The sequence below is a fragment of the Prosthecobacter vanneervenii genome, assembly GCF_014203095.1.
Taxonomy (GTDB): Bacteria; Verrucomicrobiota; Verrucomicrobiia; order Verrucomicrobiales; family Verrucomicrobiaceae; genus Prosthecobacter; species Prosthecobacter vanneervenii.
The window spans coordinates 455750-571092 of record NZ_JACHIG010000002.1; the positions used below are offsets into that span (position 1 = coordinate 455750).

The 115343-nt window shown below is 60.9% G+C and carries 63 protein-coding genes and 2 tRNA genes (2 of these 65 running past the window's edge); 24 read left to right on the forward strand and 41 right to left on the reverse strand.

Features of this window, described 5'->3' with window-relative positions; all coding sequences use genetic code 11:
- A protein-coding gene (locus HNQ65_RS07060; protein WP_184338797.1) for a hypothetical protein crosses the window boundary here: on the reverse strand, nt 1-931 show its 5' portion. 140 nt of this gene lie to the left of the window's left edge; the window shows 931 of its 1071 coding nt (coding positions 1-931); it begins with the start codon at nt 929-931; its stop codon lies beyond the left edge, outside the window.
- A gap of 69 nt (nt 932-1000) precedes the next feature.
- On the opposite strand from HNQ65_RS07060, the gene HNQ65_RS07065 reads away from it, so the two are divergent.
- The 3 genes from HNQ65_RS07065 (at nt 1001) to HNQ65_RS07075 (ending at nt 4228) form a co-directional block, all read left to right on the forward strand.
- Nucleotides 1001-2368: an outer membrane protein assembly factor BamB family protein gene (locus tag HNQ65_RS07065; protein ID WP_184338798.1), complete on the forward strand. Its 1368-nt coding sequence runs from the start codon at nt 1001-1003 to the stop codon at nt 2366-2368.
- Nucleotides 2369-2464: 96 nt separating this feature from the next.
- Entirely contained in the window at nt 2465-3838 is a 1374-nt protein-coding gene (locus tag HNQ65_RS07070; protein WP_184338799.1) for an alkaline phosphatase family protein, read from the forward strand.
- Between the two features lie 12 nt (nt 3839-3850).
- Nucleotides 3851-4228, forward strand: coding sequence for a zinc-ribbon domain containing protein (locus HNQ65_RS07075; protein ID WP_184338800.1), 378 nt, complete (start codon nt 3851-3853; stop codon nt 4226-4228).
- A 13-nt stretch (nt 4229-4241) separates the two neighbouring features.
- Here the strand turns inward: HNQ65_RS07075 and HNQ65_RS07080 are convergent, their stop codons facing one another.
- Entirely contained in the window at nt 4242-4871 is a 630-nt protein-coding gene (locus HNQ65_RS07080) for a hypothetical protein (RefSeq protein WP_184338801.1), read from the reverse strand.
- A 250-nt stretch (nt 4872-5121) separates the two neighbouring features.
- Between HNQ65_RS07080 and HNQ65_RS07085 the strand changes: the two genes are divergently transcribed.
- Nucleotides 5122-5829, forward strand: coding sequence for a L,D-transpeptidase family protein (locus HNQ65_RS07085; protein WP_184338802.1), 708 nt, complete (start codon nt 5122-5124; stop codon nt 5827-5829).
- Nucleotides 5830-5853: 24 nt separating this feature from the next.
- On the opposite strand, the gene HNQ65_RS07090 is transcribed toward HNQ65_RS07085, so the two are convergent.
- Nucleotides 5854-7551, reverse strand: a complete 1698-nt coding sequence (locus HNQ65_RS07090; RefSeq protein ID WP_184338803.1) for a 4-alpha-glucanotransferase — start codon at nt 7549-7551, stop codon at nt 5854-5856.
- Nucleotides 7552-7637: 86 nt separating this feature from the next.
- Between HNQ65_RS07090 and HNQ65_RS07095 the strand changes: the two genes are divergently transcribed.
- Nucleotides 7638-8894 carry a hypothetical protein gene (locus HNQ65_RS07095; RefSeq protein ID WP_184338804.1) on the forward strand — a complete coding sequence of 419 codons (1257 nt, stop codon included), beginning with the start codon at nt 7638-7640 and terminating at the stop codon, nt 8892-8894.
- A gap of 83 nt (nt 8895-8977) precedes the next feature.
- Here HNQ65_RS07095 and nadA read toward each other — a convergent pair whose 3' ends face one another.
- A complete protein-coding gene (gene nadA, locus HNQ65_RS07100) occupies nt 8978-9919 on the reverse strand; it encodes a quinolinate synthase NadA (protein ID WP_184338805.1) in 942 nt (313 codons plus the stop codon).
- Between the two features lie 167 nt (nt 9920-10086).
- On the opposite strand from nadA, the gene HNQ65_RS07105 reads away from it, so the two are divergent.
- Together HNQ65_RS07105 and HNQ65_RS07110 are read left to right on the forward strand one after the other, a co-directional pair.
- Complete coding sequence (locus HNQ65_RS07105; protein ID WP_184338806.1) at nt 10087-10806, forward strand: VC0807 family protein; 720 nt, start codon at nt 10087-10089, stop codon at nt 10804-10806.
- A 67-nt stretch (nt 10807-10873) separates the two neighbouring features.
- A tRNA-Val gene (locus HNQ65_RS07110) sits at nt 10874-10948 on the forward strand.
- 67 nt (nt 10949-11015) lie between these two features.
- Here the strand turns inward: HNQ65_RS07110 and HNQ65_RS07115 are convergent.
- From HNQ65_RS07115 to HNQ65_RS07165, 11 genes are all read right to left on the reverse strand, one after another.
- Nucleotides 11016-12425, reverse strand: a complete 1410-nt coding sequence (locus tag HNQ65_RS07115; RefSeq protein ID WP_184338807.1) for a sensor histidine kinase — start codon at nt 12423-12425, stop codon at nt 11016-11018.
- Complete coding sequence (locus HNQ65_RS07120) at nt 12406-13080, reverse strand: response regulator (protein WP_184338994.1); 675 nt, start codon at nt 13078-13080, stop codon at nt 12406-12408. Before HNQ65_RS07120 ends, HNQ65_RS07115 begins: the two co-directional genes overlap by 20 nt.
- A 189-nt stretch (nt 13081-13269) precedes the next feature.
- Entirely contained in the window at nt 13270-14787 is a 1518-nt protein-coding gene (locus HNQ65_RS07125; protein WP_184338808.1) for a DegQ family serine endoprotease, read from the reverse strand.
- A gap of 591 nt (nt 14788-15378) precedes the next feature.
- Nucleotides 15379-16614: an AAA family ATPase gene (locus HNQ65_RS07130; RefSeq protein WP_184338809.1), complete on the reverse strand. Its 1236-nt coding sequence runs from the start codon at nt 16612-16614 to the stop codon at nt 15379-15381.
- Nucleotides 16615-16725: 111 nt separating this feature from the next.
- Nucleotides 16726-18162 carry a DUF1501 domain-containing protein gene (locus tag HNQ65_RS07135; protein WP_184338810.1) on the reverse strand — a complete coding sequence of 479 codons (1437 nt, stop codon included), beginning with the start codon at nt 18160-18162 and terminating at the stop codon, nt 16726-16728.
- 189 nt (nt 18163-18351) lie between these two features.
- Nucleotides 18352-19695, reverse strand: a complete 1344-nt coding sequence (gene xseA / locus HNQ65_RS07140) for an exodeoxyribonuclease VII large subunit (protein ID WP_184338811.1) — start codon at nt 19693-19695, stop codon at nt 18352-18354.
- A gap of 50 nt (nt 19696-19745) precedes the next feature.
- Nucleotides 19746-20558 (reverse strand): hypothetical protein, encoded by an 813-nt coding sequence (locus HNQ65_RS07145; RefSeq protein WP_184338812.1) that lies wholly within the window; start codon nt 20556-20558, stop codon nt 19746-19748.
- Between the two features lie 419 nt (nt 20559-20977).
- Nucleotides 20978-21322: a DMT family protein gene (locus tag HNQ65_RS07150; protein ID WP_184338813.1), complete on the reverse strand. Its 345-nt coding sequence runs from the start codon at nt 21320-21322 to the stop codon at nt 20978-20980.
- 77 nt (nt 21323-21399) lie between these two features.
- Entirely contained in the window at nt 21400-21816 is a 417-nt protein-coding gene (locus HNQ65_RS07155) for a COG3415 family protein (RefSeq protein ID WP_184338814.1), read from the reverse strand.
- Between the two features lie 52 nt (nt 21817-21868).
- Nucleotides 21869-22495 (reverse strand): L,D-transpeptidase family protein, encoded by a 627-nt coding sequence (locus HNQ65_RS07160; protein ID WP_184338815.1) that lies wholly within the window; start codon nt 22493-22495, stop codon nt 21869-21871.
- A 111-nt stretch (nt 22496-22606) separates the two neighbouring features.
- Nucleotides 22607-55654: a putative Ig domain-containing protein gene (locus HNQ65_RS07165; RefSeq protein WP_221306070.1), complete on the reverse strand. Its 33048-nt coding sequence runs from the start codon at nt 55652-55654 to the stop codon at nt 22607-22609.
- A 322-nt stretch (nt 55655-55976) separates the two neighbouring features.
- Here HNQ65_RS07165 and HNQ65_RS07170 point away from each other — a divergent pair, with 322 nt between their 5' ends.
- Complete coding sequence (locus tag HNQ65_RS07170) at nt 55977-57209, forward strand: argininosuccinate synthase (RefSeq protein ID WP_184338817.1); 1233 nt, start codon at nt 55977-55979, stop codon at nt 57207-57209.
- Nucleotides 57210-57326: 117 nt separating this feature from the next.
- Here HNQ65_RS07170 and HNQ65_RS07175 read toward each other — a convergent pair whose 3' ends face one another.
- Both HNQ65_RS07175 and HNQ65_RS07180 read right to left on the reverse strand, forming a co-directional pair.
- Nucleotides 57327-57761, reverse strand: a complete 435-nt coding sequence (locus tag HNQ65_RS07175) for a hypothetical protein (RefSeq protein WP_184338818.1) — start codon at nt 57759-57761, stop codon at nt 57327-57329.
- Between the two features lie 208 nt (nt 57762-57969).
- Nucleotides 57970-59184 (reverse strand): right-handed parallel beta-helix repeat-containing protein, encoded by a 1215-nt coding sequence (locus HNQ65_RS07180; protein ID WP_184338819.1) that lies wholly within the window; start codon nt 59182-59184, stop codon nt 57970-57972.
- Between the two features lie 116 nt (nt 59185-59300).
- Between HNQ65_RS07180 and HNQ65_RS07185 the strand changes: the two genes are divergently transcribed.
- Entirely contained in the window at nt 59301-60338 is a 1038-nt protein-coding gene (locus HNQ65_RS07185; RefSeq protein ID WP_184338820.1) for a ThuA domain-containing protein, read from the forward strand.
- Between the two features lie 83 nt (nt 60339-60421).
- Here HNQ65_RS07185 and HNQ65_RS07190 read toward each other — a convergent pair whose 3' ends face one another.
- From HNQ65_RS07190 to HNQ65_RS07205, 4 genes are read right to left on the reverse strand one after another with little or no spacing between them, the layout of a single operon-like run.
- Nucleotides 60422-61069 (reverse strand): HAD family hydrolase, encoded by a 648-nt coding sequence (locus HNQ65_RS07190; RefSeq protein WP_184338821.1) that lies wholly within the window; start codon nt 61067-61069, stop codon nt 60422-60424.
- Nucleotides 61070-61084: 15 nt separating this feature from the next.
- Nucleotides 61085-61798: a phosphate signaling complex protein PhoU gene (gene phoU / locus HNQ65_RS07195; protein ID WP_184338822.1), complete on the reverse strand. Its 714-nt coding sequence runs from the start codon at nt 61796-61798 to the stop codon at nt 61085-61087.
- Nucleotides 61799-61828: 30 nt separating this feature from the next.
- Nucleotides 61829-62704, reverse strand: a complete 876-nt coding sequence (locus HNQ65_RS07200) for a UDP-2,3-diacylglucosamine diphosphatase (RefSeq protein WP_184338823.1) — start codon at nt 62702-62704, stop codon at nt 61829-61831.
- Between the two features lie 4 nt (nt 62705-62708).
- Nucleotides 62709-63830, reverse strand: coding sequence for a glycosyltransferase family 4 protein (locus HNQ65_RS07205; protein WP_184338824.1), 1122 nt, complete (start codon nt 63828-63830; stop codon nt 62709-62711).
- Between the two features lie 184 nt (nt 63831-64014).
- Here HNQ65_RS07205 and HNQ65_RS07210 point away from each other — a divergent pair, with 184 nt between their 5' ends.
- From HNQ65_RS07210 to moaC, 4 genes are all read left to right on the forward strand, one after another.
- A complete protein-coding gene (locus tag HNQ65_RS07210; protein ID WP_184338825.1) occupies nt 64015-64713 on the forward strand; it encodes a response regulator transcription factor in 699 nt (232 codons plus the stop codon).
- The gene (locus tag HNQ65_RS07215; protein ID WP_184338826.1) at nt 64710-65966 is read left to right on the forward strand and encodes a sensor histidine kinase; all 1257 of its coding nucleotides are present in this window, start codon (nt 64710-64712) and stop codon (nt 65964-65966) included. The genes HNQ65_RS07210 and HNQ65_RS07215 overlap by 4 nt, the downstream gene beginning before the upstream one ends.
- A gap of 35 nt (nt 65967-66001) precedes the next feature.
- The gene (gene moaA, locus HNQ65_RS07220; RefSeq protein ID WP_184338827.1) at nt 66002-67000 is read left to right on the forward strand and encodes a GTP 3',8-cyclase MoaA; all 999 of its coding nucleotides are present in this window, start codon (nt 66002-66004) and stop codon (nt 66998-67000) included.
- Between the two features lie 201 nt (nt 67001-67201).
- Nucleotides 67202-67660: a cyclic pyranopterin monophosphate synthase MoaC gene (gene moaC / locus HNQ65_RS07225; RefSeq protein ID WP_184338828.1), complete on the forward strand. Its 459-nt coding sequence runs from the start codon at nt 67202-67204 to the stop codon at nt 67658-67660.
- Nucleotides 67661-67689: 29 nt separating this feature from the next.
- On the opposite strand, the gene HNQ65_RS07230 is transcribed toward moaC, so the two are convergent.
- The 9 genes from HNQ65_RS07230 to HNQ65_RS07270 all read right to left on the reverse strand — a co-directional run bounded on the left by HNQ65_RS07230 (nt 67690) and on the right by HNQ65_RS07270 (nt 80853).
- Nucleotides 67690-68904: a glycosyltransferase family 4 protein gene (locus tag HNQ65_RS07230; RefSeq protein WP_184338829.1), complete on the reverse strand. Its 1215-nt coding sequence runs from the start codon at nt 68902-68904 to the stop codon at nt 67690-67692.
- 127 nt (nt 68905-69031) lie between these two features.
- Nucleotides 69032-70339, reverse strand: coding sequence for a DUF1501 domain-containing protein (locus HNQ65_RS07235; RefSeq protein ID WP_184338830.1), 1308 nt, complete (start codon nt 70337-70339; stop codon nt 69032-69034).
- Between the two features lie 35 nt (nt 70340-70374).
- Nucleotides 70375-72876, reverse strand: coding sequence for a DUF1549 domain-containing protein (locus tag HNQ65_RS07240; protein WP_184338831.1), 2502 nt, complete (start codon nt 72874-72876; stop codon nt 70375-70377).
- A gap of 83 nt (nt 72877-72959) precedes the next feature.
- Nucleotides 72960-73352 (reverse strand): GxxExxY protein, encoded by a 393-nt coding sequence (locus tag HNQ65_RS07245; RefSeq protein ID WP_184338832.1) that lies wholly within the window; start codon nt 73350-73352, stop codon nt 72960-72962.
- Nucleotides 73349-75541: a sulfatase gene (locus HNQ65_RS07250; protein WP_184338833.1), complete on the reverse strand. Its 2193-nt coding sequence runs from the start codon at nt 75539-75541 to the stop codon at nt 73349-73351. The genes HNQ65_RS07245 and HNQ65_RS07250 overlap by 4 nt, the downstream gene beginning before the upstream one ends.
- Before the next feature lie 365 nt (nt 75542-75906).
- Nucleotides 75907-76557 carry a C40 family peptidase gene (locus HNQ65_RS07255; protein ID WP_184338834.1) on the reverse strand — a complete coding sequence of 217 codons (651 nt, stop codon included), beginning with the start codon at nt 76555-76557 and terminating at the stop codon, nt 75907-75909.
- 71 nt (nt 76558-76628) lie between these two features.
- Nucleotides 76629-77378, reverse strand: a complete 750-nt coding sequence (locus tag HNQ65_RS07260; RefSeq protein ID WP_184338995.1) for an ABC transporter ATP-binding protein — start codon at nt 77376-77378, stop codon at nt 76629-76631.
- The gene (locus HNQ65_RS07265) at nt 77378-79210 is read right to left on the reverse strand and encodes an efflux RND transporter periplasmic adaptor subunit (protein ID WP_184338835.1); all 1833 of its coding nucleotides are present in this window, start codon (nt 79208-79210) and stop codon (nt 77378-77380) included. Before HNQ65_RS07265 ends, HNQ65_RS07260 begins: the two co-directional genes overlap by 1 nt.
- On the reverse strand, nt 79207-80853 hold the full coding sequence (locus HNQ65_RS07270) for a TolC family protein (protein WP_184338836.1): 1647 nt from the start codon (nt 80851-80853) through the stop codon (nt 79207-79209). Before HNQ65_RS07270 ends, HNQ65_RS07265 begins: the two co-directional genes overlap by 4 nt.
- A gap of 187 nt (nt 80854-81040) precedes the next feature.
- Between HNQ65_RS07270 and HNQ65_RS07275 the strand changes: the two genes are divergently transcribed.
- The 4 genes from HNQ65_RS07275 to mgtA all read left to right on the forward strand — a co-directional run bounded on the left by HNQ65_RS07275 (nt 81041) and on the right by mgtA (nt 86121).
- Nucleotides 81041-81715 carry a sigma-70 family RNA polymerase sigma factor gene (locus HNQ65_RS07275; protein ID WP_184338837.1) on the forward strand — a complete coding sequence of 225 codons (675 nt, stop codon included), beginning with the start codon at nt 81041-81043 and terminating at the stop codon, nt 81713-81715.
- A 42-nt stretch (nt 81716-81757) separates the two neighbouring features.
- Complete coding sequence (locus HNQ65_RS07280; RefSeq protein WP_246437779.1) at nt 81758-83158, forward strand: N,N-dimethylformamidase beta subunit family domain-containing protein; 1401 nt, start codon at nt 81758-81760, stop codon at nt 83156-83158.
- 75 nt (nt 83159-83233) lie between these two features.
- The gene (locus tag HNQ65_RS07285) at nt 83234-83500 is read left to right on the forward strand and encodes a DUF883 C-terminal domain-containing protein (RefSeq protein WP_184338838.1); all 267 of its coding nucleotides are present in this window, start codon (nt 83234-83236) and stop codon (nt 83498-83500) included.
- A gap of 29 nt (nt 83501-83529) precedes the next feature.
- Nucleotides 83530-86121, forward strand: a complete 2592-nt coding sequence (gene mgtA, locus HNQ65_RS07290) for a magnesium-translocating P-type ATPase (RefSeq protein WP_221306071.1) — start codon at nt 83530-83532, stop codon at nt 86119-86121.
- A 2-nt stretch (nt 86122-86123) separates the two neighbouring features.
- Here the strand turns inward: mgtA and HNQ65_RS07295 are convergent, their stop codons facing one another.
- The 4 genes from HNQ65_RS07295 to HNQ65_RS07310 all read right to left on the reverse strand — a co-directional run bounded on the left by HNQ65_RS07295 (nt 86124) and on the right by HNQ65_RS07310 (nt 90372).
- A complete protein-coding gene (locus HNQ65_RS07295; RefSeq protein ID WP_184338839.1) occupies nt 86124-87128 on the reverse strand; it encodes a lysylphosphatidylglycerol synthase transmembrane domain-containing protein in 1005 nt (334 codons plus the stop codon).
- 61 nt (nt 87129-87189) lie between these two features.
- The gene (locus HNQ65_RS07300) at nt 87190-88455 is read right to left on the reverse strand and encodes an SGNH/GDSL hydrolase family protein (protein WP_184338840.1); all 1266 of its coding nucleotides are present in this window, start codon (nt 88453-88455) and stop codon (nt 87190-87192) included.
- Nucleotides 88456-88467: 12 nt separating this feature from the next.
- On the reverse strand, nt 88468-89295 hold the full coding sequence (locus HNQ65_RS07305) for an NAD(P)-dependent oxidoreductase (protein ID WP_184338841.1): 828 nt from the start codon (nt 89293-89295) through the stop codon (nt 88468-88470).
- 39 nt (nt 89296-89334) lie between these two features.
- Nucleotides 89335-90372 carry a peptidylprolyl isomerase gene (locus HNQ65_RS07310; RefSeq protein ID WP_184338842.1) on the reverse strand — a complete coding sequence of 346 codons (1038 nt, stop codon included), beginning with the start codon at nt 90370-90372 and terminating at the stop codon, nt 89335-89337.
- Nucleotides 90373-90522: 150 nt separating this feature from the next.
- Here HNQ65_RS07310 and HNQ65_RS07315 point away from each other — a divergent pair, with 150 nt between their 5' ends.
- Nucleotides 90523-91308 carry a PEP-CTERM sorting domain-containing protein gene (locus tag HNQ65_RS07315; RefSeq protein ID WP_184338843.1) on the forward strand — a complete coding sequence of 262 codons (786 nt, stop codon included), beginning with the start codon at nt 90523-90525 and terminating at the stop codon, nt 91306-91308.
- Between the two features lie 7 nt (nt 91309-91315).
- On the opposite strand, the gene HNQ65_RS07320 is transcribed toward HNQ65_RS07315, so the two are convergent.
- Nucleotides 91316-91492 carry a hypothetical protein gene (locus HNQ65_RS07320; protein ID WP_184338844.1) on the reverse strand — a complete coding sequence of 59 codons (177 nt, stop codon included), beginning with the start codon at nt 91490-91492 and terminating at the stop codon, nt 91316-91318.
- A gap of 163 nt (nt 91493-91655) precedes the next feature.
- Between HNQ65_RS07320 and HNQ65_RS07325 the strand changes: the two genes are divergently transcribed.
- Both HNQ65_RS07325 and HNQ65_RS07330 read left to right on the forward strand, forming a co-directional pair.
- Complete coding sequence (locus tag HNQ65_RS07325; protein WP_184338845.1) at nt 91656-93440, forward strand: MbnP family protein; 1785 nt, start codon at nt 91656-91658, stop codon at nt 93438-93440.
- Nucleotides 93437-100549, forward strand: coding sequence for a PA14 domain-containing protein (locus HNQ65_RS07330; protein WP_184338846.1), 7113 nt, complete (start codon nt 93437-93439; stop codon nt 100547-100549). Before HNQ65_RS07325 ends, HNQ65_RS07330 begins: the two co-directional genes overlap by 4 nt.
- 439 nt (nt 100550-100988) lie before the next feature.
- On the opposite strand, the gene HNQ65_RS07335 is transcribed toward HNQ65_RS07330, so the two are convergent.
- From HNQ65_RS07335 to HNQ65_RS07345, 3 genes are all read right to left on the reverse strand, one after another.
- Nucleotides 100989-104327 (reverse strand): PVC-type heme-binding CxxCH protein, encoded by a 3339-nt coding sequence (locus HNQ65_RS07335; protein ID WP_184338847.1) that lies wholly within the window; start codon nt 104325-104327, stop codon nt 100989-100991.
- Nucleotides 104328-104456: 129 nt separating this feature from the next.
- Complete coding sequence (gene nspC, locus HNQ65_RS07340; RefSeq protein ID WP_184338848.1) at nt 104457-105653, reverse strand: carboxynorspermidine decarboxylase; 1197 nt, start codon at nt 105651-105653, stop codon at nt 104457-104459.
- A gap of 162 nt (nt 105654-105815) precedes the next feature.
- Entirely contained in the window at nt 105816-106892 is a 1077-nt protein-coding gene (locus tag HNQ65_RS07345) for a sugar kinase (RefSeq protein ID WP_184338849.1), read from the reverse strand.
- 82 nt (nt 106893-106974) lie between these two features.
- Between HNQ65_RS07345 and HNQ65_RS07350 the strand changes: the two genes are divergently transcribed.
- A complete protein-coding gene (locus tag HNQ65_RS07350) occupies nt 106975-107574 on the forward strand; it encodes an acyloxyacyl hydrolase (protein ID WP_184338850.1) in 600 nt (199 codons plus the stop codon).
- Between the two features lie 81 nt (nt 107575-107655).
- Here HNQ65_RS07350 and HNQ65_RS07355 read toward each other — a convergent pair.
- A tRNA-Thr gene (locus HNQ65_RS07355) sits at nt 107656-107730 on the reverse strand.
- Nucleotides 107731-107835: 105 nt separating this feature from the next.
- On the opposite strand from HNQ65_RS07355, the gene HNQ65_RS07360 reads away from it, so the two are divergent.
- Nucleotides 107836-108612, forward strand: a complete 777-nt coding sequence (locus HNQ65_RS07360; protein ID WP_184338851.1) for a TrmH family RNA methyltransferase — start codon at nt 107836-107838, stop codon at nt 108610-108612.
- Nucleotides 108613-108633: 21 nt separating this feature from the next.
- Here the strand turns inward: HNQ65_RS07360 and HNQ65_RS07365 are convergent, their stop codons facing one another.
- On the reverse strand, nt 108634-109302 hold the full coding sequence (locus HNQ65_RS07365) for a hypothetical protein (protein WP_184338852.1): 669 nt from the start codon (nt 109300-109302) through the stop codon (nt 108634-108636).
- A gap of 109 nt (nt 109303-109411) precedes the next feature.
- A complete protein-coding gene (locus HNQ65_RS07370; protein ID WP_184338853.1) occupies nt 109412-110710 on the reverse strand; it encodes a Gfo/Idh/MocA family protein in 1299 nt (432 codons plus the stop codon).
- 127 nt (nt 110711-110837) lie between these two features.
- Here HNQ65_RS07370 and HNQ65_RS07375 point away from each other — a divergent pair, with 127 nt between their 5' ends.
- On the forward strand, nt 110838-112253 hold the full coding sequence (locus HNQ65_RS07375) for a dihydrolipoyl dehydrogenase family protein (RefSeq protein WP_184338854.1): 1416 nt from the start codon (nt 110838-110840) through the stop codon (nt 112251-112253).
- Nucleotides 112254-112347: 94 nt separating this feature from the next.
- Nucleotides 112348-115343 carry the 5' portion of a PSD1 and planctomycete cytochrome C domain-containing protein gene (locus HNQ65_RS07380; protein WP_184338855.1) on the forward strand. Its footprint extends 112 nt past the window's final position, so 2996 of the gene's 3108 nt are visible here — the first part of the coding sequence; the start codon lies at nt 112348-112350; its stop codon lies off the right edge, out of view.

The following is a 115343-nucleotide window of genomic DNA, read 5'->3' on the forward strand; positions in this document are numbered from 1 at the left end:
GCGCGTGCGCCATTTCCACCACGTAGGCACCCAGGATAAAGAAGGCCAGCGCCGTGACTCCCAGCATCAGCAGCGGCACAGCGCAGCGCCCCAGCACCCGCAGCGCCGCCGCCCCCTGCTGCCAGAAGGAGCCGAAAACCGCCGCCACAGCCACGGGCAGCGCCGCAAAAAGCAGCAGCTCCACCCAGCCCCACGCGCCGATGCTCTGCGGCGTGCTCATCTGCCACCAGCGCCAGCTCATCCACAGCAGATCAAAGGCCGCCAGCCACGCCACGCCCTGCCAGCGGGCAAAGGCGTGCTCCAGCGCCGCCGCCGCATCTCCGCCAGCATCGATGGCCTGCGGCTTTTCCCAGGCCATGACGTAGCGCACCAGCCACACCTGCACGCTGGCGGCGGCCAGCGCGGTGAAGACATAGCGCAGCCCCAGCCGCAGCATCTCCACTCTCTCTGGCAGCATGAGCCGCAGCCCGCGAGCCTCCAGCCCCAGCCACACAAAACCTGCCAGCGTGGCGGCCAGCAGTGCAAACTTTTGCTCTGAGCCCGGCCGGCGCTCCCCGTAGCGGTAGGGCCAGCGCCAGATGCGCAGGGTGAGAAAGACCAGGAGCACCGGCGCCACACCCGCCAGCGGCCATGCTGGCACCGCCTCGTGTGGCAGCACTGCCATGTGAGCCACCGCCGCAAGCGCCAGCGGGCGGATGACCTCCTGCCAGTCCGTGAGCTGCTCCAGCGCATAAGGCGCACGCGCTGGGCTGCACAGCGCCGCCAGCAGCATGGCTGTGGCCGCCAGCAGCACCAGCACCGGGCGCAGCCGCAGCAGATCCCACGCATCCGACAGGTGTCTGCGCAGCGGGTGCCAGCGCAGATGCAGCGCCAGCCCCGCGGCAAAGCCGAGGAGGGAGAGCGCGGTCGATTGCCAGAGGGAGAGGTTCACGCGGAGCAGCCATCAATTTGCGAAAACATCTCGACATGCCAGCACGTATTCGCTTCTCTCCCTTCCGCCATGAAATCACCCGCCGCGCTCCTGCTCGCCTGCCTGTTCCTCTCCTCCGCCGCCCTCGCCGAAAACTGGCCCAGCTGGCGCGGCCCCAGCCAGGACGGCTCCTCCCCTGAGACCGGCCTGCCGGAAAAATTCAGCGCTACCGAGGGCGTGCGCTGGGCCGCCGATGTCCCCGGCATCGCCGCCTCCGTGCCTGTCGTGTGGGGAGACAATATTTTCATCACCGCCCCCGTCGCTGCCGAGCAGAAGCTCGTGGCCCTCTGCTATGACAAGCAGACCGGAAAGGAAAAATGGCGCACCACCATCAGCGAGGGCTCAGAGGTGCAGTGGGATGATAAGAGCAATCTCGCCAGCCCCTCCGCCGTGACGGACGGCGACCGCGTGTACTTCCTCTTTGCCAATGCCATCGCTGCCGCCTGCGACTTCAATGGCAAGATCCTCTGGAAGCGCGACTTCAAGGAAACGCACGGCGCTTTTGCCACCCAGTGGACCTATGGCAGCAGCCCAGCACTCGACGGCGGCAAGCTCTACATCCAGGTGCTCCAGCGCAACGAAGCCTTCCAGTTCCAGGGCAAGTTTGACAAGGGCACACCCGGCAAGGACATGAGCAGCTACATCCTGGCCGTGGATCCCACCACCGGCAAAGACCTCTGGAAGCACATCCGCCCCAGCCTGGCCAACACCGAATCTCTGGAAGCTTTCAGCAGCCCCGTCTTCACCACCTACAAAGGCCAGCGCCTCATGCTCATCTCCGGTGGTGACACCCTCACGATCCATGACGCCGCCACCGGCAAGGAGTTCTCCCGCATTGCCACCTGGAATCCTCCCGGCGAAGGCTACAACAAGTTCTTCCGCCTCGTCCCCTCCCCTGTGGTGGGCGATGGCGTGGCCATCGTATGCGCTCCGAAAAACTCTCCCGTCTTTGCCTTGCCTCTGGATGCCAAAGGCGAAACCAAGCCCCTCTGGCAGACCGAGCCCAAGGGCGTGACCAGCGACGTGCCCACCCCCGCCTTCTACAAGGGCAAGTTCTACGTGCTCGACGGCGGCAAGAAGGTCCTCAGCTGCCTGGAACCCAAGACCGGCAAGGTCCTGTGGAGCGGTGAACTCGGCGGCAAGACCAAGTTTGAAAGCAGCCCCACCGTGGTGGACGACAAGGTCTACTGCATCAACTTCTGGGGCGAAGTCTATGTGGCCAAGGCCAACACCGACAAATTCGAACTGCTCTCTGTAAACGAGATGGGCAACGGCACCAAGCCCAACGGCAACGCCGCCAGCGTGCGCGCCAGTGTCTCCGTCTCCGACGGCTGCCTCTTCATCCGCTCCCAGGACAAGCTCTTCTGCATCGGCAAGAAGGTGCAGGCGGCTCCTTGATTCCGGCAGATTTTCCAGGCGCATCGCCATGATCCGGCGGGCATCTCATTCCTCCACGGCATGGATGCCCGCCCTCCATTTTCAGCTCATTCCCATATGCTCCATCGCACACTCGCCCTGCTCGCTGCTGCCACGACGCTCGTCCACGCAGCTCCTACCGAACACGTCATCCTTGTCAGCATCGACGGCTGGGCGCATCATTACTTTGATGATCCCAAATGCCACATGCCCACAGTGAAGGCTCTGGCGGCCAAAGGCGTGAGGGCCAAGCGCATGGAGTGCTCATTCCCTACCGTCACGTGGACCAACCACACCACGCTCGTCACAGGCGTGCATCCGGCCAAGCATGGCGTGCTGGCCAACGAATACTTTGACCGCGCCACCCGGAAAAAGGTGCCGCTCATTCCCGATCCCATTTTCAACAAGGACGAAATCGTCAAATCCCCCACCATCTACGATGCCGCCAAGGCCGCCGGCCTGACCACCGCAGGCGTCATCTGGCCCGCCTCCCGCGGAGCCAAGACCCTCGACTGGACCGTGCCGGATGTGGGCGATCAGGAGCTCTTTGAAAAATACGGCAGCCCCTCCCTGCTGGAAGATGCACGCGCTGCTGGCATCCCCATCGAAAAGCAAGCCGAGTGGTGCAAGCTGGGCAACCCCGGCAAGGCTCAGCGCGACTACATGTACTCGCAGCTCGCCCAGCTCATCATCAAAAAGCACAAGCCCAACTTCCTCGCCATCCACCTTGTGAGCCTCGACTCCTTCGAACACTCCAATGGCCGCCAGGTCCCCGAGGCCTACTGGGCCGCCAATGATTCCGACAACCGCGTGGCCGACCTCGTACGTGCCACCGAAGAGGCAGGCATCCGCGACAAGACCACCTTCATCATCACCACCGATCACGGCTTCGTCACCTTCACCAAATCCATCAATGCCAACGCCGCGCTGAAAAAAGACGGCTTTGTCAAAAGTGTGCTGGGCAAGAGCCTCGCGCCCGACTCCCAGGTCTTTGCCATGGCCGAAGGCGGCGCTTGTTTTGTCTACGTGTTGGATGACGCCAACCGCGCCACCATTCTCAAGCAGATCACGCCAACGCTCGCAAAACTCGAAGGCGTGCAGGGCGTGGTCGAGGCCAAGGACTTTGATTCCAAGCTGCACCACATCACCGCCGCCAAGGATGGCCGCGAGCCCGACCTCGTGCTGCTGGCCGCCGACGGCTACACCTTCACCGACTCCCTCGCCGACAACGACGTCATCATCCCGAATGATCCTCCCAAAGGCGCGCACGGCCACTTCCAGCTGGACGCCAATCTCTACGGCGGCTTTGTCATCAGCGGTGCAGGCGTGCAGCAGGGCAAGGTGGTCGACGAGATCAAAAACATCGACGTCACCCCCACGATGGCCAGGCTCCTCGGCATCCCCTTCCCCGGTGCCGATGGCCGCGTGCTGGACGAGGCGCTGGCGAAATGATCCTGGCCACTCATGAAGAGCGCTGGCAATAAACAGTCCAATCAACGGCAGCGCAAAACGTTGAACGAACGGCAACGGCGCATTCGAAGGCTGATCGAACTCGGCTTGATCCAAGATGCCTCTGAAATTCCCGAGGACGCGATTCCCATCGACCCGGATATCGCGCAGAGGGCCAACAGAGTTATACCTGCGGCTTGTTACATAGACATCCGTTTTGTCTGCACTGACTGCGGCAAGCCTGAGCTTTGGTCTGCTGACTCGCAGCGGCAGTATTTCGAAATTACAAAGGCATCGCCTTACAAGAAACCGAAACGCTGCTACGAATGCCGACAGAAGGAGCTGGCAAGGAAGCTCCATGCCAGAGCCGAGTCAGGGCACACGCCCTTATGAGATCGACTGCTTTTTACAGCATTCCCGGCGTGTAGCGCGGGCGGTCTGTGGCACTGGTGCCCAGGCGCTGACGCATGGTGGTGTCATCCAGAGCGCGGTCCACGGCATCCTGAAGGGCGCGGGAGGTCAGGTCTCGTAGCAGGGGCACGGGCGAGCCGCTGCCGGGGCGGTAGGCATTGCTCTGGCGTTCCCCCTCATACACACGGGAGTAGAGCACGCGGCCTGAGACAGCCTCCACCACATTCACACGGATGCGTGCGTAGCCATACGGGTGCACCAGAAGCTGGGAGCGCAGGTCCTGGATTTCTCCCGTCAGGACATAGTGCCCCTTCACATCCGTAGCCAACATGCCACGTGCCTCAAGGGCGTAGGCAAAGGCATTTCGCACCACATCGCTGACCGGCAGGCGCGTCTGGATGGTGTCCACCTTGGGGCCTATGGGCAGGCGCACATGACCCAGCGTCTGGGGCTTTTGACCGCGCTTGTCCTTGAACTGGCCCACCGCAAAGTCAGGATCTCCGCGCACCATGAGTCCGGGCTGCGGGATGTAGTCGAGGCTGATGACCGAAGAATTGCCGCAGGAGGAAAGAGTCAGGCAGGCTGCGGTTCCGAGAAGGATGGCTGAAAAGCACCGAAAGTTCATGGGCGGGATCATTAGAACGCCCTTGGACGCGAATCAATGCACGAGATTCATGGGAAGTCTTCGTCGAGGCAAAAAAAACAACCCTGCCGGAACTCGGAGCTCAGGAAAAAAACCCCCAAAACCTGAATCCAATTAACCCGGCAGGGTTGATTTATTGAATATATTCGGAAACAGCTTCGCCATGCAATACCAAAAAGTTTTCCATCGAAAAAAGACGCTCCTAAACACAGTGCTGGCCATCGGGATTTTCATGCTTTTGTCCTCGGAGTCTCACGCGCAACTAGGCCGCGCCGTGCGCCAGGTCATCGTCAGCCAGGCCCCTTCCTGGGACGCCCACACCGCCACCATGCAGTGCTATCAGCGCGCCTCTGCCGGGGCTCCCTGGCAGGCGGTGTTTGAAAAACCCATCCCAGTGCTGCTGGGGAAAAAAGGGCTGGCCTGGGGCCGTGGTGTGTTTTCACCGCCCCAGAACGGCATCCCGCCCAAGGTGGAAAAAGACTGGCGGGCCCCTGCGGGTGTCTTCCAGCTCGGCTCCCTCTTTGGCTACGCCCCCACCCCGCCCGGCGGAGCCCGCTGGCCCTACATCCAGGTAGGCCCTTGGGACGCTTATGTGGACGACTCCACTCTCCCGCAGTATTACAACCGCCACATCCGCATCGATCCCAGCCAGGGCATCCCGCCGTGGTTTGAAAAACAAAAAATGCGGCTCGGAGATGCCGCCTACAAATGGATGCTGGAAATCCGGCACAATCAAAACCCATCGGCACCGGGCTATGGCAGCGCCATCTTTTTCCACGTACGCCGCGGCCCGGACAAACCCAGCGCCGGCTGCACTACCATGGCCGAGGGAGACCTGACCCGTCTGCTCCGCTGGCTGGACCCATCTGCCTCTCCGCACTACGTTCTCCTGCCCAAAGCCGACTACGCCGCCCTGCGCGGCGCGTGGGGGTTGCCTTGATTGAATTTTTAGACGCAGCGGTCGCTAGTCGGCACGCTCCGCCTCTGAAATCGCCTTCTTGAGCCACTCACCCTCTTCCTTCCACGGCGTGGCGTTCCGCAGCTCAGCCACGGTCATGGGCAGGCGGGCGCTCCAGTTGCTGTCGGCGGCGATGCCGGGGACATTGAAGCGATCTTCCAGCCCGTAGAGGTCCGTGAGCATGAAGGCGGCAAACCGCGAACGGCTGGCCAGCAAAGCCTCCAGCAGGGCATGGCGGATGTGCGTGTCATACTCCGGCCAGCCACCGTCTGAAAAACGCAGACCAGCAAATTCAGCGAGATCTCCCAGCTCCTTGTTCCCTACGGCGCGCTCGGTTTCCTCCTCGCTGGCGGCATCGCGGCGGCGATGCTCCCACAGGGTTTTCATGGGCTCGTGGTCATGCGTGGCATAGGTGGTGAAGGAGCAGTTGTCATACGCGCTGCCCATGACCACACGGCCATCTTTGCCATGCTCCCACTGGCTGACCTTGAAGCCGGGAATGTCCAGGCTGAGGAGATGCGGGCGCACATAATCGGGCACGGTGCCCAGGTCCTCGGCCACCACCTCGGCACGCCCGGCGGCGGCATCCACGATCATGCGCAGGTACTTGTCTCCATTGGCCAGATTGGCGGCTTTGTGCTCAGGCGTATCGTCCTCGTGCTCCTTGTAGTGCGGCAGGCGGCCTCCCGTCAGGGCTTTGGCCTCTTCATCGGTGAGATAGCAAAACTCCGCATTGCGCGTGGGCCGCCAGGGGAAGCTGTAGATGCGGTAAAAGCCCAGCACGTGGTCGATGCGGAAGATATCAAAGACCTCAGTCAGCTTTTGCGTGCGCTGCCGCCACCACTGAAAGCCGCCGCTCTCCATCACATCCCAGCGATAGAGCGGGATGCCCCAGTTCTGCCCCCAGCGCTGCACAAAGTAGTCGTCTTTGAAATACGTCTCCGGCGGCGCACCACCGCACCACTCCAGGTCAAACTGCCCGGGCTGGAAAAAGACATCCGCACTGCACCAGGAGATGCCAAAGGGGATGTCCCCCATCAGCTTTACTCCTCTGCCATTGGCATAAGCACGCAGCTCTCCCCACTGGCTGAAGCACAGCCATTGCACGTAGGCGTGGAAGAGGATGCGGTCGTCGATCTCGTCCGCTTTGGCATCGCGCCAGGCGCGTGCCTTGGCGGCGCTGTTCAGGTCCTCGCGCCAGTTCATCCAGTCCTCATGCCCGTGCTCCTCCATCAGCACCTTGAAGAGGCAGAAATCATCCAGCCACGCGGCCTCCTTTTCACAGAAAGCTTCAAATTTCGCCATCCGGTCCGGGTGGCTCTCGATCTGGCTGAAGGCGCGGCGCAGAAGCGTGTTTTTCAGCCGCCGCACCTTGGGGTAGTTCACCGAGCCATGACGCAGCAGATCCACACGCAGGATGCCCGTCACAGAGCTGTAAAATTTCTCATCCAGCTCCGGCAGCGCTGCCGGGCAGAGATCCAGCGTCAGGTAGTCCAGCGCCACGGAGCTGATGGCATTGTAGGGACTGCTGTCGCTGCCCGTGGCATTGATGGGCAGAAACTGCACAAAGCCCAGTCCCGTGTCGGCCGCCCAGTCGATCAGCTGGCGCACACCGCCGATGTCTCCGATGCCGAGGTCCTCCGCAGTGCGCAGGGCAAACACAGGAATCAAAATACCGGCGCGGCGAGGCTGGATGGTGGGCATGGCGTGAGAGGCTGTACCAGAATGGACGAATGAATGATGGCTGTCTGCTGCGATTTGAGTAACTTCGCAGACGTATAAAGAGCACGATGCGTTCCCAAATATCGACGATGCTGCTGTTTCTGGCAATCTCCGCCGCGCCTGCTGCGGAGACTAAAGCGCCACGTGTCATCGATTTCCGCGGCCCGCCGCACAACTACCTGGACTGGAAGCCGAAGGACCGCTTTGCCGAACTGCAGGAAAAAGTGGAGAACGGCTCCGTGAAGCTGGACACAGAGAGCGACAAGGCCTTCCTCACCAGCCTGCTGCAGGCGCTGAACATCCCTGTGAGCTCCCAGCTCCTGGTGTTTTCCGCCAGCTCCTTGCAGAGCGAGATCATCAATCCACGCAACCCACGCGCCCTCTACTTCAATGAGGACACCTACCTCGGCTGGGTGCCCGGCGGGCTGGTGGAGATCATTGCCGAGGATCCGGATATGGGGCCCATGTTTTATGTCTTTGACCGTCTGCGCCCCGGCGGCGCGGTGCCCAGGGTCACACGCTCCACCAAGTGCATGAACTGCCACGCCGGCAATGCCACACGGCGGCTGCCTGGACTGGTGGCGGAGTCCCTGCTCGTCTCCCGCGCAGGTTCCAGCCTGGAAACCTACCGCCGCGACGTACAGGGCCACCAGATACCGCTGGAGACACGCTTTGGCGGCTGGCACCTGACCGGCCAGCACAATCTCTCCAGCACCAAGGCCAACATCATGGGCATTCCCAATGCGGGAAAAAACCAGATCGTGCCGGTGGAACCCGGCCAGTACTCCGACCTCAGCCTGCACCTGCTGCCCACCAGCGACATCTTGCCGCACTTGGTCAACGAGCACCAGATGGGCTTCGAAAACCGGCTGGTCTATGCCATCTACACCGTGCGCCAGCTGAAAAGCGATGACAAGGGTATGCTGGGCGCAGCGGCCAAGGCGGAGATCGACGAACGCGCGCAGGAGATGGCGCGCTACATCATGTTTGCCGATGAGGCCAAATTTCCCGCCAAAGGCATGGTCGGAGACGAAACCTACGCGAAGGACTTTCTGCGCGACTGCAAGCTCTCCAAGACCGGCCTCTCGCTGAAGGATCTGGACCTCAAGACACGCATGTTCAAACACCGCTGCAGCTACATGCTCTACTCAGACACCTGGAAGGCTGCACCCAAGGAGCTGAAGGAGCGCGTGTACTACCACATGGCCCTTTATCTGCGCGAGCAGCCCGACTCTCAGCATGCGCACATTCCGCCCGCAGAGCGCCTCGCTATCCGCACGATTTTGAAAGACACGATGACAGATCTGCCTAGCTGGTGGCGCTAGGAAAGTGATGCAGGCACTCTTGCCTGCAATTGTGCGCGCTCGCTGAGGGCAGGAGTGCCCGCAGCACTTCAATCCCGGCTAAACTACTTGCTCAGCTTCAGCATCCGCAGGATCGGCTTTTCAGCACGCTTGCGCAGCTCTTCGTCCATCTCCACCTGCGGCGTCAGATCGCGGAGGCAATCGTGCAGCTTTTGCAGCGTGTTCAGCTTCATGTAGCGGCAGTCGGCGCAGGCACAGTGGCCGGTGGGTCCGGGGATGAACTTCTTGCCGGGCACCTCGCGCTCCAGGCGGTGCAGCATGCCGCTCTCCGTCACGATGATAAACGTGCTGGCAGGGCTGCTGCGGCAGTAGCCCACCATCTTCTCTGTGCTGCACACCTCGTCCGCTAGCAGGCGCACGGCATAGGTGCACTCAGGATGCGCCACCACCTTGGCGTCTGGGTGTTCGTCCTTGATCTTCTGGATGCTGTCCCGGGTGAACTCCACGTGCACGTAGCAGGCCCCCTTCCACAGATCCATCTTGCGCCCCGTACGCTCCATCACCCAGGAGCCCAGGTTCTGGTCTGGCACAAAGAGGATGGGGCGATCCTTCGGTGCCGCCTCCACGATCTTGTCGGCATTGCCGCTGGTGCAGATGCAGTCGCTCAGCGCCTTCACGTGGCCACTGCAGTTGATGTAGGCGATCACATAATAATTCTTGGCCGCATTCGCCTTCAGAAAGGCCTCCAGCTGCGGGCCGGGGCAGCTCTGCTCCAGCGAGCAGCCAGCATTGGCATCCGGCAGCACCACGATCTTGCCGGGATTCACGATCTTGGCGGTCTCTGCCATGAAATGCACGCCGCAGAAGACGATGACATCCGCCTCGGTCTCCTTGGCCTTGTAGGCCAGCCCCAGGGAATCACCCACAAAGTCGGCGATTTCCTGAATGGCCTTGTCCTGGTAGTTGTGCGCCAAGATGACGGCATTGCGTTCCTTTTTGAGACGGAGGATTTCTTCGGTGAGGCTGGGGGCGGCGGTGGCGACCATGGAAATGAGGGGGAAGGAGAGCGTAAAACGAAGCCGAGCGGAAGCAAGAGGGAGTCGCGGGAAGCATCCCCCCCTCTTTCTCGATCATTACGCCTCATTCCGGTTCCGCGAGACATCTCCTGCATTCGTCATTCGACATCCCCGCTGCTCCATTCCAAAGTCCCTGCGTGACCCAAAAACAGCCCCATCCCCTGCTCGATCTCGCTCTCACCGTCATCCTGCCTTCTATTGCGCTGGAAAAGCTCAGCGCTCCAGACCGCCTGGGGCCGCTCTGGGCGCTGATCGTGGCGCTGCTGCTGCCGCTGGGCTTTGGCATCTGGTGCTTCATCAACAAGCGCGGGCTCAATTTCTTCTCCATTCTCGGCCTGGTCGCCGTCATTGTCACAGGCGTGCTGGGGCTGTGGAATCTGAATGCCACGTGGTTTGCCGCCAAGGAGGCCATGTTCCCCGTCTTCCTCGGCATCGCCTTTCCGCTGAGCCACCGCTGGGGCAAGCCGCTCGTCAGCGAGATGCTGCTCAATCCGCAGGTGATCAACCAGCCCGCGCTGCATCAGGCGCTGGATACTCCTGAGAAGCACCATCAGTTCGCGCTGTTGCTGAAAAAAGCCTCCTGGGGCATGGCTGGAACCATGCTGCTGTCATCCGCCATGAATTTCGCCCTCGCTCTCTACCTGCTGGGAGACAAAGCCCCCGGCAGCGAGGAATACGCCAAGGCCATCGGCCGCCTGAACTGGAGTGGCTTCCTCGTCATCGGCATCCCTCTCATGGGCGTCACGCTGGCGCTGCTGCTCTGGCTGCTGCGCTCTATCACCGCCCTCACCGGCCTGGAGCGCGACGATTTGATGAACCAAGGCACCACCGTCCGCAAGCAGGTGAACAACGGCTGATTTCTCTCGTGAGAAAAACCGTTTGCCCTAACCGCAGGGACCGTTTATAGACTTCGCCCCCGGATTTGCGCGATTAGCTCAGTGGTAGAGCATTACCTTGACATGGTAGGGGTCACAGGTTCGAACCCTGTATCGCGCACCATCTTCGACATACGAAGATTCTTTTCCCCTTTCTGGCCAAACACAAAGCAAATAGCTAGTGCCATACCTCACCCCGCCAGCGGAATCTGCGGCACCGTGATCACAAACTCCGCCCCCTGCCCCGGCGCACTGACGACAGAGACGCTGCCTTGATGCGCCTCCACAATGGCTTTGACCAAACTCAACCCAAGGCCGAGGCCGCGCTGCGTGCGGCTTTTGTCTCCTCTATAAAGGCGGTCCCAGATATGCGGCTGATCGCTGGCGGGAATCCCCATGCCGGTGTCGCGGATGCGCACGGTCACGGTGTTGTCAGCAGCATGGCAAACCAAGTGTACCTGGCCGCCCTCGGGGGTGTATTTGAGTGCGTTGTCGAGCAGGTTGGCAAAGGCCTGGCTCATTCGCGTGGGGTCCACGGATGCCTGACAGTCGGTGGCAAAATCGGTGGTGATGGCGATGTGCTTTTCCTCGCTGATGAGGTCGTAGAGCTCGATCACCTGCCGGAGCAGTGCGGGGACTGAGGTCAGCTCGCGGTGCAGCTTCATCATGCCGGCCTCGGCCTCGCTGATGTCCATCAGCGCCTTGAGCATGGTCAGCACGCGGTCGGATTCCTCCACGCAGTCCGCCAGCGCCTCGCGCGCCACAGGGTCTGGTGTGGTCTGCACGGCGCTCTCGGCGGTGCCGCGCAGGCGTGTCAGCGGCGTGCGCAGGTCATGCGCCACGTTGTCCAGCGCATGGCGCATGCCCTGGATGAGCGCCTGGTTTTTGTCCAGCAGACGGTTGAACTCCGTGGCCAGTTCCTCCAGCTCCGTGCGGTCCATCTGCGCGCTCACGCGGGCCGAAAAGTCGCCGGTGTCTGAAATGGTGCGCGCAGTGGCCACCACATCTCGCACAGGCTTGGTGGCGCGATGCGCGAAGTAGGCGCCGCCCAGCACCGCCAGCAGCAGCGTGGGCGTCATGACGAGCATGAAATTCCGGCGGAAGGGCTGCAACACTGTCTCACGGCTGTTCGTGCTGCGACCCACCTGCAGGATGGAGCCGTCCCGCAGTCGTGCCGTGGCCACGGTCAGATCGCGCTCTTCGTCCTTCGGAATGCGCAGCCAGTCGAGGCTGGAAGCATCGGCCTGCGGCTGGAGCGCACTCGCATCCGTCGGCAGCCAGTCGTTGGGCACGTTCACAAACAGCACGCTGCCCAGCACGCCAGTCACGCGGACAAAGAAGGACTTCGACTTGCCGCTGTCACTGCTGTTGAGCTGCACGAGATTCCGCAGTGCAGGCAGGCCGCCGCTGGCGTACACGGCGGCGCATTCCTTCACGCGCGCCTCGATCACCTCGCGGTCCTTGCGCTCCATGGCAGTGGCCAGCAGCACATACAGCAGCCCAAAAAGCACCACCGCGCTCAGCGTGAAAATGGACGCATAACCGAGCGTGAGACGCACGGCCAGGCTGCGCCCCCAGGACTCAGGCGGGTTTGAAGACATAGCCGACTCCGCGGATGGTTTGGATGAGCTTCACGTCAAAGTCCTTGTCCAGCTTGGCACGCAGGCGGTGCACCAGCACGTCCACCACATTGGTCTGCGGGTCAAAGCTGTAGTCCCACACATGCTCCAGGATCATCGTCTTCGTCACCACACGGCCGGGCGTGCGCATGAGCAGCTCCAGCAGGGAGAACTCGCGGCCCTGCAACTCGATGGTGCGCCCCTCTCGCCGCACCTCACGGGCCAGCAGATCCAGCGTGACGCCCGCTGCGGTCAGCGTGGTGGGCTCCACTGTATGCGTGGCGCGACGGATGAGCGCCTGAACGCGGGCCAACAGCTCGGAGAAGGCAAAGGGCTTGGTCAGGTAGTCATCGCCACCGGCCTGCAAGCCCTTCACGCGATCATCCACCGTGGCCTTGGCGCTGAGGATGAGCACCGGCGTGTTCACCTTCTCCTTGCGGAGCTGGCGCAGCAGCGAGAGGCCGTCCAGCTTTGGCAGCATGAGATCCAGCACAATGCAGTCGTAGCTGACGGTGCACGCCAGATCCAGCCCGCGCTCGCCATCGGCGGCGGCATCCACGCCGAAGCTGTTTTGCTTCAGGCCGTTCACGATGAACGAGGCGATCTTGCTGTCATCTTCGATCACTAATAGGCGCATGGCTGGCGGAGGAGTCATACGATTAGCGGTGATACACAGGTTGTCCAATGTAGGCAGAAGTAGTTCGGGCAATCCTGCCCGATGGAGAGGGCGTCCGCTGCGGGCAGGATTGCCCCCGCTACTAAAGGCGAAGAAAAAGCCCGCCCCCACTTTAGCAGGGGCGAGCGTGGGAGGTCACGGCTGCATGGCTCAGCCGGCCTTGCTTTCATCCACCACTACATAGCGGGTGCCGCCGTGGCTCCAGACTTTCACCAAGGAAACCTTGGTCTCGGGCTTGGCGCACAGGGCGGTGGCCTGCTCGGCATCATTCACGGGCTGGCGGTTGATCTCCAGGATCACATCACCTTCACGCAGACCGGCCTCATAGGCGGCGGAGTCTTCCTCCACGGAGGAGATCAGCGCACCTTTGATGTGGGACGGCAGCTTGAGCTGCTCGCGAGTGGCTTTGTCCAGGTCGGATACGCCCACACCATGCAGTGCATCTTCGTTGTCATTGGAGACGGGAGCGGCTGAGGCTACTTTATCGCCCGGCAGCTCCTTCACGGTCACGGAGAGGCTCATGCTCTTGCCATCGCGCAGCACATTCATGGGCACTGCGGCACCTGGCATGGTGGAGCCGACCTGCAGCTTGAGATGGCGGCTGTCAGTCACGGCCTTGCCATTGAAGTCGGTGATCACGTCGCCGCTCTTCACACCGGCCTTGTCAGCCGGGCTGCCTGGAGTGACGGCGGAGACGAGAGCGCCTTTGGCACCGTCCATCTTGAACTGCTTGGCCAGCTGCGGGGTCAGATCCTGGATGTTCACCCCCAGAAATCCGCGCTCCACATGGCCGTGGTTCACGATGCTTTCCATCACCCAGCGGGCGAGATTGGTCGGAACGGCAAAGCCGATGCCCTGATTGCCGCCGCTGCGGCTGAGGATGGCGGTGTTCATACCGATGAGACGGCCTTCCACGTCCACCAGTGCACCACCTGAGTTGCCCGGATTGATGGCGGCATCCGTCTGGATGAAGTCCTCATAGTCCAGCCCCAGCGTGGCGCGGCCTTTCGCACTGATGATGCCGGTGGTCACAGTCTGGCCGATGCCGAAGGGATGCCCCACGGCGAGGACCATGTCGCCCACTTCGATCTTGTCGCTGTCGGCAAAGGTGATGGCGGGTAGTCCGGTGGCTTCGACCTTGATCACCGCCACGTCGGTCTTGGGATCGCGGCCAATGACCTTGCCGTCAAACTCGCGTCCGTCGGTCAGGTTCACCTTGATGATGTCGGCGCCGTCCACCACGTGGTTGTTGGTCATAATGTAGCCGTCCGTGGTCACGATGACACCGGAACCCACGCCCTGCTCACGCGGCATGTGCTGCTGGCGCTGGTGCCGCCCCTGCTGCTGGAACTCCTCGGGCATCTGGAAACCGGGGCCGAAAAAGCGGCGCAGGTCGAATCCTTCGGGCATCTGCATCTGGCTGACCTTGGCCTTGCTGGACACGGCCACCTTGACGACGCTGGGAGAGACGGCCTTCACCACCGGTGCAAAGCTGGGAAAGCCGTGAGCCGAAGCGGAGAGCGGCGCTTCATTCAGCTGAATGTGCAGCGCCGGTTTGGCGGCGTCCTTGGCGGACGTAAACGCCACAAGAGAAGCGCTCAGGACGCACACGGAGCCGAGGACGACCGTGCGCTTCCAGAGGGTTTGATTGGAGGATGAGGTTTTCATGGATGTTGTTGGGTAGTGGATTGGGGTGGATTGATTTCCGCCCAACCAAAACATCCGGGGCATGGCCTTTGCGTTACTGGAGCATTACAAGCGTGTAAGGTTCCGTACGATGGAAATCCCGTTTTGATAGCGTCAACAAGTGAGTTGACTGACTTTAGCTATTCAATTTCATGCTCCCCAACCGCTGTGCGAATAATTATATCGGCATTAAACTTTTTTCTAAAAAATTCTTTTTTGGAAATTAACTCTGCAGCAGGAAGACGATTACCACTGCATATTATAAAACAGAGAATCCGCTCACTTGTTTTAAGATGACGCTTAAAGCTAAGAATCGAGCTTTCCAATTGGCAAAGCGCATGTCGAATATGACCACCTTTCAATTCCACAAAGTAGCCACATTGACAGTGATCGATGACCAGGAAGTCGCACGCAAGGCGATTATCGTCTGTGGACACCAAGCAACCATCAACCTTATAACGTCTAAGACTACGTCTTCGAGGGTGGAGAAAGCGCATCTGCACTCGCCCCTCTTTACACACAACAATCGAATCCTCAGACTGAGTGCAACATTGCTGTAACAGTGGGAGTGGGTCAGTTTTCAAGGCTCAAAAGTGTATCAAAATCTTGGATTAGTCCTCCTAATGCCGCATCAACCGGATTGTCGTCTATCAAGTTTGTTTGTGGACTAATCAAATCTTGGCAAGTCCCTCTATCTATCAACCATGCTGCCACCTGTTGAGTTTTGAGTACTCGCGACTTTGGAACAGTCGCATCAAGTTTTTTAAGCTGATTCTTGTTTAAGCTTCTTGAACCATGCAAACTTCCTGCTTTTAACAGGACATTAACCGCGCCTAAAATAAATGGACTGTGTGTCGTCACGGTGACCTGAGCAAGGTCGTCCGAAGAATTAAAAGCGAACGCGATTAATTCAACAATGGCCCTCTGCGAATCAGGAAAAAGATGAGCTTCAGGCTCTTCAATCGAAAGCCCTTCCGGGATCCCCAAAGATTGTGAGCCAATAATATGACGAAGAAACAAAAGTAAAGGAAGACTTTCTTGCTGGCCCGAAGAACAAAGACTCAATGGAGTTCGCCTACCATCAGGCATCAACACATAATCTCGCTTACCATCTCTGTGATGAGTGCCCTTCAAAATACTTTGGATCAAATCAGCTGCTGATGTCAGTAGCTTGTTACGTGCGCGCGAAGAACCACTGTTTTGATTCGAAATTTGACGAAGTTTTCTGTAATAATGACCAAACTCCGCAATGAAAGGGTCAAGATCTATTTCGGATGCGAGTGAAAATATGTTGTCTTCCAATGAGGCAAAAAATGATCGCCCAGCAGGAATCAGTCGTTGATGATAACACATGGTTTTGCCGAGATGCTGTTTCGATCTTTCCACAAACAGCCTCTCCGTAAGCTCTTGATCTACCGTGGAATGCTTTAATTCGTCCAATTCGGTATGCAGGAAATTTGGGAATTGAATCGAAACCCCCGCATCACTCTTTCGACTGGATTCAATGGTGTATGTTGCATCTGAATTAGTCAGCGTGATTTTGAAAGCCTTCTTGGGCCACGCCTCATCAGGAAAGTACTTCAAAAATCGTTGAACAGACCTATCTGAGAAATTTTTCCAACTCTGATCATTTTTTGCAGCCTGAAAAACCTCCGACGGAACTTTTTTAAAAAAATGCAGCAACTTGGTGATAATACTCTTGCCCGCGCTCTGCGGGCCGATCAGCAAAGTGAAAGGTCGCAAAACAATCTGGGCATTCTTCAGCCCTCCAAATCCTTCGATTGTTAAAGTTTCAGATGGTTTAGCCATGAAATGAGTTTCTTAATTTTGAGGCATCTTCGTCGGGTGACCTCCCAAGATCAAGGATTGATAGAGCCTAGCAATCCTAGACTCCAATCGCTTTCAGATAAAATCCCCCCCTCACGCCAGAATCTCACTCACCACCCGCGCCTGCGGGTTCTCCACCAGCACCTGTTCGGTGCCGTTGCGGCGATAGCTGAGGTGCTTGGCATCGAGGCCGAAGAGGTGCAGCAAGGTGGCGTGGTAGTCGTAGTGGTTCACCACGTCTTTCACAGCCTTGTGGCCGAAGTCGTCGGTCTCGCCGTGGATGTGACCGGCTTTAAAGCCGCCGCCGGCCACCCACATGCTGAAGCCGTAGGTGTTGTGGTCGCGGCCCACCGTGGTGCGGTCCTTGGAGCCAGAGCGATTTTGAATGACGGGCAGGCGGCCCATCTCGCCGCCCCAGTGGACGATGGTGGTGTCCAGCAAGCCGCGCTGCTTGAGGTCGATAACGAGGGCGGCAGCACCTTGATCGACGTAGAGGCAGGCGGCGGGCAGCAGGGTGCGGATGTTCTGGTGGTTGTCCCAGGTCTGGTTTCCTGTGAAGAGCGAGACGCAGCGCACACCGCGCTCCACCAGGCGGCGGGCGATGAGGCAGCGCGTGCCGAACTCGGCGGCGGCGGGATTGTCCAGACCGTAGAGCTTCTTGGTGGCGGCGCTTTCTTTGCTGATGTCCAGCGCCTCCTTGGCGGCGGTCTGCATGCGGGCGGCCAGCTCAAAGCTCTGGATGCGCGCCTCAAGATCCGCTTCTCCGGGGCGGGCCTCCAGGTGCTCACGATTGAGGCGCTGCACAAAGTTGAGGTAACGCGCCTGCGCATCGCCTTGCAGGCTGAGAGGCGCGTCGAGATTGGGAATGCGCGGCTCCTTGGGACGGATGACGGTGCCCTGATAAAGCGATGGCAGCCAGCCGTTGCTCCAGTTGTCCACGCCCAGTACGGGCAGGCCGCGAGGGTCCGTAAGCGCCACATAGGCGGGCAGGTCCTGGTTTTCTGAGCCGAGGCCATACGTTAGCCAGCTGCCCAGCGTAGGGCGGCCTCCGGTGATCTGGCCATTGAGCAGGGCGTAGATGGCCTGGCCGTGATTATTCACGCCGCTGTGCATGGAGCGGATGAGCGTGACATCATCGACGATGTTGGAGAAGTGCGGCAGCAGTTCGCTGACATCCATGCCGCACTGGCCGTGCTTTTTGAATTTCCACGGGCTGCCCATGCACTCGCGGCTGGCACCTGCGGCGTCGTCGTACTTCACCTCGCCGGGGAAGTCTTTGCCATCGTAGCGGGTCAGCTCGGGCTTCGGGTCAAAGAGGTCCATGTGGCTGGGCCCACCCTGCATGAACATGGAGATCATGGCCTTGGCCTGGCCAAAGCCGTGCGGAGCCTTGGGCTTGAGGTCAAAGTGGCGCGGCCCGATCTGCTCCGGGCTGGCCAGGAGATTCTGCTCCTTGAGCAGCGTGGCCAAAGCGATGCCGCCGATGCCGTAGGCGGAGCGGTTTAGAAAGGAGCGGCGCGTGGGGAGCATGGTACCTCCTACGCAGCCAGCAGGCCAAATCTTCTGAGGACATGCGGAGACAGGTGCCGCATGCGAAAGAACGCGAGAGCGTCCTGGAGTGCTCCAGCCCCCTGGAGCTTTTCGCAGGCCATATAACGTTCAAAAGCGCCGGAGGGCCGGCGCAGTCCAAAACGCTGCCGCGAGCTTCGAAAACACCACTTAGCCTTTCACCACACTCCTCACCGCGCCCTTCGCCAGGCGGGTCACCACTTCCTCTCCGGCCTGCACTTCGGTGGCGTCCTTGAGCACTTTGCCCTCGGCATTGGTGGTGTAGGAGAAACCGCGGGCCAGCACGGCGTCCGGACCGATGTGCCGGAGCAGCTCCGCCCGCGACTGCAGGCGGTCGGCCAGACGATCCAGCCGATGAAGCAAGCCCTGCTGCAGGCGGTGCGCACAGGTCTCCGCGCGGTGCACGGCCTCGGTGAGTTGCACACGCGGATGATGCGCGGCGAGCACCTGCTGCTTCTGAGAGAGATCGTCCGCCCAGGTGCGGATTTGCTCGCGCACGGCCTCGCGCAGGCGTGACTCGTGGTCGTCGATCCCCTGCTCGGCCTGCTGGATGAGGCGTTCCGGCGCATGACGCAGCGCTCCTTTGGCCGTGAGCTCCAGCACCTGCTGCTGATGCTCCAGCACGGTGGTCACGCGCGTGCTCAGCATGCGGGCGATGCCATCAAAATACCGCTGCAACTCGGCGCTGTCCGGGGCCAGCAATTCGGCAGCAGCGCTCGGCGTGGGCGCACGCAGATCCGCCACAAAGTCGGCGATGGTGAAATCAATCTCATGCCCCACAGCGGAGATGACGGGGATGGGGCACTCGGCGATGGCCCGAGCCAGCACCTCCTCATTGAAGCACCACAGGTCCTCCAAGCTGCCACCACCACGCCCTACCACGATGGTGTCCGGCACCGGCAGGCCAAAATCCTCCGCCGCGCCCATCACGCGCAGCGCACGCACGATCTCCAGCTCGGCCCCCTGCCCCTGCACCCGCACGGGGAAGACCAACACCCGCACCCAAGGCGCACGCCGCGTGAGGATGTTCAGCATGTCCTGAATGGCCGCACCGGTGGGCGAGGTGACGAGCGCCACCACGCGGGGAAAGCGCGGCACGGCGCGCTTGTGCTGCGGATCAAAGAGCCCCTCCGCATGCAGGCGGCGCTTCAGCGCCTCAAATCTCTCCTGCAGCGTGCCCTTCCCTTTTGCCTGCACCTGCTTCACTACCATCTGGTACTGGCCGCGCGGCTCGTACACGCTGATCTCGCCATACACCTGCATCAGCGCGCCGTCCTGAATGCGCACGCTGGTGCGCGCCGCCGCGCCGCGAAACATCACACAGGAGAGCTGAGCCCCGGCATCCTTGAGCGTGAAGTATTGGTGCCCGGAGGACTGCAGGCGGTGATTGCTGATCTCCCCCTCCACCCACACGCTGCCGATGTGGCCCTCCAGCACATCGCGGATTTCGCGCGTGAGCTGGGTGACGGAAAGGACGTCGGCGTCTTCAGGCATGGCTCACTGTCATGCACTGGGATGAGTGGAAAGTCCAGCCGGGGCCGGATTCAAAACACCAGATGCCACACCCACCCCAGGATCCCCGTAGCCACCGACCACCAGCAGCGCGCCACCTCCAGAAAGCCCAGCCCCGGCGAGGGCGACGAGGCCAGAAACAGAGCGATAAGCAGAAAGGCATTGATCAGGAAAATGAGCATCATGGAGAAGAACTCCCCATTGCGCTTCAGGTCTCCCTGCTCTGCCACCACCGTTTTGTAAGTGTAGGTGGCATGAAACCACCAGGTGAAGCCCACCAGTGCATAAAGCAGCCGCAGCGGCTTCAGGTGCACCGTCAGCTTCCACAGGTGCAGGTCATGCCCCTGCTGCATATCCAGCGCCAGCCCCAAGATGCCAAAAAGCAGCATGATCACCAGCGTGTAAAACGGGATGAGATAGGGGGCCAAGGTGATCCAGGTGTTTGACTTGTCCGTCTCCACGTAACCGCCCTCGGCACTAACCTTCCAGTCAAAGATGCGCCCGCCGAAAAGTCGCGCGGTCATGAGGTGGCTGAACTCATGGCCAAACACATACGCCGTGACCGGTCGCACTCCGGCCAGGTAGGCCACCGCCCAAAGCACACCACCAAAGGCAAAGAAAATGAATTCCTCCGAGCGCAGAAACCCCATCCGAGCCACCGCCCGCCAGAGCATCATGATCAGCGTGACTGCCGTGACAAGGCATGCCGGAGCCAGCACCGCCCCGCCGATCCAGCGCTTTGTCAGCAGCAGGAAACGATCTCTCTGCACGTCCTTCCGGTTGTTAATACCGGAGGGGCGGTTGCGGGTCTCATGGAGGTGTCTGCGGATGTTCGCAGTGGGCATGGGAAGAATAGAGTTATTTAACCTTTATTAAACATCTTCACAATTTAAATTGTGAACATGTGAACAAGTTGTGGGTATTATCCACAAACATTCCACATCACCACGAGCGCCAGAAAGGCAACGTAACCGATTCCAATCGCCTCCCACGAGCTGGGGCTGGGCTGGTAGAAACCCAGGCTCAATACCCGACCAAGAAAGGCCCCCACCAAGCCAAACAACACGTGCGGCATGCCGTCCGCGATCAGCTCTACAGCCTCCCCCACTCTTCGTAGGCAGGCGCGGATAGGACCGAGTTTCTGACGGGGTTCCCTCAACTTCATACGCAAACGTAACGCCGCCAAAGTCACTTCACAGTTGCAAAACCGACTGTAAATACAGCCGATGCCCTCGTGCGCTCAGCTCCCAGAACGCGGTCGCCCTCACTTCCGGAAAATGAAATACACCGCCCCGCACATGCAAAGGCCAGCCCAGAGGTAATCCCATTTCAGAGACTCCTTCATGTAAAACACCACGAAAGGCACAAAGACCGTCAGGGTGATGACCTCCTGGATGATCTTGAGCTGCGGCAGTGTCAAAGAAGCGCTGCCAATGCGGTTGGCCGGCACCTGGAAGATGTATTCAAAAAACGCGATCCCCCAACTGATCAGGGCCGCGATGAACCAAGGCTTGGACTTCAGGTCCTTCAGGTGCCCGTACCAGGCGAAGGTCATGAAAATATTGGAGGTCAGCAGCAGCAGCACGGCTTTGATCACAGGCCAGTTCATGCCTTGCATGAGAGCATGCCCTCAGGGGATGCCAAGCCCGGCGTTCAGAAAGCTGCCAAGTTTCACGTGGCGGGCATTCAGCGCGCCTTGCGCCTGCTCTTGGAGACCACGCGCTTGGCGGGTTTGCCGGCTTTCCTGGGAGTAGCTGCGGCTTGGCGCTTTTTGCGCGTCAGCCCCATGTCCGCCAGCACATAGTGGATGGCTGGCAGGGTGCACTCCAGCCCCAGGGCGTCCCGCAGCGCGGCCAGGGTCAGCCCCGGCTTGCGCTCCAGCAGCCTGCGCATTTTGTCGCGGTGCTTGTCCTGAATGAGCTTTTTGCGTCCGGCCAGATGGTGCCTGGGCTCGATGCTGCCAGTGTCCCGCCGCTGTTGCAGCAGCTTCTTCACCATTCCCAGAGACACCTTGAAACGCTCGGCGATTTCATCCCGGGTGCTTTTCCCTTTGTCGTAGGCGCTGACGATCTGCTCCCGCTTCTTGATGGAAAGAGTGGCCATGCGCCTATTCTAGCACGGCCATACTTATGGTTAAATAGTAATTTTCGCCACCTCACGGGACCACTTCCACCGGAGTGCCCAGTCGCACCTCGCGGTAAAACTTCTCCGCCATGTGCCCTGGCAGACGGATGCAGCCATGGGAGGCGGGGTAGCCCGGCAGGTAGCCCTGGTGCATGCCCACGCCGCCGTAGATACGCATGAAGTAGTACATCTTTGCCCCCTCAAAACGCGTGCCCGGCGGGCGCGGATCCGTCCGGTTGTTGATGTTCTGCATGATCACATTGCCCTGATAGTCCTCATAGTCGCCGTAGATGGAAGACTTGTGGTCGATGTCTTTTTCAATGACGCTGTACCTGCCCGGGCGTGTGTCATACCCCTCCGAACCAGAGGAAATGGGAGATCCCCCTGCGAGCTGTCCTCCTTTGAAGAGGTAAACCATCTGCTCGCTCAGATTGATCACCACGCTGGGCCGGCCCCGCATGTCATCAGCATACCAGAAAGAACCATCATTTGGACCGAAGAGCCCCGTGACCCCCTTCCACACAAAACGCGAGGCACGCGGGATCTCCTGCGTCACAAACCGGCGGCTGTAATGAAAGGCATTGTTGCCCGTCGTCTGCATCGTGTTGCAACTGGCGAGACTGAGCGCGAGAAAAGTAAGCAGTCGGCGTGGCATCATGCCCCGCAGCAATGCTGCCGCTCCGCCGAAAATCAGCGCAGGAGAGTTTAAACTTTGCAGTTAAATTTTTGAACGTACGTGAGCGGTGCCTCATACCGTGCATCCACCGTTTTACGGCTTCACCAGGAAAAACGCCCGGAAGGCATCCAGCAGCGGCTGCTGAGTCACGTCTGTGCCTGTCGTCTCATCCACCCATTCGGATGACGGATTGAGCAGGTAGCTCTGATACGACGCCGTGCTCGGATCGACATCACCGCTCCACACGCGGATGCGTGAGCCTGCACTGAAAGGCAGCGAACCCGGAGCCTTCGGGAGGCCGAGGCCAGTGCCGCGCAGAGACGTTCCGCTGGTCTGAGGCAGCGCGAGAGCCACGGTGCGCACCTCGCCGATGAAGGTCAGCGTGGCCACCGTGCTGCGCACCTGCAGCAGCATGCCCGCCTGCGGCGGCACAAGGCGTGTGCCGTCATCCGCCAGAGCGGCATCTCCATCCCGCACCCACTTCGGCGTGCCGTTGGTGGCGCTGTAGAGCCAGTCGATCTGGAACTGGCCGCTGGCGCTGTCAAAGAACATGACGCGGTCGGCCGCATCCTGTGTGGCGGCAGCCTGCACACTGCCCGCCGGCACCAGCGCAGCCAGCGTCCAGTGCGGACGGATGCGGATGCCCGCCCCAGCGAGTGCGCTGTCTGCACTGCTGCTCAGCACCAGCGTGCTGCCAGTGGAGGCCGTGCTGTCCACCTCATAAGTGCGGCCTGCCAGTGTGCCGTCCAGCACCTCGGCGTAATAGCTCACACCGCTCTGCAGCTGCGTGCGGATGTCTCCTGTGAGGCCGAGTACCAGCGTGCTGCCGTTCACAGAGCTCACCTTGCCAGTGTAAACAGCGGCCTGCAGCAGCGGCATGGAGAGAGACTGGCGGCCAGCGGCAAAGCTCATGCGTGCCCATCCCAGCACACCCGTGGTGGCCGTGGCCTCCGGCGTTCCGTCCAGGTTGGCATCCAGCGCCACTTTGATGCGCAGGAAGCCGCGTGTGGCACCACCGAATGCGGAGTCCACCTGGCTGTAACGCAGTGTTTCGGTCTGGTCCGTGTTGTTTGAGCTGGCCGGAGTCAGCGTCAGCGTGCTCCATGTGCTCAGATCACTGCTGCCTTCCAGGTAGAAGCGGAGATCCGCACGTGTGCCCACCGGGCGAGTCAGCAGCGCATCGATGGCTCCCGTCGTGGTATTGTTCACCAGCTTGAAGCGTGAAGCGCCCAAACCGCTGTCTGGAGCCGTGCCCAGAGCGTACTCCAGCAGATTCGCCTGCCCGTCTGCATCTGGATCATCATTCGGTGCATTGACTCCACCCAGGCTGTTCTGCGTCTGCCAGGCAGTATAGGTGGTCGGAGCAGTGACCGTGCCGGGATTTGACGCCAGATTGCGCGTCACCACCTCGGCCGCAGGGCTGCCCGCTCCTGCCACGAAGCCAAAGTCGATTGTCATGATTCCGGCGTCATCCGCTAGGTCGTCCATGAAGCTATTGTAACCATTCTCGCCATAGGTGGCCGTCACGCTGCTGTTCAGAGGCATGGCTCCATAAGCCAGATTGATAATGCCGGAAGAGATGCCTGAGCTGGATGGCAGTGAGGTGTCGATGCCATTTTCGTCGTAGCGGTCATCCTTGCTCGTGTCTGCGTTGTTCGTGGACACCACATTGCCAGAGCCCGTCACAGAACTCATGCCCGCAAGCGGTGCACCCGTCGCAAACATGGCTGCTGGTATGTGCACATAGTAGGCGGCAGGAGAGGTGGCGTAGAGCATGTAGGTGCCGTCTGTGCCTGTGACCGTCTGCGCCACAGGGGTGTCCGTGACTGCCTGCGCCTGCTGGAAGAGCTTCACCGTCACGCCAGCCAGCGGCTGATCGATACCAGACTCAAACGTGCCGGTATTGTTCACGTCGTTGAAGACGAGATTGCCCACAGCGAGGGCTTTGGCTTTAAGTCCCAGATCGATGGTGAGGTCGTTGTCGGGGTCGTTTTCATTGTCGCTCGTCTTGTCGTAGCCGGTTTCGCGACCATCACTATCCGTGGGCAGCGTGCCCGCCACCAGGGAGAATGCGGCAGTGCTTACTCCCGTCACATTCGGGCTGGTGGAAGGAAGGGCATTCTGGTTCGTGTTGTCATCACTGCCATTGGTTGTCTGAGCAGTGGGCACCAGATAGTTCAGCGTTGAAGTGGTCGTGAACTGTGAGGCAGGGATGCGAACAAAGTAGGTCTTCGGAGCGATGGCCGGCGGCGCATACAGAATATAGCGGCCGTTTGCGTCCGTCGTTGTCGTTCCCACCACCGTGTTCGTCGCAGTGGCACCGTCGTTGTACACCAGCTCCAGCGTCACGCCTGCCAGTCCGGTGTCTGAGCTGCTCTGATAGATGCCGTCAGCATTGGCATCACGGAAGACCAGGTTGCCCACCCCGAGACGTTTGCCAAAGCCAAAGTCAATGGTCAGATCCACGTTGCTGTCATTGCTGTCGTCAGAGCTGCCCTGGTAGCCGCCTTCCTGTGCTCCGGCAGGTGCTGCATTAGACGCCAGCGTCACTGGAGCTGAGGTTATGCCCACCTGCTCAGGATTCTGCGCATCAATGCCGTCCTCGCCCAGATTGTCGTCACTCGAGGTCTGATTGCCGCGCAGCGAGATCATGTAATAGAGCGGACCGTGACCAAGCGGTCCGCCATTGATGCTGATGGAGGATTTAAAGTTGTCTGCCGCCACATGCACTGTGTAGGTGCCAGGGCTGAGATTGGAGAACAGATAAGCTCCATTAGAATCGGTGTAAGTGCTGCGGATGTAGCTGCTGGAACCTGCCGTGCCAGTGCCGGAGTAAAGCAGCATCCAGACGCCCGGCACCCCTTCTCCGGAATCCGCCACACCGTTGTTGTTGGCATCGTAAAAGACCAGGTTGCCGATGCTCATCAGCGAAGGAAGCGTGCCACCGGTAAAGCCAAGGTCGATCGTGAGGTTCACGTCCGCATCGTTATACTGGTCCATCGAGCCCATGTAGCCGCTTTCTCCAGCATCTGCCGTGGGCTCCGTGCCATAGGCCAGGGCAAAGGCGCTGGAGTTGATTCCTGTGCTGGATGGATTGGTCGCATCAATGCCATTTTCATCCGTGTCATCATCCTTGCCGTCGTCGCCGCCAAAGCCAGGCACCGAAGTCGTGCCATAGAGCGGACGCCCGCTGGCAAACTCCGTGGCCGGAATATTGAGGTAATACTGGCCTTCGGTGTATGTGTTTAGAAGGAAGCTGCCATCCAGCCCGGTCGTTGTCTGCATGACCGGAGTCGCGCTGTTCGGATTGTCACCCACGTGGAACAGACGGACGCTCACTCCAGCCACGCCAAAGTCAGCACTGTCATAGTGGCCGTTTCCATTCACATCGCGGAAGACGAGGTTGCCCACGCTCAGCGGCTTCATGGTGAAGCCGAGGTCCACTGTCAGATCCACATTGGCGTCGTCATAGTCGTCAGTTTCGCTGTAATAGCCTGTTTCGTTTGTAGCAGATGTAGGCTCTTTATTCGGCTGCAAGGTGAAGACAGCCGTGCGTGCACCGTCCACTAGCACCGAGGTGGGTGTGTATCCGTCCTGGCCGGCGTCATCATCTCCTGCTGTGCTGGTGGGAACGGTGGTGTTCGAGGTTGTGGCCATCGAAGGCACCAGATTGGCAAGAGCGCTGCCTTCTTCGAAATTGAAGGAAGGTACTCTCACGTAATAACTGCCCGGTGCCACGCTGAAGCTGTACAAGCCGCCGCCATAAGTGGTCGTGGATCCTACCAGCACATCCGCGCTGCCTGCCGTGCTGTTCCAAAGCTGCACCGTCACGTTGTCGACACCGTACTCGACGCTGGGATCCATGATACCGTCGTTGTTCGTGTCATTAAAGACCACGTTGCCCACGCCGATGCGCGGCACGAAGCCAAAGTCCACTGTCAGATTGATCGCAGTGTCATCGAGATCATCACTGCTGCCCAGATAGCCGTTCTCATTGCTGCCCGAAGGAGCATTGGTCGGACTCAGATCCAGCACGGCAGAGCGGATGCCATTGTAGTTAGGATTGCCGTCATCAATGCCGTCCTCTCCCGTGCTGTCATCTCCGCTCTGTGCACCCAGCACGCTGGCATAACCTTGCAACGGACCGCCAAAGTTGAACTGTGAAGCCGGGATGCTAACATAGTAGCCACCTGGATTCAGGTTCGTGAAGAGATAGGAGCCGTCCGACGCAGTTGTCGTGGTGGCCACTGGCGAGTCAAACGGAATAAGGGCCGTGGACTGGTAAAGCTCCACAGTCACTCCGCCAACACCTTCTCCGGCATCAGCACGTCCGTTGTAGTTCGCATCGATGAACACAAGATTCCCCACACCCACAAAGCGGAAGAAGCCAAAATCGATCGTCAGGTCGGAGTTTGCATCGTTCGCGTCATCCATGAAGGCGTTGTAGCCAAATTCGCCCAGGGAGTCCGTTGGCTCCTCGCCAGGAGTCAGGTTGAATGCGCCGCTGCTGATACCGGTCACTGATGGATCGTCGGCATCTACGCCATTTTCATCAAGATCATCATCCACACCATTGTCACCACCACCTCCAGGAAGCGAGCGCCAGCCAAAGAGCGGCTTGCCGGCGGCAAACTCCGAGGGCGGAATAAAGAGCTGGTAGTCTCCCTGACTGAGGTTGCTGAAGTAGTAGACACCACCGTTGCTTGTCACCTGGGATGCCAGAGGAGTTGCAGTAAGCGGATTGGCAGCGGCTGCAAAAAGCTGCACTTTGACACCATCCAGGCCTTCACCCGCATCAAAGAGGTCATTGCCGTTAAGGTCAGCAAACACCAGGTTGCCCACGCCCACTCCGTTAGGATTCGATGGCGAGAAGCCAAAGTCCATCGTCAGGTCGAAGTTGTTGTCATCAAACGAGTCCATCGTGGTGAACTGGCCAGATTCTCCCGTCGAGTCCGTGGGTTCACCGTCCACCGTCAGTGTAAACGCGGCCGTGCTGATGCCGTTGAGGAACGGTGCTGAGTCATCGATGCCGTTGTCATTGCTGGGCACATTGTCATCCGCCACGGTGCTGAGGCTGTTCACGCCCGGCATGGAAGACAGACCATTGAGAGGACGACCGGGCTCAAACTCAGTGTATGGAATGTGCAGGACGTAGCTGCCTGCTGGCAGGGAATCGAAGAAGTAACCTCCACCCGCGCTCGTCGTGGTGGTAAAGAGCGGCAGCCCCACTCCCGGTGTCTGGTTGGAGCTGTATAGCTCCACAGTGACTCCATCCACGCCTTCTCCCACATCGGCAATGCCATTCTGGTTGGTGTCAATGTAGACAAGGTTACCCACACCAACGGGGGACTGGAATCCGAAATCAACTGTCAGGTCGATCGAGGCATCATCCTGATCGTCTGAAGTGCCTTCAAAGCCTGTTTCTCCGCTGCTGTTGGTCGGGGCGTTGCCCGGATAGAGGCTCACCACAAGCGTGGACACACCATTCACCGCAGCATCACCGTTGTTGATGCCGTCCTGACCCACATCATCATCCCCCACGAGACCTTCGAGGATGCTGATACGCTGATAGAGCGGCTTGCCCTGCTTGAATTGAGAGCTCGGGATGTGCACCAGGTAGTTGCCCGGGCGGAGGAAATTGAAGGCATAACGGCCTGCGGCGTCCGTGATCGTGGTTGAGAGCGGCGTGTCCACCTCGGGGAACTGTGTGTCTGAGTACAGCTCCATGGTCACTCCCGCGATGCCTTCGCCGGCATCATAGTGGCCGTTGGAGTTGTTGTCTTCAAACACCAGATTGCCCAGAGCCACAGGGCGGAAGAGACCAATGTCCACCGTAAGGTCCGTGTTGGCATCATCGGCATCATCCGTGGTGTAATTGATGCCGGTTTCAGTGTCGGCGTCCGTCGGAGCGTGGTCGCTTACCAGATTGATGATGCCAGTGCGCACCCCAGTGTTCCACGGCGAGTCTGTGGAGAGGGCGTCCTGGCCCACGTTATCATCTCCGGGGGTGATGACCGGTATGCTGAAAAGACCGCGCAGGTTGGCATCCGATTCAAACTGATACGCTGGCAGGTACACAAAGTACTGCCCCTGCCACAGGCCGCTGAAGAGGTAGAGACCTCCGTTGCTGGTCACCTGAGTGGCAACAGGCTGTGTCGTGCCCGGGGTGTCCCCCCAGCGATAGAGTTCCATCGTCACTCCATCGCGGCCTTCACCCACGTCAAAGCGGTTGTTGCCGTTGTCATCCACGAAAACCAGGTTGCCGATAGCCATCGTGCCCGGCTCCACAAAGCCGAAGTCCAGGGTCATATCGCCGTTGGCATCCACGGTGTAGTCATCCAGCTCTCCGCCGGGTGCGGATTCGGTGCCCGTGGAGCCATTGCCCGTCGGCTCTGTGCCGGGAATAAGTGTGATCATCGGGCTGTACACCACCGTCTTCGGTCCGCCAGGCTGCAGACCATCGTCATTACCATCGATCTGGTCGTCCTGACCGGTGGAGATCGGGCTGCTGTAGCCGTTGCCAGCAAGCGGCAGACCATCCACAAAGTTTGAGGCTGCCACCTGCACCTGATAGACTCCTGCAGGTTCGCCGGAGAAATAGTAATAGCCGTTGTTGTCCGTATAGGTCCAGCCCACCAGGTATTCAGCACCGTCACCTGCGCTGCCGTTCACATCCTGCCACAGCTCCACACGCACTCCAGGAATTCCTTGCTCTGCAGCGTCCTGCAAACCATTGGCGTTGGCATCGTTCCAAACAAGAGAGCCGATCGAAACCGAACTGGCCAGAGGCGCATACGGACGCCCGATGGCAAGATCACGCGGACCAGCCCAGATTTCAAAGTTCGGTCCTGGCGGCCGCGGGATCGGCACTTCGTACACATTCACCGCACCATTCGGAGCTTGGGCGATGTCCACACTCACCAGCGCACCGCTGGAATAGGATCCCGCCTTCACCGGTTTATTCCAGTGATAACCTGCAATATAAAGACGGCTGTTGGTGGGGTTAAACTCCACATCACGCGTTTCGAGATCTCCCTTGCCGGCGCTGGAGAGCGTGGCGATGAGCTGCGGCTGTCCGGGCGCGGAAGGCGTGGTCAGATCCACACTGAACACCTCGCCATCGGCACGGTTCACGCCGTAGAGGGTGTTCCCCTCGATGTCGATGCCCGATATGAGTGCAATAGACTGCCCGCCCGGCACCATGTTCACGAGCTGGGATTCAGTCACGATGGTGTTGAGCAATGCACCCGTGGTCAGACTGTAGCGTCGCACCTCACGTGTGTTGCTGGTCTGCACCACCAGATAGAGATTGCCATCCGGCCCCATATTGATGTCCTCCACTCCGTCCTGAGTGATGAATGTGTATGGAGCGCTGCCCATAGGTGCACCTGGCGTGGAGCCTGCCGGGCCCTGGAAGCGCACAATGCGGCTGCCGTTCACATCATAAACATAGAAGTTTCCATCCGGGCCAAAGGCAAACTGGGTGGTCAAGCTCATGCTGGCTGCAGAATTGTTCAGCACCAAACCCAGGTCAGTGCCGGTCGGGCTGACCTTGCGCAGATTGCTGGCTCCATAATGGGCAACATACCAATTGCCATCGGGCCCCAGTTCCATGCCATAGGGCACGTCTCCAAAATCGCCATTGCCCTGGCTGAGGCTGTTGCCAAACGCGGATACCAGAGCCCCCTTATAGAGACCGCTCGTGGCGTCAAACGACTGAATGCTGTCTGCCTGGGTGGCGGAGACATAGATGCTTGGTGTCATGTTCACCAGGCCGAAGTCCACCGAAGTCTCAGCGTAGGTGCCGCCTCCGGTTCCCGGCTCGTCGCCAGGAGTCAGGGTGATTACCGGGCTGTTCACTGCACCACCACTGAGCTGGATGCCGTTGTCATCATTGTCCACGCCGTTATCCAGGAAGACAGTATTGCTGCTGGAGATGGGCTGCGCACCCGGCGGTGTGGGGATGCGCACATACACCTTGCCAGGCATCACTGAGGTGAAGAGATAAGCCCCGCCATTGCTTGTCGTTGTGGTCTGCAGCAGCACATCATCCGTTCCGCCGATGCTGTTGTCTGCGCCTGTGCTCCAGAGCTGCACGGCCACGTTGTCGATACCAGGCTCGCCGTTGTCGCGCAGGCCGTTGTCATTGCTGTCCTGCCATACCAGATTGCCCACGCTCATGCCGCGGAAGAGGCCGTAATCCTGCGTGTAGTCCGTATCAGCATCACCATCATCGACCGTGGGTTCACCGCCTGTGGTGAGCCTGACAACCGGAGAGTAGGCCGGGTTGCCTGCACCGCCAGGCTGGCTCGCAGCATTGTTGTCATTGTCCACGCCGTTGTCCAAGTTCACCGGATTGCCGCCGATGATCTCCAGAGAGTTCGGCATCAGCACACGCATGAAGAAGTAGCCCGGCTGCAGGTTGCTGAAGTAGTAGCGGCCCTGAGCGTCCGTCGTTGTGCTCGTCAGCATCAGGTCGCTGTTGGGTCCGCTGCCACCGATGGCATGGTCAGCTCCAGGATCCCACAACTCCACGGTCACATTGCTAAGCCCGGGTTCTCCGTTGTCACGCAGTCCGTTGAAATTGCTGTCGTCGTAAACGGTGTCCCCGAGACTGAGCCCCTTCACAAGCAGGCTGTAAGATTGTGTGGCCGAGCAGTTATAGGCATCTGTGGTCCGCACGGTGAAGTTTGCCGTCCCATACACGGAGGCGGAGCCGGAAAGCAGACCACCGGAAGAAAGCGTGATACCCGCAGGAGGAGAGCCCGCGATCACGGTGTAAGTATAGGGCCCTGTTCCACCACTGGAGCTGAGCTGCTGGCTGTAGCTGATGCCATAGTAGGCGCTCGTCAGTGTCGTTGGGGTCATGCTCACCGTGGGGCAGTTGACAGAAAGTGTGTACACCTGGGTGGCTGTGCAGTTGTAGGAATCCGTGACCTGCACGGTGAAGGTGGAGGTGGTGGCCTGGGTCGGAGTACCGGAGATCAGCCCGGTGGAATTCAGCGAAAGCCCTGCAGGCAGCGTGCCCGAGGCCAGCGTCCAGGTATAAGGAGCAGTGCCACCCGAAACGTTCAGCGATGCAGTGTAGGATGTGCCCACCACACCATTGCTCAGTGTCGTGGGGCTGACCGTCATGGCCGGGCAGAGCACCGTCAGCGTGTAGGGCTGCGTACCCGGAGCACCGTTGGCATCCAGTGCCTGCACCGTAAAGCTGTAGGTGCCAGGTGCGGCAGTGACGACGCCGGAAATCAAACCACCAGAGGAGATCGAAAGCCCCGTAGGCATGCTTCCAGTCAGTTTGCTGAAGGTGTAGGGAGCCGTGCCGCCCGTGGCCGAGAGCTGCTGCATGTAAGCCGTCAGGCGCGTGGCATTACTGAGCGTCGTCGGCGTGATGTAGATTGGCGGATAGTTGACCGTGAAGGTATAAGACTGGGTGGCGGTGCAGTTGTCAGCATCCGTAGCCTTCACTGTGAAGGTGTAGCTGCCCAGGCCTGTGGGGGTACCACTCAGCACACCGGCACTGCTCAGGGTCAGCCCCGCAGGCAGAACACCGGAATTCAGGCTCCAGGTGTATGGCGTTGTGCCGCCACCTGCGGAGAGAGTCTGGCTGTAAGCGGCATACTGTGTGCCGGCAGGCAGCGGCACGGGCCCGATGGAGATCGTCGGGCAGGCTATCACGATCTGCAGCGCCCTGGTCGCGGAGCAGCTCACGCCATCGGTGGACTTCACTGTGAAGCTGTAAGTAGCAGGAACAGCCGTTGGCGTTCCGGAGATCAGACCCGCCGTGCTCATGGAGAGCCCGGCAGGCAGCGCGCCAGAGATAATGCTGTAGGTATAGGGAGCGGTGCCACCGCTGGAGCTGAGCTGCTGGCTGGCATAGGCCACATTTTTCAGACCGCTCGGGAATGTTGGCGCACTGATGGTAAACGACGGGCAGTTCACCGTGATGGAGTAGGAGCCGGAACGGGCGCAGCTGTTGGCATCCGTAGCGGTCACGGTAATGTTATAAGTGCCGGGAGCGCTTGTCGGTGTGCCGCTCAGCACACCACCGCTGCTCAGCGTCATGCCCGTGGGCATCGTGCCGGTGAAACTCCATGCATAAGGTGCAGTGCCGTTGCTGGCCGTGAGCGTCTGCGCCGTGTAGGCGGCATACTGCGTGGCAGCAGGCACCGTGGTGGGCGACAGTGAAATCGCCGGACAGGTGATCGTCCAGGTGAAGGAAGTGTCCAGAGAACAGCCGTTGGCATCTGTGCTGCGGATCACAAAGGTGTAGGCGCCTGGTGCACCAGTGATGGTGCCGGAAAGCAGGCCGCTTGAGCTGAGCGTCACCCCCGTGGGCAATGTGCCGCTGGCACGGGTATAGGTGTAGGCGGAGGTGCCCCCGCTGGTGGAGAACTGCTGGCTAAAGGCCGTGTTCTGTGCGGCAGAGTTCAGTGTGGTGGGGCTCATTGCCAGCGTGGGGCACACCACATTCAGGGTCATCGCCTGTGTGGCAGAGCACACGTAGGCGTCCGCCGCCTTCACCGTGAAGGTGTAGGTGCCCGGTGTTGCCGTGGGCATGCCGCTCAGCACACCCGAGCTGGAGAGTGTAATGCCGCTTGGCAGGGTGCTACCGGTAGCAAGACTCCAGGTGTATGGAGAAGTGCCGTTGCTAGCCGTAAAGGTGGCGCTGTAGTTGGACCCCTTCACCGCGTTGCTCAGCGTGGCGGGGGAGATGCTGATCGTCGGGCAGGAGCGCAGACCAAAGTCGATGGTGCCTTCCGTGTTGGTCGCACCCGTGTTGCCCGGTTCCCCTCCGGGCGTGAGGGTGAAGACCATGCTGTAAACCGGAGAGCCTGCGCCGCTGGGCTGGCTGCCGTTGTTGTCATTGTTTACGCCATTGTCAGTCGTCACCACGGTGCTGCTGGCCAGCGCATAGGAAGCCGTAGGCGTGACGCGCACAAAGTAATTGCCGGCAGTATATACCTTGAAGCTATAGGCACCGCTGCTCAGCGTGGTGGTGGACTGCAGCTGCGTGTCCGCGTTGGCCCCGGTGCCGCCCACTGCATTGTCCGCACCCGGACTCCACAGGTCCAATTGCACACCTGCAATACCAGACTCGCTGGTGTCCTTCAGTCCGTTGTTGTTCAAATCATTCCAGACCAAGTCTCCCACGGTGATGCCCGTAAAGAGACCAAAGTCGATCGTGTTGTTTCCGCTGGTGCCGTCTCCATCCACGCTAGAGGGAGGTTCGGCCCCCACCTGCAGGTCAATGATGGGGCTGTAGATGACGGTGCCAGGTCCGCCCGGTTGCACGCCCTTGTTGTAATTGTCCACTCCGTTGTCCGTCGTGGCCACCACAGCGCTTGCCGCAGGCACACTGCTGGTGGGAGTCACACGTACGTAATACTTGCCAGGCACCAGATTGGTGAAGGAGTAGGCCCCGCCGCTGCTCGTCTGCACACTAGCTCCCACCTGCGTATCTGCATTCGAGCCCGTGCCACCGATGGCGTTGTCCGCGCCCGGAGTGAAGAGCTGCACGGTGGCACCGCTCAGCCCCAGTTCGCCGGTGTCACGCACGCCGTTGTTGTTCACGTCATTCCATACCAAATTGCCCACACTGACCCACGGCGAAACAGAGCAAGGTTCGGTGGCAATGGTAAAGACGCCTGAGGGATCTGTCACAAAGCTGGCTTCCGTGGTGCCAGACGTGTAGCTAAAGGAGGTCAGTGCACCATTGCTGTCATAGGTCGGAGCGCTGCTAAGGTCCACCATATGCAGATTCAGGCTGGCGCTGCCACCGGTTTCGATGCCTTCCCAGGTGGCGGAGTTCACTCCCATGGCGCTCCAGTTGGAGGCGTTGTTCACACGGCTCACGTCGATCACGCACTGGAAGCGCACGCTGCTGCCCGTTTCCGTGACAATCTTCTGCATCACATCGCCAGCAGTGACGTTGCCACCCACTGTGCTCACCATCAGGTTTGCAGCGGTCTGCCAGCTGTTGTAGCCCAGCGTTGTGTCATACTTGTAGATCGTCACATTCGGGCTGGAGCGTGTGATGCCGTCGATGTACACGATGGCGTGGTCGCTGCTCGCAGGGTTGGTTCCCGTGCTCATCAGGAACCACACTGCATCCACTTTGGAGGCACCAAGCTGTGCAAAACTGAAGTCCAGTGCCACACGGCTCACCGAGGCATCGTAGATCATGTTGGCGCTCGTGATCTGAGCCACGCCGTTCGGCGTGTAGTTGAAGTCGTAGGCCTGCGTTGGCGTCCACTCCGAGGATCCCGTAAACACGCCGTCGCCGTTCGTATCCATAGCCAGGAAGTGATAGCAGCCCGTCGAGGTCGGCCCGCTGGACTTGAAGCCAAAGTCCACCGTCATGTTGCCATTGCCGTCGTCACTGTCGTCAATGGTGTTGAAGGCCCCGCTCTCCCCGTTGCTGTTGATCGGCTCGTTGTTGTCTGAGAGGCTGATCAGCGAGCTTACAATGCCGTTCACTGCAGGCTGTGCGTTGTCATTGCCGTCGTCATTGCCCACGATGTTGTCGTCCACGTCATTGTCAGTAGAACTGGCGGGGAAGATGGAGATCGTGTTCACCAGCGCCTTGCCGGAGGCAAACTCAGAGGCCGGAATACGCACGTAGTAAGAGCCCGGCACCACGCTGCTGAACATATACTGGCCTCGCGAGCTGGACAAGGTGCTCGTCGTCGTGTTCTTCACCAGTACTCCGGAGCTGTTCAGCAGGTCCACACGCACACCGCCCACACCTTCGCCGGAATCGTACACACCGTTGTTGTTGGCGTCTTTGTAAACCAGGTTGCCGATGCTGCAGAAGGTCGGGCGCAGGCCGAAGTCGATCGTGTTGTCCACGTTGGCTCCAAAGGGAGCCACCAGATTGCCCGGCTCCGTTAGAGCGGAGAGGGTGATCATCGGCGAATAGATCGGGGCACCGGTGGAAGACTGCGAGACACCGTTGCTGTCGTTATCGATGCCATTGTCAGCATTGCTGCTGGTGCTGCTGCGGCGTGGATGCGTGATCGGCGGAGTGAGTTTGATGTAGTACTTGCCTGAGGCAAGGCCGCTGAAGCCATACACACCGTCGCTGCCGGTCGTGAAAGTGCTGCCCACTTTCACGTCGTCACTGTTGTTCACCGTGGTGTCGGTGGAGGTGTAGAGTTCCACCTGAGCATTGGGCACGCCGATTTCTCCAGAATCGAGCAGGCCGTTGTTGTTGTTGTCAGAGAAGATCTGGTTGCCAATGCCGAGGGAGGCCGTGAAGCCAAAGTCCACTGTCATGTCCTGATTGCCGCCGCCGCTGGAGAGATTGCCCGGTTCTTTGCCCAGAGCCAGGTTGATCACCGGGCTGTAAACGAGCGTTCCCGAGCCGCCCGGCTGGATGCCATTGCTGTCATTGTCCACGCCATTATCCAGGTTCACCGCAGGTGTGGAGGCCAGCGGCCACTGTGAGTCCGGATTGGGCAGCGCCACGTAATAGTTTCCAGCAGCCAGTCCGCTGAAGAGGTAATAGCCATTAGCATCAGTCGTCGTTGTGGCCAGCAGCGTGTCATCGCCTGTGTTCGGCAGGTTGTCAGCACCGGGGTTGTAAAGCTTCACCGTAAGGTTCTGCAGCCCGGGCTCGCGCGGATTCTTCACACCGTTGGCATTGGTGTCCGCCCACACGAAATCGCCGATGGCCAGCGTCTGTGGATTCGTAGTGGCTGCGCCCTGCAGGAGGATGTTGTCGATGTTGATGAATCCGGTGCCATCTCCACCCCAGAGATAGATTTCCATGAGGAAGGACTTGCCTGCGAGCTGCGCCCCCGTGGGCACTGCTGTGGCTCCGCCGAGGAAGCTCGTCCAGCCCATGTTCATCGAGAACCAGGAGCCCACAGTGGGCAGTTGGAAGGTGTCCGTCACAGCCGTGCGCATCGTGGAGCCTTCCAGCCAGGAGAGCATCACTTTGCCCTGGATCGGCGCGGTGGTGCCCACACGGTAGAGGTCAAATAGGATATTGCCGATGTTCCCGTTGGCCGTCGGATCCATGTCAAAGCGGATCCACAGGCTGTCAGGGCGCTGCACCAGCGTGGTGGGCGGCGTATCATAGCCCGTGTCATACGAGGCGTCCCAGCTGCGCATCTGGCGGGAGAGCGCACCACTGCGGATCGGTCCGTTGTTCGTCGGCTCGCTGATGTCCGTCAGGCCGTTCATATCGTCCTCGATCTGAATCTTCGCAGCGTTCACCACGGCAGCGCTCTTCAGGCTGGGCAGCGCAGGCAGGCCGCCGGTGGAGGTGTTCAGCGTGTATTCAAGAAGGTTCGTCAACGAGGCGGGCACAGCGCGCAGGGCGAAGTCCACAGTGTTGTCCACATCAGCACCGCCGGTGGTGTTGCCAGGCTCATTGCCCACCGCCAGCGCGATGATTGGGCTGACGATGGCACCACCGACACCGCCGGTCTGGGTGCCGTTGTTGTCATTGTCCACCCCATTGTCCAGCGCCACCTGCGGGCCGGACGAAAGCGGATACGCCGTGGGCGGCGTGGCCATGCTCACGTAGTAGCTACCTGGTGCCAGGCCGGTAAAGCTGTAAGCACCGGTGCCGCTGGTGGTCGTCGTCCCCTGGGACACATCATCACCATTGCCGATCACTGCATCCGTCGTGGAGTAGAGCTGCAGTGTCACGCCGCTGATCCCCTGCTCTCCCGTGTCAAAGGTGCCGTTCTGGTTCTGGTCATTCCACACGAGATTGCCGAGTCCCAGCCCGTTGATGACCAGCACGTAGTTACGAGAGCCTGTGCAGGTGGCGCTGTCCTGGCTGCTCACCGTAAAGCTGTAGCTTCCCGCAGCCGTAGGCGTGCCAGTGATGGCACCGCTGCTGGTGTTGAGCGTGAGTCCTGGTGGCAGGCTGCCAGCGCTCAGGGAGTAGGTGTAGGGGCTGATGCCACCGCTGGCCGTCACCGTCTGGCTGAAGGCCACACCACGATAGCCTGAGTTCAGGCTGGTCGGGCTCAGCGCCAGAGTCGGGCACGTGATCGTCATCGAGATCGTGGCGGTGCCAGGGCAGTTGTAGGCACCGCGTGCGGTCACGCTAAAGCTATAAGTTCCAGGTGCCGTTGGCGTTCCGCTGATCGTGCCCGTCGGGCTCAGCGCCAGACCAGCCGGCAGCGTGCTGCCGGTGGGCAGGCTCCATGTATAGGGTGCTGTGGCTCCGGAGGCCGTCAGCGTGGTGGAGTAGCTGCTGGCCACCGTGGCATTCGGCACGGTGGTGGGAGTAATGGTGACAGTGGGGCATTGCAGCACCAGCGTGCATGCCAGCGTGCCAGGGCAGCTGTCCTGGTCCATCGCCTGCACCGTAAAGCTGAAGGTGCCTGCAGTATCTGTGGGTGTGCCGCTGAGCAGACCGGAGGAAGAAAGCGTCATGCCAATGGGCAGGGAGCCCGATTTCACTGTCCAAGTCTTCGTACCCACACCACCAGTCGCGGTAAACTGCTGCGAGTAGGCCGTGCCCACTGTCGCGGTGCTCAGGCTTGACGGCGTGATCGTGATAGAGGCGCAACCCACGGCCAGCGTCAGCGCCTGCTGCTGCACACAGCTGTTGAGGTCACTCACCTGCGCTGTGAAGTTGAAGGATCCCACGGCATTGGTGGTGCCGCTGATGAGACCAGCGGAGGAAAGGGTAATGCCGGAAGGCAGTGAGCCCGAGGCCAGAGACCAGGTATAAGGAGAGGTGCCGCCGCTCACGGCAAGCTGCTGGCTGTAGGCCACCGTGACTGTGCCTTGCGGCAGTGTCGTCGGCGTAATGCTGATGGCAGGACAGCTAAAAACAATACTGCAGGAGCGTGTGCCTGTGCAGCTCTGGGCATCGGTGGCCACTACGCTGAAAGTATAGGTGCCGGGAGCTACCGTCGGCGTGCCACTGATAACACCGGCACTGCTCAGGCTCAGCCCTGTGGGCAGCGTGCTGCCGCTGGCCAGCGCCCAGGTGTAGGGGGAGTTTCCGCCGCTCGCGGTCATCGTCTGGGTGTAGGTCTGGTACTGGCGACCTGCGGTAAGAGTGGCAGGAGTAACGGTGATGGTGGGGCAGTTCACATGCAGCGTGTAGCTGCTTGTGCCGGAGCAGGAGGCACTGTCTGTAGCCTTGACGGTAAAGGTGTAGTCTCCCGGAATTGCCGTGGGTGTGCCGCTCAGCAGGCCGGCGCTGCTCAGGCTCATACCGGTGGGAAGTGAGCCGCTCTGAATGCTGAAGGTATAGGGAGCACTGCCTCCCGTGCCGCCCAGTAGGACCGAGGTGTAGGCTGCGAACTGCTGCGCATTCGACAGGGTGGCAGGAGTGAGGGAGATCACCGGGCAGACGACCTTCACGCTCAGCGCCTGGGTGCTCACGCAGTTGTTCGCATCACGTGCACGCACGGTGAAATTGTAGGTGCCAGGTGCGGAGCCCGGGGTACCACTCAGCACACCTGAGCTGCTCAGGCTCATGCCGGTGGGCAGCGCACCTGTGGTGATGTCCCAGGTGTAGGGTGAGGTGCCGCCGGAGGCACTCATGTTCACCGCCGTGTAGCTCGAGTACTGCACGGCGTCCGCAAGGGTCTTCGGCGTGATGTTAAGCGCCGGGCAGTTCACCGTCAGCGAGTAGCTGCGCACACCCACACCACTGTAAGAATCTGTGGCACGCACGGTGAAGGGATAGGTGGCAGGCACTCCTGTGGGGGTGCCGCTGAGCACTCCCGTCGTGGAGTCCAGCGTCAGGCCTGCGGGCATGCCGTTGTTGCCGGTGATGGAGGCCGCATACCGGGCCTGCGCTTCGGCGGAGGTAATTGCACGGCTGTAGATCACCGCCTCATCCAGTGCACCATTCCAGCAGGTGCTCGTGGTGCTGCTGCCGCCCAGCACAAGCGGCTGCGTGGAGTGGCTGATTGCCGTGGCGAAGGCCTTCGTGGCGGCCTGCACGCCGTTGACATAGATGATCAGGTTGGAGCCGTCGTAGGTGGCCGCCACATGGTTCCAAGCGTCCACCGTCAGCGTCGCATCGACAAAGTCAGACACCGAAGCCACGCTGGCAGGCGCATTGATAAAGAAGCGCACCGTGCTCGTGCCACTGCGCTGGATCAGCCCGTAGCCGTTTGCCGGCGCGCTGTTGCTGGAGCTCTTTTCGATGATGATCTTGTCAGCCGTAGGCGCTGAGCTGGCTGGACGCACCCAGGCTTCCAGCGTGATCTGTGTGGGCCGCAGCACGGACTGGTCCGCCACCTGTGCGTAGTCATTCACACCATCAAAGCTGAAGGCCTTGCCCACCTGCCCTGTCGTAAAGGCCACGCCGTTCATCAGCGCAGCGCTGTTTCCAGCAATGAGTTCCGCACCGCCAGATTCCCCAGGCCACCAGGCGGCAGCCCCGCTCAGCGCCGAAGGCCCGACACTCCAGACATACGGAGAGGTGCCGCCGGAAGCCGACAGGTTTTGGGTATAGGCATTGTACTGCGTCGCTGCAGGCAGCGTGCTTGGGCTCACCGTCACCACGGCATTGGCCAGCGTCAGCGTGTAGCTCTGGGTGGCGGAGCATCCCTGGCTGTCTGTGCTGCTGACAGTAAAGTTGTAGCTGCCTGGGGCGGCGGAAGCGCCCGGCGTGCCGCTGATGATCCCGCCGCTGCTCATTGTCATGCCGCTGGGCAGGGCACCGCTGCTGATGGCATACACATAGCCGCCGGAGCCACCGGTGGAAGTAAGCGTCAGCGCATTGTAGGCCACATACTGGGTGGCCACAGCCACCGTGCCAGGACTGATGGTAATGACCGGGCAGGCGCGGAATCCAAAGTCGATCGTGTTTTCAGCATTCGTATTGCCACTGCTGCCGGGCTCGCCCCCCGCAGTCAGCGTGATGACAGGACTGATCACAGCTGTGTTGATGCCACCGCTCTGAATGCCGTTGCTGTCATTGTCCCTGCCATCGTCCGTGGCATCCACCACGCTGGAGGCCAGCGGATAAGACGAAGGCGGCGTGGGAATACGGACACGGTAGGTGCCAGGCTGGTAAATGGTGAAACCGTAGACACCTGCGCTGTTGGTCGTTGTGCTGGTGATCACGGTGTTGGCCGCTCCATCAAGCAGTTCCACCCTGATGCCAGAGCCAGTTCCGCTCTCGGTAGCACTGGTGAACGCCCCGTCATTATTAGCATCAACAAAGAGCTGGTTGCCCAGCTGAATGCCGGAGAAGAGGCCGAAGTCGATCGTCAGGTTCGTATCCGGGTTGGTGTCACCATCGTTAACCGGCTCCATACCACTGGCCATCGTGATGACCGGGCTGTAGATATAGGTGCCCGGCCCGCCAGGCTGGCTGCCCTTGTTCTCGTTGTTAATGCCATCATCTACGGTGATCACGTTGCCGCCAGTTGCCGGCACACTGGCAGGCGGAGTCACGCGCACCACATACTTGCCGGCCGCCAGACCATTAAAGTTGTAGGCGCCTGCGGAGTTGGTGGTGGTGGTGGCCACCCACAGGTCGTCCGAATCTCCGGCTGTGTTATTGGTGGTGGTGTAAAGATCCACCGTCACGGCACTGATGCCCACTTCGGTGGTTGCACCCACATCGCGCAGGCCGTTCTTGTTCGCATCATTCCAGACGAGGTTGCCGATCGAAAGCGTGGCGCTTGTGTTCACCTGGCAGAGATAGACAAGGTCGGCCACCACAGCATTGGTGCTGCTGCCACCGGAAAGCGCGATGCTCAGCGTGTCGATCTGCGTGGCGGAGGCGTTGTTGGCCACACGGAAGTGGTAGGTGAACTGGCGCCATTGCGGCTGCGTTGCATTGGCTGTCGCCTCCGTCCAGCTGTTATAATCGGAGGAACCAAAGGCCGGATAAGAGGTGGTGCCGCCACTGTAACCGCAGCACTGGCTCACACCTGCGGCTGTGGCGCTCATTTCCCCCTGTGGCACCGTGTAATATTGATAAAGGCCAGGTGTGGAGCCGGAGATGATCTGCACGATCTGCGCACTCGCGCCCAGGTTCCACAGGATGGAGGCGGCACCAGAGCTGGCATTTGCCGCCCACACACTCAGTTCATATTCCTTGCCCGCTTGCAGCACAGAGCTCCAGTTGCCGCCGCCGGCAGCCTGCAGTGTCAGCGAGGAATTGGTTCCCTGCAGCAGCACCATGCGCTTGCCATGCCGGCTCTTGATGCTTTCCACCCAGGAGAAGGACGAGCCAGTGGTGCTTACGTTCACCTGCGCACGCTGGATCGGTTCGCCCAGGCCGCTGGTGCCATTGGTGCCGCCCACCCACTGGAAGGCGTTGATGCCCGTGCCCAGATTCGTTCCAGTGCCATTATAGCTCAGCACAGACGCTCCTGCTCCGGTCACGTTTGGCTGTCCCTGAAACTCAAAGCTCGGGTTGTCGATCAGGTTGGTGATCTGGCACGGATTTGCGTTCGCAAATCCCACGTCGATCGTGCTGTTCGTGTCCGTGTCGTCTCCGTCCACACCCACGCCGGGCTCAGAGCCTGGAGAGAGCGTGATCAGCGGCGTCACCACCGGGTTCCCCGAGGCGGACTGGATGCCGTTGTTGTCGTTGTTTACATTATTGTCCAGGTTCACCTGGCTCGTGCTCACCTGCGGGTAGTATGTCGGCGGTGTTGGGATGCGCACATAGTACACGCCCGGTGCCAGACCGCTGAAGAGGTACAGGCCGTTGGAGTCCGTGGTGGTGCTGGCGCTCAGCACGTCATCTCCGCCGCCACTTTCCATCGTGCCATTAGCACCCGGTGTCCAAAGCTGCACTGGCAGTCCTGGCATGCCGCTCTCTGAGGTGGTGTAGAGGCCGTCATTGTTCATGTCCACCCACACCAGATTGCCCAGGCCCATGCCCTTCACGTTAAAGGTCACCGTACCCGAGCTGCTCTGACAGTTGTAGGCGTCCGTGGCCCGCACCGTCACCGTGTAGCTTCCCAGCGTAGTAGGAGTGCCGCTCACCGTTCCATCTGTTCCGATCACCAGCCCGGGTGGCATGGTTCCGCTGACCAGTGTGTAGGAATAAGGTGCCGTGCCACCAGTGGCTGACAGGCTCGTCGAGTAGCTCGTCCTCAGGTAGGCATTCGGCGGCGTGCTGCTGCTGAAAGTGATGGTGGGGCACACCGGATTCACCGTGTAGGAGCGCGCCCCCGCGCAGCCGTTTGCATCCGTCCCCGTGATCGTGAAGGTGGCCGGTGTGCTGCCGGTGGCCGTGCCGCTAAGCACGCCCGTGCTGCTGTTGATGCTCAGCCAGGCAGGCAGGCCGCTCGCACTCCAGGTGATCGGTGTGGCGCTCGTACCAGAAACGCTCATCGTCTGTGAATACAGGAAGCCGATCGTCGGCGCAGTCAACGTGCTGGGATTCACCGTGATGACCGGGCACACACGCAGCGGCGTAGTCACTGTGGCGCTGCATCCCAGGCTGTCAGTGGCGGTGACCACAATATTGTTTGCTCCAGAAATGGTGGGAGTGCCGCTGAGCACACCACCGCTGGAGAGGCTCATTCCTGCAGGCAGGCTGGCAGCCTGCACCGTCCAGGTGTAGGGCGTGTTGCCGCCACTGGCCGTCAGCGTCTGATTGTAGGGGCTGCCCACAATAACCGCTGGCAGAGTCGAGGGTGTGATCGTGATCGCCGGGCAGCTTCTCAGACCGATGTCGATCGTGTTTTCCACGTTAGTCGTGCCGCTGGATCCGGGTTCGCCGCCGTAGGTCAGAGTAAAGGTGGTGCTGTTCACCACGTGGCCTGCACCGCCGGGCTGGCTCACCGCATTGTTGTCATTGTCCACCCCATTGTCGGCAGAAACACCGTTCAGCGCCATGAGCTGGGTGGCTCCGGGAGTGACCATCACATAATAAACTCCCGACTGGAACACCGTGAAGCCATAGATGCCGCTGGAGTTCGTTGTCGTTGTAGTCACGACCACATCGTCCGAAGTATAGGCCGTATTGTCTGCACCGCGGGTCACCAGAGCCACGGTCACGCCTGACACGCCGCTGTCCGTGCCGCTCTGATACACGCCATCCGCATTCGCATCGAGGAATACCAGATTCCCCACGCTGACGCCGGAGAAGAGGCCAAAGTCGATGCTCAGGTCCGTGTTGGGGTCCGTGTCCCCATCATTCACAGGCTCATTGCCAGAGGACAGATTGATCACCGGGCTGTAAAGCGGTGTTCCGGGTCCGCCAGGCTGCGCACCGTGGTTCACATTGTTGCCGCCATTGTCCACCGTCACCGGTGTTCCGCCCGTCATCGGGTTCGAGGCCGGCGGCAGCACCTTCACATAGTAGTAGCCAGGAGTGATGCCCGCAAAAGAGTAGGCCCCGGAAGAGGTCGTAGTGATCGTGCTTCCTACCTGGGTGTCCGCTGCGGTGTCTGTGCCGCCGATGGCGTTGTCAGAGCCCGTGCTGAAGAGCTGCACCTGCGCCCCTGCCAGACCGCTCTCGGAGCCATCCTTCACCCCATTGTTGTTCACGTCATTCCACACCAAGTCACCAATGGTGAGGGAGCTGATGGTCACACTGTAGCTCGCACTCTTCTGGCAGTTTAGGGCATCCGTCGCCGTCAGGGTAAAGCTGGCGGTCTGCACAGTGGTGGGCGTCCCCGTGATGGCTCCCGTGCTGCTGTTAAGGCTCAGTCCAGCAGGCAGGCTGCCGCTGCTCACCGTCCAGGTGTAGGGTGCCGTGCCATTGGTTGCGCTCACGGTCTGGCTGTAGGCCACGGCCACATTCCCACCGGACAGGCTGGATGGAGAGATGGCGATAGCCGGGCAGGCAGGAGTCAGAGTGTAAGAGGTGGAGCCCGAGCAACCGTAGGCGTCCGTGCTGCGGATCGAGAAAGTGGCGGAGGCCAGCGCGGTGGGCGTGCCACTGAGGGTGCCGGTGGCGGTGTTCAGCGTCAGGCCTGCCGGCAGGCTGCCGCTGCCCAGCATGAAGGTGTAGGGGCTCGTTCCGCCCGTAGCACTCAGTGCCTGACTGTAGGCCGAATTCATCACCGGCGTGGGCAGCGTGGCGGGTGTCACCGAGATGGTGGGGCACACCGGTGTCAGCGTGTAGGTGGCTGTTCCAGAGCACTGATTAGCATCCATCGCTGTGACAGTGAAAGTCACAGTCGCTGTGCTCGTAGGCATGCCGGAAAGCGCTCCGCTGCTCGTGTTCAATGTCAGCCAGGATGGCAGCCCCTTGGCGCTGTAGGTCACCGGCAGCGCCGTGGTGCCGCTGGCGGAAATCGTCTGCGTGTAAGCCGTGCCCACCACAGGTGCGGGCAGCGTCGCCGGGTTCAGGGTGATCACCGGACAAATCTTGATCTGCATGGTCAGGTCACGCACACATGCCTTCGAGTCGATGGCTCGCACGGTCACGCTCGTTCCGCTCACGCCGCTGGTCGGCGCGGTCGGTGTGCCGCTGATGTTGCCGCTGCCGTCCAGACTCAGTCCTGCAGGCCAGGTGCCGGCGGAGGTCGTCCATGTGTAGGGCGGGAATGGGCTGCCAGACGCAGTAAACGCCTGCGTGTAGGCAGTGCCCACCAAGCCGTTGGCTAGCGCCGAGGGCGTGATGGCGATGGCTGGGCAGATGCGGAAGCCAAAGTCGATCGTGTTTTCGTAGCTGCTGCTGCCTGACGATCCTGGCTCCGTGCCCACGGCCAGTGTGATCAGCGGGCTGGTGGATGCCGTACCCGGTCCGCCGTTCTGGATGCCGTTGCTGTCATTGTCCACTCCGTTGTCTGCAGTCACCGCGATCGTGGCGGAGGTATAGCTTGCGGGCGGTGTGGGCACGCTCACGTAGTAGGTGCCCGGAGCGCAGCCGCCAAAGAAGTAGCCGCCACTCGCATCCGTAATGGTGCTCAGCAGCAGATTTCCGTCGCTGTCCAGAAGCTGCACCGTAATGCCGGAGATTCCTGTTTCTCCTGAGCCTGGCTCATACAATCCGTTGCCATTCGTGTCTGCAAACACGGTGTCGCCCACGCTCACACCATCCCCCAGCGCAAAGTCTACCGTGAAGTCCGTGTTCGCATTACCGTCTCCATCATTCACTGGCTCAGTACCCGGCACCAGAGTGATCAGCGGGCTGTAGATCGGCGTGCCTGGGCCGCCGGGCTGCATGCCGTTGTTGTCGTTGTCCACGCCATTGTCCGTCGTCACCACAGGCCCGGAGCTTGCAGGCAGCGCCGCAGGCGGATTTACCTGCACGTAGTAGGTGCCGGAGGGCACGTTGCTAAACACATACACACCGCTGCTCGTGGTGGTCACAGGTGCGGAAATCTCATAGTCGGCATTCACTCCGGTGCCGCCGCGCACGCCATCTGCGCCTGGATGGAAAAGATGCACCACAGCCCCGGCTGCTCCCGGCTCACCGGCATCCTTGATGCCATTGCGGTTGGTGTCCTGCCATACGTTGTTGCCCAGGCAGAGGCGGGAGTCGGCCACCGCCACCCGCTGGAACACCATCGAATCTTCCTGCCCATAAGGATTGTCTCCAAACACGCCCATCGTTGTGCCGTCCGAGGAGATGCCATTGCCGCCGTTATAGATGTTCCAGTAGGAGTATGAGACGTCCTTTGACACCTGGCCGTCAGAAACCAGCAGGTCAGAGATGCGGGTGTAGAGATCTACCGGCGTATCCCACATCACTGCAAAGCTGCCTGTTGAACCACTGCTGTAGATCGTACCAAGCACTCGACCCGTGTCGCTGATGGCCCCCACGATGCCACCCAGGCTGTCCTGCGGCAGAATGCGCGGCAGATTGGTGCGCGTGCTGGTCTGCGTGTCATAGACAAACGGCACCGGCACACCTGAAATGCGCTGGCTGGCGCCGATGTAGCGGCCATTGGAGCTGATGCGCCCGCTGTTCAGAGAGCCGCCGGTGAAGCTGACCACCGTCGTAGGATAGCCCCCCGCAGGACTGCCGCTGAGCACCTTGCCCACACCGCTGCTGTCGATCACCAGGATCTTGGTGCCGTCCGAGGAGGCATCCAGCACCTGCAGCGTACCAGCGATGGCCGTCCAGGAATTGGTGTTGATGTTCCAAAGCCCGCCCTGGGAGAGCACCGGGCCTCCAGGGCCGTCCGGGTCCACGGTGCCAAAGGCATACGCGCTGTCATTAGTCAGCGCGCATGGCATGGCGCTCAGGCTGGCGTTGGTGTCATACGGAGTCTTGAGCCTGGTGGTCGTTCCATTCGTAAAATACCACGGCGCAACGTTCAGCTTGGATCCGCTGGTCCACTTGTCGTAGCCCACGGCATTGCCGCTGTCGTTCACATCCTGACCCATCGCATAGGTGTGGTCGGAGGCCAGCAGCGGCACATCGGTGTTAGCCCAGCTCAGCGTGTTGATCACGAATCCACGCGAGGTCAGCCCCACTCGGATGCCCGTGATCCAGCGCCCGTTTGGAGACATGTTGTACAAGCAATTGCCCGTGCCTGTGGCTTCTCCCCCCAGCACATTCAGACCGAGGCGTGTCACCTGATACGCACCACCCACGCTTTGGCTCAAAGGTGTGGGGCAGTCGGAAAGCGTGGCACCGGAGATGATGATGCTGCGCGTGATGCTGGTTTGGCAGGTGGTGGCATCTGTCACGCTCAGCCCCAGCGAATACGTGCCGGATGCCGTGGGCGTTCCGCTGATCACTCCCGTGGAGCTGTTCAGGCTCAGCCCGGCAGGCAGCGCACCGCTGGTGATGGCGTAGGTGTAAGGTGAGGTGCCGCCCGCCGTGGTAAAGGTCTGCGAGTAAGCCGTCCCCACCATTCCCACAGGCATCGTGCCGGGGCTCACACTGATCACCGGACACTGCGGTGTGAGCGTGTAGCTCTGCGTTGCTGCGCAGCCATTGGCATCCGTGGCGCTGATGACAAACGTGCGCGCGGTGGGGCTCGTGGGCTTGCCACTCAGCACTCCTGTGCTCGTGTTAAAGCTCAGGCCCGCAGGCAGCGTGCCGCTGCTGAGCGCCAGCACATAGGGAGAGGTGCCGCCGCTGGCGCTGATCGTCTGCGAATACGTGGTGCCTATCGTGATCGTGCTGGAGATGGAGGAGAGGCTCACCACCGGGCAGATCTTCACACTCACCACCTGGTCCTTGATACAGCCATTGGCATCTGTAGCACGCACTGTGAAGCTCGTGCTGGTGGGGTAGGCCGTGCTGGGCGTGCCGCTCAGCACCCCGTTGCTGCTCAGTGTCAGCCCTGCTGGCGCGGTGCCGCTGCTGATGCCATACGTGTAGGGTGAAGTGCCGCCGTTGGATGTCAGAGTCTGCGAGTAGCTGGTGCCCACCGTGCCCGCTGCCAGCGTGGCCGGACTTACGCTGATGGCCGGGCAAACCTGAACCGTCAGTGCTGTGGAAGCCTGACAGCCGTTTGCATCAGTCGCGCGCACCGTCACACTCACGCCAGCGGAGTTGGCTGTTGAAGGTGTGCCGGAGATCACTCCTGTGCTGCTGCCTAAAGTAAGACCTGCAGGCAAGGTGCCGGAAGTAACCGCCCAGGTGTAAGAAGCAGTGCCGCCACTGGCCGTCAGCGTCTGTGAATAGGCAACACCCACGACCGCCTGTGTCAGCGTGGCGGGTGCGATGCTCAGCGTGGGGCAGACCGGTGCCAGGGTGTAGGCCTGTGTCTTGGCACAGCCATTGGCATCCGTGGCCTTGACCGTAAAGGTGGCTGATGTCGTGCTGTTTGGCGTGCCGCTGATGCCCCCCGCGCTGCTAAGCGCAGCCCAGGCTGGCAGAGTGCCGCTGACCAGCGTGTAGGTGTAGGGCGAAGTGCCGCCGCTCGCAGAGATCGTCTGCGAATACGCCGTGCCCACCGTCGGCGTCGTCAACGTTGCTGGCGCCATCGCAATCACCGGGCAAACTTGCAGCGCCACCGTCTGTGATCCCTGGCAGCCGTTCGCGTCATTGACGCGCACCGTGATCGAGCCGGCCGGGCTCACTGCAACAGTCGGCGTGCCGCTGATGACACCCGTGCTGGCATTCAGCGCCAATCCGGTCGGCAGCGTACCACCGGTGATCGTCCACGAACTGTAGGGGGCTGTGCCGCCAGTAGCGCTCAGTGTCTGTGAGTATGCCGTGCCCACCGTCCCCTGCGTGAGCGTTGTCGGAGAAATGGTGAGAGTCGGACAGCCAGGTGTGATCGTGTAAGAGCGCGTGCTGGCGCAGCCGTTGGCATCCGTCGCCTTCACCGTGAAGGTCGCCGCCGTAGTGGTCGTCGGTGTTCCGCTCAGCACTCCGCCGCTGCTCAGCGTCGCCCACGTCGGCAGCGTCCCGCTGCTCACCGTGTAAGTATATGGCGAAGCACCCCCGCTTGCAGTGATCGTCTGCGAATACGCCGTCCCCACTGTCGGATTTGGCAATGTCGTCGGCGCCACCGTCACCACCGGGCACACTTGCAGTGTGTAGCTCTTCGTCACCGCGCACACACTGTAGCTGTCCGTAACAGAGATCGTCACGCTCACTCCTCCCGCGTTGCTCGTCGTCGGCGTCCCGCTGAGCACTCCACCGCTGCTCAGGCTCAGCCCGGCTGGAAGCGTGCCGCTCGTCACCGTCCATGTGTAGGCCGACGCTCCCCCCGTCGCCGCAAGCGTCTGCGAATACGCACTGCCCACCGTGGCCTGCGGCAGCGTGGCTGTGGCAATGCTCAGCACCGAGCAGCTCGTCGTGAAGGTCATGCTCTGCGTGCCCACACACCCGTTGGCATCCGTGGCGCGAATCGTCACACTGCCGCTCGACGGAGTCGTCGGCGTGCCGCTCACCACCCCTGTGCTCGTGTTCAGCGTCAGGCCCGCAGGCAGCGTGCCGCTGGTCACTGCATAGCTGTAGGGGCTCGCACCGCCAGAGGCTGTGATCGTCTGAGAGTAGGCCACGCCCACCGTGCCTGCAGTCGGAGTCGTCGGCGCTATGGACACCACCGGGCAGACCTGCAGCGTCACCGCCTGTGTGCCCTGGCAGCCATTGGCATCATTCACTCGCACCGTGATCGTGGTGGCAGGACTGGCGGATGCCGTGGGCGTGCCGCTGATCACACCGGTGCTGGAGTTCAGCGTCAGTCCCGCGGGCAGCGTGCCGCCAGTGATGGTCCACGTGCCGTAGGGGGCGATGCCCCCGCTGGCACTCAGCGTCTGTGAATAAACCGTGCCCACCGTCCCGAGTGCAAGCGATGTCGGGCTGATGCTGATGGTCGGACAGACGGGCGTCACTGTGTAGGCCAGCGTGGACGAGCAGCCATTCGCATCCGTGGCCTTGACCGTAAAGGTGGCCGATGTCGTGCTGTTTGGCGTGCCGCTCAGCACACCGCCACTGCTCAGCGTCGCCCATGTCGGCAGCGTGCCGCTGGCCAGCGTGTAGGTATAGCTGGAGGCACCGCCGCTCGCCGTCAGCGTCTGTGAATACGCCGTCCCCACCGTCGGCGTTGTCAGCGTGGTCGGAGCCAAGGTGATGACGGGGCATACCTGCATCGTGAAAGTCTTGGTGCCAGCACAGGAGTTTGCCGTGCTCGTCGCAGCGATGGTAACACTAACTCCGGCACCGTTGCCGGTGGTGGGTGTGCCACTCAGGACACCGCTGGTCGAATTAAGAGTCAGTCCGGCAGGCAGCGTTCCGCTCGTCACCGACCATGTATACACCCCAGAACCGCCCGATGCGGTGAACGTCTGTGAGTAGGCTGTCCCCACCGAACCCTGCGGCAGCGACGTGTTGGAGATGGTGATCACCGGGCAGCCCATGGCAAACGTCACCGCCTGCGTGCCCTGGCAGCCGTTCGCATCCGTGACACGGAGAGTCACGTTGGCGCTCGTGCTGGATGTCGGGGTTCCGCTCACCACACCCGTGGAGCTGTTCAGAGTAAGCCCAGCCGGCAGCGTGCCGCTGGCCACGGCATACGTGTAGGCCGAAGTGCCGCCGGACGCTGTGAACGTCTGTGTGTAGGCCGTCCCCACCGTGCCCGCGGCTGGTGTCGTCGGCGAGATGGCGATGATCGGGCAAACTTGCACTGTCACTGCCTGCGTGGCCTGACAGCCATTCGCATCACTCACACGGAAATTGACTGTGTTGGTGGGGCCGGCAGAAGCCGTCGGTGTGCCGCTGATCACACCCGTGCTGGCATTCAGCGAGAGTCCCGCAGGCAGCGAACCGCTCGTGATTGTCCATGATCCATAAGGTGCCACGCCACCGCTGGCCACCAGTGTCTGGGAGTAAGCCGTGCCCACCGTGCCTGCCGCCAGCGTTGTCGGCGTGATAGTGAGAGTCGGGCATGCCGGTGTTATTGTATAGGAGCGCGTGCTGGCGCAGCCGTTGGCATCCGTCGCCTTCACCGTGAAGGTCGCTGCCGTGGTGTTCGTCGGTGTTCCGCTCAGCACTCCGCCGCTGCTCAGTGTCGCCCACGTCGGCAGCGTCCCGCTGCTCACCGTATAGGTATATGGCGAAGCCCCCCCGCTCGCGGTGATCGTCTGTGAATACGCCGTACCCACAGTCGGACTGGTCAATGTCGTCGGCGCCACCGTCACCACCGGACACACCTGCAGTGTGTAGCTCTTCGTCACCGCGCACACACTGTAGCTGTCCGTCACAGAGATCGTCACGCTCACTCCTCCCGCGTTGCTCGTCGTCGGCGTGCCGCTGAGCACTCCACCGCTGCTCAGGCTCAGCCCGGCTGGAAGCGTGCCGCTCGTCACCGTCCATGTGTAGGCCGACGCTCCTCCCGTGGCCGCAAGCGTCTGCGAATACGCACTGCCCGCCGTGGCCTGCGGCAGCGTGGCTGTGGCAATGCTCAGCACCGAGCAGCTCGTCGTGAAGGTCATGCTCTGCGTGCCCACACACCCGTTGGCATCCGTGGCGCGAATCGTCACACTGCCGCTCGACGGAGTCGTCGGCGTGCCGCTCACCACCCCTGTGCTCGTGTTCAGCGTCAGGCCCGCAGGCAGCGTGCCGCTGGTCACTGCATAGCTGTAGGGGCTCGCACCGCCAGAGGCTGTGATCGTCTGAGAGTAGGCCACGCCCACCGTGCCTGCAGTCGGAGTCGTCGGCGCTATGGACACCACCGGGCAGACCTGCAGCGTCACCGCCTGCGTGCCCTGGCAGCCATTGGCATCATTCACTCGCACAGTGATCGTGGTGGCAGGGCTGGCGGATGCCGTGGGCGTGCCGCTGATCACACCGGTGCTGGAGTTCAGCGTCAGTCCCGCAGGCAGCGTGCCGCCCGTGATCGTCCATGTGCCATAGGGGGCGATGCCCCCGCTGGCGCTCAGAGTCTGCGAGTAAGCCGTGCCCACCGTCCCGAGTGCAAGCGATGTCGGGCTGATGCTGATGGTCGGACAGACGGGCGTCACCGTGTAGGCCAGCGTGGAGGAGCAGCTATTGGCATCTGTAAAGCGCAGCGTGAAGATGGACGTGGTGGTGCTGGTCGGCGTGCCGCTCAGCACCCCCGCAGCGGTGAGCGAGGCCCATGTCGGCAGTGTGCCGCTGGCCAGTGTGCAGGTATAGGGAGAAGTGCCGCCACCAGGCGTAATGGTCTGCGAATAGGCCGTTCCCACCACAGGGGTCGCCAGTGTGGTGGGAGAAAAAGAAATCACAGGGCAGACCTGCAGCGTGATGGCACGCGATCCCTGGCAGCCATTCGCGTCATTCGCACGCACAGTGATCGAGGTGGCCGGGCTGGCGGAGGCCGTGGGCGTGCCGCTGATCACACCGGTGCTGGCATTCAGCGTCAGCCCTGCAGGAAGAGCACCGCTGGTGATCGTCCAGGAGCTGTAGGGTGCCGTGCCGCCAGTGGCGCTCAGCGTCTGCGAATAGGCGCTGCCCACCGTACCTGTGGCCAGCGCGCTTTGGCTGATGATCACCGTCGGACACACGGGCGTAATCGTGTAGCTCTGCGTGCTGCTGCAGTTGTTGGAGTCCGTGGACTTCACAGTAAACGTTGCGGAAGTCGTGCTGGTGGGCGTGCCGCTCAGCACACCCGCGCTGCTGAGAGTAGCCCAGGATGGCAGTGCACCGCTGCTCACAGTGTAGGTGTAGGTACCCGAGCCACCGGAGGAAGTGATGCTTTGAGAATAAGCCGTGCCCACTGTGGGCGTTGGCAGAATGGCTGGAGTGATGGAAACCACCGGGCAGATCTGGAAGGTGACCACCTGGGTGCCCTGGCAGCCATAGTTGTCGTTCACACGTACCGTCACAGATGTGGAAGGACTGGCCGAGGCCGTGGGCGTACCGCTGATCACGCCCGTGCTGGCATTCAGCGTCAGCCCTGCAGGCAGCGTCCCGCTTGTTACTGTCCAGCTGCTGTAAGGAGCTGTGCCACCGCTGGCGCTCAGCGTCTGCGAGTAAGCCGTGCCCACCAGGCCCGCCGCCAGCGTGCTCGGCGTGATGCTGATCGAGGGGCACACTGGCGTGATGGTGTAGCTCATAGAGCCCGTGCAGCCTGCTGAATCCGTGGCGCGTGCCGTGATGGTAGCGGCCGCGCTGCTCGTGGCCGTGCCACTGATGACACCCGTGCTCGTGTTCAGGGAAAGCCCGGTCGGAAGCGTGCCGCTGGTCAGCGCCCAAGTGTAAGGAGAAAGTCCACCTGTAGCAGTCAGCGTCTGAGTGAAGGAGCTGCCAACCGTAGGCGTGTTAAGCGTGGCTGGAGCAACCGTCACCGCTGGACACGTGGGCGTGATGCTGTAGGCCAGCGTGCCGGTGCATCCCTTGGCATCGGTCGCTCGCAGTGTGAAGCTCGTGGCGCTGGAACTGGTCACCGTTCCGGAGAGCACTCCCGTGGAGGTGTTCAGCGTCAGCCCGGCGGGCAGAGTGCCTGTAGCCACAGCAAAGGTGTAAGGAGAGTTTCCACCGCTGGCGCTCACCGTCTGAGAATACGCCGTTCCTACGGTCGGAGTCGGCAGCGTGCTGGGAGAAACTGTCACCGTGCTGCAAGTGATCGGGATCAGGTAATCTTCCACTTCACCAGGGCCATCCGCCCCCGTGGGTCCGGGATTGCTGACCGCAGTAATGCGGAAACGCGCTCCCACACTGCCCACCGCCGCGCTTGCCGGCACATTGAAAGTGTAGGTCTGGTTGGCACCGCTCGTCCCGGTCGGGATCGTCACATTGCTGATGATCTGGTCATTCGCATCAGTCAGCGACCCATTGTTGTTAAAGTCGATCCAGCCGTTCAGAAAGGCAGGCGCTCCGGTCGTGTTGGTCACCTTGACTGTCACCGTCATGCCCGTGGCTCCCTGCACCACGCTGCCGGGCAGCGTCACACCATCTTCGTCATCCAGCCAGGCCAGGTCATCGGCCGTAGCTGCGGTGTTGAAGGCCGCAGGGATGTCGTAGTCGATCTGCGTCCCCATCAGCAGGGAGGTGTACATCGTGTCACGCGCCACCGGAAAGATGGAGTAGTCGCCAAAGTCATCCAACACCTGCGTAAACTCATAGCGCATGGCACCACCAGAGACTTGGTTCACACAAGCGTTGGCAGTGATGACGGTGGCGATGCCTGTGGTTTTATCCAGGGAGTAGTGGGCGGTGCCGGCCTGCGCGTAGAGGGTGCCATAGCCGTCAGTGGAAAGGCCAAAGACGTTGCTGATGGCGGTGCCGCCGGAGGTTCTGATTTGCCCCACCAGTTGGGTGGCCGTGCCACCAGCAGGCACCTTGTACAAATAGAAGGTGGTGAAGCTGCTGTTTGCCACGGCGTAGTAGAGCTCGTTCCCGATCCACGCCAGATCTCCGGCGCTGGCCAGCGCCTGCCCGTCCGGCGTTGTGGCGGGAGAGCTGAATATAAGGGTCGGTGTGGTGATGGTGCTGGTACTGAGAGAGGAGAGACTGAAGGTGTAGATGTCTCCATCATTGTTGCTTCCCATGTAGGGGGTGCCGCCTGCATCAAAGACGAGGCTGTTAAAGTTGTTGCTGGTGCCAAAGCTGCCGATCCTGGTGACTGCGCCAGTCGAAGGATTGATGGTGTAGATGCTGGTGAAATCGATGCCGTACAATGTACCTGAGGGGGACCATGCGAGGTCAGTGAGGTAGCGGGCGCTGGAGTCATTGGTAGGTCCCACCACTGTTTTGGTTCCCGTGGAGACATCGTAGGTCTCAAGATAGCCGCTGCTGCCATTGCCAGTCGTCATGTAAAGCAGGCTGGAATAGCTTGTTCCAGAGGCTATTGTCATCAGATAGGCCTGCGATGCGGTGCATCCGTTGGCATCGGTCATCTGAATCGTAAAGCTGTAAGTCCCCTTTGTCGTGGTGGTGCCGCTGAGCACACCCGCGCTGCTCAGGGAAAGGCCCGGCGGCAACGTGCCGGAAGTCACCGCCCATGTGTAGGGTGCTGAAGCAGTGCCTGAAGTAGCCGTGGCAACCAGTGTTAAATTCACCGCAGCAGCAAGATCCCAGGACCCCATGGCAAAGGGAGAAATCACGTAGGCCGTGCAAACCGGCGCCAGTGTGTAGCTGCGCGTGCCGTTGCACCCGTTCGCATCCGCAGCCTGCACGGTGAATGTCTGGCTGGTGCTGGAGGTCGGAGTACCGCTCAGCACACCGGCACTGCTCAGCGCCAGCCCAGCAGGCAGAGATCCAGTGGTAACCGAATACGTGTAGGGAGAGGTGCCACCGCTCGAGGTGAGCGTCTGCGAATAGGATGCCCCCACCGAAGCGCTCGAAAGACTGGCTGGAGAGACCGTGACCGTTGGGCAGATCAAAACCACGTTGTCTTCCACTTCTCCGTTGCCGCTCAAGCCAGTAGAGCCTGGGCTGCTGGTGGACGTCAGGCGCACACGCACACCCACTTTGCCGCTCGTCGCCGTCGCTGGTACCGTAAAGGTGATCGTCTTGTTGGAGTTGGACGTCCCGGTGGCGATCGTCGTGTTCGTGGCCACCTGCTCTCCAGAGTCCGTAAGCACTCCATTGTTATTGTAATCGATCCATGCGTTCAGATAAACAGTCGCGCCACTGGAGTTGCTCACATTCACCGTCATGCTGCCAGAAGTCCCGGTCACCAGGCTGGCAGGCAGTGTCACCCCATCTTCGTCGTCCGAGCCCGTGATGTCGTCCCCTGTTGCAGTATTATTGGCAGTAATCGCCGTTTCACTGTCCGTCGTGGCCCCGATTTTGATCGTGCTCACCGTGGTGCTGCTTGCGCTGGTAAAGCCAGAATAGTCACTGAAATCCGTAGCAGTCCAAGCCGTCGTAGTACTGGCCAGAAGCACGGTCACCAACGCCCAAAATCTGAACCACAAACGCGCATGCCCCCCCTGCCTCCGTGCAGACCTGCGGAGGTGCTCCGCCGCACAATCCTCAGACGTTTGATACGCAGATGCTTGGCAGCTTTGTCCCGGTGTAAAACCCATGTAATTTTGGTGAATAATTCCATCATAACAGCACGGACTATAATTTCAATAAAAAGCTCCTTTTTATTTAAGCCATCCTAAATAACTCGCTTCTGACCACTCGAACGCTGCAAAAATTAGGTACTCCCGCCCTCGACACTCCGCTGATTTCTCGTATCCTCCGCGCCCCTGAAAAGCGGTCATTCTCATGAGCAAAAAAATCGTCCTCGCATACTCCGGCGGCCTAGACACCTCCGTCCTCCTCTCCTGGATCAAGGAAACCTACAACGCTGAAGTCATTGCTTTCTGCGCTAATGTCGGCCAAGACGACGAACTTAAAGGATTGAACGCCAAGGCTAAAAAGACTGGCGCCTCCAAGATCTACATCGACGACCTGCAAGAGGAGTTTGCCACAGATTTCATCTATCCGATGATCCAGGCCGGTGCCATCTACGAAGGCCAGTACTTCCTTGGCACCAGTATCGCCCGCCCCCTCATCGCCAAGCGCATGGTGGAGATCGCCAAGGCCGAAAAAGCCGGCTTCATCGCCCACGGTGCCACGGGCAAGGGCAACGACCAGGTCCGCTTTGAGCTCACCGCCGCCGCCCTCGCCCCTGAGATCGAGACCATCGCCCCTTGGCGCGATGAGCGCTTCCGCACCCAGTTCCCCGGTCGTGCTGAAATGATCGCCTACTGCGAGGAAAAGAAGATTCCCGTGCAGGCCAGCGCCAAAAAGCCCTTCTCCATGGACCGTAACCTCCTGCACATCAGCTACGAGGCCGGCATCCTTGAAGATCCTTGGTTCGACGCCAGCGATCCTAAGTATAAAGGCTACTTCAATACCCTCTCCGTCTTCCCAGAGGAGGCACCCGACAAGGCAGAAACCATCATCCTCGAGTTCGAAAAGGGCAACTGTATTGCCGTCAATGGCAAGCTCCTCTCACCGCTGGGAGTCATGAAGCTCCTCAACAAGCTCGGCGGCAAACACGGCGTCGGCCGCGTGGACATGGTGGAAAACCGCTTCGTCGGCATGAAGAGCCGCGGCGTCTATGAGACCCCCGGCGGCAGCATCCTGCACTTCGCCCACCGCCAGATCGAAAGCCTCACCATGGACCGTGAGGTCATGCACCTGCGCGACAGCCTCATCCCAAAATACGCGACCCTCGTTTACAATGGCTTCTGGTACGCCCCCGAGCGCCTTGCACTGCAGGCCCTCGTCACCGAAAGCCAGCAGAAAGTCAGCGGCACCGTCCGCCTGAAGCTCTACAAGGGCAACATCATCCCTGCCGGACGCAAGAGCATCTACAGCCTCTACAATCCGCAGATCGCCACCATGGAAGCAGACCCCACCAAGGCCTACAACCAGGACGACGCCACAGGCTTCATCCGCCTGAATGGCCTCCGCCTCCGCACCGGTGCGCTACGCGATCGCAAAAAGTAAGTTCCGCTTATTAAAATGGGGGCCTTAGGGCCCCCATTTTTTATAGCCTGTTACGACATTAACAGGCAACGGGCTTGCGCTAAAACGACGATCAAAAAAAGTTACCGCCGATATATCTCACCATAGGGTAAAACCTACTTCCCCCGCACGGCGGATACGTGAATCAAACAGGATGAAGAGCGTCCCCGTGCAGTAGATCAAATTGGCCAGTCCCAGCCACAGTGGCATGAAGGAACGAGGCACCAAAGCCACATGCGGCTCCATGAGATGGGGAAACACCTGATTGAGAAAATACAGGCCGGCGCCAGCAGCAGCTAGAAAGACCAGCGCCAGCAGCCAGCGGCAGCTCGCGCGCTCGTTCATGAAGCCATACATGACCAGCAGGCTCAGCGCGTACCAAACGATCGAACCCGCGAACCAGCGGAAAACCTCATGGAAAAGAAACAGCGCGATCACGACCGCCCCTGTAATCATGTGAGACCACATGACCTTGCGGGTGAAGTCGATCTCTTTCAGGTGCCGGGCACCTCGATAACGCTGAACATCCAACATGCTGGCTGAACGATAGTATAAAATTAAGGGTAAATGATTTCTTTAAATGACCTCCAATATCCTTTATCTAGCACTTGGCTTGGTAGGCGGGATACACGCTTCTTAGCATAAATACGACCAAAAACCAATTTATCATTCAGATAACAAAGAAACTTTATGATGACCGTTGATCCTTGCGCCACTTTCCCAAGTTCCCTTTATCTATAATTCACGGTTCATTTTCTTCTAGGTTGTCTTTGATTAAGTTTACTCCTTTGGCCCCAATCGCAAACAAGATCCCCTTGTCTGCAGAATCCCGTCTGCATCCGATGCACAGATTGGAGGAAATCAGCACCCCCTTCACCTCTCCCGTGCTCCACGCTGCAGGCGTCTTCAGTCCGGAGAAAGTATTGCCAGTGAGTAGCAATCCATGCACGCCCCCCTCCAACAGCACGCCCGTTCCCATGTCCACGCCCATCGGCGTCTTGGCCTCAGCAGGACGCTTGTCCATGCCGGCTCCAATGTAGGTGTTGCAGAAGGAGTTCCCGCTGATCGTGTTGCGCTCGCTGTCCTTCCCCACTCTCACAGAGAACTCATGCGCCAGCACAAAGGTGTTCGCACTCAGTGTGCAGCCGCAGGCATCCCGCAGGTCAATCCCGCCCTTCAGGTGATGCGCGATCACGTTCGCACTTAGTGTGATTCCGTAGCAGTCGCGGTCCAGGATCACCGCTGTCCCGTTGCACTCCTCGATCATGTTTCCGCTCAGCACCGAGCCATAGGTGTTCTCGATGATCACGCCGTTCCCCAGGTGATCGTCCACATTGTTGCCATTCATGCACAGGTTGAAGGAATCGCTGCAGCGCAGCGCATCCTGGTTCTCCTCAAAGTGGTTCGCGTTCACCACGATGTCATGCCCGCCCATGATCTCCACCCCGCACTTCTTGTTGTAAGTAATGATGCAGTCCGCCACACGCGGATCTTCCGCACAGTTCACCATATGGATGCCGCTTCCACCATGGTGGTCGATCGACACGCCCTCAAAGTAAATCTCCTCAATGCACTCCGCAAAGATCCCATCCCCGCTCTTCTCATTGCCGCTCACCCTCAGGTCCGCCATCTGCACGCGCCATAGGCGCGCTTTTTTGTCGGTGTCGAGTGTCGGCGGGCGCAGAATGAAAGCAGGCGCTCCCTCGGCGTTCTTATTGATGATGTGTGTGGCCGCACCACCACCCACGATGCGTGTCTCCGCCGTCTTCACCAGCAGCGGTTGCGTGATCTCATAGTTCCCCGGCGGTATCGTCACCAGCCCGCCGCTGGCAGGCACAGCATCCAGGGCCGCCTGCAGGCTGGGATATTTCGCCGCATCCACCGCCACAGGCGGCGTGGCAGTTTGCGCATGGATAGCGGCGGCATGCAGGCAGAGGTAAAAAATCAGTGTTTTCATCCATCCACTTACGCGCCCTGCCTCCACATTTTCTCGCCCCCTCTCGGCCAACTTTCATCTCGCGCATTTTCCGCCTGCAAAAGCTCCCCGCCGCGCCACGTTTGCTCTTCCCCACCATGATCAAACGCCTCACGCTCCTGTTCGCAGCCGCCCTGTCGCTCTCCTCCGCTTTCGCGGAGCCCAAGAAGCTCCTCGTCGTCACTGTCACCACAAGCTTCCGCCATTCCTCCATCGAGACCGCCGAGAAAGTCCTCGCCGAACTCGGTCAGAAATCCGGTGCCTTTACCGTCGATTACGTCCACCAGCCCGACGGCCAGCCCAAGAACCCCGGCAAGCCTCCCGTGCGCGATGAGAAGAAGGACACTGACGAGTCCTTCAAGGCCAAGCAGGATGCCTACAGCAAGGCCCTTGCTGAATTCAACGTGGCCAACAAAATCTGGACCGAGAAAATCGCCGCCTACATGGCCGACAAGATGGCCCTCGACAAAATCAAGGGCTACGACGGCTTCGTCTTTGCCAACACCACCGGCGACCTCCTCCTCCCTGACCGCGAAGGCTTCATCAAGCTCATCGAAGGCGGCAAGGCCTTCATCGCCATGCACTCCGGCTCCGACACCTACCACCCCTTCCGTGGCTACATCGACATGCTGGGTGGAGAATTCGAAACCCACAAGTCTCAGGTCGAAATCCAGCCCATCGTTCATGACCCCGCCCACATCATCACCAAGACCGTTCCCTCCGGCTGGAAAGTCTTCGACGAGATCTACATCATCAAGACCTTCGACAAAGCCAAGGTGCATGGCCTCCTCGGTCTGAACACCCATCCCAACCTTGAGCAGATGCTGCAGGAAGCCGCCCAGCGGAAAGAAAAGAACATCCAAGACCCCAAGAAGGATGCCGACTTGAAGGATGTCGAAGCCCAAAAAGGCCGCTACTACCCCGTCTCCTGGTGCAAGGAACTCGGCTCCGGCCGTGTGTATTACAACTCCCTCGGCCACCGCGAAGACGTCTGGGATCCCACCTGGAAAGCCGGCACCAAGGACCGCAAGAACAGCCCTGAGATCGCCCAGACCTATCAGGACATGATCCTCGCCGGCATCAAGTGGGCCCTCAAGCTCGCCGACGCCCCCTCCCCAGTCGGCAACATTCCTTGAGGTAAACATTCCATCATTCAATCCCCGGGCGCTGTGGCAACACAGCGCCTTTTTTATTCTCACCTCTGGACGCGAACCGCCCCTTACGCCAGCTCAAACCTCACGTGCTCATAGTCCAGCACTGAAGGACATGCTGCTTCAAAAGAATGTGGCCGCGCAGCAGTGATGGCGATGACGGTGCTTCCAGCTCTTCGCCCGGCTTCGATGCCCGCCTGGGCATCTTCAAACACGAGACACTGGTCTGCCGTAGTTCCGAGCAGCCTTGCGGCTTTCAGATAGCCTTCTGGCTCAGGCTTGCCCTGAGAAACATCCTCGGCGGTGATCATGTTCTTGGGAATCGGCAGGCCAGCAGCCGTGAGTCTGCGCACCGCCAGCTCCCGCCCGGCCGAAGTAACCACCGCCCAGCGATGGCTGGGCAGGCGAGCGATTAGCTCTGCCGCTCCGGCAATGGCCACAATGCCCTCCACATCCGCAATCTCCATCGCCTCCACCTTCTTCGCCTCCACCTCAGCATCGGCTCCAGCAATCGCAAACGCACGCACGGTGTCGATGGTTCGGCGTCCGTGAGACTCCGCCATCACAGGCGCAAAGTCACGCCCGTGCGAGGCTGCCCAGTCACGCCACACGCGCTCCACCACCGCGCGCGAGTCCAGCAGCGTGCCATCCATGTCAAAAAGGACCGCCTGAAAGGGGCGATCAAGCTGGAGAATATCCGTTGCAGCAGAAGACATCGGCAGCACGACTTCTCACGGCGCTTCCGTCCCAGAGGCTGCGGCGGCCACTTCCGCGCGCTTGTCTTTGCTGAAGCGGATATCCTCAGCTCGCTCGATGAAGATGGTATCTTCGCAGATGTTCTTGGCATGGTCTCCCACACGCTCCAGAAAGCGTGCGATGAAAATGAGATGGATGTAGCCCTCCAGCTCCACGTGCTGGGACTCCATCACGGCGATGATCTCGCGGTCCAGTGCCTTCTCGGCAGCGTCCAGTTCCTTGTCCAGCAGGCGCGCAGCAGCAGCAGCTTCGGGGTCCGCATTCAGAAAGGCCTGCAGACTCTGGTCCAGATTGCGGTCACAAAGAGAGTACACCGGCTGGATGAGCTTCACTTCAGGGTACTCCGGCAGGTTGTTCAGAATCCGTGCACGCTTGGCGATGCTCGACGCCTGGTCGGCAATGCGCTCCAGGTTGTTCGCCACGCGGATCGTTCCCATCACCGCCCGCAGGTCATGCGCTGTCGGCTGAAACTTCACCAGGATCTGCATGCCCAGCTTGTCCACACTCTTCTCCAGTTCATTCACATCCTGGTCGGCAGCTATCGCGGCATTGCACAGGTCAGTGTCACGCTCCAGCAGGCCGCGCATCGCGCTGGCCAGGTTCTTGCGCGCCATGCTGGCCATCGCAAGGACGTCTCCGCGCAGCTTGTCGAGCGAGTGGGTGTAACTGGAAAGGATATGTTCGTGCATGGTTTAGAATGAACTAATGTGACAAATTCGCTACATTGGAATTGCGGAAGATTCAGATTCTCCCGCTGGCGGGTGCTCCTCTTCCGCCTCGGTCACCGCCCCCTTGGGATCACGATGAGTCAGACGGCAAAAGTCGGCATACCCTAGGATTTCAAAGCTACCGTCCAGATTTTCCACAATCGCTGTCATGGACTCCACCCAGTCTCCGGAGTTCAGATAGTGCGTGCTGCCCACCATCTTGTTGTCCACTTTGTGGATGTGCCCGCAGATGATGCCCTTGCAGCCCCGCTGCCGTGCCAGATTCTGCAGCTGCTCCTCATACTTGCCCACGGCTCCGATGGTGGATTTCACCTTCTGCTTCACCCAGGCGCTGAAGGAGAATGGCTCCTTACCCCGCAGTCCCCGGTAGGCGTTGTACAGGCGGTTGATCCTCAGAAGAAAGTTGTACCCTAGCCCACCCAGCTGCGCTAGCCACGCGTGGTTGGTGCTCACCGCATCAAAGCCGTCTCCGTGCACGACCAAATAGTCTCCTGTGGGCGTGTGGTGGATGTGCTCGTCTGTGATGATGAAGTGCTCAAACTGGATCGGGATGAAGCGGTCCAGCACATCGTCGTGGTTTCCACGCAGGTAGATGATCTCCGTGTTCTCCTTCTCCATCTTGCGCAGCACGGTGCGGATGAAGTTCGTGTGTCCCTTGTTCCACCCGCCCATGCGGCGCAGGTGCCAGGCATCAATGATGTCGCCATTGAGCACCAGTTTATCGCAGAGGCAGTGCCGCAGAAAATGGGAGGCCTGCGCAGCCTTGCTGTCTGGCATGCCCAGATGCACGTCGGAAATGAAGATGGTCTTGAACCTCAGCTTCGACTTGCCGGTGGCGGGATTCAGAACTGGTGCTTCGGCGGACATTTCTCTATTTCACGATCTCCTTCCTCTGCATCACAGATGCCAGTTCGTGCTCAAATTGCTCTATGACCCGCTCCCACCCGAGGTCAAACGCAGACTGCCGCGCAGCAAAGCGCAGTTCCCCATTCTGCCACGCTTCGGCAGCCACTCGCGCCTGCGCCAGAAAGGCCTCCGTTTCGTTAAAAGGGGCCAGCCAGCCGTTTTCCCCGCTGCGGATGAGCAGCCTGGGCGCAGCGTAGTCATACGCCACCACCCCCAGTCCCGCAGCCATCGCCTCCAGCACCACGTTCCCAAAGGTTTCCGTGATGCTCGGAAAGAGAAACACATCGCCCGACGCATAGTGCGCGGCCAGATCCTCCCCCGTTCGTGCCCCGGCATAGTGAAACTCAGGCCTCTCAGCCTTCAGAGACTCCAGCCGCGGGCCATTGCCCACGATAACCATGCGCGCCTTGGGCTGCACCTCTTTAAAGACGTCGTAGGCACGCACCACCAGCTCCAGATTTTTTTCGGCCGCCACCCGCCCCACATAGATTGCCACCGGGGTGCTTTCGTCTGCCCCCCAGCTCCGGCGCAGCACTGCATCCCGGCGGATGGGGTCAAACATCTCCGTGTCCACCCCGCGCCCCAGCACCCCAACATTCTGAATGCCCCAGCGCTCCAGCATGGCCGCCGTATCAGCAGAGGGGGTCAGAGTGCGGGCGGTCTGATTGTGAATCGTTCGCAGCACCCCCTGCGCCACCGTCTCCAGCCCCGGCAGGTGGTAGTCCTCCAGATAGTTTTGGAAGTTGGTATGAAACCCGGACACCACCGGGATGTCCCGCTTCCCCGCCGCGCGGATGGCCGAAATCCCCATGAGCGTCTCCGTGGCCACGTACAGGACATCCGGCCGGAAAGTGTCAAAAAGCTCCAGCATCTGCCGCGTGGAGGCAAAGCCAAAGCGCAGCCCGGGATAGCCCGGCAGCGGCATCGAGTGCATCACATGCCTCTGCAGCCCCTCCTGGGACTCCACCGTCGTCACCACCTCCACCACATGCCCGCGCTTCACCAGTCCCATGCCCAGCGTATGCAGCGTACGCGCCACGCCATTGATATCCGGCGGATAGGTGTCGGTGACGATGAGTACCCTCATGTGTGGAATTTACTTATTAACCTGCCTCAGCAAGAAGCGCATCCGCGAATCCACTCCAACTTTGTCACCGTGACGAATCCGTCACGCTTCATCTCTGGGAAGCCAGCAAGTCTGTTGCCATGTGACATCTTCGTTGCCATCATGCCTTTGCCGATGGCGCTCCCACGTCACACAGCCATTCCCTATGAGCAAAATACTAATCGTCGAGGATGAATCGGACATCGCAGACCTCATCTCCATGCACCTCACTCGCGAGGGGCACGAGGTGTCCTGCATCGGCAATGGCCTTCAGGTGCTTCCTGCTGCCATCGAGCAGCAGCCGGAGCTTATCGTGCTGGACCTCATGCTCCCCGGCATGGACGGCATCCAGGTCTTCAAGCGCCTCCGCGCAGACACCCGCACCGCCACCATCCCTGTCATCATTCTCACCGCCAAAAGCCAGGTCACTGACAAGATCACCGGCCTGGAGCTGGGTGCGGACGACTACCTCACCAAGCCTTTCAGCCCGCGAGAGCTCTACCTACGCATCAGCGCCATCCTGCGCCGTGTAAAAAAGGTCACCCACGTCTCCGAGATCCAGCGCGGCCGCTTCATGCTCGACCGCAAAAACCTCAAGCTCTACCTCGACGGCACCCCGCTCGACCTCACCACCATCGAGTTCAAGCTCCTCACCACCCTCATGGAAAACGATTCCGCAGTCCACAGCCGCGCCGATCTCCTGCGCGATGTCTGGGGCTACAACAGCGACGTCGCCACCCGCACCCTCGACACCCACATCAAGCGCCTGCGAGAAAAGCTCGGCTCCGCAGGAGATCACATCGTCACCATTCGCGGCACCGGCTTCCAGTTCCAGACAGAGCTCGCCGCCTCACAGCCCGCATGACCTCCTTCTCCCTCTTCCTCGTCCTGCTCCTGGCCGCCACCATCTTCGCCTGGGTGCGCCGCGAGAAATTCTGGACGAAACGCTGGGAGAACACCGCCAAAACCCTCGGCCTCCGCGCCCGGGATGCCGACCAGCTGCCCGCATACGCCGCCGTCGTGCTCCAGGCACGCCACAAGGCCGAGCACCAGGCGGAGCAGCGCCGCGTCTTTGAGTCACTGCTCGATGAGATCAGCCAGGGTCTCGTACTGCTGGATGACACCCTCCGCATCCGCTACGCCAACAAGCCCCTCGCCAAGCTCCTGCACCGCAAGGATATCCACGTGGGCCGCCCCCTCATCGAGGAGGTGCGCGACCACCAGATCTCCGTCCTCGTGCAGGAATCCATCACCGAAAAGCGCCACACCACCCGCCGCATTCAGATGCTGCCCTCAGACGTGGGCGCAGGGTCCAATCTCGGCGGCCGCTACTTCATTGTGGAAGCCGCCCCCCTCGGCGCCGATGTAGGCGGCGGTGCCTGGCTCATGCTCCAGGACGTGACCGAGGCCGCCATGACCGAGCAGATCCGCCGGGACTTCGTGGCCAATGCCTCCCACGAGCTGCGCACCCCCCTGACGCTCATCAATGGCTACATCGAGATGCTCCAGGAGGACTCCGCCAAGATGCCCGCCGCCACACGTCGCAGCCTCGACGTGATGGAAAAGCACGGCAAGCGCATCGCCCGCATCATCGAGGACATGCTGGCCATCTCCCGCTTGGAGGATGCCAGCAGCTCCCTGAACAAGGAGCCCTTCAATCTCCGCGCCTGCGCCAAGGACGCCGCCGACCACCTCTCCCCCATGCTGGAGGGGCGGGACGCCCGCATCGTCTTAGACATCCCAAAAGACGGCCAGCTCGTCGGCGACCGCTTTTACTGGGACCAGGTGTTCACCAACCTCCTCGAAAACTCCCTCAAGGAGAACTCCAAACCCGGACTCGTCATCCGCGTCTCCGGCGAGTGGCGAGACGGCGAATGCATCGTCAAGGTCAGCGACAACGGCATCGGCATCCCTGCACACGACCTGCCCTTTGTCTTCAAGCGCTTCTACCGCGGCAACAAGCACCACTCCTCCACCCAGGTGAAGGGCACCGGCCTCGGCCTGTCCATCGTCAAGCGCGCCGTGGAGGCCCACGGCGGCAAGATCGAGCTCTCCAGCACGCCAGGTGTCGAGACTACGTTTACCATGCGCCTTCCGGTACCAGATACGAAAGCTTGAGCCCAGGCCCGGTCTGTGGTTTAAACATACTATCTGTGGAAGACCTCTTCGGCCATCGCATCTCCTACCTCCGCGTTTCCGTCACCGACCGGTGCAACGAACGCTGCCGCTACTGCATGCCCGAGGAGGAGCAGACCTGGTTCGCCAAGGAGGAAACCCTCAGCTATGACGAGCTCCTGCGCGTCGTCCGCGTGGGCGCCACCCTCGGCATTAAAAAGATCCGCGTCACTGGCGGCGAGCCCCTCACCCGCCCCGGCGTCGCCGGCTTCTGCGCCGAACTCTCCCACATCCCCGGCATCGACGAAATCGGCATCTCCACCAACGGCACCCTACTAGCCAAACTGGACGGCGGCATCACCATCGCCGAGCACCTCGTCAAAGCCGGCGTCCGTACCGCCAACATCTCCCTCGACTCCCTCGACCGCGCCGTCTATCAGCGCACCACCAGCCGCGACCTCCTCCCCCGCGTGCTCGATGGCATCGAAGCAGCCCGCGCCGCAGGTTTCCAGTCCATCAAGCTAAACTGCGTCCTCATGAAGGGCCAGACCGAGCGCGAGCTGCCCGACCTCATCGACTTCGCCCGCCAGAAAGACGCCCTCCTCCGCTTCATCGAGCTCATGCCCGTGAGCACCCAGGAGGTGCTGAGCGACGACACCTTCCTCCCCGTCGCCACCGCCAAAAAGCTCGTCGAGCAGACCACCGGGCCTCTCATCGAGTCCCCCGATTTCAAGACCAACGGCCCCGCTGTCTATCATCGCGCCCCCGCCACCGGCCAGAAGATCGGCTTCATCGGTGCCATGACGAACCTGCACTTCTGCGAGAACTGCAACAAGCTCCGCCTCACCTGCGACGGCAAGCTCCGCCCCTGCCTCGGCTCCTACCTTGAGTTCGACCTCCGCACTGTCCTCCGCTCCGGCTGCACCGACTCCGAACTCGCCGCCTTCTTCCAAAACGTCGTCTCTCGCAAACCCAAGGAACACGACTTCCGCCACAACTACCAGCCCAACAGGCGCATGATCGCCATCGGCGGTTAAGCCAACGCGAGCGCGTTAGCGTCTTGGAGTGCGGCGCTTCAGCGCCGCTTTCGCAGGCCTTCAAACTCACGCAGACCACAAACTCTCCCCAGGCAGAGGCTTTTCCCCGCACACAGCACCCCTCGAAAACGGCAGCTTCGCGTGCTACAGTCCAAATTCCCCCACCCCTCATTCGGATTTACTCATTCGTCATTATCCTCCATGCCCGCCCTCACCCATCTCAACCGCAAAGGCGAAGCCGCCATGGTCGATGTCTCCGCCAAGCCCCCCGTGCTCCGTGAAGCCGTCGCCGAAGGACGCATCCTGCTTCAGCCCGCCACGCTCGATCTCATCCGCAGCAACCAGGTCAAAAAAGGCGACGTCCTCAGCATCGCCCGCATCGCCGGCATCCAGGCCGCCAAGCAGACGCAGTACCTCATTCCCCTCTGCCACCAGATCCCGCTGAGTAAAGTGCAGCTCGACTTTGAGCTTCGCTCCAAGGCCGTCCACATCACCGCCACCGCCATCACCGTCGCCCCCACCGGCGTCGAAATGGAAGCCCTCACCGCCGTCTCCGTTGCCGCCCTTACCATCTACGACATGTGCAAAGCCGCCGACAAAAAGATGCGCATCGAAGGCGTGAAACTCGTCAGCAAGACCAAAGGCACATCTGCAACCTGACAAGGACCAGCAGCAGCCGCAGCCATCCCTCAGGAAACCTCCGCCACCACCTGCCTGATCTGCTCACGAAACCGCTGCCAGGAGTGCTCGCTACTCCAGCTCAAGGCCGCGCTCCTCATTCGCTGAAGCATCGTTTCATCCGCCGCCAGCTGCTTCAGCCGCTCACGAATCGCCTCCGCACTTCGCACCGGCACGACAAAGCCCTCCTGCCCATCCTGGATCACTCCCTCCAGCCCCGAATGCGGCGTGGTCACCACCGCCAGCCCACAGGCCATCGCCTCCAGCAGCACCAGCGCCAGTCCTTCGTACAGCGTCGGCAGTACCAGCACATCATGCTGCCTCATCTCCGCCAGCACCTCAGCATGAGATAATCCGGCACGATGCCGGTGCGCCGCCAGAAAAGCATCCAGCGCCGCACAGGGCTTATCCGCTGTTCGGGAGCCAATAACCGTCAGCTCCGCCACTCCCTCCAGGCCACTCATGGCCTCCGCCAGATAGCTCAGTCCCTTGCCCTGGTTCAGACTGCCCACATACAGCACACGCAGGCTACATTGGGTCCGGGCTGCAGGAGAAGTCGGCGCACCAGGCTCAGGACATCCATACGGCACGACATGCACCCTGGCTCTGAAAGACGGAGCCAGCTTCAGGCTCTCACGCACCAGCTCACTTGGCACCACCACCACATCCGCCATTTGCAGCTCTCGATCCCGCCTCAGCATCGCCTCGCTGCCATCTTCCATCACAGGCAGGGTCGCCGCCCACTCTGGTTTTAGTCCGGCTTCCTCCCTCACCACATCCCGGGTAAAGCGCCAGTAGGGCGTCGGCAGCTCATAGATCGTCCGCAGGCCCCTCTCACGCGCTGCCAGAAACGTATGCTCCGCCGCATCCATGTAGGCATACACCGCTTGCACACCATGGCTTTGCCTCACAGCACGGCTCACCTCCCCGTCAAACCACCGTACCACCTGATCCAGCCTTCCCAGCCTGCCAGCCAGCGGCAGTCTCCTCAGCCCCGGCACACTGCGACAGGCCAGCCTCAGCAGCTCCCGTGAGGCATGAGACTTCATGAAAGGCTCCACCACTTCAGGAAAGGTGCGGCGTGCCCCTGCCCCCGTCAGACGCCTCAGCCACACAGGCACCACGAGAGTCGTGTGAAACGCCTCCAGCGAACCTGCCTCAGCCAGCGCCTGCGCCACGGCACAGCTGTTCGGATTGCCCGTAAAATGTGAAACCAACACCTGCATGCCCTCCATCCCTCATCCCTGAAAACAAACAGTCAAACCCCATGTTGCCTCCTGCAGGCGCGAGCGCACAAAAAAGCACGCGATGCCTCACAGCATCGCGTGCTCCCAAAGATCTCAAAATCTCACTTTACGCAAACACGCCCGTCAGCGGCTGCCCCTTGTCCGCGATGGTGAACGGACGCTTGCTCGGGCTGTAGATCACCTGATCGAGCGGCAGACCCAGGGCGTACGCGATCGTGGCGTTGAAGTCCATGATCTTGACCTTGTCCTCCACCACCTCACGGCCTTCCTTGTCGGTCTTGCCGTAGGTGAAGCCCTGCTTCACGCCACCGCCAAACATGACGCCGGAGAAAGCCTTCGGATAGTGGTCACGTCCGGCATTCTGATTGATGTCAGGTGTGCGGCCAAACTCAGACGTCAGCACGATGAGCGTCTCTTCCAGCAGACCGCGGTTGTGCAGGTCAGAAACGAGCGTGGCCAGTCCCTTGTCCAGCGTTTCGCAGCGGTCCGGCACCGCCACAAAGTTGGCGTTGTGCGTGTCCCAGCCACCGAGGGAGACTTCCACAAAGCGCACCCCGCGCTCCACCAGACGGCGGGCCAGCAGGCACCCCTGGCCAAAGGCTTCCTTGCCGTAGGCCGCACGGAGTTCGCCGGGCTCTTCGCTCAGATCAAAGGCCTTCAGGTCTTCCGACTTCATCATCGCAATCGCGTCATCATACATGTCGGCATAGGCCTTCACATTGCGGTGCGGGAAAGTGCTGCGGAAGTCCTTGTCCAGCTCATCGGCCAGCTTCATGCGCGCCTGGAACTTCTCCTCCGGGCTGCCGTTCTTGATGTTTTTCAGGCCGTTCTCCGGATTGCTCACAAACAGCGGCGCCTGCGCAGCCGGGAAGAAGCCCGCGCCGGGATGGCGGCTGTCATTGCCAATGAAGACAAAGTTCGGCAGCGTGCTGTTGCCACCACCTTGGAACACATTGAGCCACGCACCCATGGCAGGATGGCGGATCGTGCCACGCATCTCGTAGCTGGTGTGCATCATGTAGTTCCCCTGCTCATGCGCACCCTGAGTGGAGGACAGGGAGTTGATCACCGTACCATGGTGCATCTGCTGCGCGGTCAGCGGCAGATACTCAGAAATGCGCACACCATCCGCACTGGTCTTGATCGGCTTCGTCGGACCGGCGGTCTCCACACCTTCCTTCGGATCCCAGGTGTCCATGTGGGACTGGCCACCGCTCATGTACAAGTAGATCACGTTCTTGGCCGTGGCCGCCTGCTTCAGCTTTGAGGAGCCCTCAAAAGCCGCGAACGATTTGCTCGTGAGCGACTGGCCCAGCAGGCCGACGCCGAGGAGAGAGCTGGCGGTTTTCACCGCGAAGTCACGCCGGGAGATTTCTCCCGAGCGGAGGAGTTTGGAGGCGAGTTCCTGTTTCATGGAGTGCGCGCGTTGGGTGTTGGGTGGGTGCTGTCTTACTGAATGAAAATAAACTGCTGCGTGTTCAGCAGCGCAAAGACGAGGTCCTCCATGTTGGAAAGGCCGCCTTCCTGCGCCTTGAGCCAGGCCGCTTTTTCGTTGGCTGTGGGCTTGCGGGTCAGCAGCGTCATGTAGATGGCGTCCACCTTGTCATCCGGATACGGGGCCTTCTTCACCGTCAGCATCAGCTGGCTGTAGCTGCTGGTGATCTGCGGCAGCAGGCTGCCGTTCATCATCGCCAAAGCCTGCGGTACGCTGGCGTCGCTGTTCGCGTTTTCGATCGTCTCGCGGTCGCTCTGGCCAAACTCGCGCAGGTAGTGGCCGCGCGGCGCGGGGCTTTCCAGCTCGGCGGCGCGCAGCGTGTCGCGGCTGATGCGCTCACGGCTGGCGATGTAGCTCTTGCGTTCCTTCTCGTTGGTGATGCCAAAGAAGTCCGCCTCTTCCGCGTAGGCATCTCTGGCCTTCTGCGCCACAGCCTGCCGCTCCTCCTTGCTCAGCTCCTTGCGGTCATAGCCAGGGATGATGATCTTCTCCATCTTGGCTCCGTTCACCATCATCATCGAGTCACCACCGCTCATCATCATGGCAGGCGCGGCATCAGCTCCGCTGCTGGCTCCGGGCTTGCTTGGAGTCAATGAAGCAGTCGCATAAGGCTTGCCGGTCACCTTCTCATAGAGCTTCTTCTGTCCGGGGGCGACCACTTCCGTGAATGTGACACGGCGGCCTTCGCTCTGAATGCGATTCACCTCGGTGCGGATGGCATCAGCCTTCTTCTTCAGCTCATCAGCCTTCGCCATGGCCGCCACGCGAGCCGGGCCTTCAGGCATGGCCTCCGCCTCATCCTTGGCAGCCTTGGCGGCGGTGCGTGCTTCGGCAAAGAGCTTCTGCTGTGCATCCGTGCGCTCGCGGTTCTTGCTGTAGATGTCTGCCGCTCTCTTGAATCCTGCCAGCGCCTCCTCAGGGCTCAGAGACTCCACCCCGTCTGCGATCTTCTTGGCCTGCAGGATGCGCTGCTCCATGACCTCACGGTTGGCCTCGTTGATCATGTCCGGGCTCGGGTTGATCAGCGTCACAAAGGAGTCCCACATCTGCTCGGCGCTCATACGGCGCAGCAGCGGTCCGGTAAAGTGGTACACAGTGCCCGGAGCATGCTCCTCACGAGTCACCTGCGCCTGGTAGGTCTTCGTATTGTAGAGCACACGCAGCACGCCCTTCATGTCATACTTCATGTCCACCACCAGCTTTTCCAGATGCTTCTCCAGTTCCGGCACCATCGGCACCGTGTTGTCCATCAGCTCATCCAGAGGCTCGATCAGCGCCAGCCCAAAGGCGCGCTTCCACAGGCGGTTGGCAATGACGGTGGTAAAGCGCGGATTCTCCGGGCTCGTCATCCAGCGTGCATAGGCCTGCAGTGGCGTCTCGCCTGGCTGGGTGATGCACTCATGCCCCATCATCGTGCCGGGCTCCACCACGGAATTCGGCTTCGCATCGCTGTACTGGTAGTCATGCGGCAGCGTCGGCTTGCGGTCACGCAGGCTCACCGAGGTGTAGCGCATGGTGTCGCGCACATCGTTCATGGCCTCCTGATAGCTGCGCTGTTCCTTGCGCAGCGCCTGGCGCACCTCCTCACGCTTCTTGTTCACCTCCTTCATCTCCGCCTCATAGTTTTTGTAGGCGGCCAGATAGTCCTTCTGCAGCTTCTCCCGCTCCTCGTTGGACATCTTGCCGTTGATGTTCGGCCGCTGCGGGCGCTTCGGTTCGGCGATGGCATCGCGGGCAGCCTTCTCTTTCTCACGCAGCAGGTCTGTCACGCCGCTGACGGTGTCGCCACCATAGTCCTGCGTCTGCACGCCGTAGGTAAAGGCGGCCATCTTGTAAAACTGCATCTGCGTCCACTTGTCGAAGGGGTGGTTGTGGCACTGCGCACACTCGATTCGGGTGCCCAGAAACACGCGCACCGTGTTGGCCATGTTGTCCAGCGGCATGCCGCGGTCGCGCATGTAGTAGCCGATGGCGCCATCCTCCCAAGCCTTGCCCTGCGCAGCCACCATGTCGCGCACAAACTGGTCATACGGCTTGTTCTTGCGCAGGCTGTCTTTCACAAAGTTCGCATACGCCGCACCAGTAATCGCACCCGTCTGGTTGCCGTTGCTGGTCACGCGCAAAACATCCGCCCAGTAGTTAAAAAAGTGCTGCACGTAGGCTTCCGACGCCAGCAGCTTGTCGATCAGCTTCGCACGCTTGTCAGCCTCCGTGGAGTTCAGAAACGCCTCCGCCTCGCGCGTCGTCGGGATGCGCCCGATGATGTCCAGGTAGATGCGGCGCACAAAAGTGTTGTCGTCCGTCTGCGGGTTGCCCTTGAGCTTGTTCGCAGCCCAGTCTTTGGCCAGAATGGCATCAATCTGCTTTGCAGCCGCAGCCGTATCCTGCGGCCCTGCGGCCTGCATGGAAGTCACCATGGCCGATGCCATGAGCGGAAAGATGAGGAGCTTCTTCATGTGGCGAGAAACGCCAGCAAAAAGCGACTTTATCACAATTAAGGCACATTCCGTGCCAAAAAACTCTGAAAGATCCCAGCCCCTTACCGCGCATGCTCCCGCCGCTTCACGAGCAACTGATGAATCCCTTTGCGCAGGATGCTCACGTTGAAATCCACAATCAGCCCCGCCTTGAAGCGCCCCAGCTTCACCTTGCTCTCCAGTTCCTGCTGCTGCTGCGGTGTGACCTCCCCCTGCGCTCGCACCAGGAGAAGCAGGACGTCCCCAATGACAAAATCCAGCCGCGTGCTCGTCTGCACACGCCGTCCGTGATACTCAAACTCCAGCGGCACCTGCCTCCTGAAATCAAACTCCATGTCTCGCAGCTCGATGGCCACGCACTCCTCGTACGCATCTGCTGTGAGACCGGGCCCGAGCGCACGATGCACGTTCATGCACGCACCGATCACGAGATGTGGCAGGTCGGCGGCATTCATGGCGCGACAGGCTGCAGGGTGTCCTCTCCCAGGATGCCGTAGATCTCCGCCGTGGTGCTCTGCTTGTGCGTCGTCAGCCACTGGTCCATCGCAGCGGAGAGCCGCGCCTTCACCTCCGGATAGCGCAGCTTCACATCATGCTCGCAGTGCGGATCAGCACGCACATCAAAAAGCCGCTCGATAGAGTGGTGCACCCCCGGCGTACGGATGTACTTGAAGCGTTCTGTGCGCACACAGTGCTCCTTCGTTTTCAGCACCGCATCCTGAAACTTGTCCTTCAGCACAAAGTGAAAGTCGAAGTCCGGATCGATAAACGTCGTCTCATCCATCGGCGGAATGAAAAGCGGCTCCTCCCCCGGGATGGTGCGGCGGAAGAAGAGATAGCTCGTCTCCCCAAAGTAGGCCAGGTCCAGACTCTGTTTCTCGTCACGAATGAGCGGGGCCAGGCTCGTGCCCTCAAAACGCGGCTGCGGCGGTGCTCCCACCAGGTCCAGCAGCGTCGGCGCAAAATCCAGCGTGCGCGTCAGCTGCGTATGCCGCTGCGGTTGCTTCAGCCCCGGCACATGCAGAATGGCCGGCACGCGGTTGGCCTGATCTCCGCCGTTGAAGGTGGTGCCGTGGCCAAAGGTGCAGTTCGGCTCAAAGAGATCATCGCCATGATCTCCCGTGATCAGGATGATCGTGTCATCCATCAGCCCCTGCTTCTCCAGCTCCGCCACCACGCGGCCAACCGAATCGTCAAACATCCGCACGCAGCCGTCATACAGCGCCGTGATCTGCTCCACCTCCTCGCGCGGCAGCTTGCTCCACTTTTCATTGATGTCCGTGCCGCCGATGAACTGGTCCACATTCAGCGCCAGCTCGTGTTTGTGCGGGCCGTCATACTTCGGGTCCGTCCACAGCTTCGCATAATGCGTGGGCGTCTTGTAAGGCAGGTGCGTGCACGAGTAGTAGCCAAAGAGCAGGAACGGCTTCCGATCCTCCGCGCGCTGCCGGATTCGGCCGATCACCTGGTCCGTCACCACCTCCGGCGTCATGTAGTTCGCAAAGGACTTCAGCTTCGGGAAGAGCATGTGCCCCACCCGGTTGTCAAAAAACAGCGGCAGGATCTGGTGATGCAGAAAAACCACCTCGCTCATGTACACCCGGAAGTTGTCAAAATCAGAGACGATGATGTTTTTAAAACCCATCGGCAGCTCGTTAAAGCTGCACGCACACCAGTCACCGATCACCGTCGTGTCATAGCCCAGCCGCTGCAGCTCCGCACCCAGCGACGGCGCCTCGCGGTTCGCCCGGTTCACCATCGCACGGTTCGGAAACATATGCCTCACCCCATGCGTGTGCGGATACTGCGAGGAAAACATGCTCGCCAGCGACTCCAGCGTGGAGGCGATCGGCGTCAGACAGCGCTCAAAATTCACTCCCTTTGCCGCGATGCGGTCGATGTTGGGAGAAGTCTGCCGCGCGTACCCATTGCACGAGAGATGATCTCCTCGCAGCGAGTCCGAGCCCAGGATCACGATATTTTTCGGCCTCTTCCTGCCGCCCGCCAGCTCCTCCGCATCCGGCGCACGGCTCACCCCATACCCGCTCACTGCCAGCAGCGCCAGGATTCCCGCCACCGCCCCAAAGCTGAAGAGCAGCGGCCGTGCCGTGCGCGCAAACCACCGCCGCAGCTCAAAGAGGTAGAAAAGCGCCGCCACCACCACCGCAGCCACAGGAAACACCTGCGAGATAAGCGCATGCACCGCATCCTGCACCCGGGTGCCGCACACTCGCCCTAGTGCATCATACCAGCCCAGCAGGTAGCTGTAGTCGCCAAAATAGGGTTTCTCCAGCATCAGCCTGAAAATGAAAAAACCGTACAACAGTCCTGCAAACAGCAGCGTGCGCCACACCACACCACGGCGTGTCGCCGGCCGCACCCGGCCCCACAGCCGTACCAGCGGGTAAATCAGCGCTACATAGCCTGCCGCCACCAGCAGGTAGCCCTTCAGTACCACCAGATTGCTCCACACCAGGTACCACCAATGGTGCTGTAGCGCCACTTCCGAGAAGCGGTTGTTAAACCCGTACGAGTTCCCCGCAAAGCTCAGCAACGCGCTCAGATACCACGCCAGCAGCGTCCCCGTCACGGTCAGCACGACGGTCTTCAGAGTATGGCGGCGTGTCAGGTTGGTAGTGGGCATGCAGGAGGGCTCAGGTCGGCACCACTATACTACGCCGCTGTCATGCCACATCTCAACCTCTCATCTCACTCCATCCTTCTCCCCAGGCATCTTCAGCCCCGTCCTCCGCTCAGAGGGATAATAGCGCTCACGGTGCGAGCGGCCGTGCCCGATAGGATCGATGGTTCGCCAGAAATCATCCATCTGAGTCCGCATGTGCATACTGCACGCAGCCAGCAGGCAGAGCCCCAGCGGCAGGATCGATCGAATCATCCAAGACATCCCCCAGTGTGGGACATGTCACTGACTTCCTCAAGCTTTGCTTAGGCAAATAGGCGATACAATAGGCCGCGCTTGATAGGCTCCGCCCCTCGAATGGCAGGTTTTTAAAACGCCCATCGAAAAGGCGCGTTGGTGTACAGCTTGCTGCGCGGATAGGCGGAGATCCGCACCTGGTTCTGCGAGTTGCCGCTCAGCAGCCACACATTGTTCGCATCCTGCGCGTGCAGAAAGCCGATGTGCCCGCTGCTGGCCTGGTCAACCGTCAGCGGTTGCAGGATGCAGATGGCGCCATACGTCGGGGCCACTGGGCGGCCCCAGTTCCACCAGTCAGACACCTTGGCGCTGCCTCGCGGCTGGTAGCCGGACTGCATCACGCACCAGTTCACAAAGGCCGCACACCACGCCGTCTCATCATGCAGCAGGCTGCCGCTGATCCCGCAGCTCCGCAGATATTCCAAAATACGCGGATTATCCGCTGCCCCGGCCCATTCACGCACCCCCACCTCCATGATGGCGATCTGCATCCACGGCGGCGGAGCAGCAAAATCTCCTGGAGCATTGGCAGGCGCTGCAGCTTGAGCAGGCACAGCAGCCGTGTCGTCCGCCACGTTCACCAGCTGCCCGGGGAAGAGCACCTTCCAGTTTCCCCACTCCACCAAGGTGGGGTTAAGCTGCTGAAACTGCGCCAGCGTCATGCCAAAAGCGCTCGCGATCTTCGAGGGATTGTCTCCGGGTTGGACTGCGTATTGGGCCATATGCATGGAATGATGACTCTCCCTGCAAAAAATGCCACTGCTGATTTAAAAATCAGCACCCCTTAAGCATCTTACGCCGCCAGCCCATAATGCTGGCCTATCACCTTGCCGCGCAGACGGTCTGCTTTGGCTCCCGCCACATCATGCTCCACCACACCATCCTTCAGGCGGATGATGCGCGTGCAGCGCTCCACCATGCGCTCGTCATGTGTCACAAAGACCAGCGTCTTCCCCTGCATGTTCAGCTCATCAAAAAGCTCTAAAATCTCCTTACCGGACTTCGAGTCCAGATTTCCCGTGGCCTCGTCCGCCAGGATCACCAGCGGATTGTTCGAAAGCGCGCGCGCGATCGCCACACGCTGCTGCTGCCCGCCGGAAAGCTCTGTCGGTTTGTGATGCAGCCGGTGCTCCAGCCCCACCTGCGTGGCCAGCCGCACTCCCGTCTCATACATGTCTGTATCCTTCGCTCCACCGTAGTACATCGGCACAGCGATGTTTTCGATCACGCTCAGCTGCTGGATCAGATTGTAGCTTTGGAAAATGAACCCCAGGTTTCGGTTCCGCGCTGCAGAGAGCTCATTGTCCTCCAGATGCGCCACATTCTGCCCACCGAGGTAGTAGTCCCCCGTCGTTGGCTGGTCCAGGCAGCCCAGCACATTCAGCAGCGTGGACTTCCCACAGCCAGAAGGCCCCATGATGCAGACGTACTCTCCGGGATAGATCGACAGTGACACCCCCTGCAGCACGCGCTGGAGGGTATCCCCCATCTGGTAGCTCTTGCAGATGTCCACCAGCTTGATGATGGGCTCGGTGTCCGGCATCACGATTTGGTCATGGCCACGTCTTTTTCCTTCGCCTTGGCAGCCTTGCCTTTGCCACCGCCGCCATCAGGCTCGTGAGGCTTTGAGCTTGGCTGCTGTCCGCCCATGTCAGTCTCGGCCTTCTTCGGTAGCGCGAGGGCCACGGCTTCACCGCCCTGCAGGCCATTGCGTACTTCGATAAATTCGTCATTGAAAAGCCCTGTGCTAACCTCCCGCCGCTCCAGCGTGCCATTCTTGTTCACGTAGCAATAGTGGTGGTCCTGCTCCACCTCGATGGACTGCACAGGCACATACAGCACGTCTGCCAGTTGGTTCACGATGATCTCCACTTTGGCGTTCATCCCAGGCTTCATCCAGGGGTGGTAGCCATTGATATGGATGGTGCAGGGATACACCTTCAGGTTGGGGGTGTAGCGGCTGCTGCTGCTGTCAGGCAGCACCGCCAGTTCGGCCACACGGCCGTCCAGCTCCTTGCCGGGCTCTGCATCCACCCGCACTTTCACCGGCTGACCAATTTTTACCTTCTTGATCTGGGACTCGTGTACATTCACACGCACCCCCATCTGGCTCATGTCAGGGATCGTCAGCAGCGTCTGGCGAAGCCTCACAGTTGCCCCCTCCTCGATGCTGTTGTTGTAATTATAGGAAGCGCTCGCATTAAGGTCGCCGTACGCCACCAGCCCCGCCTGAGGTGCCTTGATCACACACGCCTTGAGCTGCTGTTCCAGATTTTCACGACGCGCCAGCTCCATCTCATAGCGACGCTTGGCCGTGGTGAATCTCGTCTCCGCCTGCGCCATGCGGGAGCGGTTTGCCCGGATCGTGCGTTGCAGCTTGTTCAGCGCCTCGCGATAGGCAGCCAGGAAGGTGGCGCATTGCTTGCTGAATTCATACTTCTTGTACAGCGCCAGAGCCGTCTCTGAGGTCTTGACCGAAAGCTCCACCTTGTCCAGGCTCACCTCGTCGTTCTCCAACAGCGTGGCGGTCACAAATTTTTTCGCTGCAAGCCGCTTGGTGGATTCCACCTTCTGCTTTGCCAGCGCCAGCTCGGAGCGGTGCAGCAGCATGTCATCCTCCAGCTGCCTCAGCTTCTGCTGCGCCTCACCATCGCTCTCGCCCTTCTGTTCCAGGAAAGGGGAGAAGTCGATCATCTCGCTCGGCGGCATCGCTGCCAGCGTCTTCTTGACAGCAGGCGCATCATCTTTTTCACCGGCCTCCTTCTCTTTCTTGGCGATCATTGCCTCCGAATTCGGCGTCGAGTTTGCCTGCGTCTCCAGGGTGTCCGCATATTTCTCAAAAGCCTCCACATCCGCAGGCAGCTTCGCAGCCTTCAGGATGGATGCCGTCACATCGCGCCCAAGATACTTTTCAAAGTCCATCAGCGCAAACATCGCCACCTGCTTCATGTCACGCACCAGCGTCTGGTTCTCGCTGCGCTGGATCTCGCGGTTCTCATCAGCCTCGATGTAGCTGGAAACCGTCGTCTGAAACTCGATCTCGTGCGTCTCGATCTTCGACTTCACATCCGTGTTGTCCAGCTCGATCAGCACCTTCCCATCCTTCACATCCTCCTCCGTGATCATGTACCCCTCGGGGATCAGATTCAGGATCTTGGTGGGGATTTCGATCTCGCTCTTCACTTCATAGTTCTGCAGCGCGCGGATTTCACCGCCCTGCAGCACGTTGATTTCCAGCGGGCCTCTCTGCACGATGAATGTGGGCACCTTTTCCGTCTTGGATCCGCCATCGGACATGCTCCACCAGCCAGCCACGGCCAGTGCACACACGCCTGCCGTGATGATGATTTTTTTGCTGGGTTTGGCTTTCTTCATTCTCCTTGAGGTTTCTCCTTGTTCAATACGCTTATCCACCCCCCGTCTTTATCAATGAAGAGCACGCCCATGTCCAGATAGAGCTGGAGACGCACCAGGGTGTAGTTGATGGAAGTGGACACCATCAGGTTTCGCGTGTCGTTCATGTCGCGCTGGGCGTCCACCAGGTTGATCGCTGTGCCCAGTCCCTCGGCATTGAAGGCCTCTTCCACCTCCAGACGCGAGGTGCTCAGCTCCATCCCCGTCCGCGCCAGCTCATACTGCTTGCGGGCCAGTTGCAGGTTTCGCCAGTCGGCGCGTATGGCGCTGCGCACGGTCTCTTCAGAAAGGTCCAGCGCACGCCGGGCCTGCTGCTCCGTGATGATCGCGCTTCGCATCACATTTCGCTCCGGCTTCTGGTTCAGGTTCAGGTCCGCGTTGAAGCCCATGCTGTAGTTGCGGTTCTCCGGCTCCAGACCAAACTGCTTGCGGCCGGGATTATCCAGCACGCTGTAGTTCACCAGCGCGTTCACCGTCGGCAGCACCTGCTGCTTGGCCACCAGAACCTTGCGGCTGGCGTCCTCCACCTGGTCGCGCAGGTTCCACACATCGAGCCGGTTGCTCAATCCTACGGCGATGGCATCCTCCACAGTGCCTGGCACCTCGATGATCTTCAGATCCTCCTTGTCCTTGTAATCCAGCACGATCCGCTCCGTCACCGGCAGCCCCAGGTTGATCTTCAGGTTGTCCAGCGCCGCTTCATACGACTGGATCGCATTGAGCCAGTTGCGGTTGAATACGATTCGGGACTGCACCAGACGAAACACGGAGGACTTCGTGCTGTTCGCGGCGTTCTCCGCCTGCATCGCCGTCTCTCGCGCCACCACAAAGTCAAACGCCTTGAAGGCCAGATAAGCATTGCGCGCCGTCTCGCGGGATTGAATAGCGCTGTAATACTGCTGGGTGATGCTCACCACAAAGGACTTCCGGAACTGCGCAAAGGTGCGGATCGAGTAGATCACATTGCGCTCCGCCTGCGTCAGCGTCTCCGATGCAGAAAGATAGCCCGTGCCAGCCAGGATCGGCTGCGTCAGCGAGACCCCCAGTTGTGAGAGACCGTTGCTGTTGCCACCCCCGGTCAGGAACTTCACGAAATTCGTCGTTAAATTCGTTGCGATCTGCGCCCCCGTACGCGTCAGCGCAGACACCCCCAGATTTCCTGTGGTGGTCTGTGTGGACGTACGCACCAGATTGTTGACCCCGGACAAGGTCACGTTGCTGCTCTTGGTGCCCGAGCCGCTGCCAGCCAGGATGGGAGAATACTGCTGCCGGGTCAGCGTCAGGCCCAGCGCCGCCTGATACACCGCCTCCTTCTGAGTCAGGTAGTTTCGATTGCGGTGCACCGCCAGATCCAGTGCCTTGGCCAGATTGATCACCCGCGCCCCCTCTTCCACAAAGGCACGGTCTCCTAGAAACTCCTCCTTCTTCATGTTCTTCCGCAGTTCCTCCATGCTCACTGGCGGTGGCGGAGTGATGTCCAGAAAGTCCTGCCCGGAGTTCGGCACCTTGCTCGCCTTCTTGCGCAGGATGCCATAGGTTTCCTTGTCTGCCCATTTCTTGTAAAAGCCCGTGCTGCACGCACTCAACCCTAGGGCCAGAAGCATGAAGGATGCTACGGCGGGCTGGGAGAGTCGGTTTTTAAGCATAGGCAGTCGCACCGGCGTCGAGGTGGTTGAGCCGGAAAGGTTGGTTTTGGGGGGCCCAAGATACGCACCCCCTTAGGGGAATCTATCGAATCCATGCCAAAACCTCGTTGCCACCCTCCGGCCCGCCGTTACTATTCCTCCCCCCATGTCCGACATTCCAAACGTCGCAGAAACAGAAGAGCTCCTCAAGGAGACCTCCGGATCCCCCCCGACCCGGAAGACGCTCATCGAAAAACTCGACAACTGGGACGACTGGGCCAGCTGGGACGAATTCTACCGCACCTACTCCGGCTTCGTCTTCCACGTCGCTCGCAAGACCGGCCTCAGCGATGATGAGGCCAACGACGTCGTGCAGGAGACCTTCATCGGTGTGGCCAAGAACCTCCAGAAGAAGAAGTTCGACACCAGTCTCGGCTCCTTCAAATCCTTCCTCCTCAACCAGGCTCGCTGGCGCATCCTCGATCAGTTCCGCCGCCGCAAGAAACAGCAGAGCCGCGAAGCCAATCTCTACGCGGATGAAACCGACGAGCGCCGCACCGCCCCCATTGACCGCTGCGCCGACCCCAATGGCGTCGCCCTCGAAAAACTCTGGGAGAAGGAATGGCAGGACAAGGTCATGGACATCGCCCTGCGCCGTGTCCGCGCCCTCGTCTCCCCACGCCAATTCCAGATCTTCTCCTGCTACGTCCTCAAAGGCTGGAGCCCCGAGCGCGTAAAAAAGGAGCTCGGCGTCAACGCCGCCCAGGTCTATCTCGCCAAGCACCGCGTCGGCCGCATTTTAAAGCGCGAAGCCGCCAAGCTCTCCGAGACGGAGCAGTGAGCCGCTGAAAGCCGCGCCTCATCTGCACCGTAGGCTCTGATCATGCGCCGCATATTCGCCTCCTTCCTCCTCGTTCTGTCCACCCTGCACGCGGCGGAGCCCGCGCCACTCTTCATTGAAGGCTATGCAGGTCAGCGCAGCATCGCGCAGGGAGAGGAAATCGGCATCCATGTCAACACCACCGCCGCCAAGTACGAGATCGAAGTCGCGCGCCTCGGTGCCGAACGCACGGTCGTGTGGAAAAAATCAGACGTTCCCGGTGCCGCCTATCCAGTGCCCGAGGATGCCTCCGCCAATGGCTGCCGCTGGCCCGAAAGCATCCGCGTGCCCAGCACCGCCGCGTGGAAGTCCGGCTTCTATGAAGTGACGCTGCGCGCCGCAGATGCTGGCGGCAAATGGACACACCGTGGCAGGCGCACCGCCGAGAGCAGCGCCTGGTTCATCGTGCGTCAGGCCAAGCCAGGCAGCACCTCCAAAATACTCCTCCAGCTCTGCACCAACACCTACAACGCCTACAACAACTGGGGCGGCTTCTCCGTGTACGCCTACAGCAGCCTCTCCAACAACCAAGGGCACCGCGTCAGCTTTGAGCGCCCCTGCCCGCCTCAATATTCACGCTGGGAGCTTCCCTTCGTCCAATGGGCTGAAAAGAACGGCTATGCACTCGAATTCGCCGCCAATGACGATCTCGAGTTCCGTCCCGAGATCCTCTCCAGCTACAAGCTCGTCCTTAGTGTAGGTCATGACGAATACTGGAGCACGCCCATGCGCGACAACCTCGAAGCCTGGATCGGCAAAGGCGGCAACGTGGCCTTCTTCACAGGCAACACCTGCTGCTGGCAGGTCCGCGCCGAGGACGGCGGCCGCGCCTTCACCTGCTGCAAGCAGAACTACCACCTCGACCCCGTCTATCAGGCGCGGCAGTACAAAACCGTCAGCACCCTCTGGAGCCACCACCTCCTCCAGCGCCCGGAAAACGAACTCACCGGCGTCGGTTTCCTCTATGGCGGCTACCGCAAAAGCCACGGCCAGTTCATGAACGACCCCGCCGAGTATGAAGTCCACCGCCCTGACCACTGGATCTTCGAAGGCACCAGCCTCAAGCGCGGCGACAAGTTCGGCGGCAAGGACACCATCGTCGGTTACGAGTGCGACGGCTGCGAGCTCACCTGGAAAGACGGCCTCCCCTTCCCCACCTATAAAGACGGCACGCCCAAGACCTACGAAGTTCTGGCCACCTGCCCTGTGCGCTGGCACCCGGACGACGCCGAGTGGTATGAGAAATGGGAGACCGGCCGCACCGGCGCAGCCTGCCTGGGCGTCTACACACGCGGCGGCACCGTCTTCAATGCCGCCACCACCGACTGGGCCCACGGCCTCAAAGGCGAGGACGCCACCGTCATCCGCATCACCAAAAACGTCCTCGACCGCCTCTCCAAGTAGGCTGCGCATCTTCCATCCACCAATCGCCAAAATGCGCGGAGTTCTGCATCAGCCTTCGCATATCTTCACTCTGCTATGAAGCACACACCTCCACCTCACGCTGCAGAGCTCTCCATCCAGCGCACCCTCAGGAGTGTCGAGGACTACGTGCGCGAGCAGCCCACCAAGGCGGTGGCCGCCGCGCTTGGCGTAGGCTTGGTGCTCAATCTCGCTCCGCCACGCATGCTCGCCCGCATCACCTCCACTCTGGCCTCCCGCCTGCTGCCACCTGCCCTCCTCGGCCTCGGTGTGCTCAAGGCCTTTGAAATCTGCTGCGAAAAGATCGAGTCCAAATCCCGCTGACACTGCCACCGCATGCCTCGAGATGAGTCGTGCGTCACGCTCATGCCACCACTGTCGCATTGCAAAAACTCAAGGCCGCAGGACAGATGCCTCGCATGCACATCCACCTGCTCTCCACTGATGCAGCCCTGAGCCAGGTCCGTTCACGCAGCACCGGCCTCACAGCGGCAGAGGCTGCCGCCCGCCTGGCAGAATCGCGCACACGCCTGCGAAAAAGCAGCAGCTCCGCCTGGCGTCTGCTGCTCAATCAATTCCGCAGCCCCCTCGTCATCCTGCTGCTCGTGGCCATGTCCATCTCCGCCTTTCTCGGGGACAAGATGGACGTCCTCATTGTCTCCACCGTCGTGCTCATGAGCACCTTGCTCGGCTTCTGGCAGGAATACCGCGCCGCCAATGCCGTCGCCGCTCTCCTCGCCATGATCCAGGCACGCGCCACCGTTCTGCGCGATGGCCAGAAGATCGAAGTCCCTGCCGAGCAGGTCGTGCCGGGAGACGTTGTCCTCCTCAGCGCTGGAGACACCATCCCCGGAGATGCCCTGCTGCTGGAATCCAAGGACCTCTTTGTCGATGAATCCGCACTCACCGGCGAAAGCTACCCCGCCGAGAAAAAAGCCGGTGCCGTCGCATCAGATGCACGCCAGAGCGAGCGCACCAATGCCGTCTTTGAAGGCACCCACGTCGTCAGCGGCACCGCGCATGTCCTCATCATGGCCACCGGAGATGACACTGAGTTCGGCGCCATCTCCGAGCGCCTCCGTCTTCGTGCGCCCGAAACGGAATTCGAGCGCGGTTTGCGCCGCTTTGGCGAAATGCTCATCAAAGTCACGCTGATCTTCGTCATCGCCATTTTTGCCATCAATGTCTTCTTCCACCGCCCGGTGCTCGAAGCCTTCATGTTTGCCCTCGCGCTCGCCGTGGGCATGACGCCGGAGCTCCTGCCCGCCATCGTCAGCATCACCCTGGCGCGCGGAGCCAAGCGCATGGCGCAGGATCAGGTCATCGTGCGCCGCCTTTCCTCCATCGAAAATTTCGGCAGCATGAATGTCCTCTGCTCGGACAAAACCGGCACTCTCACCGAGGGCCGCGTACGCCTCCTCGCGGCGAATGATGCGCAGGGGAACGCAAGCGACACCGTTCGCCTGCACGGCGTGCTCAATGCCACCTTTGAAAGCGGCTTCACCAATCCCATCGATGCCGCACTGCGTGCCGAAACCGGCCTCGACATCTCCGGCTGGCACAAGTTTGACGAGGTGCCCTACGACTTCATCCGCAAGCGCCTCAGCGTCGTGGTGGAGCACGTGAATGGCGGAAAGCGCCATCTCATGATCACCAAGGGCGCTTTTGCCAATGTGCTCGCTGTCTGCACCAAGGTGGCAGCTTCCGGTGGAGATCAGCCGATCGAGGCATTTCGTGACACCTTGCAGCAGCGCTTTGCAGATTACAGCCACGCCGGCCACCGCGTGCTCGGCCTCGCCTGCCGGGATGTCACCGACGATCCCGTGATCAATAAAGACGACGAGCAGGACATGACCTTCACCGGTTTCCTGCTCTTTGACGATCCGCCCAAAGCCGGAGCCGCCGAGGCCATCCAGGAGCTGCGCCAGCTCGGCGTCAGCCTCAAGGTCATCACTGGGGACAACCGCCTCGTGGCCCAGCGCCTCGGCACGCAGATGGGCATCGCCAGCCCCAAGGTTCTCACCGGAGACGTACTGCACCATATGAACGAGGCCGCACTCATCAGCCGCGTCAGCGAGGTGGACATCTTTGCCGAGACTGAGCCCAATCAAAAAGAACGCATTCTCATCGCCCTGCGCAAGGCGGGCCACGTCGTAGGATATCTGGGAGATGGCATCAATGACGCCTCCGCTCTCCACGCCGCCGATGTGGGCATCTCCGTCGATGGTGCAGTGGATGTGGCCAAGGAAGCCGCTGACATCGTGCTCCTGCGCCATGACCTCGGCGTGCTCGCACGCGGTGTTCACAATGGCCGCATCACGTTCGCCAATACGCTCAAATACATCTTCATCGCCACCAGTGCCAATTTTGGCAACATGTTCAGCATGGCCGGAGCCTCTCTCTTCCTGCCCTTCCTCCCCCTGCTGCCCAAGCAGATCCTGCTCAACAACTTCCTCTCCGACCTTCCCGCACTCACCATCGCCACGGATTCCGTCGATCCAGAGCAGGTGCAGAAGCCACGCCGCTGGGATCAGAAATTCATCCGCCGTTTCATGGTCGCCTTTGGCCTTGTCAGCTCTGTGTTTGACTACCTTACCTTCGGCGCGCTGCTTCTTCTGCTGCATGCCACCGAAAGTCAGTTTCAGACCGGATGGTTCATTGAGTCCGTGCTGACACAGATGTTCATCGTCATGGTCATTCGAACGCACCGTTCCATTTTTAAAAGCCGTCCCGGCCGCATTCTTGCCGCTGCCACGCTCACCGTCGCGGGCAGCGTCATTCTCCTGCCCTACACACCGCTCGGAGCACTCTTCGGCCTCGTGCCCCCGCCTTGGTATTTCATGCTCACCCTCGCCGGCATCACCCTCCTCTACCTCCTCACCAGCGAACTCATGAAACGTGTCATGTTCTCCCGTCTGGAGCAGGCGCAGCCAGCCCCGCGCTAACCTTACCTCTTCAGCATCCGCTTCGCGCACACCAGCCCGGGCACCATCGGCAGCCAGAAGCTCAGCCCACGGAAAAGCAGTGTCGCAGACAGTCCTAAAGACAAAGGCAGCCCGATGCTCTTCAGAGACATCACCGACGCTGTCTCAAAGGTGCCCAGTCCACCCGGAATGATGCCGATCGTGCGGAAGAGCGTGGACACCATGAAGCTGGAAAACACACCACCAGGGGACGCCGTCACACCCAGCGCACGCGCCGCCACCCAGATCGTCGTGGCATCCAGCAGAAAATTCACCACATGCAGCGCAAAGGCCGTCAGCAGCACCCGCTTGTTTTTCACCGAGGCCGGATGCGCATGGTCCAGCCAATCCACCAGCTTCGCCAGTTTGGCAAAGCGTCGCAGCCGGGGCTTCAGCCAGCGCATGCCGCCATTCGGCAGCGAGAGCTGCACCCAGCACATCGCGGCCCCAGCCAGCACAAAGCCCAGCATCGCCACATCTACCCACGTCGGCAGGTAGGCGTTGTACAGCGCCACCGCCATGCATGCTGCATAGGCCAGATAATACATCCCGTTGTCCACCAGCACGGCCGAGGCCACCACCGCACGTGGCATGCCCATGCGTGAGAGCGCACCGGACACCACCGCCACACCGCTGATGCCAGCCGAGGGCAGCGCCTGATCCACAAACAGCATCGCCAGACTGATCTGATACGATTTTCCCAAAGGCAGTGCATGCCCTGCGGCCCCCGTGGCCACACGCCACACGATGCCCTGCAGCAGGTAGGTGCAGGCCTGCAGCCCCAGCGCCAGCACCAGCCAGCGCACATCCATCTGCTTCAGCAGGCTCAAAAATTCCTCTTCTTCCGTCAGATGCGTCACCACCAGGATCAGCGCCGCACACGCCGCCGCCCCCGTGAGCCACACCATCCACGACATCGGAGGCAACCTGCCCTGCGGATTCTTCATCAAAAGATCCGTTTCTTCATCGGTGTTCCTCTCCTCGGGCATGGCTCTTTGTGGGATTTCCTCAGTTTGAAGTCAATCGGGAACCCATCAGCCACCGCGCTGATCACTTCTCTTTCCCCACCGCAGGCAACACCCGGCTGAAGATCTCCTGGGTGAGCAGTTGGTAGGCCGGTGTCTGCCAGTGGTAGTTGTCACCTGAGGCAAGATCGAGGTGCGAGGCGAGCAGGGCATACGCGTCGATCACTTCGATGCCTTCTTGTTTCATGACCTGCGCGGAAAGGGTGTTGAGGCGCAGCACCACGTCATTTTTGTCGCCGAATGCAGTGACAGGCTTGTCCGGGGCTGGACGTGCCGCCGTGTGCGGTGTGGTCATGAGGTAGAAGATTTTGGCCTGAGGCGCGCCATTCTTGAAGCAGCGTGTCAGCTTCTGCATCCGCTCCAACACCACCGCATCTGAAACCTGGGCTGGCGTCCAGTGCAGGGAATGCAGGCCGTTGTTGAAAACAATCGCGTCAAACTTGTATCGGCCCGCCATTTCGCTCAGAGCCTGCTCAGGCACGTCTCCACCCACGAAGTGAACGCAATGAAAGGTATAAACGTTCTTTTTGAGCATCTCTGGAATGAAGGAGCCGCTGTAGCCCATGGAGATGGAGTCGCCGTAGATGAGCACCTGGGGCCACTCGGGATGCTCGATCTTTGGCACGTCCAGCGCCCAGCCTTTCCCGGCCACCGCGCCGCGCGGGTAGGGTCCTGCGCTCTCTTTCTTTGAAACGTAGTTATAAGCAGGTCCAAAGACCTTCACGCTGTGCACCGTCACGGGCATGGTCTTGGACTTCGGATTGTCGTTGCGCCCGATCCACATCGGCTCGCTGTTGGGCACGAGCTCCATGAAGCACTTCTTGATGGGAGCGTCATCGATGTAAAAGGTCGCCAGGCCATTGCGCACGGCCAGCGTGAAGGTGCAGGGTTTGTTGATTTCCGGCTCGTTGCGCCCATTCAGCGCACCACCGGTCATCAAAATCTTGTTCACGACGGAGTTTACCTGACGCGCATAATACGGCTTGTCCTTGTAGTTGAAGAACATGGCAAAGCCGTCGTCCTTTCCGCCGCTTTGCTTGTTCATCACGGTAAAGACCGCATCCTGCACCAGAGCGTCTAAAGAGAGCGTGACCTGCACAGTGAAGTTCTTCTGATCAGGAAACGCCTCTGCAGGAACGGCGAATGATGCGCCATCGTGCAGCTTTATGGCACCTCCTGCCTTCTCCACCGCCGGGATGTCGTTTTTGGCGAGATCCCAGAGAGGGGATTCATCGGCAGTGGCCAAGCCTGAGAAAGCGAGCGCAAACAGGAGCGTCGTGAGTCTTTTCATGGAATGCAGAGTTTAGCGCTGCCCGATCACGCTGAAGTCGAGATCGCCCTTTCCGGCATCCACACCTGCGCGCATGGCGGCGGCGGTGCAGTCCAGTGCAGGGGTGTGCAGCTTGGCCTCGGCGGCGAGTTCGCGGGCAAAGTCGGCGTCCTTCAGCATGTTGCGCAGGGCGAAGTGCGGCTCGTAGTCGCTCTTGATGATGGCGGGCAGCTTCATGCCGATGAGCGTGGAGTAGTTGGCGTTGCTCTCCAGGGCCTCGTGCAGCTTTTCCAAGGGAATCCCGTTGGCCTTGGTGATGTCTGCTGCCTCGGCCACCGCCTCGACGATCACAGCGGAGACGAGATTGGTCACGATCTTGAGCACCATGGCGTCTCCCACTTCCCCGAGCGGCAGGATTTTGGCAGCGCTGGCCTCCAGCACGGGGCGGGCGCGCTCCAGCAGCAGGTCGCTGCCGCCGATGTAGTAGCAAAGCTTGCCGTTTTGAGCGGCCATCTTGCTGCCGGTGAAGGGGGCGTCCAGGTAAGCTGCGCCTGCGGCCTCCACCAGTCTGCCCGCCTCCAGTGCGGCGGCCTTGCTCACGGTGGCGTGGTTCATGATGAGGTGCCCGGCTTTGAGGGCTGGCTTCATGTCTTCGATGGCCTCGATCAGCGCCTTGCTGTCACGCACAAAAATTTGAATGATGCCGGCGGCCTCCGCCACCTCATGCGGGGAGGAGAGGAAGTTGGGCACCGGGCGCGCGCTCCTGCTCCAGACAAACACTTCATGTCCTGCCTTGCGCAGATTTTCCGCCACACGACTGCCGATGATGCCGAGTCCGAGAATGCCAACGTTGGGTTTCATGCCCACGCCCTTAGCGCGCATTTCACGCGGTGCAAATCCTCACCGTGCAGGCTCGGTGGCGCTGACGACTTCGGCATGAGTCACCACCTGCACACGCTTGCTCAGGGCTGCCAGCAGTTGCTTCACGGCCGACTCGCGGCGCTGACTGGTGAGCATGGCGGTGATTTCCTCCCGCACCTCTTCGAAAGCCGGCAGGCATGAGGCGCGCTGCTCCTTCAGCAGGATGAGGTGCCAGCCGACGCGGGTGCGCACCGGAGCGCTCACCTGCCCTACCCGCAGGCTGCGCACCGCCGCGATGAAATCCGCCGGCATGCGCTCGTGCGTAAACCAGCCCAAATCTCCGCCCAGCCTCTTGCTGCGCTCGTCTTCTGAATGAGCTGCCACAAGCTGCGCGAAGGTGCTCTTTCCTGCCAGCATCTGCTGCTGCAGGCCGCGGATCTCGGCCTCGCGGTCCGGCTTTCCAGGAGTTGCCTGCGCCAGGAAAAGATGGGCTGCATGCCAGGCCTGCGGAATGCGCAGTTTTTCCCGGTGGCCCTGATACCATGCCTGAACCACCTGCGGAGTGATCTTGGCCACTTCAGGCTGAATTTGTGCGGCGATCCAGGCCTCATCGCGCAGAGATTCCTCGATCTGCGCCGCGAGAGTCTTAGGGGTGAGATGCTGCGCGGCCATGCGGCGGGGTGCCTCTTCAGCCTCCGCAAACTGCCGCTGCATCATGTCGGCCTCCTGCCGGGCCGCCGGACTGGGAGCGGTGCTGACGGGGGCGTCTTTGAGGCGAAAGGCTCGGATCAGTCGGGCATCGATCAGCCGATCCAGCACCTCGAGGCGCAATTTCTGACGTGCCTCGGGGTTCAAAAAGGCCCATTTGGCATCCTGTTTCCACAATTCCTCACGGAGTGCATCGGCAAGCTCACGACGGGATATGGGCTGGCCAGCAACCTCTGCCACCACTCCGCCGCGCAGCCAGCGGTCCACCGGACCGTGGTAGTAGTAGAGGTCAGCGGCCACGTAACAGCCCGCCACCACCAAAAAGAGGATGGTCCACCACCCCAGCAGGCCCTGGAAAATACGCGACATTAAGGCCTGAAGCCTAGGAGACGCTCTGCGAGGTGCAAGCCCAAGCCCCTCTTTTGCGGAGTTGCCCGTCATCAAGTCCGCCTTATTTTTCACAAATTTAATAAAATAAACCTCGATTTATCTCGCCGTTACCATAAATTTCATAACATCATGACATTCCCTCGGTTCTTTTCCCTGCTCTTTGCGGCTTGGACCGTCACAGCCTCCGCTGCGACGGTTTCCGTGACTGGTTTGGATAATAACGGCGACGTGATCGGGCAGTATGTCATTGGTGGTCAGACCTATTGGTGGATGTGCATTGAACCGGGACCGCCAGCCATCAGCAATCAGACCATCACCGCCAACAGCCTCTCTTTTACCGATGGCTGGACGGTGCAAAACACTGAACGCTATGTGAATACGTATGGGGCCGACCCGAGTTTCTACGCCAGCATCGTGCCGAAGCAGATCGCGGTGATGGAGTATGTGCTGGATACCTACCTGCCCTGGAACACGCTGGCCGGTGCCTCTGGGCGCTTTTTGGAGCAAAGCGGCGACTTTAACAATTTCACGAACAACGACAGCTTCTACAACGCGATGTTTGCGGTGCAGAACTTCCTAGCGCAAACGGAGGGCAAGCCGCCGAAGTCGGACTTTACCGACATGAGCGACTACCTGGACTACTACGCCGGTCATGGGAATGCCACGGATGACGCGCGCTCCGCGATCTTCCAGAGCATGCTCAGCGATGTGGCCGCGAAGGACGGTGCGGGCTTTTTCGCCACCTACACTCCCGTGCACGATTATTCCACGATCAACACCTACGCTCCAGAGGCTGATCCAAGCAACTGGCAGGACGGGCTGGTGATCGGCATGGCAGCGGTGCCAGAACCGGGCAGCGCCATCCTCGTGGCCAGTGTTGGGCTGGCCTGGATCATCCGCCGTCGGCGTCGGTAAAAGCTCCCTATTCGGAACGAAGCGCCTCAAAATGAGCGCGAGTCAACTGGGGATCCAGTTTGGTATAGAAGTCGATCACCAGCTCCGCCTTTTCGCGCATTTTGGGAAACTGCTGCATGGCTGTGCGCAATGCTGCATCGCCCATCATAAGGCGTGAAGCGATGGAATTGAAGTCCTCCTCCATGCTGGCCTGCGCATAGGCAGAAGAAGGAGAGCAACAGAGCGCGAATCATGAGGCAAGAGGTGAAGCGAGGTTACCAAGCTCGCAGCTCGATCTTACAAAGACCTGACTTGTGACTTATGTTAATTATAGAAACGTGGCGCATAAACGATAAAAACCGTCATTTATGCGCCTCAATTCCACGAGAAGCTTGCTTATGCAGGCGCTGAAAACACCCCGTTTGCGGGGTCTGGTGGTGGGGATGGTGATGATGGGGACGGGGGTGGTGGCGCAGGAGATGAGGCTGGAAATCAATTCGATGGCAGGTGGTAAGGCTTTGAGGATGAATGAGCCAGTCTCGGCTCAACAAAAGGCGAGGATCACGAGGCTGGACTTTCTGCTCTCGGGGCTGGCGCTGCGGAGGAAGGATGGGACGTGGGTGGAATCGAAGGACTGGTTTGCGTATCTGAGCGCAGGTGCTGGAAGGATGACGGCGAAGGGATCGGGCATTCCGGCGGGTGAGTACACGGGGATCCGTTTCCAGATTGGGGTGGATGATGCCACCAATCGTGCTGATCCGCACCGATATGCCGCAGATCATGCGCTGAACCCACAGGTGAACGGTCTGCACTGGGGATGGATGGGAGGATATATCTTTCTGGCGCTGGAGGGAAGATTCCAGAACGAGGGAAAAGAGGACGGGTTCTCCTACCACATCGCGAACATGCCGCAGCTCATGAAGGTGGATCTGCCGGTGGAATTTCGGGGCGGGAGGCCGCTGACTTTGACGCTGGATTTTGACCTCGAAAAGGTGCTTTCTTGTGTCGGATTCAGCAAAGACGGCACCTCGACCCACTCGCGGGAGGGCGATGAGCTGGCGATGCGGATCAAGAGCCGGATCGAGCAGTCGTTCCGGGTGCGGGGGCTTAGCTATGATGTGTATCAGACCCCGGCGTATGCCAGCCCCCCTGCCCCGCTGCCGGCCGGGACGCATGCCTACAAGCCAGCGGTGACGCAGCGCTTTCCGCAGGTGCGGCTGCCGACGGACAATCCGCTTACGGAGGAGGGGGTGGAGCTGGGGAGGAGGCTGTTTCAGGACAAGCGGCTATCGGTGAACCAGACGCAGGCGTGCGCGTCGTGCCATGATCAGGGGCATGCGTTTGCGGATGTGCGGCGCTTCAGCCTGGGGGCGGAGCAGCAGGTGGGTAAGAGGAATGCGATGCCGCTTTTCAATCTGGCGTGGCAGCCTGCCTTCTTCTGGGATGGGCGCGCGGCGACGCTGAGGGAGCAGGTGCTGATGCCGATCCAGGATGCGCATGAGATGAACGAGACGCTGCCGAAGGTGGTGGCGAAGCTGAGTGCGGATGCGGAATGTGTGGAGGCGTTTCGCGCGGCGTATGGGGTGAGTGAGATCACGGCGGATGGGATTGCCAAGGCGCTGGAGCAATATCTTCTCACTTTGGTTTCGCAGGAGTCGCGGTTTGACCGTGCGGCGAGGAAGGTGGCGGAGCTGACGGAAAGTGAGAAGCGGGGGTTGAGGCTGTTTGTGACGGAGTTTGACCCGAAGCGCGGACTGCGCGGGGCGGACTGCTTTCACTGTCATGGGGGGACGCTGTTTATGAGCCAGGCGTTTGCCAACAACGGGCTGGCGCTGGCGGAGGATGACATCGGACGGATGGCGGTGACGAAGGACGAGGCGGACCGGGGCAAGTTTAAAACACCGAGCCTGCGGAACATCGCACGCACCGCGCCATACATGCATGACGGTCGCTTTGCCACGCTGGAGGAGGTGGTGGAGCACTACAGCAGCGGCGTGCGCAACAGCCCGACGCTGGACCCGAATCTGGCGAAGCATCCGGCAGGAGGAATCCAACTGACGGCGGAGGAGAAGGCAGATCTGGTGGCCTTTCTGAAGACGCTGACGGATGAGAGCTTCACCGGTGGAGAAGAGGCCACCACTGCTGCGCGATGAAACGTCTATCGCTGATCCTAGCGCTGATGATGGCTGCGAACTCCGCGAATGCGGACGGGGTGACGCATGAGCAGGATGATGCGCTGGCCGCCGAAGCGGCGCTGCTGGCACCACCTGCCGAGCTGCCGCAGGTGCAGACGCCCTCCCCCGTGCAGTATGCGACGCTGGGAAAGTGGAGCGCAGTGATCCCGTGGACGCCGCACATCCCGGTGACGTGTGCGATGCTGCCGGATGGAAGGCTGCTGACCTTTGCGTCGAGCCAGCCGACCACGTTTCCGATGGGGACTTCCACGTATGCGGCGACGTGGGACTGCCGCACGGGGGAGTTCAAGGTGGTGAACAACCCCTACCACGACATGTTTTGCGGTGGTGTAGCGATGCTGCCAGACGGACGGCTGCTGGTGAACGGGGGCAACAACACGATCCGTGACAGCAGCGTGTTTGACTGGCGCACGAACACCTGGAGCAAGACCGCTGACATGCAGGACCCGCGCTGGTACAACACGAGCGTGGCACTTCCGGACGGGAGCGTCTTCACCGCGCTCGGCTCCGGAGGGAGCAGCAGCTCCGAGCGCTGGACGGAGAGCAAGGGCTGGACGCGCTACACGGGGATCGACTGGACGCAGGCCACGAGCGAGAACGACATGGAGTCGATCTGGCACCCCTTTCTGCATGTGGCACCGAACGGGAAGATAGCCCACACCGGCCCCACCAAGACGATGCACTGGGTGGACCCGAGCGGGAACGGGCAGATCATCAACACGAGCGCGTGCGTGCAGGGCTACTACTACCCGAAGGACGGAGCGATGGTGATGTTTGCACCGGGGAAGCTGCTGCAAGGAGCGGGGCGCACGGTGGGTGGTGGTGCGACAAACCAAGCGTGGGTGGTGGACATCAACGGGAGCACGCCCACGGTGACCCAGACGGGCAGCCTGAAGTATGCGCGCACTTTTGCCAATGGCGTGATCCTGCCGACGGGCGAGGTGATGGCGATCGGGGGGAACACATCGCAGATCAAATTCAGTGATCTGGGCAGCGTGATGACGCCGGAAATCTGGAACCCGACGACCGGAACGTGGCGCACGGCAGCGGACATGCAGGTGCCGAGGAACTACCACTCCGTGGCGATGCTGCTGCCCGATGGGCGTGTGTGGTCCGGAGGTGGCGGACTGAGCGGTGATGCAGCGGACCATCAGGATGCGCAGGTCTTCACACCGCCGGTGCTTTTCAATCCGGATGGCACGGCGGCGGTGCGGCCGGAGATCACGGAAACGCCGGAAGTGATCGGGCCGGGGCTGGCCTTCACGGTGCGCGCCACGGCGGGGATGAAGCGCTTTACGATGATCAAGTCGGCATCGCTGACGCATTCGGTGACGAGCGACCTGCGATTTGTGGAGCTGGTCTTTAATGAGGTGGCACCGGGCGCGTATGCGCTGCAGGCACCGGCGAATGTGAATGTGCTGACGCCGGGGTACTGGATGCTGTTTGGCATCTCGGCGAGCGGGCCGTATTCGGAGTCGAAGATGCTGCTTGTAGATGCGACGCTGACGAGTTCGATCAGCCATCCGGACGCTCAGTTTACGACGGTGGGGAAAAGCGTGGTGCCGGTGACGGTGAGGTCGTATGGGTACAGTGCATCGACGCGAGCCTACAGCGCCGACAATCTGCCGCCGGGCGTGACGCTGGATGCGGTGAGCGGGCTCATCTCCGGCACGCCAACGACCACAGGCCGCTGGAATGTGAGCGTGACGGTGAGCGACGGACTGCTGGAGGCAGCGACGGCAAGCTTTTTGTGGACGGTGCACTCTGACCTGCAAGTGGAGCCGCTGGCGAACGCGCCGGTGCAGGCGGGTGATGCTTTAAACTTTAACGTGGCCACAAGTGGAAGCAGCGCGCCGGAGTTTCAGTGGGACTTTGGCGACGGCACCGGGGTGACGGATTTCAGCAGCAGCGCGAGCTTTGCCAAAACCTACGCCAAGCCGGGGCGCTATCTGGTGACGCTGACGGTGCGGGATGACACGGGAAGCGTGGTGACGACGAGCTTTCACCAAGCCGTGCACGCGCCGCTGACGGCGAAGAGGCCGAGTGTTTCAAGCAGTCTGGCGTATCAGGTGCGCAGCGGAGCGAACGCGAGGCTGTGGGTGGTGAACCCGGACCAGGACAGCGTGACGGTCTTTGATGCAGTGACGCGAGCACGCGGCGGAATCATCGGCACCGGCAAGGGACCACGCAGTGTGGCGACAGCGCCGGATGGAAGAGCGTGGGTGGTGAACAGCGAGAGCGGAAGCATCAGCGTCATCGGGGCGAATTTGAGCGTGGTGCAGACGGTGTCGCTGGCTCTGGGATCGCGCCCGTATGCGGTGGTGTTTGATCCTGCGGGGAGTGCTGCGTATGTGTCGCTGCAGGACAGCGGCGTGGTACTGAAGCTGGATCCAACGAATCCGGCCAAGGTGCTGGGATCGGCCCAGGTGGGAACGAGCGTGAGGCACCTGTCTGTGAGCGCGGATGGTGCGCAGGTGTTTGCAACGAGGTTCATCACGCCACCCCTGCCCGGCGAGAGCACGGCCACGGTAGTGACGCAGGATGGTGACACGAAGTACGGCGGGGTGGTGTGCGTGCTGGAGGCGGCGAGCATGAGCGTGAGTCGCAGCGTGATCCTGGCGCACAGCGAGGAGGCTGACAGCTCAATCGCAGGGCGAGGGATACCGAATTATCTGGGGCCTGCGGTGATCAGCCCGGATGGCACGAATGCGTGGGTGCCGTCGAAGAAGGACAACATCAAACGCGGTGCGCTACGTGATGGGAACCCGCTGACGCATGACAACACGGTGCGCAGCATTGTGTCGCGCCTTGATCTCGGAAGCCTGGCGGAGGACCTGCCGGCGAGGATTGATTTCAATGATGCGGGGATCGCCTGCGCGGCGGCGTATGATCCGACGGGGATGTATCTTTTCACAGCACTGGAAGGCAGCCGTGCTGTGGCGGTGGTGGATGCGTGGAACCAGAAGGAGCTGCTGCGTTTTAATGCGGGGCGTGCGCCGCAGGGCGTGGTGACGTCTCCAGACGGAAACACTGTTTATGTGCACAACTTCATGGACCGGACGGTGACGATGCATGACGTGAGCGCGATCCGAAGTGGTGCTGAAACGGCACCGGTGATGAGCGCGACGCTGAAATGCATCTCCACAGAAAAGCTGAGTCCCGTGGTGCTGAAGGGGAAGCAGTTCTTCTACGATTCGCAAGACCCGCGGCTGGCGCTGCAGCAATACATCAGCTGCGCGGCGTGCCACAATGACGGCGACCAGGATGGGCGCGTGTGGGATTTCACGAGCTTTGGCGAGGGGCTGCGCAACAACATCTCGCTGCGCGGACATGCGACGCACGGGCCTTCCCACTGGACGGGAAACTTTGACGAGATTCAGGATTTTGAAGGACAGATCCGCAGCCTGCCAAACGGGCTGGGGCTGATGAGTGACGCGGCTTTTCACACCGGCACGAGGGACCAGCCGCTGGGAGATCCGAAAGCTGGTGTGAGCGCGGATCTGGATGCGCTGGCGGCGTATGTGAAATCTCTGAGCACAGCGGGAAGCAGTCCGATGCGTGGGAGCAATGGAGCGCTGACGGCTGAAGCGGTGGCGGGCAGGCAGGTCTTTCGCGCACAGAACTGCGCGGCCTGCCATGAGGGGACACGCTTTACGAAGAGCGCGCTGAATGTGTTTGAGGACATCGGCACGATCAAACCAACGAGCGGGCAGAGACTGGGCGGGCCGCTTGCCGGGCTGGATGTTCCGACGCTGCGTGGACTGTGGAGCACGGCGCCGTATCTGCATGATGGAAGTGCGGCGACACTGGCGGATGCGGTGCGGGCGCACAAGGGAGTGCTGCTTACAGACAACCAGCTGTCTCAACTCGTGTCTTATCTCTCTCAAATTGACGACGCAGAGGTGAGTGCACCTGCACCGTTGAGCATTGTGCTGGCAACTGCGGGCGGAAATGTGAGCGGATCCTTCCCAGTTGCGGGGTATCTGAGCGAGGCAGCTGCGGGGTTCGCGGCAGATGACATCGTGATCATCGGCGGAGTGGTGCGCGGATTCAGCATGACGGGAACGAGCTTCAGCTTTTATGTGGAACCGAAGGCGGCGAGCGTGAGCATCTCGATCCCTGCGAATGTGATGCAGGACGCGACAGGGCTGGGCAATCTGGGATCGAACGTGCTGACGGTGGTGAACAGTGCAGATGTGACACCGCCAGTGATCACGCTGAGCACGGCGGCGGAAAGCGTGAGCGGGGCCTTCACGGTGAGCGTGAATGCGAGCGAAGCGATCGTGGGACTGAGTGCGGCTGATTTTGTGGTCGTGAATGGTGTGGCCACCGACTTGAGCGGGAGCGGAGCGGTGTACCTTCTGAGCATTCAGCCAACGGCGGCGGGTGTGGTGACGGTGCAGCTGCCTGCGGAAACGACGGCGGATGCGGCGGAGAATCCGAGTGGGGCGTCGAATCTGCTGAGCGTGAGCTATGTTCCGACGGACAACACCGGAGCCGGTGTGGTGAATGATCCGGCGCCAAGCGTGGTGCTGACGGCGACCGGGAGAAGCGGAAGCGGCGGGTTCATGATTCAAGCGCAGTTCAGCGAGGCGGTGACGGGACTGGATGCGTCGGAATTTGTGGTGACGAATGGAAGCATTGTGGCGCTGAGTGGAGGAGACGCGCTGTGGGTGGCGACAGTGCAACCGGCGGCCGACGGGGATGTGAGCGTGAGCCTGCCGGTAAATGCGGCGCAGGACAGCGCAGGACAAGGCAGCAGCGCCTCGAACACGCTGGTGCTGGGAAATGCACCGCCCGCGCCGCTGAGCGTAAAGATCCATTTTCAAAACACGGGTGCGCCGACGCCCAACGGCTACTGCGCGGATGACGGCGATGTGTTTGGTGCGCGCAACGGACTGACGTATGGATGGAACAACGACCACACCGCGCAGGGTCGGGATCGGAATGCCGTGAGTGATCAGCGCCAGGACACGGTGATGCGCCTGCTGGCGGGTGCGCAGTGGGAGATGGCGCTGCCGAACGGTGAATATGATGTGACGATCAGCGTGGGAGACGCGACGCAGAGCAGCACGAACACGCTGAACGTCGAGGGCGTGGCGGTGTGGAATGCTGCGGCGTGCGCGGCGGGGGTGTTTCAGGTGAAGAGCGTACGGGTGCTGGTGAGCGACGGGAGGCTGACGCTGGACAACGGTGCTGCGGCCAAGGGGCTGACGGCGCTGAATTATGTGCAGCTTTCCAGCACGAGCAGCACGGTCTCCGGGACGCAGAACGGACTGGCGGCGGAGTATTATGCGGGGGTGAATTTTGACCAACTGCGCTACAGCCGCACGGACCGCACGGTGGATTTCCGCTGGAGCGCGGCGGCACCGGATGTGCGGCTGGGAGCGGACAACTTCAGCGTGAGATGGCAGGGCGTGGTGATGCCGCTGCACAGCGAGAGGCACACCTTTGTGACCACGAGCGACAACGGGGTGAGGCTGTGGGTGAACGGGCAACTGATCCTCAACCGCTGGAACAAGCATGCGGAAGAAACGAGCAGCGCTGAAGTGGACCTGCAGGCGGGAGTGCCTGCGGCGATCAAGCTGGAGTTTTTTGCGAATGACGGTGATGCCGTGATACGGCTGATGTGGGCCAGCCCGAGCCAGCCGCTGCAGGTGATCCCGACAGAGCGGCTGCTGACGCATGCGCCGGGGCAGGCTGTGACGGGATACCCGGAGAGCTTTGCGGAATGGTGCGCGAGCGCACGCAGCAACGGTGCACTGAGCAACGCTGCGGGCAATGCGGACGGTGATGATCTGCCGGATCTGCTGGAGTATGCCTTTGGCGCGAGTGCGGGCAGCGGGATCAATGCCGGGGATGTGCTGAGGCTGAGCACGCTGAACGGCCATGTGAGCGCGAGCGTGGTGAGGCCACGAGGACCGAATGACCTGAACTGGCAGCTGCAAAGCAGCACGGACCTGAAGACATGGACGGCGCTGAACGCGGCTGCGACGGTGAGCGACAACGGAGACGGCACGCTGACGGTGAGGTGGAAGGATCTGGATACGGCGAGCGGCAGCACGAGCGGGATGGTAAGGCTGCTGGTGAGGTGCACTGCAACGGGTGAGACGGCAGTCACGGCACCGTATGCGTGGCAGACGTACACGATCGCAGGCGGCATGCAGTCGATCGGGGTGAATGTGGTGAACACGCCGGTCTTCAGCGGGTATGCGCACTCGGCGAGTGAAGGCGTGGTGTATCTGAGTGATGCAAGCTTTCTGCCCGGCGTGGTGGATGAGGATGCGAGCTACTACGTGGAAGTGAAGGACGGTGCGTATGCGGGGCACCACTTTGACCTGGCGCACATCGGTGACCGGGTGCTGGTGGTGGACATGGAGTCAGAAGCGAACACGCTGGCGGCGGTGCCGGGGGAGATCGCGGGGGCGCGCATCTCCGTGCACAAGCATGTGACGCTGGGGCAGATTTTTGACAAAAGCGTGCTGCAAGGCACGAACAACCCGGGCGCGGCTGACCAGGTGCAGATGGCGACTGCGACGGGCTACCGAACGTACTGGCTGCTGAAGTCGGGCAGCCGGAGCCAGTGGGTGGCGGCGGGAGATGCGAGGCTGACGGTGGCAGACGGGGTGGTGATCCAGCCGGGCACTGGGGTGATGCTGAAAAGCGTGAGCGCGACGCCGCGCACGCTGATGGCGGCAGGACAGGTGCGGACGACGCCGTTTGTGCGGGTGCTGACGCCTGGGCTGAATCTTTTAAGCAACCCGTGGCCGCTGGATGCCACGCCCACGAGGCTGGGAATGTTGGCGGCGGGGTCTTTTAATGCGACTACCAGCCCGGCGACGGCGGACTCCCTGCAGGTGTGGAAGGGCGATGCGCAAAGCGGCGCGAGCGGGTATGACGGGTGGTGGCTGTTTCAGAATCCGCGTGGGGCGACGGCAGCGTGGGTTTCTTCACGGGATGCGACGCTGGCCAGCCAGAATGATGTGCTGGTGCTGAAGGCGGGACGTGGAGCGGTGCTGACGAGAAGAGGGAGCGCGGGGGCGGTGTGGCGTGTGGAGGGGCTGTGAGGAGCGCTGTGGGGAGGTTTGATGCGATTTTTGAGAAGGAGGCAGGAGGTGCTGGATGCTGCGAGAGTGAGAGATGGTGCGGGTGTCAGGGGGCTGGCGTGCCGCACAGAGGACTGTGCGGACCACTTTGCTGGCGCAGGTGCGGGACGCGGGGAGCATTCCTGCGGAGCAGAGGAGCGGCCCCTCACCCGGCCTCTCCCCGAAGGGGGACTGGGAGCTGCTGGAGCTTGGGCGGGGAGAGGGGATCTGCGCTGAGGCGTTTTGAGGCAGGAGTGACTTACCGAAGACTTTGGTGAGTGTGCCTGCGCGGGTCTGCGAAGGTGAGTGGTGATGTGTGGATCAGGGGGATTGCGAGCCGCACAGGGGACTGTGCGGACCACTTTGCTGGCGCCCTAGCTCGACTGCTTTCTGCAAGCTTCACGCGTGGCAAGGGATGGCTTCACTTTCCAAGAAGGAAGGCGAGGAGATCGGCCATCTGCTCTTTGTTGATGGCGGCTTCGAGTCCGACGGGCATGAGGGTGCGGTCGAGGGATTTCATTTCCTTGATGGCGCTGCGCAGGATGGTTTCTTTGGCTCCGCCCATCATGGCGAGGACGATGCTGTCGCCGGTCTCGCTCTGGATAAGGCCGGAGAGGGTGCGGCCGTCTTTTGTTTCGACGGTGTAGGCGCTCCAGCGGGCTTCGAACATGCGGTTGGGATCGAGGATGTCGGCGAGAAGGCCTTCCGGGGGCTTGACCTTCACATCGGAGAGCGGAGGGCCGACATCGACGCCCAGATTTCCGTGTTTGTGGCAGGTGATGCAGATGGTGGCGAAGACCTGCTGGCCCTTTTTGGCATCTCCTTTCATGGTCGTAGCCACCATGTAGTCCTGCACCACTTTGGCGCGGTCGCTGCTGGCTTCGCCGAAGAGCTTTTTGGCGAGGTCTGTCATCTCGCCTGAGCCGCGCTGATAGCGCCAGCGCGTCTCCACATCGACCCAGGCGGTGGGGAACTCGCCTTTCTCCATGCGCTTGAAAAGCTCAAGTGCGGTGGTGGCATTGGCGGTGAGGATGGGGACGAGATCGCGCTTCAATGCGGGGCCGGCTTTGGGCAGGAGCTCATAGATCAACGGTGCGGTGCTGGTGGCTGCATACTTCTTGAGCAGCACCAGCGCGGCGGCGGTCAGCTCTGGAGGCTGGCTGGTGGTGAGCAGGGTCTTGACCACCGGCTGCACGGCATCCCATTTGCGCTGGCCGAGAAGCGGCATGACGGCGAGGCGCTCATCGAGCGGAGCTTTGGTGTCCGCGATGATGGCGTCGATCTTTGACTGCAGCGCGGCGATCTCCTTGGCGGCGTCCTCATGCCCCTTGGGCAGCTTGGCCAGGCCCTGCAGCAGCGCGGGCTTCCACCAGAGGAGCTCGCCCGGCTTTTTCTGCAGGAGCGAGAGCAGAGCCTTCACATCGTCGGCTTCTGCATCGGCCACAGCGCCGGTGGCGAAGGTGCGGATGGTGGCGGTGCGCACATCGGAGAATGTTTTGAAGAAGTCGTCTCCCAAGGAGCTGAGGATGCGGCCCATCTGCTTGCTGGAGGCGGACGCGACCATCTTCGACATCCATGCATCTTCTGGGTATTTCGAGATCAAAGCGGCAAGCTGAGCTGCATCTGTGATGCTCTGCACTTTGAGGAAAGCGGCGCGCTCGGCATGCTCCGGAGGCACTTCGCCCCAGCCGACTTCGGGAATGGCGTGGTAGCGGCCGGGTGTCTTGGCCACGAGCTTCTTGGTGCCTTTGGGCACGACGCGCCAGATGCGGCCTTCGTTTTCGCCCTGGCGCATGTCGTGGGTTTTGACGAACTCCTCGGGGAAGAAGCGGGCGTGGTCGATCCAGCGGCGGTAGATGTCGCAGATGTAGATGGCACCATCGGGGCCGGTGGTGAAATTGACGGGGCGTGACCATTCATCGGCGCTACGGAAGAACTCGGTGCGATCACCGACACGCGTGGCTTTGAGGGAGGCACCATTGGGCTCGATCTTGTAGCGGGTGACGAGCTGGCCGGTGGGATCTGGGACGAAGACGTTGTTTTTCAGCTCGGGCATGAGCTGACCACGATAGACGCCCAGGCCGGAACAAGCGGTGTTTGTACCGGCGTGGGCGTCAGCCGTGGTGTGGGTGATCTGAAGCGGAAAGACGCGAGTGTCCGCGCCGAAGGGGGCGATGTCCTCGAAGTTTTGGGTGATGCCCGCGTTCGGATTGCGCAGCATGGCCTCGTAAGGCATGACGGTGAACATGAGGGGGTTGCGATTGGAGCAGTAGAAGTGGTGGCCCCAGTCATCGAAAGCACCGCCGTATTGACCTTTGCCGCCGGTGGGAGTGATCTTGTCGGTCTTGGGGTCCCATTTGAAATTGCTGCCGGGGATGTTCACCACATCCGTGGGTTTGTCGGCGGGGTAGATTTCCTTGGCGTCGAGGCCGTTGTTGAAATGCACGCAGCCGTCCAGGCCCCAACGCGGAGCGCTGACCTGGAGCTGTGCGTGGCGGGGATTGAAGCCTTTGATGAGGGGGCGGATTTCATCGGCGACGTTGTCGCCATTGGTGTCTTTGAGAAAGAGCACCTGCGAGCGTGTGGTGGCGATGAGGCCGCCATTGTAGGGCAGCAGGCCCTGCACGTTGTCCATGTGATCGGCGAAGGTGACGGCCTTGTCCATGCGGCCGTCCCCATCTTCGTCGGTGAGGAGTTGGATGCGTGAGAGCCAGGGATCTCCGGCGTTTGGCGGGCCGAGAGGATAGTCGCGCATGTCTGCGACATACATGCGGCCCTGTGCGTCCCAGGTGCACTCCACGGGATCGAGAACGAGAGGTTCGGCAGCGACGAGCTGGACTTCATAGTCGCCGTCGAGCTGGATGCGCTTGAGAGATTCTTCAGGAGAGAGAGCCTTGGACTGGCCATCGCGCACGGCGCCGATATCGCTGCCGCCGCTGGCCTGGATGGCGCTCCATTTTTCTTTGAACTCGCCGAGCGGGTGAAGCTCATAGCGGCGCACGATCATCTCTGCGCCTTCCGTCTGGAGCAGCACGCGGCCTTCGCTGGGTTTGCAGTCAAAGGCTTCATTGACCATGGCACCGTTCACAAAGTACTGCAGCGTGTCGCCTTTGGCGATGACCTCGAGGCGATTCCACTCGCCGGGGGGAGACTCGACATCCTCACGGCCGCGGAAGCCGCGCTTGTCGGCCCAGTCCACGTCGCGGTGTTTCCAATTGATGCGGCCCTTGGTCACGGTCTGGCGGGGTTCGCCTTTTTTCCAGATCTTCTCCTTGTCGCGATCGAGCGTGAACTCGGAGGATAGGGAGGTGGTGAGCTCGGTGCCGTCTGCGAGCTTGGGGGAGAGGACGAGGATATCGCCCACACCGCCCTCGATGATCTGGGCCTCGATGCTGGCCATCCAGGTGTCTGAATAGGCGCCGTGCGGGCCGTAGGCGTGGAGGAGGACGCCGTTGTCCTTGGCGGCGTTTTCGCGCTTGCCCCAGGTCTTGGTGCCCCACTTGAACTCGAGCACGAGGTGGTAGTCGCTGTAGATGTCCTTGGTGGCGACGTAACCGTAGCCGCGGCCGCTGATATTGAAGGTGCCGTCCTTGGCAAAGGTCCAGATGTCCTTGGGGGCATCATGGAAGTCTGCCTTGGGGTTCACGTGATACTCCACGTTGCCGGATTTGATGACTTCGAGCAGGTCCACTTTTTTGGTGACCGGCTGGGCCAGGACGGCGGTGGCGCTAAGTAGAAAAGAGGCAAGGGCAAGGCGCATGGCTTTGATACGACGGGGGTGAAGCAATCATTACGGCCCCGCATTTAAAGATGCAGACACGAATGAGCCCAAACTTGGTGCTTTTGTGACGGAGGCGGGACCGGCCGATCAAAGCGCTCTCTCTTTGCCTTACGAGAGCTTGTTGCGGAAATCGGCGTAGCCAAAGCGGCGCACCACGCGGTACTCCTTCGTGGCCGGGTCATAGATCCCGATGTCTGGATGCGGCACGCCATTGAAGGTGGTGGTCTTGACCATTGTGTAGTGGGCCATGTCTGCAAAGACCAGGCGCTGGCCGATGCGCAGCGGCTCGGGGAAGGAGTAGTTTTCCAGCACATCTCCTGCGAGGCAGGAAGTGCCGCCCATCTTGTACTCATGCGGATGAGCGCCCGGCAGTCCGGCACCGAAGATGTGCGGGCGGTAGGGCATCTCCAAAGCGTCCGGCATGTGTGCCGTAGCGGAGACATCGAGAATGGCGGTGGGGATGGGGGCCTCGATGATGTCCTGGACCTCGGCGATGAGGTAGCCGGTGTTCAGGCCGGCGGCCTCGCCGGGCTCGATGTAAACATCCTTGCCCCACTTGGTGCGGAAGGTGCGGAGGACGTGAATGAGGCGCTCGACATCGTACTCCTGGCGCGTGATGTGGTGGCCGCCGCCCATATTCACCCACTGCACCTGCTCCAGCAGGCGGGGGAAGCGCTTTTCCACAGCCGCCACGGTGCGCTCGAGGACATCGCTGTCCTGCTCGCACAAGGCATGGAAATGGAGGCCCTCGATGCCGGTGAGGTCCTGGCCTTCAAGCTGATCAGCGCGGATGCCGAGGCGGCAGCCGGGGGAGCAGGGATCGTAGAGAGACACCTCGACCTCGGAGTGCTCCGGATTCACGCGAATGCCGGGGCTGGGAGCATGGCCGGTGGCGGCCTTGGCGGCATCCAGCATGGGTTTGAACTTCCGGAACTGAGCGAGGGAATTGAAACTGAGGTGATGCGAGATGGGGATGATCTCGCGCATCTCATGCTCCTTGAAGGCCGGGGAGTACACGTGCACCTCCTTGCCAAACTCCTGGGCCAGCAGCGCCTCATTCAGCCCGCTGGCGCAGCAGCCGCTGAGGTATTCCCGCATGATGGGGAAGACGCTGAACATGGAGAAGCCTTTGAGTGCCAGCAGCACACGCGCGCCGGATTCGCTCTGCACCTGGGCGAGCTTTTCCATGTTTCGGCGCAGCAGGGCCACATCCACCACATACGCGGGTGTCTCGATGGCATTGATGTCGAAAGCCGGAAAGGGCTGCTCGTAAACGTGCGGAGGAGTGAAGTCGGTGGTGGCCATTCAGGGGGGAAAACGGGATCAGGGAATAGGGAACGACAGGCGTGAGAGACAAGCGGCAAAAATGACGAATAACGAAATCCGAATGACGAAATAAGTCCGAAGCACGAATGTCGAAAACTGCGTCTCGACACTCGTCATTCGGATTTACTCATTTGGTCTTTCCTACCGCTGCACCTTGGCGTCTCCGCCTTCGGCCAGTTTCTGGACTTCGGGGAAGGTGGCCATGCTGGTGTCTCCGGGGGTGGTCATGGCGAGGGCGCCGTGGGCGGCACCGTAATCGACGGCTTTCTGCGCGTCGTTTTCCATCAGCAGGCCGTGGATGAGACCGGCGACGAAGCTGTCGCCCGCGCCGATGCGGTCGAGGATGTCGAAGCGGGGGTAGTTGCGGCTGCGGTGGAAGGCGCCCTTGTGCCAGCAGAGTGCACCCCAGTCATTGACGCTGGCGGTGTGCACGCGGCGGAGGGTGGCGGCGATGGTGTGCAGATTGGGATACTGCGCCGCGAGCTTTTCCATCATGGGGCGCAGCTTGGCGTCCTCGGCGGCGAAGATGTCGTTGGGGTCTGTGGGGGTGGAGGAGGCGACAGGCGGGTCGTCGCTGAGCACGCCAATCATGACATTGACGTAGGGGGCAAGCTGGCGGTTCAGCGCCTGGGAACCGGCAAAGCCGCCGCGCTCCTGCCAGAGGGAGGGGCGGTAGTTGAGATCGTAGCTGACGGTGACGCCGTGTTTTTTGGCAGCTTCACAGGCCTGGATGGTGACCTCGGCGGTGGATTCGGAGAGGCCGGCAAAGATGCCGCCGGTGTGCAGCCATTTGCAGCCGAGGGTGCCGAAAATGTGGTCGAAGTCGAAGTCGCCCGGCTTGATCTGGGAGGCGGCGCTGTGGCCGCGGTCCACGCTGCCTTTGGCTCCGCGCACGCCGAAGCCGCGCTCGGTGAAATTGATGGGATTGCGCACGCGCTTGCCCATGCCGTCATAGGGCACCCATTTGACGAGGGAGCTATCAACGCCGCCCTGAAAGATGAGGTCTTCGATGAGGCGGCCGATTTCGTTGTCGGCGAAGGCGGTCAGAATGCCGGTGCGCATGCCGAAGCAGCGGCGTGCGCCGCGGGCCACGTTATACTCGCCGCCGCCCTCCCAGGCCGTGAACTGGCGGGAGGTGCGCACGCGTCCCTCGCCGGGATCGAGGCGGAGGAGGACTTCACCGAGGGAGAGCAAATCGTAGGCAGGTTGGGCGGGCATGGGGGCTAGATATGAAGCGCGGCGGGACGGTGGCAAATAACTCCTGACTGGAAAATGGGCAGAGGAGCGCTTAAATTTAAGGATGATTCGATTCCTTTCCTGCATTGCCTGCGCGCTGATGGTCTCTACGACGGGCTTCGCCAAGTCTCCCGTAGCCCCTGTGGAGCTCGAACCCTGGCAGAAAAACGCCATCGACTTTGAGACCGGGATGCTGTGGAAAGTGGGTGGGGACGCCACCTTTAACTACCGGATCATCCCCTTCATGGTCTCCTGGCGCACGCGGGAGATGTTTGGCCTGCATTTTCAGAACGGCTCCGCCCTGGTGGTACGCAACAAGTTCACCGCGATGGTCAACTACATCGAGACCGGCTCTGAAAACCGCTATCTCGGGCTCTCTGCCGCGCCCTCCATCGAGTGGTGGAGCCCGAGCCGCCGCTGGAGCCTCTTTGGTGGTGCAGGCGGCGGCATTGGCTGGATCGATGCCCAGGGTGTGCCCGGGGGCGAGGGCGAAAACTTCACGCTGAACTGGTACAGCCAGCTCGGTGTGGCTTATTCCTTCAATCCAGACTGGTCCTTCCGCACAAGCGCGATGTTTCAGCACATGTCCAACGGTGGCCGCACCACGCCCAATCCTGGTGTGAATACGCTCGGCATCACCATCGGCATCAGCCGGAGTTTTTGAGGCGGCTGGCAAAGGTTCGCCGTCAGCTACGGCGAATCGAGAGAGATGCCTCAAACGCGAATGGGGCGTCCATCCTGAGGATGGAGCCAGCAGTCGGGGTCGAACCGACGACCTGCGGTTTACAAAACCGCTGCTCTACCACTGAGCTATGCAGGCGCGTTTGGGGTTGGAGAGTGATCATAAAACGCCTGTGGTGATTCGGCAAATGGATTTACAAGCCGATTGATCCGGGGAAATGATCCCCTTCCCACGCCCAACCGCATGCTCATCACCAGCTCCTCCAACGAACGCATCAAACATGCCCGCCGGGTACGCGAGGGGAAGGAGCGTGATCTGATCTTTGTGGAGGGAGAGCGGCTGGTGGGTGAGTGCGTGAGCTCCGGGCTGGGGCTGCATGCCTGCTTTACCTCCGCAGCCCCCTCCCCTGCCCAGCAGGCGCTGCTGGAACGCGTCTCCTGCCCGGTGCATCAGCTCTCGGAGTCGGTGCTTGAATCTCTCGGAGACACGATGTCCACGCAGGGCATCATCGTGATCGCCGAGCACCCGCAGCCGGAACTGGACCGACTGTTTGCCAGCCCGGCCCCGCTCATCCTCGGGCTGGACCGCATCCAGGACCCCGGGAACTTTGGAACGCTGGTGCGCACGGCGGAATCTGCCGGCACCTGCGGCATCTTCTCATTTGCGGGGTCCACGGACGCCTTTGCGCCCAAGACCCTGCGCAGCTCGATGGGCTCAGCCTTCCGCCTGCCCATCCTGCCCGATGTCTCCGGGCTCGGGGCCATCGAAACCTGCCGCAGCCGTGGCCTCAAAGCTGTGGTGGCCACGGGTGAGGCGGAGCTGCTGCACTATGACTACGACTGGCGGCAGCCGACACTTTTGATTCTAGGCAATGAGGGACGCGGTGCGAGCGCGGACATCATGCGTGCCTGCGATGCACGGGTACGAATTCCGCTGCATGCGCCGGTGGAGTCGCTGAATGTGGCGGCGGCGGGTGCGGCGATCTTGTTTGAGGCGGTGAGGCAGCGCGGCTTGCGATAAAGCAAACAGCCCGGCTGGCTTTCACTTTCGGATGGTACGTTGATCCAGGTCGGCTTCGAGAACCTTGCCGATGAGCAGTGTGATCTGAGCCTGGAACCGATCATGAGCAGACGACTCCCCTTGAAGCACCAGCCTGGATCCGTCTTTATCCCCGTCCATGAGGCGCAGGCCCATGGCCTCAAGGCGCTGGTCCATTTTTTTGAAGAGAGCGCCCTTTTGAATCGCCTCGGAAAGATCTGCGCCTTCCCGCAAGGGCTCCCCCAAAATGAAGGCAATGAGCGCAGGGCTCATGCGATATTCCCTGGATTCAAACTCGGCATCTTCCATGACCGATCGAATTTGCAGCCGTCCGTCCCGCAGCCTGGTCTTGCAGATGTAAAGCTCGCAGAGATGCTGGATGGAAACGATCAGCGGGCTGTCTTTTGAAAGAACCAGAGGCGTTTCTGAGGCGGCCAAAGTCTTTCTGGCAGCCGCCGACCATTCGACCTTTGCGCTGAAAAACGCTGCCTCCGCGCTCGGAAGAGCTGAAAGGATCCGGTTCAACTCCGTTTCCAGGTCTCCCTTCAAATTGAGCGTTTGTTCCGGCGATGCTGACAAAAGCAAAGCCTCCAAACTGACCTCCTTTGCCCAGCCAGGTTCCGCGAGCAAAAATACCCAGCTAAGAAGCAACAGCGAGCCCAGTGTTTTCATACGGTTTGAGGTGCAAGCTTACGTGACATGACGCCGAACGCCCATGGACCAGCATAGCAAACCCATTCGCATTGCTATCGAAAACTGCGCCTCACAGTTCGAAGGAGAGTCACCCGATCTCCGGCAGCTTCCATTCGCCACGGAATGGCCGCGCGTTCATGAGGGCGTTGGCGGCTTCGTCATTGGGGAAGCTTTCGGACTGCGGGTCCCACACGAGCTTGCGCCTGGCCTTCAGCGCCATGGCGGTGAGTTGAGGCAGTGTGTCTGAGCGAACGGCGGTTTCGATGTCGCAGATGGCGCGCTGCTTGTTTTTGATGGCATCGACAAAGTTGCGGGTGTGCTCGAGGCTGGCGATGAGCTTGATGGGCATGGTGCCCTCTTTGTTGGCGGGATCGCGGAGGATGGTGTCGTCGCTGGCTTTGATGTTGCCGCGCAGGACATGCACCCAGCCATTTTCGCCGATGAAGCGCGTGCCGTGGCCGATGTCCATGTTCTTCTCGTTCACAAAGGTGATGGGGGCGGCGTTTGCATACTCCATGCGCACCTTCCACGTCAGCACGGCATCGCAGCCGCCTTTGTCAGGATAGGTGGCCTCGGCCTCCACGCTCACAGGGCCGGTGTCGTCGGTGCCATTGCCCCACTGAGCGATGTCGAGATGATGGATGCCCCAGCAGGAGATCATGCCGAGGGAGAAGTTGGTGATGTTCTCGTGATTGTCGCGCTTGAGCTTGTCCATGTTGAACGAGGTCATCGGCGCAGGCCCCACCCAGCGATCCCAGTCCACATGCTCGGGCACCGGCTGCTCAGGGAAATCTGGCCCGATCTTTCCACCCGGCACGCCCACCTGGATCTCCTTGAGCTTTCCGAGGCGGCCGTTCTGTGCAAGCTCGCAGGCCCAGCGGAATTTCAGGTCACTGCGCTGCTGGGTGCCGAACTGAAACACCACGCCCGTTTTCTTTACCGCCGCGCGGACGTGCTTGGACTCCTGCATGGACATGCCCATGGGCTTTTCATGGTAGATGTGCTTGCCATTGAGGATCGCATCTGTGGCGGGGATGCTGTGCCAGTGCACAGGAAGAGCCATGAGCACCGCGTCGATGGACTTGTCACGGTTCAGCTCGCGAAAATCGCTCATCACTTTCAGATCCGCGCTGCCGTAGCGCTCCGCCACCGCCTGCTGCGCGCGCTCGATGTTTTTCCTGTTCACGTCGAAAACGGCGGTCACGCGCACATCGTCATGATTCAAAAACGCCCGCATGTCATGCGTGCCCTGAGCGCCCGCGCCGATGACACCGAGCGTGATCTTGTTGGACGGTGCGGTCTGAGAGCGCAGCACATGGGCTGGCACAAACACCGGGGCGACACCCGTGGCGATGATTTGGGAGAGAAAGGAGCGGCGTGTCTTCATGGCTGGTGGGTCTGGATTCCTCAATGCTACGAAATGCGCGCCTATGTTTTGAAGGACAAACTTTGGGTGGAATCAGACGCCGACATCCGAAACTTGCGCGCGCTCGTTCCCACCTGCACATCTCAGCATGTCAGAAAACTCTTTCGATTTCATCGTCATCGGCGGCGGCAGCGGTGGGTACGCAGCAGCACGCACGGCGCACAGTGCAGGGCTGCGCGTCGCCGTAGTGGATGGCGCCTCCGAGCTCGGCGGCCTCTGCATCCTGCGCGGCTGCATGCCCAGCAAGACGCTGATCGAATCCGCCAACCGCCAGCTGCACATCCGCCACGCGGCGGAGTTTGGCCTCAAGGCCACCTCCCACGGCGTGGACGTGCGGACCATCCGCGACCGCAAGCGCACGCTGATCGCCGACTTCGCCGGCTACCGTCAGGGCCAGCTTGAGGACGGCCGCTTTGCCCTGCATCGGGGGCACGCGCGTTTCATCGATGCTCATACGCTAGAGGTCACTCCACGCGATGGCTCCTCCACGTACCAGCTCAGCGCCAAGAGCTTCTGCATCGCCACTGGCTCCGAGGTCTTTGTGCCCGATGTGCCCGGCCTCGCCGAAACCGGCTTCTGGACAAGCGATGACGTGCTGGACACCGAGTCCCTTCCCAAATCCATCGCCGTGCTCGGTGGTGGTGCCATCGCCCTGGAGATGGCCCATTATCTGGAGGCCATGGGCTGCGCCGTCACCCTCATCCAGCGCAATGCCCAGCTGCTCACCGGCCTCGACCGCGAATGCAGCGATGTCATTGCCAAAGCCTACTCTGAGCGCGGCATGAAGGTGCATCTTGGCACCCATCTGAACAGCATTGTCGCCATCAAGGACAAGAAGCTCATCGAGTTCACCCAGGGAGGCCATACCCACGCCATCCTGGTGGATGAAATCCTCCTCGCCATGGGCCGCCAGCCAGCCACGAAGAGCCTCGCTTTGGAGGCCGCGAAAGTCTCGCTGCATAAGACCAAGGTCGTCGTCAATGACTGCATGCAGACCTCCCAGCCGCACATCTTTGCTGCGGGAGATGTGTGCAGCCCGCTGGATGTGGTGCACATCGCGATTCAGCAGGGAGAGATCGCTGCGCGCAATGCCGCAAGACTCATCCGAGGCGAAACCGCCGATGAAACCATCGACTACCGTCTTACGCTTTTCGGCGTCTTCTCGCATCCGCAGGTCGCCGTCGTCGGTGCCACCACCGAAAAACTGCGCGCCCAAGGCATCCCCTTTCTGGAGGCCAGCTATCCCTTCAATGACCACGGCAAATCCATGGTGATGGGAGAGATGGCAGGCTTTGTGAAGATGCTGGCGCATAAGGAAACCGGCGAAATCCTCGGTGCCTGCGTCGTCGGCCCGGAAGCGACGGAGCTGATCCATGAGGTCGTCATTGCCATGAATTTCCGCTCCACCGTGCAGCAGTTCATGGCCATCCCGCACTATCATCCCACGCTGAGTGAGATCTGGACGTATCCAGCGGAGGAGATCGCGGATCAGATGGCAGAATGAGGTGGCTCTAGCGCAATCCCCGCAGGAAAAGACATAACTCTGGCATAATGAGGCACAGGGTTCGCCCGTTGAATGTTGAAGCCTCATTCCAACCATGCGCCGAGCCCTCTGCCTCCTGCTGGCCTTCCCTGCCCTTCTCCGGGCGGAGTCTGCCAAACTGAAATACAACCGCGATGTGCGGCCCATTCTCAATGAGAAGTGCTTTCACTGCCACGGCCCGGATGCCGCGCACAGGAAAGGCGACCTCCGCCTGGATCTGCGCGAGGACGCGCTGAAGCCCGCCAAGTCCGGAGACATCGCCTTGGTCCCCGGCCAGCCCGAGAAGAGCCAGCTCATCGCCCGCGTGGAGCTGCCACACGGAGACGATGACGTGATGCCGCCGGACAAGGACGGCAAGCCGCTCACCGCCGAGGAGAAGGCCATCCTGCGCCAGTGGATCAAAGAAGGCGCAGAATATCAGGGTCACTGGGCTTTCCTCAAGCCCGAGCGCTCACCCGTTCCAAAGATCAGCGATCCCCAATTCACCATCCGCAATCCCATCGACGCCTTCATCGCCGAGCGCCTGCAGGAGGAAAAGCTGGCCCCATCTCCCGAAGCCGACCGCGCCACGCTGCTGCGCCGTGTGACGCTGGACCTCACGGGCCTGCCACCCACGCTGGAGGAGATCGCCGCGTTTGAAAAAGACACATCTCCGCAGGCCTATGAAAAGGTGGTGGACCGCCTGCTGAAGTCCGAACACTACGGCGAGCGCATGGCCATGCAGTGGCTGGACTTCGCCCGCTTCGCCGACAGCCACGGCTTCCAGACCGACAGCAGCCGCGCCATGTGGCCCTGGCGCGACTGGGTCATCAAGGCCTTCAACGACAACAAGCCCTTTGATCAGTTCACGCTCGAACAGATCGGCGGCGACCTGCTGCCCAATGCCACACGCGAGCAAGTCGTGGCTACCGGCTTCAATCGCAACCACCGCCTCAATGGCGAAGGCGGCATCATCGCCGAAGAGTGGCGCATTGAGAACATCATCGACCGCGTGGAAACGACCAGCTTCACCTGGCTGGGCCTGACGCTGAACTGCTGCCGCTGCCACGACCACAAATACGATCCCTTCACGCAGAAGGACTTTTACTCCCTCTTCGCCTTCTTCAACAACATCGCCGAAAGCGGCACCATTCAGGGCAGCTCCAATCGCAGCGGCGGCAACTCCGATCCCGTCATCTCCGTGCCGGATGCCGAGGAGGAAAAGCAGCTCGCCCTCCTTCGCAAAAAAATCGACGCCGCGCAGGCGAAGGTGACCGAGACGCAGCTCCAGCTACCCAATCTCGTGGCAAGCTGGGAGGCGGACATGGAAAATCCCGAATCCGCCAAAAAGCCCATGTGGGAAGTCCTTCCCATCACAGAAGCCAAATCCCAGGGCAAAGCCTCTCTGCGCAAGCTGCCCGATGCCTCATGGATCGCCGGCGGGCGCAATCCAGACTCCGATATCTACACCGTCACCGCACCTCTGGCCGAGGGTAGCTTCACTGGCCTGCTGCTGGAGGCGCTGCCAGACCCCACACTGCCAAATCAAAGCCTGGGCCGCGCCACGAATGGCAACTTCGTCCTCACCGGCATCGAGGCCACGCTCAGCGCCCCCACCTTGAAGCAGCCGGTGAAAATCACCTTCGCCCGCGCCGAGGCCGACTACGCGCAAAAAGGCTACGATGTGAAGCTGCTGCTCGACAAAGATCCCAAGAACGGCTGGGCCATCGACGGCAACGACCCGCAGAAACGCGTGGAGCGCAATGCCATGTTCATCGTGGAGAAAGCCGTGCAAGTACCCGCCGGGGCCACCCTCACCGTGCGTCTGCTCCAGCAGTCCAGATTTGCCGGTCACAATGTCGGCCGCTTCCGTCTTTCCACCACCGATGCCGAGCCCACGCTCGCCAGCCTCGACGGCACCGGCGGCCCGCCTGCCGCCGTGCTGGCCATCATGAAAACTCCCACCGAAAACCGCACGCCGCAGCAGCGCAGCGAGCTGGAGAAATACTTCCGCGCCAGTGTGGACAGCCCCCTGCGAGATGCCGACTACGCGCTTGCCGCCGCCAAGGCGGAGCTGGAGAAATACGAGCGCACCGTCCCCTCCGTGATGGTGATGAAGGAAGGCCCCGTGCGCGATGCCTTCGTGCTGAAACGCGGCGAGTATGACAAGCCCGGCGACAAGGTCAGCATGACCACGCCCGCCGTGCTGCCACCCATGCCGAAGAACGCGCCGCCAAACCGCCTCGGTCTGGCGCAGTGGATTGTGTCACCAGAAAATCCCCTCACCTCCCGCGTGTGGGTGAACCGCGCGTGGGAAAAATTCTTCGGCTACGGTTTGTGCAAATCTTCGGAGAACCTCGGCACGCAGTCAGAGTATCCGGTGCATCCGGAACTGCTCGACTGGCTGGCCACCGAGTTCATCCGCTGCGGCTGGGACATGAAGGCCATGCAAAAGCTCATCGTCATGAGCGCCACCTATCGCCAGTCGTCCAAGCTCACGCCCGCATTGCTGGAGAAAGATCCTGAGAACCGCCTCCTCGCACGCGGCCCGCGCTTCCGCCTGCCCGGTGAGGTCGTGCGCGATCAGGCGCTGGCCATCGCCGGACTGCTGGTGCCGAAAATCGGCGGCCCCAGCGTGAAGCCCTACATGCCCGAAGGCGTGTGGGATGAAACAAGCAAATACGGCGACCTCCGCGGCTACAAGGCGGACACCGGCGAGGGACTCTACCGCCGCAGCTTCTACACCATCTGGAAGCGCACTGCCGCGCCACCCACCATGCTGCTCTTTGATGCGCCCACGCGCGAGATCTGTACCGTGAAGCGCAGCCGCACCAACACCCCGCTGCAGGCGCTCTCGCTGCTCAATGAGATCACCTTTGTGGAAGCCGCGCGCTCCCTTGCCCAGCAGATGATGCAGCACGGCGGCACCACGCCCGAGCAGCGCATCGCCTACGGCTACCAGCGCGTCACCGGTCGCAGCATCGAGCCCGCCGCGCTCAAGCAACTCGTAGGAGGCGTGCAGAAACGCATCGCTGAATTCCAGGCCAAACCCGTCGAAGCCACCGCGCTCAT

Excerpts from the sequence above, each read along its gene's own strand:
- HNQ65_RS07065 (WP_184338798.1), top strand. The coding sequence starts at position 1,001 with ATGAAATCACCCGCCGCGCTCCTGCTCGCCTGCCTGTTCCTCTCCTCC.
- HNQ65_RS07070 (WP_184338799.1), top strand. The coding sequence starts at position 2,465 with ATGCTCCATCGCACACTCGCCCTGCTCGCTGCTGCCACGACGCTCGTC.
- HNQ65_RS07075 (WP_184338800.1), top strand. The coding sequence starts at position 3,851 with ATGAAGAGCGCTGGCAATAAACAGTCCAATCAACGGCAGCGCAAAACG.
- HNQ65_RS07080 (WP_184338801.1), bottom strand. The coding sequence starts at position 4,871 with ATGAACTTTCGGTGCTTTTCAGCCATCCTTCTCGGAACCGCAGCCTGC.
- HNQ65_RS07085 (WP_184338802.1), top strand. The coding sequence starts at position 5,122 with ATGCTTTTGTCCTCGGAGTCTCACGCGCAACTAGGCCGCGCCGTGCGC.
- HNQ65_RS07090 (WP_184338803.1), bottom strand. The coding sequence starts at position 7,551 with ATGCCCACCATCCAGCCTCGCCGCGCCGGTATTTTGATTCCTGTGTTT.
- HNQ65_RS07095 (WP_184338804.1), top strand. The coding sequence starts at position 7,638 with ATGCGTTCCCAAATATCGACGATGCTGCTGTTTCTGGCAATCTCCGCC.
- nadA (WP_184338805.1), bottom strand. The coding sequence starts at position 9,919 with ATGGTCGCCACCGCCGCCCCCAGCCTCACCGAAGAAATCCTCCGTCTC.
- HNQ65_RS07115 (WP_184338807.1), bottom strand. The coding sequence starts at position 12,425 with ATGTCTTCAAACCCGCCTGAGTCCTGGGGGCGCAGCCTGGCCGTGCGT.
- HNQ65_RS07120 (WP_184338994.1), bottom strand. The coding sequence starts at position 13,080 with ATGCGCCTATTAGTGATCGAAGATGACAGCAAGATCGCCTCGTTCATC.
- HNQ65_RS07125 (WP_184338808.1), bottom strand. The coding sequence starts at position 14,787 with ATGAAAACCTCATCCTCCAATCAAACCCTCTGGAAGCGCACGGTCGTC.
- HNQ65_RS07130 (WP_184338809.1), bottom strand. The coding sequence starts at position 16,614 with ATGGCTAAACCATCTGAAACTTTAACAATCGAAGGATTTGGAGGGCTG.
- HNQ65_RS07135 (WP_184338810.1), bottom strand. The coding sequence starts at position 18,162 with ATGCTCCCCACGCGCCGCTCCTTTCTAAACCGCTCCGCCTACGGCATC.
- xseA (WP_184338811.1), bottom strand. The coding sequence starts at position 19,695 with ATGCCTGAAGACGCCGACGTCCTTTCCGTCACCCAGCTCACGCGCGAA.
- HNQ65_RS07145 (WP_184338812.1), bottom strand. The coding sequence starts at position 20,558 with ATGCCCACTGCGAACATCCGCAGACACCTCCATGAGACCCGCAACCGC.
- HNQ65_RS07150 (WP_184338813.1), bottom strand. The coding sequence starts at position 21,322 with ATGAACTGGCCTGTGATCAAAGCCGTGCTGCTGCTGCTGACCTCCAAT.
- HNQ65_RS07155 (WP_184338814.1), bottom strand. The coding sequence starts at position 21,816 with ATGGCCACTCTTTCCATCAAGAAGCGGGAGCAGATCGTCAGCGCCTAC.
- HNQ65_RS07160 (WP_184338815.1), bottom strand. The coding sequence starts at position 22,495 with ATGATGCCACGCCGACTGCTTACTTTTCTCGCGCTCAGTCTCGCCAGT.
- HNQ65_RS07170 (WP_184338817.1), top strand. The coding sequence starts at position 55,977 with ATGAGCAAAAAAATCGTCCTCGCATACTCCGGCGGCCTAGACACCTCC.
- HNQ65_RS07175 (WP_184338818.1), bottom strand. The coding sequence starts at position 57,761 with ATGTTGGATGTTCAGCGTTATCGAGGTGCCCGGCACCTGAAAGAGATC.
- HNQ65_RS07180 (WP_184338819.1), bottom strand. The coding sequence starts at position 59,184 with ATGAAAACACTGATTTTTTACCTCTGCCTGCATGCCGCCGCTATCCAT.
- HNQ65_RS07185 (WP_184338820.1), top strand. The coding sequence starts at position 59,301 with ATGATCAAACGCCTCACGCTCCTGTTCGCAGCCGCCCTGTCGCTCTCC.
- HNQ65_RS07190 (WP_184338821.1), bottom strand. The coding sequence starts at position 61,069 with ATGTCTTCTGCTGCAACGGATATTCTCCAGCTTGATCGCCCCTTTCAG.
- phoU (WP_184338822.1), bottom strand. The coding sequence starts at position 61,798 with ATGCACGAACATATCCTTTCCAGTTACACCCACTCGCTCGACAAGCTG.
- HNQ65_RS07200 (WP_184338823.1), bottom strand. The coding sequence starts at position 62,704 with ATGTCCGCCGAAGCACCAGTTCTGAATCCCGCCACCGGCAAGTCGAAG.
- HNQ65_RS07205 (WP_184338824.1), bottom strand. The coding sequence starts at position 63,830 with ATGAGGGTACTCATCGTCACCGACACCTATCCGCCGGATATCAATGGC.
- HNQ65_RS07210 (WP_184338825.1), top strand. The coding sequence starts at position 64,015 with ATGAGCAAAATACTAATCGTCGAGGATGAATCGGACATCGCAGACCTC.
- HNQ65_RS07215 (WP_184338826.1), top strand. The coding sequence starts at position 64,710 with ATGACCTCCTTCTCCCTCTTCCTCGTCCTGCTCCTGGCCGCCACCATC.
- moaC (WP_184338828.1), top strand. The coding sequence starts at position 67,202 with ATGCCCGCCCTCACCCATCTCAACCGCAAAGGCGAAGCCGCCATGGTC.
- HNQ65_RS07230 (WP_184338829.1), bottom strand. The coding sequence starts at position 68,904 with ATGCAGGTGTTGGTTTCACATTTTACGGGCAATCCGAACAGCTGTGCC.
- HNQ65_RS07235 (WP_184338830.1), bottom strand. The coding sequence starts at position 70,339 with ATGAAACAGGAACTCGCCTCCAAACTCCTCCGCTCGGGAGAAATCTCC.
- HNQ65_RS07240 (WP_184338831.1), bottom strand. The coding sequence starts at position 72,876 with ATGAAGAAGCTCCTCATCTTTCCGCTCATGGCATCGGCCATGGTGACT.
- HNQ65_RS07245 (WP_184338832.1), bottom strand. The coding sequence starts at position 73,352 with ATGAATGCCGCCGACCTGCCACATCTCGTGATCGGTGCGTGCATGAAC.
- HNQ65_RS07250 (WP_184338833.1), bottom strand. The coding sequence starts at position 75,541 with ATGCCCACTACCAACCTGACACGCCGCCATACTCTGAAGACCGTCGTG.
- HNQ65_RS07255 (WP_184338834.1), bottom strand. The coding sequence starts at position 76,557 with ATGGCCCAATACGCAGTCCAACCCGGAGACAATCCCTCGAAGATCGCG.
- HNQ65_RS07260 (WP_184338995.1), bottom strand. The coding sequence starts at position 77,378 with ATGCCGGACACCGAGCCCATCATCAAGCTGGTGGACATCTGCAAGAGC.
- HNQ65_RS07265 (WP_184338835.1), bottom strand. The coding sequence starts at position 79,210 with ATGAAGAAAGCCAAACCCAGCAAAAAAATCATCATCACGGCAGGCGTG.
- HNQ65_RS07270 (WP_184338836.1), bottom strand. The coding sequence starts at position 80,853 with ATGCTTCTGGCCCTAGGGTTGAGTGCGTGCAGCACGGGCTTTTACAAG.
- HNQ65_RS07275 (WP_184338837.1), top strand. The coding sequence starts at position 81,041 with ATGTCCGACATTCCAAACGTCGCAGAAACAGAAGAGCTCCTCAAGGAG.
- HNQ65_RS07280 (WP_246437779.1), top strand. The coding sequence starts at position 81,758 with ATGCGCCGCATATTCGCCTCCTTCCTCCTCGTTCTGTCCACCCTGCAC.
- HNQ65_RS07285 (WP_184338838.1), top strand. The coding sequence starts at position 83,234 with ATGAAGCACACACCTCCACCTCACGCTGCAGAGCTCTCCATCCAGCGC.
- HNQ65_RS07295 (WP_184338839.1), bottom strand. The coding sequence starts at position 87,128 with ATGCCCGAGGAGAGGAACACCGATGAAGAAACGGATCTTTTGATGAAG.
- HNQ65_RS07300 (WP_184338840.1), bottom strand. The coding sequence starts at position 88,455 with ATGAAAAGACTCACGACGCTCCTGTTTGCGCTCGCTTTCTCAGGCTTG.
- HNQ65_RS07305 (WP_184338841.1), bottom strand. The coding sequence starts at position 89,295 with ATGAAACCCAACGTTGGCATTCTCGGACTCGGCATCATCGGCAGTCGT.
- HNQ65_RS07310 (WP_184338842.1), bottom strand. The coding sequence starts at position 90,372 with ATGTCGCGTATTTTCCAGGGCCTGCTGGGGTGGTGGACCATCCTCTTT.
- HNQ65_RS07315 (WP_184338843.1), top strand. The coding sequence starts at position 90,523 with ATGACATTCCCTCGGTTCTTTTCCCTGCTCTTTGCGGCTTGGACCGTC.
- HNQ65_RS07320 (WP_184338844.1), bottom strand. The coding sequence starts at position 91,492 with ATGGAGGAGGACTTCAATTCCATCGCTTCACGCCTTATGATGGGCGAT.
- HNQ65_RS07325 (WP_184338845.1), top strand. The coding sequence starts at position 91,656 with ATGCGCCTCAATTCCACGAGAAGCTTGCTTATGCAGGCGCTGAAAACA.
- HNQ65_RS07330 (WP_184338846.1), top strand. The coding sequence starts at position 93,437 with ATGAAACGTCTATCGCTGATCCTAGCGCTGATGATGGCTGCGAACTCC.
- HNQ65_RS07335 (WP_184338847.1), bottom strand. The coding sequence starts at position 104,327 with ATGCGCCTTGCCCTTGCCTCTTTTCTACTTAGCGCCACCGCCGTCCTG.
- nspC (WP_184338848.1), bottom strand. The coding sequence starts at position 105,653 with ATGGCCACCACCGACTTCACTCCTCCGCACGTTTACGAGCAGCCCTTT.
- HNQ65_RS07345 (WP_184338849.1), bottom strand. The coding sequence starts at position 106,892 with ATGCCCGCCCAACCTGCCTACGATTTGCTCTCCCTCGGTGAAGTCCTC.
- HNQ65_RS07350 (WP_184338850.1), top strand. The coding sequence starts at position 106,975 with ATGATTCGATTCCTTTCCTGCATTGCCTGCGCGCTGATGGTCTCTACG.
- HNQ65_RS07360 (WP_184338851.1), top strand. The coding sequence starts at position 107,836 with ATGCTCATCACCAGCTCCTCCAACGAACGCATCAAACATGCCCGCCGG.
- HNQ65_RS07365 (WP_184338852.1), bottom strand. The coding sequence starts at position 109,302 with ATGAAAACACTGGGCTCGCTGTTGCTTCTTAGCTGGGTATTTTTGCTC.
- HNQ65_RS07370 (WP_184338853.1), bottom strand. The coding sequence starts at position 110,710 with ATGAAGACACGCCGCTCCTTTCTCTCCCAAATCATCGCCACGGGTGTC.
- HNQ65_RS07375 (WP_184338854.1), top strand. The coding sequence starts at position 110,838 with ATGTCAGAAAACTCTTTCGATTTCATCGTCATCGGCGGCGGCAGCGGT.